Source organism: Neorhizobium lilium, assembly GCF_004053875.1.
In the GTDB taxonomy this organism is placed as follows: Bacteria; Pseudomonadota; Alphaproteobacteria; order Rhizobiales; family Rhizobiaceae; genus Neorhizobium; species Neorhizobium lilii.
On sequence record NZ_SBIP01000005.1, the window covers coordinates 57,462 to 172,804 of the forward strand.

Annotated in this window: 89 protein-coding genes (2 of these 89 cut by a window edge); 47 read left to right on the forward strand and 42 right to left on the reverse strand. The window is 61.3% G+C overall.

The genetic code is table 11. The features are described from left to right. A protein-coding gene (locus EPK99_RS21185; protein ID WP_128445091.1) for a TIGR04290 family methyltransferase crosses the window boundary here: on the forward strand, nucleotides 1-210 show its 3' end. It extends 546 nt beyond the left edge of the window; the window shows 210 of its 756 coding nt (coding positions 547-756); its start codon lies off the left edge, out of view; the stop codon is at nucleotides 208-210. Nucleotides 211-287: 77 nt separating this feature from the next. Here the strand turns inward: EPK99_RS21185 and EPK99_RS21190 are convergent, their stop codons facing one another. Then, complete coding sequence (locus EPK99_RS21190; RefSeq protein WP_128445092.1) at nucleotides 288-725, reverse strand: Lrp/AsnC family transcriptional regulator; 438 nt, start codon at nucleotides 723-725, stop codon at nucleotides 288-290. A gap of 116 nt (nucleotides 726-841) precedes the next feature. Between EPK99_RS21190 and rocF the strand changes: the two genes are divergently transcribed. Beyond that, complete coding sequence (rocF, locus tag EPK99_RS21195) at nucleotides 842-1,762, forward strand: arginase (protein ID WP_128445093.1); 921 nt, start codon at nucleotides 842-844, stop codon at nucleotides 1,760-1,762. Further along, a complete protein-coding gene (locus EPK99_RS21200; protein ID WP_128445094.1) occupies nucleotides 1,762-2,820 on the forward strand; it encodes an ornithine cyclodeaminase in 1,059 nt (352 codons plus the stop codon). The genes rocF and EPK99_RS21200 overlap by 1 nt, the downstream gene beginning before the upstream one ends. Here the strand turns inward: EPK99_RS21200 and EPK99_RS21205 are convergent. From EPK99_RS21205 to hutI, 4 genes are all read right to left on the reverse strand, one after another. Continuing rightward, nucleotides 2,817-3,389: a HutD/Ves family protein gene (locus EPK99_RS21205; RefSeq protein ID WP_128445095.1), complete on the reverse strand. Its 573-nt coding sequence runs from the start codon at nucleotides 3,387-3,389 to the stop codon at nucleotides 2,817-2,819. The two genes, EPK99_RS21200 and EPK99_RS21205, sit on opposite strands and share 4 nt — an antisense overlap. Nucleotides 3,390-3,530: 141 nt before the next feature. Beyond that, the gene (hutU, locus tag EPK99_RS21210) at nucleotides 3,531-5,216 is read right to left on the reverse strand and encodes a urocanate hydratase (protein WP_128445096.1); all 1,686 of its coding nucleotides are present in this window, start codon (nucleotides 5,214-5,216) and stop codon (nucleotides 3,531-3,533) included. 38 nt (nucleotides 5,217-5,254) lie between these two features. Beyond that, the gene (gene hutH, locus EPK99_RS21215; protein WP_128445097.1) at nucleotides 5,255-6,790 is read right to left on the reverse strand and encodes a histidine ammonia-lyase; all 1,536 of its coding nucleotides are present in this window, start codon (nucleotides 6,788-6,790) and stop codon (nucleotides 5,255-5,257) included. Nucleotides 6,791-6,814: 24 nt separating this feature from the next. After that, nucleotides 6,815-8,035, reverse strand: a complete 1,221-nt coding sequence (gene hutI / locus EPK99_RS21220) for an imidazolonepropionase (protein WP_128445098.1) — start codon at nucleotides 8,033-8,035, stop codon at nucleotides 6,815-6,817. A gap of 108 nt (nucleotides 8,036-8,143) precedes the next feature. Here hutI and EPK99_RS21225 point away from each other — a divergent pair, with 108 nt between their 5' ends. Continuing rightward, complete coding sequence (locus EPK99_RS21225; RefSeq protein WP_128445099.1) at nucleotides 8,144-9,499, forward strand: formimidoylglutamate deiminase; 1,356 nt, start codon at nucleotides 8,144-8,146, stop codon at nucleotides 9,497-9,499. 12 nt (nucleotides 9,500-9,511) lie between these two features. Here the strand turns inward: EPK99_RS21225 and EPK99_RS21230 are convergent, their stop codons facing one another. The 7 genes from EPK99_RS21230 to EPK99_RS21260 form a co-directional block, all read right to left on the reverse strand. Continuing rightward, on the reverse strand, nucleotides 9,512-10,855 hold the full coding sequence (locus EPK99_RS21230; RefSeq protein WP_128445100.1) for an LLM class flavin-dependent oxidoreductase: 1,344 nt from the start codon (nucleotides 10,853-10,855) through the stop codon (nucleotides 9,512-9,514). Between the two features lie 34 nt (nucleotides 10,856-10,889). Next, nucleotides 10,890-11,627, reverse strand: a complete 738-nt coding sequence (gene hutC / locus EPK99_RS21235; RefSeq protein ID WP_128445101.1) for a histidine utilization transcriptional repressor HutC — start codon at nucleotides 11,625-11,627, stop codon at nucleotides 10,890-10,892. Between the two features lie 19 nt (nucleotides 11,628-11,646). Then, nucleotides 11,647-12,438: an amino acid ABC transporter ATP-binding protein gene (locus EPK99_RS21240; RefSeq protein ID WP_128445102.1), complete on the reverse strand. Its 792-nt coding sequence runs from the start codon at nucleotides 12,436-12,438 to the stop codon at nucleotides 11,647-11,649. Further along, a complete protein-coding gene (locus EPK99_RS21245; protein WP_128445103.1) occupies nucleotides 12,435-13,103 on the reverse strand; it encodes an amino acid ABC transporter permease in 669 nt (222 codons plus the stop codon). Before EPK99_RS21245 ends, EPK99_RS21240 begins: the two co-directional genes overlap by 4 nt. Continuing rightward, nucleotides 13,100-13,741 (reverse strand): amino acid ABC transporter permease, encoded by a 642-nt coding sequence (locus EPK99_RS21250; protein WP_128445104.1) that lies wholly within the window; start codon nucleotides 13,739-13,741, stop codon nucleotides 13,100-13,102. The genes EPK99_RS21245 and EPK99_RS21250 overlap by 4 nt, the downstream gene beginning before the upstream one ends. A gap of 99 nt (nucleotides 13,742-13,840) precedes the next feature. Further along, a complete protein-coding gene (locus tag EPK99_RS21255; protein ID WP_128445105.1) occupies nucleotides 13,841-14,671 on the reverse strand; it encodes a transporter substrate-binding domain-containing protein in 831 nt (276 codons plus the stop codon). Between the two features lie 184 nt (nucleotides 14,672-14,855). After that, nucleotides 14,856-15,569: a GntR family transcriptional regulator gene (locus EPK99_RS21260; protein ID WP_128445106.1), complete on the reverse strand. Its 714-nt coding sequence runs from the start codon at nucleotides 15,567-15,569 to the stop codon at nucleotides 14,856-14,858. A gap of 236 nt (nucleotides 15,570-15,805) precedes the next feature. Here EPK99_RS21260 and EPK99_RS21265 point away from each other — a divergent pair, with 236 nt between their 5' ends. The 6 genes from EPK99_RS21265 to EPK99_RS21295 all read left to right on the forward strand — a co-directional run bounded on the left by EPK99_RS21265 (nucleotide 15,806) and on the right by EPK99_RS21295 (nucleotide 21,761). Then, nucleotides 15,806-16,897, forward strand: a complete 1,092-nt coding sequence (locus EPK99_RS21265) for an ABC transporter ATP-binding protein (RefSeq protein ID WP_128445107.1) — start codon at nucleotides 15,806-15,808, stop codon at nucleotides 16,895-16,897. Nucleotides 16,898-16,937: 40 nt separating this feature from the next. Next, a complete protein-coding gene (locus EPK99_RS21270) occupies nucleotides 16,938-18,227 on the forward strand; it encodes an ABC transporter substrate-binding protein (protein WP_128445108.1) in 1,290 nt (429 codons plus the stop codon). A gap of 215 nt (nucleotides 18,228-18,442) precedes the next feature. Continuing rightward, nucleotides 18,443-19,354: an ABC transporter permease gene (locus EPK99_RS21280; protein ID WP_128445109.1), complete on the forward strand. Its 912-nt coding sequence runs from the start codon at nucleotides 18,443-18,445 to the stop codon at nucleotides 19,352-19,354. A gap of 4 nt (nucleotides 19,355-19,358) precedes the next feature. Beyond that, nucleotides 19,359-20,177 (forward strand): ABC transporter permease, encoded by an 819-nt coding sequence (locus tag EPK99_RS21285; RefSeq protein WP_128445110.1) that lies wholly within the window; start codon nucleotides 19,359-19,361, stop codon nucleotides 20,175-20,177. A 4-nt stretch (nucleotides 20,178-20,181) separates the two neighbouring features. Next, a complete protein-coding gene (locus EPK99_RS21290) occupies nucleotides 20,182-20,928 on the forward strand; it encodes an aspartate/glutamate racemase family protein (RefSeq protein ID WP_128445111.1) in 747 nt (248 codons plus the stop codon). Beyond that, the gene (locus tag EPK99_RS21295; protein ID WP_128445112.1) at nucleotides 20,925-21,761 is read left to right on the forward strand and encodes a GNAT family N-acetyltransferase; all 837 of its coding nucleotides are present in this window, start codon (nucleotides 20,925-20,927) and stop codon (nucleotides 21,759-21,761) included. Before EPK99_RS21290 ends, EPK99_RS21295 begins: the two co-directional genes overlap by 4 nt. Before the next feature lie 6 nt (nucleotides 21,762-21,767). On the opposite strand, the gene rhaM is transcribed toward EPK99_RS21295, so the two are convergent. The 6 genes from rhaM to EPK99_RS21325 all read right to left on the reverse strand — a co-directional run bounded on the left by rhaM (nucleotide 21,768) and on the right by EPK99_RS21325 (nucleotide 27,722). After that, nucleotides 21,768-22,088, reverse strand: a complete 321-nt coding sequence (rhaM, locus tag EPK99_RS21300; RefSeq protein ID WP_128445113.1) for an L-rhamnose mutarotase — start codon at nucleotides 22,086-22,088, stop codon at nucleotides 21,768-21,770. Continuing rightward, nucleotides 22,088-23,086 (reverse strand): ABC transporter permease, encoded by a 999-nt coding sequence (locus tag EPK99_RS21305; RefSeq protein WP_128445114.1) that lies wholly within the window; start codon nucleotides 23,084-23,086, stop codon nucleotides 22,088-22,090. Before EPK99_RS21305 ends, rhaM begins: the two co-directional genes overlap by 1 nt. Further along, nucleotides 23,083-24,072 carry an ABC transporter permease gene (locus EPK99_RS21310; protein ID WP_128445115.1) on the reverse strand — a complete coding sequence of 330 codons (990 nt, stop codon included), beginning with the start codon at nucleotides 24,070-24,072 and terminating at the stop codon, nucleotides 23,083-23,085. The genes EPK99_RS21305 and EPK99_RS21310 overlap by 4 nt, the downstream gene beginning before the upstream one ends. A gap of 9 nt (nucleotides 24,073-24,081) precedes the next feature. Then, nucleotides 24,082-25,614 (reverse strand): sugar ABC transporter ATP-binding protein, encoded by a 1,533-nt coding sequence (locus tag EPK99_RS21315; RefSeq protein ID WP_128445299.1) that lies wholly within the window; start codon nucleotides 25,612-25,614, stop codon nucleotides 24,082-24,084. A gap of 248 nt (nucleotides 25,615-25,862) precedes the next feature. Further along, a complete protein-coding gene (rhaS, locus tag EPK99_RS21320) occupies nucleotides 25,863-26,858 on the reverse strand; it encodes a rhamnose ABC transporter substrate-binding protein (RefSeq protein ID WP_128445300.1) in 996 nt (331 codons plus the stop codon). Between the two features lie 48 nt (nucleotides 26,859-26,906). After that, entirely contained in the window at nucleotides 26,907-27,722 is an 816-nt protein-coding gene (locus EPK99_RS21325) for a DeoR/GlpR family DNA-binding transcription regulator (RefSeq protein ID WP_128445116.1), read from the reverse strand. Nucleotides 27,723-27,919: 197 nt separating this feature from the next. On the opposite strand from EPK99_RS21325, the gene EPK99_RS21330 reads away from it, so the two are divergent. Together EPK99_RS21330 and rhaI are read left to right on the forward strand one after the other, a co-directional pair. Next, nucleotides 27,920-30,016 carry a bifunctional rhamnulose-1-phosphate aldolase/short-chain dehydrogenase gene (locus EPK99_RS21330; RefSeq protein ID WP_128445117.1) on the forward strand — a complete coding sequence of 699 codons (2,097 nt, stop codon included), beginning with the start codon at nucleotides 27,920-27,922 and terminating at the stop codon, nucleotides 30,014-30,016. Between the two features lie 227 nt (nucleotides 30,017-30,243). After that, nucleotides 30,244-31,536, forward strand: coding sequence for an L-rhamnose catabolism isomerase (gene rhaI / locus EPK99_RS21335; RefSeq protein WP_128445118.1), 1,293 nt, complete (start codon nucleotides 30,244-30,246; stop codon nucleotides 31,534-31,536). A 31-nt stretch (nucleotides 31,537-31,567) separates the two neighbouring features. Here rhaI and EPK99_RS21340 read toward each other — a convergent pair whose 3' ends face one another. The 5 genes from EPK99_RS21340 to ytfQ form a co-directional block, all read right to left on the reverse strand. Beyond that, nucleotides 31,568-32,332 carry a FadR/GntR family transcriptional regulator gene (locus EPK99_RS21340; RefSeq protein ID WP_128445119.1) on the reverse strand — a complete coding sequence of 255 codons (765 nt, stop codon included), beginning with the start codon at nucleotides 32,330-32,332 and terminating at the stop codon, nucleotides 31,568-31,570. After that, entirely contained in the window at nucleotides 32,332-33,318 is a 987-nt protein-coding gene (gene yjfF / locus EPK99_RS21345) for a galactofuranose ABC transporter, permease protein YjfF (RefSeq protein WP_128445120.1), read from the reverse strand. The genes EPK99_RS21340 and yjfF overlap by 1 nt, the downstream gene beginning before the upstream one ends. Then, on the reverse strand, nucleotides 33,315-34,349 hold the full coding sequence (locus tag EPK99_RS21350; protein WP_205909122.1) for an ABC transporter permease: 1,035 nt from the start codon (nucleotides 34,347-34,349) through the stop codon (nucleotides 33,315-33,317). The genes yjfF and EPK99_RS21350 overlap by 4 nt, the downstream gene beginning before the upstream one ends. Continuing rightward, entirely contained in the window at nucleotides 34,349-35,869 is a 1,521-nt protein-coding gene (locus EPK99_RS21355; RefSeq protein ID WP_128445122.1) for a sugar ABC transporter ATP-binding protein, read from the reverse strand. The genes EPK99_RS21350 and EPK99_RS21355 overlap by 1 nt, the downstream gene beginning before the upstream one ends. A 102-nt stretch (nucleotides 35,870-35,971) precedes the next feature. After that, nucleotides 35,972-36,934 carry a galactofuranose ABC transporter, galactofuranose-binding protein YtfQ gene (gene ytfQ, locus EPK99_RS21360; RefSeq protein WP_128445123.1) on the reverse strand — a complete coding sequence of 321 codons (963 nt, stop codon included), beginning with the start codon at nucleotides 36,932-36,934 and terminating at the stop codon, nucleotides 35,972-35,974. 318 nt (nucleotides 36,935-37,252) lie between these two features. Between ytfQ and araD1 the strand changes: the two genes are divergently transcribed. From araD1 to EPK99_RS21405, 9 genes are all read left to right on the forward strand, one after another. Then, nucleotides 37,253-38,245 carry an AraD1 family protein gene (gene araD1 / locus EPK99_RS21365; RefSeq protein WP_128445124.1) on the forward strand — a complete coding sequence of 331 codons (993 nt, stop codon included), beginning with the start codon at nucleotides 37,253-37,255 and terminating at the stop codon, nucleotides 38,243-38,245. A 12-nt stretch (nucleotides 38,246-38,257) separates the two neighbouring features. Continuing rightward, the gene (locus tag EPK99_RS21370) at nucleotides 38,258-39,184 is read left to right on the forward strand and encodes a Gfo/Idh/MocA family protein (RefSeq protein WP_128445125.1); all 927 of its coding nucleotides are present in this window, start codon (nucleotides 38,258-38,260) and stop codon (nucleotides 39,182-39,184) included. A 1-nt stretch (nucleotide 39,185) separates the two neighbouring features. Further along, a complete protein-coding gene (locus tag EPK99_RS21375; protein WP_128445126.1) occupies nucleotides 39,186-41,030 on the forward strand; it encodes an IlvD/Edd family dehydratase in 1,845 nt (614 codons plus the stop codon). A gap of 87 nt (nucleotides 41,031-41,117) precedes the next feature. Then, complete coding sequence (gene chvE, locus EPK99_RS21380) at nucleotides 41,118-42,179, forward strand: multiple monosaccharide ABC transporter substrate-binding protein (RefSeq protein WP_128445127.1); 1,062 nt, start codon at nucleotides 41,118-41,120, stop codon at nucleotides 42,177-42,179. Nucleotides 42,180-42,239: 60 nt separating this feature from the next. Then, nucleotides 42,240-43,796: a multiple monosaccharide ABC transporter ATP-binding protein gene (mmsA, locus tag EPK99_RS21385; RefSeq protein WP_128445128.1), complete on the forward strand. Its 1,557-nt coding sequence runs from the start codon at nucleotides 42,240-42,242 to the stop codon at nucleotides 43,794-43,796. Nucleotides 43,797-43,798: 2 nt separating this feature from the next. Further along, nucleotides 43,799-44,989, forward strand: a complete 1,191-nt coding sequence (gene mmsB / locus EPK99_RS21390; protein WP_128445129.1) for a multiple monosaccharide ABC transporter permease — start codon at nucleotides 43,799-43,801, stop codon at nucleotides 44,987-44,989. Nucleotides 44,990-45,230: 241 nt separating this feature from the next. After that, entirely contained in the window at nucleotides 45,231-47,813 is a 2,583-nt protein-coding gene (mprF, locus tag EPK99_RS21395) for a bifunctional lysylphosphatidylglycerol flippase/synthetase MprF (protein WP_128445130.1), read from the forward strand. Nucleotides 47,814-47,848: 35 nt separating this feature from the next. Then, a complete protein-coding gene (locus EPK99_RS21400; protein WP_128445301.1) occupies nucleotides 47,849-49,246 on the forward strand; it encodes an AcvB/VirJ family lysyl-phosphatidylglycerol hydrolase in 1,398 nt (465 codons plus the stop codon). A 363-nt stretch (nucleotides 49,247-49,609) separates the two neighbouring features. Continuing rightward, nucleotides 49,610-50,260, forward strand: a complete 651-nt coding sequence (locus EPK99_RS21405) for a TerC family protein (RefSeq protein WP_128445131.1) — start codon at nucleotides 49,610-49,612, stop codon at nucleotides 50,258-50,260. Nucleotides 50,261-50,315: 55 nt separating this feature from the next. Here the strand turns inward: EPK99_RS21405 and EPK99_RS21410 are convergent, their stop codons facing one another. Next, nucleotides 50,316-51,392, reverse strand: coding sequence for an acyltransferase family protein (locus EPK99_RS21410; protein WP_128445132.1), 1,077 nt, complete (start codon nucleotides 51,390-51,392; stop codon nucleotides 50,316-50,318). A gap of 183 nt (nucleotides 51,393-51,575) precedes the next feature. Here EPK99_RS21410 and EPK99_RS21415 point away from each other — a divergent pair, with 183 nt between their 5' ends. Beyond that, nucleotides 51,576-52,394 carry an MBL fold metallo-hydrolase gene (locus EPK99_RS21415; protein ID WP_128445133.1) on the forward strand — a complete coding sequence of 273 codons (819 nt, stop codon included), beginning with the start codon at nucleotides 51,576-51,578 and terminating at the stop codon, nucleotides 52,392-52,394. 24 nt (nucleotides 52,395-52,418) lie between these two features. Here EPK99_RS21415 and EPK99_RS21420 read toward each other — a convergent pair whose 3' ends face one another. The 4 genes from EPK99_RS21420 to EPK99_RS21435 all read right to left on the reverse strand — a co-directional run bounded on the left by EPK99_RS21420 (nucleotide 52,419) and on the right by EPK99_RS21435 (nucleotide 56,009). Next, nucleotides 52,419-53,342, reverse strand: coding sequence for a methylenetetrahydrofolate reductase (locus EPK99_RS21420; RefSeq protein WP_128445134.1), 924 nt, complete (start codon nucleotides 53,340-53,342; stop codon nucleotides 52,419-52,421). An 89-nt stretch (nucleotides 53,343-53,431) separates the two neighbouring features. After that, complete coding sequence (gene ligM, locus EPK99_RS21425) at nucleotides 53,432-54,844, reverse strand: vanillate/3-O-methylgallate O-demethylase (protein WP_128445135.1); 1,413 nt, start codon at nucleotides 54,842-54,844, stop codon at nucleotides 53,432-53,434. 104 nt (nucleotides 54,845-54,948) lie between these two features. Next, nucleotides 54,949-55,731 (reverse strand): GntR family transcriptional regulator, encoded by a 783-nt coding sequence (locus EPK99_RS21430; protein WP_245582520.1) that lies wholly within the window; start codon nucleotides 55,729-55,731, stop codon nucleotides 54,949-54,951. Continuing rightward, on the reverse strand, nucleotides 55,707-56,009 hold the full coding sequence (locus EPK99_RS21435) for a DUF1932 domain-containing protein (RefSeq protein WP_128445303.1): 303 nt from the start codon (nucleotides 56,007-56,009) through the stop codon (nucleotides 55,707-55,709). Before EPK99_RS21435 ends, EPK99_RS21430 begins: the two co-directional genes overlap by 25 nt. Nucleotides 56,010-56,415: 406 nt before the next feature. On the opposite strand from EPK99_RS21435, the gene EPK99_RS21440 reads away from it, so the two are divergent. Together EPK99_RS21440 and pbpC are read left to right on the forward strand one after the other, a co-directional pair. After that, the gene (locus tag EPK99_RS21440; protein ID WP_128445136.1) at nucleotides 56,416-61,863 is read left to right on the forward strand and encodes an alpha-2-macroglobulin family protein; all 5,448 of its coding nucleotides are present in this window, start codon (nucleotides 56,416-56,418) and stop codon (nucleotides 61,861-61,863) included. Nucleotides 61,864-61,881: 18 nt separating this feature from the next. Next, nucleotides 61,882-63,963: a penicillin-binding protein 1C gene (gene pbpC, locus EPK99_RS21445; protein WP_128445137.1), complete on the forward strand. Its 2,082-nt coding sequence runs from the start codon at nucleotides 61,882-61,884 to the stop codon at nucleotides 63,961-63,963. A 197-nt stretch (nucleotides 63,964-64,160) separates the two neighbouring features. Here pbpC and EPK99_RS21455 read toward each other — a convergent pair whose 3' ends face one another. The 5 genes from EPK99_RS21455 to EPK99_RS21475 all read right to left on the reverse strand — a co-directional run bounded on the left by EPK99_RS21455 (nucleotide 64,161) and on the right by EPK99_RS21475 (nucleotide 69,587). Further along, nucleotides 64,161-65,006: a dipeptide ABC transporter ATP-binding protein gene (locus tag EPK99_RS21455; protein ID WP_128445139.1), complete on the reverse strand. Its 846-nt coding sequence runs from the start codon at nucleotides 65,004-65,006 to the stop codon at nucleotides 64,161-64,163. After that, complete coding sequence (locus EPK99_RS21460) at nucleotides 65,003-65,875, reverse strand: ABC transporter ATP-binding protein (RefSeq protein WP_128445140.1); 873 nt, start codon at nucleotides 65,873-65,875, stop codon at nucleotides 65,003-65,005. The genes EPK99_RS21455 and EPK99_RS21460 overlap by 4 nt, the downstream gene beginning before the upstream one ends. Before the next feature lie 3 nt (nucleotides 65,876-65,878). Next, a complete protein-coding gene (locus EPK99_RS21465) occupies nucleotides 65,879-66,733 on the reverse strand; it encodes an ABC transporter permease subunit (RefSeq protein WP_245582529.1) in 855 nt (284 codons plus the stop codon). A gap of 95 nt (nucleotides 66,734-66,828) precedes the next feature. After that, entirely contained in the window at nucleotides 66,829-67,833 is a 1,005-nt protein-coding gene (locus tag EPK99_RS21470) for an ABC transporter permease subunit (protein WP_128445142.1), read from the reverse strand. Between the two features lie 158 nt (nucleotides 67,834-67,991). After that, entirely contained in the window at nucleotides 67,992-69,587 is a 1,596-nt protein-coding gene (locus tag EPK99_RS21475; protein WP_128445143.1) for an ABC transporter substrate-binding protein, read from the reverse strand. Nucleotides 69,588-70,071: 484 nt separating this feature from the next. Here EPK99_RS21475 and EPK99_RS21480 point away from each other — a divergent pair, with 484 nt between their 5' ends. The 5 genes from EPK99_RS21480 to EPK99_RS21500 all read left to right on the forward strand — a co-directional run bounded on the left by EPK99_RS21480 (nucleotide 70,072) and on the right by EPK99_RS21500 (nucleotide 76,749). Then, nucleotides 70,072-71,505 (forward strand): M20 family metallopeptidase, encoded by a 1,434-nt coding sequence (locus tag EPK99_RS21480; RefSeq protein WP_128445144.1) that lies wholly within the window; start codon nucleotides 70,072-70,074, stop codon nucleotides 71,503-71,505. A gap of 121 nt (nucleotides 71,506-71,626) precedes the next feature. Continuing rightward, nucleotides 71,627-72,982: an aspartate aminotransferase family protein gene (locus tag EPK99_RS21485; RefSeq protein ID WP_128445145.1), complete on the forward strand. Its 1,356-nt coding sequence runs from the start codon at nucleotides 71,627-71,629 to the stop codon at nucleotides 72,980-72,982. A 75-nt stretch (nucleotides 72,983-73,057) separates the two neighbouring features. After that, nucleotides 73,058-74,518 (forward strand): cardiolipin synthase, encoded by a 1,461-nt coding sequence (gene cls / locus EPK99_RS21490; RefSeq protein ID WP_128445304.1) that lies wholly within the window; start codon nucleotides 73,058-73,060, stop codon nucleotides 74,516-74,518. 79 nt (nucleotides 74,519-74,597) lie between these two features. Further along, on the forward strand, nucleotides 74,598-75,428 hold the full coding sequence (locus EPK99_RS21495) for an endonuclease/exonuclease/phosphatase family protein (protein ID WP_128445146.1): 831 nt from the start codon (nucleotides 74,598-74,600) through the stop codon (nucleotides 75,426-75,428). 346 nt (nucleotides 75,429-75,774) lie between these two features. Next, nucleotides 75,775-76,749, forward strand: coding sequence for a threonine ammonia-lyase (locus EPK99_RS21500; protein WP_128445147.1), 975 nt, complete (start codon nucleotides 75,775-75,777; stop codon nucleotides 76,747-76,749). 390 nt (nucleotides 76,750-77,139) lie between these two features. Here the strand turns inward: EPK99_RS21500 and EPK99_RS21505 are convergent, their stop codons facing one another. After that, nucleotides 77,140-78,303 (reverse strand): M20 aminoacylase family protein, encoded by a 1,164-nt coding sequence (locus EPK99_RS21505; protein ID WP_245582522.1) that lies wholly within the window; start codon nucleotides 78,301-78,303, stop codon nucleotides 77,140-77,142. A 365-nt stretch (nucleotides 78,304-78,668) separates the two neighbouring features. On the opposite strand from EPK99_RS21505, the gene EPK99_RS21510 reads away from it, so the two are divergent. Beyond that, nucleotides 78,669-87,137, forward strand: a complete 8,469-nt coding sequence (locus EPK99_RS21510) for a glycoside hydrolase family 94 protein (RefSeq protein WP_128445148.1) — start codon at nucleotides 78,669-78,671, stop codon at nucleotides 87,135-87,137. Nucleotides 87,138-87,682: 545 nt separating this feature from the next. Here EPK99_RS21510 and EPK99_RS21515 read toward each other — a convergent pair. Beyond that, a complete protein-coding gene (locus EPK99_RS21515; RefSeq protein WP_128445149.1) occupies nucleotides 87,683-89,446 on the reverse strand; it encodes a glucan ABC transporter ATP-binding protein/ permease in 1,764 nt (587 codons plus the stop codon). A 316-nt stretch (nucleotides 89,447-89,762) separates the two neighbouring features. On the opposite strand from EPK99_RS21515, the gene EPK99_RS21520 reads away from it, so the two are divergent. Both EPK99_RS21520 and pyc read left to right on the forward strand, forming a co-directional pair. Continuing rightward, on the forward strand, nucleotides 89,763-90,503 hold the full coding sequence (locus EPK99_RS21520; protein ID WP_128445306.1) for a LuxR family transcriptional regulator: 741 nt from the start codon (nucleotides 89,763-89,765) through the stop codon (nucleotides 90,501-90,503). 380 nt (nucleotides 90,504-90,883) lie between these two features. After that, complete coding sequence (gene pyc / locus EPK99_RS21525; RefSeq protein ID WP_128445150.1) at nucleotides 90,884-94,345, forward strand: pyruvate carboxylase; 3,462 nt, start codon at nucleotides 90,884-90,886, stop codon at nucleotides 94,343-94,345. Nucleotides 94,346-94,349: 4 nt separating this feature from the next. On the opposite strand, the gene EPK99_RS21530 is transcribed toward pyc, so the two are convergent. Then, nucleotides 94,350-95,231, reverse strand: coding sequence for a DMT family transporter (locus tag EPK99_RS21530; protein WP_128445151.1), 882 nt, complete (start codon nucleotides 95,229-95,231; stop codon nucleotides 94,350-94,352). Nucleotides 95,232-95,451: 220 nt separating this feature from the next. Here EPK99_RS21530 and EPK99_RS21535 point away from each other — a divergent pair, with 220 nt between their 5' ends. The 3 genes from EPK99_RS21535 to EPK99_RS21545 all read left to right on the forward strand — a co-directional run bounded on the left by EPK99_RS21535 (nucleotide 95,452) and on the right by EPK99_RS21545 (nucleotide 98,816). Continuing rightward, on the forward strand, nucleotides 95,452-96,663 hold the full coding sequence (locus tag EPK99_RS21535; RefSeq protein ID WP_128445152.1) for an MFS transporter: 1,212 nt from the start codon (nucleotides 95,452-95,454) through the stop codon (nucleotides 96,661-96,663). Between the two features lie 100 nt (nucleotides 96,664-96,763). Beyond that, the gene (gene ispG / locus EPK99_RS21540) at nucleotides 96,764-98,014 is read left to right on the forward strand and encodes a flavodoxin-dependent (E)-4-hydroxy-3-methylbut-2-enyl-diphosphate synthase (protein WP_128445153.1); all 1,251 of its coding nucleotides are present in this window, start codon (nucleotides 96,764-96,766) and stop codon (nucleotides 98,012-98,014) included. A 142-nt stretch (nucleotides 98,015-98,156) separates the two neighbouring features. Continuing rightward, entirely contained in the window at nucleotides 98,157-98,816 is a 660-nt protein-coding gene (locus EPK99_RS21545; RefSeq protein ID WP_128445154.1) for a YiaD family glycine zipper/OmpA-like lipoprotein, read from the forward strand. Between the two features lie 22 nt (nucleotides 98,817-98,838). Here the strand turns inward: EPK99_RS21545 and EPK99_RS21550 are convergent, their stop codons facing one another. Then, nucleotides 98,839-99,480, reverse strand: coding sequence for a LysE family translocator (locus EPK99_RS21550; protein WP_128445155.1), 642 nt, complete (start codon nucleotides 99,478-99,480; stop codon nucleotides 98,839-98,841). Nucleotides 99,481-99,602: 122 nt separating this feature from the next. Next, nucleotides 99,603-100,517: a polyprenyl synthetase family protein gene (locus EPK99_RS21555; RefSeq protein WP_128445156.1), complete on the reverse strand. Its 915-nt coding sequence runs from the start codon at nucleotides 100,515-100,517 to the stop codon at nucleotides 99,603-99,605. A 128-nt stretch (nucleotides 100,518-100,645) separates the two neighbouring features. Here EPK99_RS21555 and mtgA point away from each other — a divergent pair, with 128 nt between their 5' ends. The 5 genes from mtgA to EPK99_RS21580 all read left to right on the forward strand — a co-directional run bounded on the left by mtgA (nucleotide 100,646) and on the right by EPK99_RS21580 (nucleotide 104,010). Beyond that, on the forward strand, nucleotides 100,646-101,392 hold the full coding sequence (mtgA, locus tag EPK99_RS21560) for a monofunctional biosynthetic peptidoglycan transglycosylase (RefSeq protein ID WP_425374229.1): 747 nt from the start codon (nucleotides 100,646-100,648) through the stop codon (nucleotides 101,390-101,392). 364 nt (nucleotides 101,393-101,756) lie between these two features. Continuing rightward, nucleotides 101,757-102,479 (forward strand): DUF1868 domain-containing protein, encoded by a 723-nt coding sequence (locus tag EPK99_RS21565; protein WP_128445158.1) that lies wholly within the window; start codon nucleotides 101,757-101,759, stop codon nucleotides 102,477-102,479. Nucleotides 102,480-102,498: 19 nt separating this feature from the next. Further along, nucleotides 102,499-103,146: a glutathione S-transferase family protein gene (locus tag EPK99_RS21570; protein WP_128445159.1), complete on the forward strand. Its 648-nt coding sequence runs from the start codon at nucleotides 102,499-102,501 to the stop codon at nucleotides 103,144-103,146. Between the two features lie 150 nt (nucleotides 103,147-103,296). Further along, nucleotides 103,297-103,482 (forward strand): 50S ribosomal protein L32, encoded by a 186-nt coding sequence (gene rpmF, locus EPK99_RS21575; protein ID WP_118850970.1) that lies wholly within the window; start codon nucleotides 103,297-103,299, stop codon nucleotides 103,480-103,482. Between the two features lie 120 nt (nucleotides 103,483-103,602). Beyond that, the gene (locus EPK99_RS21580) at nucleotides 103,603-104,010 is read left to right on the forward strand and encodes a hypothetical protein (protein ID WP_128445160.1); all 408 of its coding nucleotides are present in this window, start codon (nucleotides 103,603-103,605) and stop codon (nucleotides 104,008-104,010) included. Here the strand turns inward: EPK99_RS21580 and phaR are convergent, their stop codons facing one another. Beyond that, a complete protein-coding gene (gene phaR, locus EPK99_RS21585; protein ID WP_128445161.1) occupies nucleotides 104,011-104,604 on the reverse strand; it encodes a polyhydroxyalkanoate synthesis repressor PhaR in 594 nt (197 codons plus the stop codon). It lies immediately after the preceding gene. 238 nt (nucleotides 104,605-104,842) lie between these two features. Between phaR and EPK99_RS21590 the strand changes: the two genes are divergently transcribed. After that, complete coding sequence (locus EPK99_RS21590) at nucleotides 104,843-106,024, forward strand: acetyl-CoA C-acetyltransferase (protein ID WP_128445162.1); 1,182 nt, start codon at nucleotides 104,843-104,845, stop codon at nucleotides 106,022-106,024. Nucleotides 106,025-106,119: 95 nt separating this feature from the next. Further along, nucleotides 106,120-106,848, forward strand: a complete 729-nt coding sequence (gene phbB, locus EPK99_RS21595; RefSeq protein WP_128445163.1) for a beta-ketoacyl-ACP reductase — start codon at nucleotides 106,120-106,122, stop codon at nucleotides 106,846-106,848. Nucleotides 106,849-106,930: 82 nt separating this feature from the next. On the opposite strand, the gene EPK99_RS21600 is transcribed toward phbB, so the two are convergent. Next, the gene (locus EPK99_RS21600) at nucleotides 106,931-107,185 is read right to left on the reverse strand and encodes a YMGG-like glycine zipper-containing protein (RefSeq protein WP_128445164.1); all 255 of its coding nucleotides are present in this window, start codon (nucleotides 107,183-107,185) and stop codon (nucleotides 106,931-106,933) included. 38 nt (nucleotides 107,186-107,223) lie between these two features. Next, nucleotides 107,224-107,379, reverse strand: a complete 156-nt coding sequence (locus tag EPK99_RS21605) for a DUF3309 family protein (RefSeq protein WP_128445165.1) — start codon at nucleotides 107,377-107,379, stop codon at nucleotides 107,224-107,226. Between the two features lie 852 nt (nucleotides 107,380-108,231). On the opposite strand from EPK99_RS21605, the gene EPK99_RS21610 reads away from it, so the two are divergent. The 5 genes from EPK99_RS21610 (at nucleotide 108,232) to EPK99_RS21630 (ending at nucleotide 114,499) form a co-directional block, all read left to right on the forward strand. Beyond that, nucleotides 108,232-111,450 (forward strand): helicase-related protein, encoded by a 3,219-nt coding sequence (locus tag EPK99_RS21610; protein WP_425374231.1) that lies wholly within the window; start codon nucleotides 108,232-108,234, stop codon nucleotides 111,448-111,450. A gap of 5 nt (nucleotides 111,451-111,455) precedes the next feature. After that, nucleotides 111,456-111,869 (forward strand): RNA-binding S4 domain-containing protein, encoded by a 414-nt coding sequence (locus tag EPK99_RS21615; RefSeq protein WP_128445167.1) that lies wholly within the window; start codon nucleotides 111,456-111,458, stop codon nucleotides 111,867-111,869. A gap of 182 nt (nucleotides 111,870-112,051) precedes the next feature. Next, complete coding sequence (fdxA, locus tag EPK99_RS21620) at nucleotides 112,052-112,390, forward strand: ferredoxin FdxA (RefSeq protein ID WP_128445168.1); 339 nt, start codon at nucleotides 112,052-112,054, stop codon at nucleotides 112,388-112,390. 376 nt (nucleotides 112,391-112,766) lie between these two features. Then, on the forward strand, nucleotides 112,767-113,339 hold the full coding sequence (locus EPK99_RS21625; RefSeq protein ID WP_128445169.1) for a CarD family transcriptional regulator: 573 nt from the start codon (nucleotides 112,767-112,769) through the stop codon (nucleotides 113,337-113,339). A 296-nt stretch (nucleotides 113,340-113,635) separates the two neighbouring features. Beyond that, a complete protein-coding gene (locus EPK99_RS21630) occupies nucleotides 113,636-114,499 on the forward strand; it encodes an RNA polymerase factor sigma-32 (RefSeq protein WP_128445170.1) in 864 nt (287 codons plus the stop codon). Between the two features lie 20 nt (nucleotides 114,500-114,519). Here the strand turns inward: EPK99_RS21630 and EPK99_RS21635 are convergent, their stop codons facing one another. Further along, nucleotides 114,520-115,343, reverse strand: partial view of a M48 family metalloprotease gene (locus EPK99_RS21635; protein ID WP_128445171.1) — the 3' portion only. It continues 628 nt past the right edge of the window; 824 of the gene's 1,452 nt are visible here — the last part of the coding sequence; its start codon lies beyond the right edge, outside the window; it ends in the stop codon at nucleotides 114,520-114,522.

Genomic DNA, 115,343 nt, shown 5'->3' on the forward strand with positions numbered 1-115,343 from the left:
TTCGACCGGCCGGACTATCCGAAGCTTTTCTTCGTCGAAGAGCGCTATGCTTCCGATCCCACCAACTGGTTCATCCCCAACAGGCCGGCCATGGAGGCGATACTGCGCAGTTCCGGCTTCGTCATCGAGGCGCATCCGGAACGGGAGGTCTATCTGTGCCGGCGGGGTCAGCGCCACTATGCGGTGGAGCCTCCGCCGAAACCTGCCTGAGCAAGGCGGCCGCGTTTGCGTTGGAACCCGCATTCGAACGCTTTGTTTCCGGCGCTCTCGCCGCTGCCTCGTTTCAGTTAGAGCCGCGCCTTCGTGCTGCGAGGTGTTGCCAGCAGAAGATTGGTTTCGCTCGCGGTAATGCCCTGAACGAGCCTGATGCGGCGCAGGACGCTGTCCAGCTCGGCAAGCGTTGCCGCGCCCAGTTCGACGATCAGGTCCCAGCGCCCGTTCGTGGTGTGTACCGCCGAAATCTCCGGGAAGCCTCCAAGGCCTTTGATGACCCTGTCGGTCACATGGCCCTCGATCTCGATCATCATGATGCCGCGTACCGGCAGTTCCACTGCATCCGCCCGCAGGATGACCGTGTAGCCGATGATGCCGCCGCTCTTTTCCAGCTTCTCCATGCGCGCCCGCACGGTGGCACGGGAGACGCCAAGCTCGGCCGCCAGGTCGGAGACGCTTCGCCGCGCGTTATGGCGCAGCAGCGTGATCAATTTGTTATCGAAGTCATCCATGATCAATATGCAAAGTTTGGCTGCCGTTTTGGTAGATCAAGCTGCCGAAGATGACAATCCGTGCTGTACACATTGCCATCGCCCCGTGGTCAAATCACCTGAAATGGAGAAACAGGATGCACTGCAAATTGATCGGCGTACCCCTTCAGGATGGCGCATTGCGGCTCGGCTGCGAAATGGGTCCGAGCGCGCTGAGGACGGCAGGCATGAAGCCGGCGCTCGAGGAGTTGGGACATCGTGTAAGCGATCTCGGCAATGTGGTGCCGACCGAATTCGAGGATCTGCGCCATCCCAATCCAGCCATTCGCCGGCTCCCAGAGATTGTCGCCTGGACGAAGCTGCTGGCCGAAGTTTCCTACCGCGAGAGCGAAGACGGAATGCCGATCTTCATGGGCGGCGATCATGCTATGGCAGCGGGCATCATTCCCGGCCTGTCACGCCGGGCTGCGGAAAAGCAACGCCCCTTCTTCGTGCTGTGGCTCGACGCCCATACGGATTTCCACTCGCTGGAGACGACCGGAAGCGGCAATCTGCACGGCGTGCCTGTGGCCTATTTTACCGGGCAGCCCGGATTTGACGGCTACCTTCCGGCGCTGCCGCATCCGGTGGACCCCGCCAATGTCTGCATGATCGGCATTCGCAGCGTCGATCCGGCGGAACGCAAGGCCTTGAAAGCGACCGGCGTTACCATTCACGACATGCGCTCCATCGATGAGCATGGCGTGGCTGCCGTGCTGCGCGATTTCATTGCCATGGTCGAGGCTGCCGACGGGCTGCTGCATGTGAGCCTCGACGTCGATTTTCTCGATCCTTCGGTGGCGCCGGCCGTCGGCACGACCGTGCCTGGCGGCGCAACCTTCCGCGAGGCGCATCTCGTCATGGAGATGCTGCATGACAGCGGTTTGGTGGCGAGCCTCGATCTCGTGGAGCTCAATCCCTTTCTCGACGAGCGCGGACGCACCGCCACCCTGCTCGTCGATCTCACCGCGAGCCTGATGGGCCGCCAGGTCATGGACCGTCCGACAAGGAGCTACTGATGCCTGCTACCGACCAGCTCAATATCGTTCCCTTCATCAGCGTCGAGAACATGATGGATCTCGTGCTGACGACCGGGACCGAGACCTTTCTTCGAGAGCTGGCCGGTTATGTGGAGGAGGATTTCCGCAGATGGGAAAGCTTCGACAAGGTCGCTCGCGTCGCCTCGCATTCGCATGACGGGGTGATCGAGCTGATGCCGACCAGCGACGGAACGCTCTACAGCTTCAAATACGTCAACGGCCATCCGAAGAATACGCGCAATGGCCGGCAGACCGTGACGGCTTTCGGCGTCCTGTCGGATGTGGATAGCGGCTACCCGCTGCTTTTGTCCGAGATGACGATCCTGACGGCGCTTCGGACCGCGGCGACCTCGGCCGTCGTGGCGAAACACCTGGCGCCCAAGGGTGCGCGAACCATGGCCGTGATCGGCAACGGCGCCCAGAGCGAATTCCAGGCGCTGGCATTCAAGTCCCTGCTCGGCATAGATCGGCTGCGGCTCTACGACATCGATGCCGCGGCGACGGAACGCTGTCGTCGCAACCTGCAGGGGTTAGGATTGACGATCGAGGCCTGCCGTTCCACCGAAGAAGCCGTGGAAGGGGCGCAGATCGTCACCACCGTCACGGCCGACAAGCAGAATGCGACGATCCTGACCGACAACATGATCGGGTCGGGCGTTCATATCAACGCGGTCGGCGGCGATTGCCCGGGCAAGACGGAGTTGCACCGCGATATCCTGCTGCGCTCGTCCATCTTCGTGGAATATCCACCGCAGACGCGTGTCGAAGGCGAGATCCAGCAATTGCCGCAGGATTATCCGGTGACCGAGATCTGGCGGGTGATCAATGGCGAGATTGCCGGCCGGGAATCCGCATCGCAGATCACGCTGTTCGACAGCGTCGGCTTTGCGACGGAGGATTTTTCCGCGCTCCGCTACGTGCATGACAAGCTGCGCAATAGCGACTGCTTCCAGAAGCTCGACCTGCTTGCCGATCCGGACGAGCCGCGCGATCTGTTCGGCATGCTGTTGCGTCGTGAAGCACTGACTATTGCCTAAGCGCTCGCGGCAGGTGTGATGTCGATAAGGAAGACGGTTGTTTCCGTCTCGAAATGCAGGACCGCAGGGGCTTCGCCCTTATCGAGCACCAAAGCGTCCAGCGGACTTAGAGCAAGATCACCGAGCCGCGCTTCCTTCGCCACAACGACCATGGTCAGGTCCGCTTCCGGGGTCACGCTCATCTCGCCGGAGCTGACAACTCGCCGGACGCGATGGGTGAATCTGCCCCGTCGGGTCATGACGTTGAGGTCCGAGATGGGGCCGCCGGTCAAGGTCGCTGTCGTCCTTGCATCGCCGGGAAAAGCGTAAGGCTGCGACGCCTGCTTGAGAAGAACAGGCGCATGCCCTTCTACGGTAAGCTCCATGCCATCGCCGGTCAGGATGCTCAAGGTACGGTCGATCCCATCGAAGACGGAGAAAGGTCCGTCCTCGGCGACCATGGCCATGCTGATCCGCCAGTCGAACGTCTCGACGCTGGCGCCCGGCGGGAAGACGGCGATCTCCACCGTCTCTCCCTTGCCGTTCTTCCACGGCATGCGCTTGTACTTGGCTGAGCGCAGGATCTTCATTGGTGTTCTCCGTTCGGAAGCGAAGGCATCCCGATTCACCGTCATGTTCGGGCCTGTCCCGAGCATCTAACCACGCCTCATCCGCAGCACTGTGGTCAGATCCTCGGCACAAGGCCGAGGATGACGTTCGTAGCGGATGGTTCAATTCCCGAGGATGCCGGGCAGGCGCAGACCTTTTTCCTCGGCGCATTCTATTGCAATCTCGTAGCCGGCATCGGCATGGCGCATGACGCCGGTTGCCGGGTCGTTCCAGAGGACGCGTTCGAGGCGACGGTCGGCATCTTCCGAGCCATCGGCGCAGATGACCATGCCGGAGTGCTGGGAAAAGCCCATACCGACGCCGCCGCCGTGATGCAACGAAACCCAGGTCGCGCCCGATGCCGTGTTGAGCAGGGCGTTGAGAAGCGGCCAGTCGGAAACGGCGTCGGAGCCGTCCTTCATCGCTTCCGTTTCACGGTTGGGGGATGCGACCGAGCCCGAGTCCAGATGGTCGCGGCCGATGACAACAGGTGCCGAAAGTTCGCCGTTGCGGACCATTTCATTGAAGGCGAGGCCGAGCTTGTGACGGTCGCCGAGGCCGACCCAGCAGATGCGCGCCGGCAGTCCCTGGAAGGCGATGCGTTCGCGGGCCATGTCCAGCCAGTTGTGCAGGTGCTTGTTGTCCGGCAGCAGTTCCTTCACCTTGGCGTCGGTCTTGTAGATGTCTTCCGGATCGCCGGATAGTGCCGCCCAACGGAAGGGGCCAATGCCGCGGCAGAATAGCGGACGGATATAGGCCGGTACGAAGCCCGGGAAGGCGAAGGCATTTTCAAGGCCTTCGTCCTTGGCGACCTGGCGGATGTTGTTGCCGTAGTCGAGGGTCGGAACCCCGGCATCCCAGAAGGCGACCATGGCTTCCACGTGTTGCTTCATCGAAGCGCGGGCGGCAGCTTCCACGGCTTTCGGATCGCTCTCGCGCTTGGCTTTGTGTTCGGCTACGGTCCAGCCCAGCGGAAGATAGCCGTTGAGGGGGTCATGGGCCGAGGTCTGGTCGGTGACGATGTCCGGGCGCGGGCCGCCGGCCTTCATGCGGCGCACGAGTTCCGGGAAGATCTCGGCCGCGTTGCCGAGCAGGCCGACGGACTTGGCCTCGCCGGCCTTCGTCCACTGGTCGATCATTGCGAGCGCTTCGTCCAGGCTCGATGCCTTGGCGTCGACATAGCGGGTGCGCAGACGGAAATCGATACGCGTTTCGTCGCTCTCGACGGCAAGGCAGCAGGCGCCTGCCATGACGGCTGCCAACGGCTGGGCGCCGCCCATGCCACCGAGGCCGCCGGTTAGTATCCACTTGCCCGTGAGGCTTCCATTGTAATGCTGGCGACCGGCCTCGACGAAAGTCTCGTAAGTGCCCTGCACGATGCCTTGCGTGCCAATATAGATCCATGAGCCGGCGGTCATCTGGCCGTACATGGCCAGGCCCTTCTTATCCAACTCGTTGAAATGATCCCAGGTCGCCCAATGGGGGACGAGGTTGGAATTGGCGATCAGCACGCGCGGCGCATCCTTGTGGGTGCGGAACACGCCGACCGGCTTGCCGGACTGGACGAGAAGTGTCTCTTCCTCTGTCAATGTCTTCAGCGTCGCAACGATTTTGTCGAAGTCGTCCCAGGTGCGGGCGGCGCGGCCGATACCGCCATAGACGACCAGCTCATGCGGATTTTCCGCCACGTCCGGATCCAAGTTGTTCATAAGCATGCGCAGCGGCGCTTCCGTCATCCAGCTCTTGGCGTTGAGCTCCGATCCGCGAGGGGCGCGGACGTCGCGGATATTGTGACGCGGGTTGATCATCGGGGTCCTCTCAAGGATGGTTCGTCGGGTGGGGCAGGTCAGGAATTCAGAGCCGGAAGCAGTCCCTCGGAAACGCTGCCGATCAGGCGGCCATCGGCCACCAGAGCGGTTGCGGCTTCCAGATCGGGTGCAAGGTAGCGGTCCTCTTGGAGGGTAGGCACGACCGAGCGAAGGCAGACGATCGCGCTCTGCAGTTCAGGGCTGGTGGTCAGGGGTGCACGGAAATCGATTCCCTGGGCAGCCGTCATGGCCTCGATGCCGATAATGCCGAACAGATTCTGCGTCATAGTAAGCAGGCGGCGGGCGCCATGGCAGGCCATGGAGACATGGTCTTCCTGGTTGGCGGAGGTGGGTGTGGAATCGACCGATGCCGGGTGCGACATCTGCTTGTTCTCGCTCATCAGAGCGGCGGAAGTGACTTCGGCAATCATCAGGCCGGAGTTCAGGCCGGGCTTCAATGCGAGGAATGCGGGCAAGCCGTAGGACAGGGCCGGATCGACCATGAGGGCAACGCGCCGCTGGGCGATCGCGCCGATCTCGCAGATGGCGATAGCGATCTGGTCGGCGGCAAAGGCGACGGGCTCGGCATGGAAATTGCCACCGGAGACGACACTGCCATCGGACAGAACCAAGGGATTGTCGGTCACGGCATTGGCTTCGATCTCGAGCGTGCGGGCCGCCATGCGCAGCAGGTCCAGGCAGGCGCCGTCCACCTGGGGCTGGCAGCGGATGCAGTAGGGGTCCTGGACCCGCTCGTCGCCCTCCAGATGGCTCTGGCGGATGACCGAGCCCTCCAGCAGCGCTCGAAGAGCCGTCGCCGTATCGATCTGGCCCTTGTGGCCGCGCAATGTGTGAATATCAGCCGTAAACGGCGCCGATGAACCCATGGCGGCATCCGTAGACATGGCGCCGGTGATCAAGGCTGCCTGGGCGGCGCGGTGAGTACGGAAGAGGCCGGCGAGCGCCAGCGCAGTCGATGCCTGGGTGCCGTTGATCAGAGCAAGACCTTCCTTGGCGGCAAGCACCACGGGACGCAAACCTGCACGTGCCAGGGCCTCTGCGCCGGTCAGTCTTTCGCCGGCAAAGTATGCTTCGGCCTCCCCCATCATCACCGCAGCGAAATGGGCAAGTGGGGCGAGATCGCCCGAAGCGCCGACGGAGCCTTTTTCGGGAATGACCGGGGTCACGCCCTTTTCCAGCATGTCTTCGATGAGGCGGACCAGTTCCAGCCGGACGCCGGATGCGCCGCGCCCGAGCGAAATCAGTTTCAGCGCCATGATGAGGCGGGTGATCTCTTCCGGCAAAGCCGCGCCGACGCCGCAGCAATGGGAGAGGATGAGGTTTCGCTGGAGAGTGGCGGTATCGGCCGAGTCGATCTTGATCGAGGCAAGCTTACCGAAGCCGGTATTGATGCCATAGACCGGTTCGTTGCCGGAGGCGATGGCGGCAATGCGCGCGGCGGCCTTCTCGATCCCCGCATCGAAGCTGCGGTCGAGCCGCACGGGAGACTTGTTCCAGTAGATCGCCGCGAGATCCGAAAGCGGCACGGCACCTGGATGGAGAGTGATGGTCATGGCGTCCCTGCTCGGTTCAAAGCTCTAGAAAGTAGGCATGCCGCGCCACACCCTCTGGTGCAGCGGGTTGAAGCCCATGCGGTAGACGAGTTCAGCCGGCCTCTCGACATCCCAGATGGCGAGATCTGCCGATTTGCCAGGTTCGAGCGTGCCGATTTCCGCCAGCTTTCCCAGCGCCCGGGCGGCCTCGCGCGTCACGCCGGCAAGGCATTCCTCCACCGTCAGCCCGAACAGGGTGGCGCCCATGTTCATCGTCAGCAGCAGGGAGGTGAGCGGCGAGGTGCCGGGATTGTTGTCCGTCGCGAGCGCCATGTTCACGCCGTGGCTGCGGAAGAGATCGATCGGCGGCTTCTTCGTCTCGCGGATGAAGTAGAAGGCGCCGGGCAGGATGACGGCGACCGTTCCCGCTTTAGCCATGGCGGCAGCACCTTCGTCGTCCGTATATTCGAGATGATCGGCGGAGAGGGCGCCGTAATCCGCGGAAAGTTTTGCGCCGCTGAGATTGGACAGCTGGTCGGCATGCAGCTTGACCGGAAGGCCAAGGCTTCGGGCGAGATCGAAGACCTGCCGCATCTCGTCTGGCGAAAACGCGATGCCTTCGCAGAAGCCGTCCACCGCATCGACCAAGCTCAGTTCATGCGCCTGTTTGAGGGCCGGGAGAACCACATCGCGGATAAATTCGGCATTGCGGCCTTTGTATTCCGCAGGCGTGGCGTGAGCACCGAGATAGGTGGCGGTGACAGAGACCGGACGCTGCTGGGCAAGCTGTCGTGCGGCGCGCAGCATTTTCAGTTCGTCGTGGATGGTCAGCCCGTAGCCGGACTTGACCTCGACCGTCGTCACGCCTTCGCGAATCAGCGCGTCGAGGCGCGGCAGGGACTGACGGACGAGTTCCGCTTCATCGGCAGCGCGAAGTTGGGTGACGGAGGACACGATGCCGCCGCCCGCGCGGGCAATCTCCTCGTAGCTCGCGCCTTCCAACCGCATTTCGAACTCGCGGGCACGGTCGCCAGCGTGAACGAGATGCGTGTGGCAATCGACAAGGCCGGGGGTAATGAGACGCCCTTGGCAATCGATCGTTTCAATGCCAGCAAGATCGTTGGGGAGATCGGATTGCGGGCCGGCAAAGACGATGCGGCCATCGCGGACGGCAAGAGCGCCATCTTCCTCCAGACCCATTCCCGGCGCGCCTTCGGCCAGCGTGAGAAGGCGGGCGTTTTTCCAGATGCGGTCGCCTTCAGCCATCAAGGCCACTCCCGATTTGTCCGCTTGTTCCCGTAAGATTTTTTCATTATGTATATACTTAATGAGCCGAGGCGCAAGCCTTTTTGACAGGCCGCGGGGAACGACCGGATGACGACGATTTTTGCCGAGCAGGTGCTGACATCGGAAGGCTGGCGCAAGAACATGCGCCTGTCCGTGCAGGAAGGAAAGATCGTTTCCCTGGAGCCTGATACAGCGCCAGCCCCCGGGGACGACGTGCAGGCAGTGGTCCTTCCGGCGATGGCGAACCTGCACAGCCACGCTTTCCAGCGTGGCATGGCAGGGCTTGCGGAACTGCGCGGCCCGACGGCGGACAGTTTCTGGAGCTGGCGAAACGTGATGTATCACTTCGCGCTCTCCATGAGCCCGGAGCAGATGGAAGCCATCGCCGCCCAGCTTTATGTGGAGATGCTGGAAGCGGGCTTCTGCCGCGTTGGCGAGTTCCACTATCTGCATCATGACCGGGACGGTCGGCCCTATGCCAATCTGGCGGAGATGGCGGAGCGCATCGTCGCCGCGACGGACGAGACCGGCATCGAACTAACGCTCCTGCCTGTCTTCTACGCCCATTCCGGTTTTGGCGGCCTCGCCCCGGTCGAAGGCCAGCGGCGCTTCATCAATGATCTGGGCCGGTTCGCGGCCTTGCTGGATGCCTGCCAGACACTGGGCAAAGACCGTGCCGCAATGGTCACCGGGATCGCGCCGCATAGTCTTCGCGCCGTCACGCCGGAGGAGTTGCGCGCACTGACGGCGCTGCCGTTCGACGGACCGATCCACATCCATGCGGCGGAGCAGGTGAAGGAAGTCGATGACAGCCTTGCCTGGTCCGGCCAGCGGCCGATCGAATGGCTGCTCGACCATGCGGAGCTTTCGGAGCGCTGGTGCCTGATCCATGCGACGCATATGACCGAGGTGGAAGTGACCGGCATGGCGCGCAGCGGCGCGATCGCCGGCCTCTGCCCGATCACGGAGGCGAACCTCGGCGACGGCATATTCCCGGCGCCCGGTTTTCTGGATGCGGGCGGCCGGTTCGGCGTCGGCTCCGATTCCAATGTCCTGATCGGGTTGACCGACGAACTGCGGCAGCTGGAATATTCGCAGCGGCTCGGAAGCCGCGCCCGCAATGTCGTGGCCGAAAGCGGCGGATCGAGCGGCCGCCGGCTGTTCGATGGTGCTAGCGCGGGTGGCGCGGCGGCGCTCCGCTGCGAGACTGGAATTGCCGAAGGGCGGCCTGCCAACCTCGTCAGCCTGTCCATGCAGCACCCGATCCGCTTCGAGGGCGACCGACTGCTCGACAGCTGGATCTTCGCCAATGGGGCATCCGTCGACAGTGTCTGGGTGGCGGGCCGCAAACTTGTAGAGAGCGGGCGGCATATCCGGCGTGATGCCGTGGCCCACCGCTTCCGCAAAGCGATGGGCGAGTTGTTGGCTGAATTTGCCGGCTAAGCGTCTGCTACCCTAACGCGCGGCTGTGTAGCGATTGACCGGGGTGGAGAGGCCGAGGTTCTGGCGGAGCGTCGTGCCCTCGTATTCCTCCCGGAAGAGGCCGCGGCGGCGCAGCTCAGGTACGACCAGTTCCACGAAATCCGTGAGGCTGGCCGGCAGGGTCGGGAACATCAGGATAAAGCCGTCCGCGGCACGGGTCTCGAACCACTCTTCCATGAAGTCGGCAATCTCCTTCGGCGTGCCGGTGATGCCATTGCCGGTGCTTTTTTCGGCGTAGTGACGGATCAGGTGGCCGAGCGTGTGTCCCTGGCGGATGAAGTCCGTCAGTTCCTCGAACAGGGCCTTCGAGCCCTTGGGCTCGCTCGGAAGCCGCTCCATCGGAAAGGGCTCGTCGAGGGCTGCCCCTGAAAGATCGGTCTCCAGGAACTCGCCGAGCATCCAGCGGCCCACGTCCGGGTGCAGATTGTCGATCAGGAAATCGACCTTGGCCTGGGCTTGCGCCTTCGTCTCGCCGACATTGACGACGATGCCCGGCATCATCTTCAGGTCGTTCTGGTCGCGACCGAATTTGGCCATGCGGTCCTTCACGTTGCGGTAGAAGGCGCCGTTGCGTTCCGGGCTGGAGGCGAGGCTGAAGACGATCTCGGCGGTACGGGCTGCAAGCTCCATTCCTGCTTCCGATCCACCGGCCTGGGCGATGACCGGCCTGCCTTGCGGCGTCGATGCGATGTTGAGCGGACCGCGGACCTGGAAGTGTTTGCCCTTATGGTTCAGCGTATGCAGCTTGTCCTTGTCGTAATAGACACCGCTCGATCGGTCGAGCAACAGGGCATCCGCCTCGAAACTGTCCCAGAGGCCGAAGACGACATCGACGAACTCCGCCCCTTTCTCATAGCGCAGCGCATGCGGATCGAGACCCTCGCGGTTGAAGTTGTAGCCGGTCTCGTCATGGTCGGACGTGACCACGTTCCAGCAAGCGCGACCGCCGCTCAGGTGATCGATGGAAGAGAAGATGCGCGCGAGGTTGTAGGGTTCGTAATAGCTGGTCGAGGCGGTGGCGACGAAGCCCAGGCGCTCCGTCAGGGTGGCGAGTGCGGTGATCAGCGTCAGGGGTTCGAAGCGGTTCATCTTGGTGGGCGACCGAGACAGGGCTTCCGGATCGCCGATAGCGGCGGCAGGAGAGTCGGCCACGAACATGAAGTCGAACTTCGCTGCTTCCGAAATCCTCGCGACGTCGAGAAGATGCTCGATTCGGTTGGCGCCGTTGACGTCGCTCGCCGGATGCAGCCAACTCGCCGGGTTGAAGCCGAAGGTGTAGACGAAGGTTCCAAGTTTCAGCTTGTCGTCACGTGCCATCGTCGTCAGCTCCTGGTAATCCGGTTCTCGTTGATTATGCCTGCATTGGGGTGAAGCGTGCCATCAGCGCATGGCTTTCACCCGGATAGGTCAGCCGCACATGGGTGACGGATTGATCGAGGCGCCAGGTCTGGCGTTCCACGACCAGGACCGGCGTTCCGGCGCCAAGCTGAAGGTGCTGCGCGGCGACCTCGTTGGCGCCAAGCGCTGCGATACGGTGTTCGGCCGCGCTCCATGGGACATGGCCAAGCAGCCAGGGGCCGGGGGGCAGGTCGTGAAACTCTTCCGCTTCCGCCTCGGGCACGACGGCGAGGTTGATCAGCCGTTCCTCAAGGCAGAAAGGCATTTCACCGGCAAAATGCAGGCAGGTGACGGAGACGATCTTCTGCCTTTGCGACAGGTCCAGCCTCTCGCGTTCTGCCTTGTCCGCAGGTCGCAGGCTGCGCTGGAGAATGTCGTGGGAGTAGGGGCGGTCCAGCGCCTTCACTTCCTCGCGAATGTCATAGATCTCAAGGATGGCGCTTTGCGCCTTCTGCGGCAGGACGACGCTGCCCGTCTTGCGGCGGCGCTGAACAAGCCCGGCGCGGGCAAGCTGGGTCAGCACCTTGTTGACCGTCATCCGCGAGCAGCCGTATTGCTCGGCCAGAAGCTGCTCGGATGGCACCTTGTGCCCCGGCGGCCAACGGCCGCTCAGGATGTTCTGCTCGACATCGCCCAGGATGCGCTGGTGCAGCGACAGAACCGGCGCGGTATCGGCAGTGGTATCGGCCATGGTTACTCCCGCTGCGCCGTTACACGAGCATGCTCGCGCCACGGTCGAGATAGGTGTCCAGGAACTGGTCGAGGCGGGGATGGCGCGGCTTGGCGAAAATCTCAGACGGCGGTCCAGAAAACATGAGGCGACCGTGATCCAGGAAGCTGATCTGCTGGCCGACGGTTGCGGCAAAACCGATCTCATGCGTTACCACGACCATGGTCATGCCCTCGGAGGCAAGATCGCGCATGACATTGAGAACCTCTCCGGTCAGTTCCGGATCGAGCGCCGAGGTCGGCTCGTCGAACAGCATGATCTTTGGCTCCAGCGCCAGGGCGCGGGCAATCGCGACGCGTTGTTGCTGGCCGCCGGACAGCTGGGACGGATAGTGATTGGCCCGGTTTTCCAAGCCCACTTTACGCAACTGCGCCATGGCGCGCGCCTCTGCTTCGGCCCTGGGCAGCTTGTGCACCGTCTTCAGCGCTTCGCTGACATTGCCCAGCGCCGTCATATGGGGCCAGAGGTTGAACTGCTGGAAAACCATGCCCGTCTGGGCCCGCACAGCACGGATCTGCGCCGAGGGCAAACGTTCGCGCTTGCCATTGGCATTCTCGAAGAAACCCAGCGCCTCGCCGTTGATGGTGATCATGCCGCTGGTGGATTCCTCCAGGAAGGCGAGGCAGCGCAGAAGCGTGCTCTTGCCGGAACCGGAAGGCCCAATCAGGCAAGACACCTTGCCCTCTGGGATTTCGAGGTTGATGTCCTGCAACACGGTGGTGTCGCCGAAGCGCTTGACCAGGTTCTTGATGACGATGGCGGGTAAGCTCATGCGTTTGCAAACCTCAGGCGGGAAAGACGGTGTTCCGCAAGCCGTCCAAGCCGGCCGGTGAGTTCGACGATCACCCAGTAGATGACCGCCAGGAGGAAAATGGCTTCCAGAAAGGCGTATTGCTGCGAGCCGATAGCGCTGACTGTCGCCGTTAGTTCCGGAACCGTGATGATGGAGAGCACGGCCGATTCCTTGAGAAGGATCACCGCGAGATTGACGGAGGGCGGCAGCACGATCAGCGCCATTTCCGGGATCTGGATGCGGCGGATCGCCTGCAGACGCGTGAGACCGAGGCATTGGGCTGCTTCGACATGCCCCGGAGGCACGGCGGCATAGCCGGCCCTGAAGATTTCACTGTAGTAGGCCGCGGAATATATCGTCAGGCCGATCAGACCGCAGGGGATCGGATCCAGCATGAGGCCGATGAAGGGACCACCGTAATAAAGGAGGAAGACCTGGATCAGGAAGGGTGTGCCCCGGAGGACCTCGACTATCGTGCCCAGGCCGAGGTTGATCATCCTTCCGCCGAAACGTCTGACCGTCGCGACCACGAAGCCGACGGCGACGCCGCCCGCTATGCCGACCAGCCAGAGGATGAGCGTCACCATCAGTCCACTGCCGATCTCTGGCAGCTTTTCCATGATGATTGCAGGATTGAAGATCATGCCGAGGCTCCCCCCAGCGAACGTTCGGCAAAACGCCCAATCAGGACGACGAACGAATTGATGACCAGATAGATAAGGGCAGCGCTGGCGAAGATCGGGATAGGCAGATAGGTGGAGGAGGCGAGATCTTGCGCCATTTTGGTGATTTCGATGATGCCGACGACCGAGACCAGCGACGAGGATTTCAGGATCATGATAGCCTCGTTGATCAGCGCCGGGAAGGTGAGGCGGAGCGCGATCGGCACGCGGATACGGAAGAAGGTCTGTTGCGGATTGAGTCCGGTCACCTCCGCCGCTTCGATCAGACCGGGCGGCACGCTTTCGAAGCCGCCGCGCAGATTTTCGGCCTGATAGGCTGCGGTGCAGAGCGAGAGACCAACGATCGCCGCGACGATGCTCGGCACGTTGATGCCGATCACCGGCAGGAGCGTGTAGATGAGCAGCAGTTGCACAAGCAGCGGAACGCCGCGGAAGAAGCTGATGAACAGACGGGCGGAAAACACATAGGCGGGCTTGTGCGACAGAATGGCAGCCGACAGCACGATCGCGATCACGAAGCCGATCGCAATCGAGATCAGGCTGATGCCCAGGGTCGAAACGGCCGCCTGCAGAAGCAGTGTAAACAGCTTTAACGTCATGGTGCTCGGGTCACATCACCGCCGGCTCTTTGCCGGCTAAAGACTAAACTGACAAAGGGATGCGCCAGGCGGCACATCCCTTCCTTCCAGCAGGCTTGATCAGAAAGCGGGATCGGTGACCGCGTCCGGCGTGTCGAACTTGGTGCCGAACCACTTTTCCTGCATCTTGGCCAGACGGCCGTCCTTCTTCATCTTGATCGTTTCTTCATTGACCAAATCGACCAAGCTCTTGCTGTCATCGTCCTTCTTGCCGATGAAGCCGAAATAGGTCTTCTTGCCGAAGGCTGGCGTAACCACCTCGAAGGCGCCCTTGCGCTGCTGAGCAACGAAAGCGATGTTCGGCAGCGAGTTGGCGACGGCTACGACGCGGCCCGCAGCCAGATCGGCATAGGCATCGTTGAAGGAGACGTATTCGCGCACTTCAACCTTCTTCGGAAGCGTGGCCGAATATTCCTGCAGCTGTGCAAGCTGGGCGGTGGCCTTGCCGACGCCGACGGCCTTGCCGGCAATGTCTTCCGGCTTGGTGATCGTCTTGTCGCCGGCCTTCTTGAGAATGGCGACGGTCGCTTCGGCAACTGGCGAGGTCATCCTGTAGCGCTCGAGGCGCGCCTTGGTAATGGTCGCAGGCCCGGCGACGAAATCGAACTTGCCGGCTTCGAGGCCCGGAAGGACGCCGTCCCAAGGAAGTGCTACCCACTCGATCTTGACGCCGAGGTCCTTGCCGAGTTCGGCGAAGAAGTCGACGTTGAGGCCGGCATGTTCGCCGGCATCGATGAAGTCGAAAGGAGCGAAAGCCGTTTCGGTGCCGACCTTCATCACGCCTGCCGCCTTGATGCGAGCAAGCGCATCATCCGCCGCGTGAGCCGAGAGGGCGGTGCCGATGAAAAGAGCTGCACTGACTGCCGCTTTTAGGAAATGTCTCTTGAGCATTGTTGATTTCTCCGCATGATCCGGTTTGGTCCGCCTGCCGGCTGTTCCCGTTGCTTGCGTGGTCGTTGGTCGCCACGCAATTGACTATACAAATAGACAGAGCTTTCGGGAGAGAGTCAACGCAGTTTTGCGCTGCAACCAAGGAGGTGGATTTTTGAAACATCAGTCTCATGAAGCGACAAAGTCAAGGCAGCGACAGAGCGTCTTTCAATCCTGAGCCTTGCTTGAGCTGCAGATCCAGATCCGCTTCGATGTGATCGATGTGGTGGATCATCAGCGCCGCGGCGCGCTCGCCGTCCTTGTTTTCCAGCGCGTCTAGAATGGCCGAATGTTCCGAATGCCCGCAGCTGGAGATGCCGGAGCGACCATAGAGGGCGATGACGAGCGAGGACCGGGCGACAAGCTCCTCCATGAACTTCTGCAGGATCGCATTGCCTGAGACCGAGGCAAGCATAAGGTGGAAATCGCCCGATGCCTTAATTTCCGCGCGTCGCGCCGCAGGGCCGCGCTCGCTCATATGGCGAGCTTCCTCGTCGAGCTGGCGGCGAAAACCTTCGATCTCAGCGGGCGTCATGCGGTCCAGCGCTTCGGCTACTACGCCTGGCTCGATCAACCGGCGCGACGCGAAAACCTGCCGTGCCTCGTCCGGTGAAGGATGGGATACGAAAGCTCCGCGATTGCGCTCTGTCTTTACCAATCCCTCGAATGCCAGCATTTGCAACGCCGCCCGCGCCACTGTCCGGCTGACGTCGAACAAGGCGCCGACCTCCGCTTCGGAAAGCTTTGTGCCGGGCGCCAGCCGGCGGTCGATGATCGCATTGCGGATCGCCTCCCGGATTGCACCCGACCGGTCCTCAGGCGCCGCTTCCGGTAGAATGATTTTCTCGCTGATGTTCATGATGTCACCCTGTGGACTTCTTGTAGCCCGGCGCGGACCCAGCTGCCAAGCCAGATGTTTTCGATCCCCATGTCAGATTGCATACGATTTAGACGTGGGTAGAACGCGATCGCATGAATTTTGCGCATCCAGCCAGTTGCCCGCTCAAGAGTGGAGCTGTTTCACTATATGCGCCAACGGCTTAAGCAGAGTGGCACGGCGAATGCTTCCACATTAGAGACGCAAGGGGGCGCCGCATGAGCAAAGCTGCCGAAATCGATATTGTTTCAGTTTCCAAAGTGTATGGCGCAACGACCGCCGTGCATGCCATCAGCCTGAAGATCCCGGCCGGCACCTATTGCTGTCTTCTCGGGCCGTCCGGCTGCGGCAAGACATCGACGCTGCGAATGATCGCCGGGCACGAGTCGATCTCGTCGGGTGATGTGCGTCTCGGCAATGTGGTCGTCACGGATTTCCCTCCGGCCAAGCGCGGAACGGCGATGATGTTCCAATCCTATGCGCTGTTTCCGCATCTCGACCTCGTGGACAATGTCGCTTTCAGCCTCAAAATGAAGGGCGTGGAGAAGGACGAGCGGCGCGCCAAGGCCATGGACATGCTGAGGCTGATGCAGCTCGAAGCTTATGCGACGCGGCGTCCGGCACAGCTGTCCGGTGGCCAGCAGCAGCGCGTGGCGCTTGCCCGGGCGCTGATCACGGATCCGGACGCCCTGCTGCTCGACGAGCCGCTATCGGCGCTCGATCCTTTCCTCAAGGTGCGCATGCGGGCAGAACTGAAGAAGCTTCAGACGTCGCTCGGAATCACCTTCGTACACGTCACCCATAGCCAGGAAGAGGCCATGGCGCTGGCCGACCTGATCGTGGTGATGAACGACGGGCGGATCGAGCAGGCGGCGCATCCGCGCATCGTTTTCGAGCAACCCGCAACGGCCTTCGTCGCGCGCTTCATGGGAGACCATAACGTCATCTCCGGCCGGGTCACCCAGAGCAGCGAGGGAAAGCTGATGATCTCCGTGCCGGCCGGCGCAGACTTCCTGGCGATGGACAAGGGCGCGGCCGGCCTTGCCGAAACGGCCGACATTGCCGTGCGCACCGACCATGTCCGCATCGGTCAACCTTCGGAGAAGGGGTTGGGCTTCACCGGCTCGGTCACCAATGTGGAATATCGCGGATCGTCGGTGAAGCTCAGCGTCATCGGCGCCGGGATCGAGGACTTCACCGCTATCCTGACCGACAAGCAGTTTTTCGTCACTCCGGTGAAAGTCGGAGAAGCGATCCCCCTTTGCTGGGATATCGAGGATGCCGTCGTCCTCGGACGTCTCAAGCACTGAAATCACACATCAAAAAAAATCCAATAGAGGAGAACAGGCAATGACCGACAACCAGAAGACCAAGAAGGGCGTATCCCGCCGCACGTTCCTGAAGACCGCATCCACCGCGGCTGGCCTTGCCGCAGGTTCCGGCGTGATCACTGGGTTTCCAACCATCTGGGCGCAGACGCCGATCACGCTTCGGCAGTTCGGCACCGGCGTTTCCAACATCAACGCCGTTGCCGAGCAGTGCAAGAAGGACCTCGGCATCACGCTGGAGATGACGGCGACCGATTCAGATGCCGCCGCCCAGCGCGCCGTGACCCAGCCCAATTCCTACGACATCGCCGATATCGAATACTGGATCCTCAAGAAGGTCTATCCGGCCGGCGTTATCCAGCCGATGGATGTGAAGAAGCTCAAGCATTACGATCAGGTCGTGCCGCTGTTCAAGACGGGCAAGCTGAAGCCCGATAGCGTCATCGCCCAGGGCACCGCGCCGCACACGGTCGGCTTTGTCGAAAAGCCCGGCACGAAGACCTTCGCCAAGGGCGAGACCCAGTGGTTCACCATGATGCCGACCATCTACAATGCCGATACGCTTGGCATCCGGCCGGATCTCGTCGGGCGCGACATCACGTCCTGGGCCGATATCATGGACCCGAAGTTCAAGGGCAAGACCTCCATCCTCAACATCCCGTCGATCGGCATCATGGATGCGGCGATGATCATGGAGGCCATGGGCCAGATCAAGTATGCCGACAAGGGCAACATGACCAAGGCGGAGATCGACAAGACGATCGACTTCCTTATCAAGGCCAAGCAGGCCGGCCAGTTCCGCGCCTTCTGGAAGTCCTTCGATGAAAGCGTGAACCTCATGGCATCGGGCGAAGTGATCATCCAGTCCATGTGGTCGCCGGCCGTGGCAGCCGTTCGCTCCAAGGGCGTGGCCTGCAAATACCAGCCGCTGAAGGAAGGCTATCGCGCCTGGGGCGGCGGTCTCGGCCTCGCGTCCCACCTCAAGGGCGCGCAGCTCGATGCGGCCTATGAGTACATCAACTGGTACACCTCCGGCTGGGTCGGCGCCTATCTCAATCGTCAGGGCTACTACTCGGCGTGCATGGACACAGCCAAGAACTTCATGACGGCGGACGAGTGGGGTTACTGGATTGAAGGCAAGGCGGCGCAGGGCGATGTCCTGTCGCCCGAAGGCAAGGTCATGGAAAAGGCCGGTGCGGTGCGCGATGGCGGTGCTTTCGAGGACCGCATGGGCAAGGTCGCCTGCTGGAACTCGGTGATGGACGAGGACCGCTACATGGTTCGCCGCTGGAACGAGTTCATCGCAGCGTAATAGGTGGGACTTTTCCTCGCTCAGGCTAGGGGAAGGCGGAGGTACTGAATTACCCCCTCATTCCTGTGCTCGTCACAGGAATCCAGCCAGCCCAAGTCCTTGGGCTGGTAAGACTCTTTCGCGTCGCAGACGCGACGCTGCTGGATCCCTGTGACGAGCACAGGGATGAGGGTGGAGAGGATGCAACCCTTCCGCCAGATCAGATGGAGATGTGAATGGCGACCATCGTAGAAACGGAAACAGAGCAGCCCGAACGCGTCCGTAGCAATGGCTTCCGACTTTCGCCGGCTGCGATCTCCTATCTGCAGGCGACGCCGCTGACGCTGATCCTCGGCGGCTTCCTGCTCGTGCCGATCCTGATGATCCTTGTCGTCAGCTTCTGGGACTATGACTTCGCCCAGATGTATCCCGATTTTCTGACCATGAACTACACGGAGACCCTTGGCTCCTGGGTGACATGGAAGATCTATTTCAACACGCTGAAGTTTGCGCTCCTGGTCTGGCTGCTCACCTTGGCCATCGGCTTCTGGGTCGCCTATTTCCTTGCCTTCCACATCCGCACGACCGCAATGCAGATGGTGCTGTTTCTCATCTGCACGGTGCCGTTCCTGACCTCCAACATTATCCGCATGATTTCCTGGATTCCGGTGCTGGGGCGAAACGGGCTGGTCAACTCCATGCTCATCAATACGCATGTCGTATCGGAGCCTGTCGAGTGGCTGCTCTATTCTGATTTCGCCGTAGTTCTCGCCATGGTGCATCTCTACACGCTGTTCATGGTGACGCCGATCTTCAACACACTGATGCGCATCGACAAGAGCCTAGTGGAAGCGGCCCGCGATGCCGGCGCATCAAGCTGGCAGACGCTCACCAATGTGATCATCCCACTTGCCAAACCTGGCATGGCGATCGGCACGATTTTCGTGGTGACGCTGGTGATGGCGGACTTCTCGACCGTTCAGGTGATGTCCGGCGGGCAGAGCGCCTCTGTTGCGTTGATGATGAAGAACCAGATGTCACTGCTGCAATACCCGGCGGCAGCGGCCAATGCGATGGTTCTGCTCGTTCTCGTCCTTCTGATGGTCGCGGGCATTCTGCGCATCGTCGATATCCGAAAGGAGCTTTGAGCCGATGTTTTCCGACAAGCGGTCCCGCGAATTCTATATCCTGGCGATATTCTTCGCCGTCTTCGTCCTGTTCCTGTATGGGCCGCTGTCGGCGATCCTGATCCTTTCTTTCCAGGGACCGAATGGCGGGCTGACCTTCCCGCTCAACGGGGTGTCTCTGCACTGGTTCGCCAACCTATTCGAGACCCAGGCAGTGGGCGATTTCGGCGGCTCGTTCCGGCGCTCGGCCGTGCTCGGCCTGATGGTGATGGTCGTCACTGTCGTTGCTTCACTGCTTGCCGGCCTTGCCTTCCGCCGTCGCTTCATCGGCTCCACGGCGCTGTTCTATCTGGCGGTCGCGAGCCTGGTCGTCCCCTCGATCATCGTCTCGCTCGGCATCGGCGTGCTTTTCCAGCAGATCGGCTTGCAGCCGGCCTGGTATAGTTCGGCCTTCGGTGCGCACCTTACCTGGACGCTACCATTCGGCGTGCTGATCATGTTTGCGGTCTTCAACCGCTTCTCTCCCGCTTACGAGGAAGCCGCGCGCGATCTCGGTGCGTCGTCGTGGCAGACGTTTCGCCATGTCGTGCTGCCGATGATCGCGCCGAGCCTCATCGGTGTCGGCCTGTTCGGCTTCACGCTGTCCTATGACGAATTCGCCCGCACGCTGATGACCTCCGGCACCTACAATACCTTGCCGCTCGAAATCTATGGCATGACCACCAATGTCACGACGCCGGTGCTTTATGCGCTGGGCACGGTGACCACGGTGTTTTCCTTCCTGGTCATCGCAGGCACACTCGCCCTGATCGTTCGGCTCAACCGCCGCCGCCTGCAGGCTTGAACCCATGCGCATTCTCGTCGTCAATCCCAATACGACCGCCAGCATGACCTCGACCATTGCCGATGCTGCGTGCCGCGTCGCCGGTCATCAGACCGAGATCATCCCCGTTACGTCTTCCATGGGGCCGGTGTCGATCGAAGGCTATTATGACGAAGCCTTCGCCGTTCCTGGTCTGCTTGTCGAAATTGCCAAGGGCGAGAAAGCAGGTGCGGATGCCGCCATCATCGCCTGTTTCGACGATACGGGGCTGGATGCGGCACGGGCGCTGGCCGACATCCCCGTGATCGGCATTTGCGAGGCGGCAGTGTCCGCCGCTGCCTTCATTGCCCAGCGCTTCACGATCGTCACCACGATGGAGCGGTCACGGCTGCCGCTGGAACATCTCGTTCACCGCTACGGCATGGGAGCCCGATGCAAAGTGCGTGCTGCGGATATTCCGGTTCTGTCGCTGGAAGATCCTGCCTCGAATGCGCGCGAACGTCTCCGCCGGGAGATCGAGAAGGCGCTGAGGCAAGACCGTGCGGAGGCGATCGTGCTCGGCTGCGCCGGCATGGCAGATCTAACTGCGGAATTGCGGGCGGAATTCGGCGTGCCCGTGGTGGACGGCGTCGCGGCTGCCGTGAAGCAGGCCGAGGGGCTTTTTGCCATGGGGCTTTCCACCGCCAAGAACGGCGCCTACGCATCGCCCGTTACCAAACCCTATCGAGGGCTGCTGGAGGGCTTTGCCCCGGAAAATCTGGCGCGCGCATGAGTGGCGATGACCTAATCCGTGCGTTGACGCTGCCGGAGGTGGAAATGCTGCTAGACTGGGCCCGTGTTGAAGGCTGGAACCCGGGGCTTCAGGATGCAAGCGCGTTTCATGCCGCCGATCCGGAAGGCTTTATCGGCTGTTTTGTCGATGGCGGTATGGCGGCAGGGATATCCGCCGTCCGCTACGATGCCGGCTTCGGGTTCATCGGACTCTACATCGCGCATCCGAACTTGCGCGGCAAGGGCTATGGCCGGAGGGTATGGGAAGCGGGCATGCAGCATCTGGCAGGCCGGACGATCGGTCTGGATGGCGTGCCGGAGCAGCAGGCCAATTATCGCAGCATGGGTTTCGAACCTGCCTACGCGACGCATCGCTGGAGCGGGTTTCTCGACGGCTTCGATCCGGTCGATGTGACAGACCTTCCCATGGACAGGCATTCTGAGGTCGTTACTTATGACGCTGCAATGTTTCCGGCAGAGCGGGACGCGTTTCTCAAACAATGGTTATCGCCGCCGCGCATCGGCAAGCTGCTTGTGCGAGACGGTAGGATCGAAGGGTACGCCGTTTGCCGGCAATGTCATGACGGCTGGAAGATCGGACCGCTGTTTGCCGATTGTGCAACCGATGCCGAACGCCTGCTTCAGGCCTGTGCGTCGCACGCGAAGGACGGGCCGCTGCAGATCGATGTGCCGGAGACACAGCGGGATTTTGCAACCTGCCTGCAGGAGCTCGGCTTTTCGCGGGGCTTCACGACGGCCCGGATGTATCGCGGGCCTCAGCCCGCAGTGCGCATGGACAAGGTCTTCGGCATCACGACGTTGGAACTTGGGTAATCGAGGTCAGGGCAGGTGGAAGAGCGTGACGAGGTCGCTCTGGACGGGCGAGTCGTCAGGGTTGGTTTCCATGATGTCGGCCATATGCACCCACCACTTCTTTATGACGGGATGCTCCGGCAGGCTGGCCATGCCGTGGTCGGTCGGTCGCGTGAGGATGCCGAAGAGGATGTTGGTTTCGGGATCGAGGTAAATCGAATAGTCGCTGACGCCGGCCTCGCGCAGGAGGTCGACCAGCTCCGGCCATATCTCGTCATGTCGCATGCGGTATTCAGCTTCCATGCCCGGATGGAGCTTCATCCTGAAGGCGTGCTTTTCGGTCGTCATCAACGCATCTCCCTGATACGGCGGCCAATGATCGGCACAGCGATGGTGATGATCAGCAGCAGGCCGACGAAGATGGACATGACGATGCCCGGCACGTTGAGAAGGCCAAGGCCGAATGTGACGAGACCCATGACGAAAGCCGCAATCACCACGCCGCCGATCGTGCCGGCCCCGCCGAGGATGGAGATGCCGCCGAGTACGACCATGGTGACCACTTCCAGCTCCCAGCCTTGCGCGATCGAAGGCCTCGTGGAGCCGAGGCGCGAGGTGAGGCAGACGGCCGCGACGCCGGACATAAGGCCGGTCAGCAGGAACAGGATGAACTTCACCCGCTCGACCGGAATACCGGAAAAGCGTGCCGCAAACTCGTTATTGCCGATCACGAAGATCTGGCGGCCGAAATTGGTGGCATGGAGAAGGATGGCAAAGACGATGGCAAGCGCTGCGAACAGCACGAACTCGAAGGAGAAGGCCCAGACGACATAGCCCTGGCCGAAGAAGGCGAAGCTTTCCGGGTACTTGCCATAAGCCTGGTCTCCAAGCACGATGTAGGAAATGCCGCGAAACAGGCTCATCGTGCCGATCGTCACGACGATCGAGGGAAGCTTCAGTCCGGAGACGAGCAGGCCATTCACCGCGCCGCAGGCAAGCCCGACGCCAAGGCCGATCGCCACCAGCCCCGCCGTGCCAATGCCCATCTGCGCTGCGCCTCCCATGGCGGTCGAGGCAAGCGCAATGATGGCCGCGACCGAGAGGTCGATTTCTCCAGCGATCACCAGCAGCGCCATGGCAAAGGCGATCATTGCCTTTTCGGTGAAGTTGAAGGTCGCGTCCGACAGGTTCCAGACGTCGAGGAAATAGGGAGAAGCCAGTGCATTGAAGACGAAGATCGCGACCGCGACCGCGAACAGCAGGACTTCCCAGCTTGCCAGAATGCGGGAGGCCTTGGTTCCCAGCCGGTCGGGAATGACGCGCTTGGTATTTGTAACGTCGCTCATGCCTGCACCTCTACAGCTGCGCGGTTCCGCAGGATGATGCGCCCGACCCTGCGCTCGGCGCGGGCGTTGAAGACGACGGCCAGAATGATGACGATGCCGGAAATGGCCATCTGGGCGAAAGGCGAAATCCCGATCACCGGCAGCGCGTTCTTGATGACACCAAGGAAGAGCGCGCCGAGAACCGCACCGGCGACCGAGCCGATGCCGCCTGCGATCGAAATGCCGCCGATCACGCAGGCGGCAACGGTATCGAGCTCGAAGCCGATGGCCACATCCACATAGGCGACGGCATAGCGGGACACCCAGAGGTAGCCGCAAAGCCCGGCAAGTGCCCCGGAGAGCACGAAGGCGAAGAAGAGGGTGCGCCCGACATCGATACCTGCATAGACGGCTGCCGTCGGATTGCCGCCGGAAGCATAGGTCGCGCGACCAAAGGGCAGGCGGTTCATCACGAACCAGCCGCCGATGACGATGGCGACGGCGATCCAGGACAGCATCGGCAGTCCGAGCAGCGGCATGCGCGGAATGTTGAGGAAGGTCGGCGTCATCTGGTGAGCATTGACCCAGGCACCGCCGGACAGCACGAAGGCCATGCCGCGGTAAATGGTAAGCGTTCCGAGCGTCACGACGATCGATGGGATCTGCAGTGCCCAGACGAGGTAGCCGTTGATTGCGCCGAGGAAGGCGCCGATGCCGATCGCCATCACCACGAGGAGCACAAGCGGCAGGCCGGGATAGGCAGCGTCGGTCATGGCGACGGCCATGCCCGTGAAGGCCAAGTTGGCGGCAACCGAAAGATCGATCGACTTCGTCAGGATGACCGTCATCTGGCCGAGCGCCAGGATGATCAGGATCGAGGTGTCGTTGAAGATGTTGGCGAGGTTGCCAGGCGCGGCGAACCCTTGAGCCCGGGTGGCAAAGCCGGCAATCATGATGGCGATGATTACGACCAGCAGGATTTCACGATGCTTGAACAATTTCTTCATGGGCCCGCCTCACGCATTGCCGGTGGCGGCACGCACAAGCGTTTCCGCACTCAATTGCTCGCGATCGAACATGCCGGCGGCAAGACCTTCGCGCATCACCATGACCCTGTCCGACATGCCGAGGATTTCAGGAAGTTCCGAGGACACCATGATGATGGACAGGCCCTCCGAGGCAAGTTCGCCGATGAACCCATGGACGGCGGCCTTGGAGCCGATGTCGATACCCTTGGTCGGCTCGTCCAGGATGATGACCTTGGGCTTTGTGGCCAGCCATTTGCCGATCACCACTTTCTGCTGGTTGCCGCCGGACAGCGTTCCCACCGGAACCGACAGGGCCGCCGCACGAAGATCCAGCCGCTCCGCGTATTTGCGGGCGAGCGCAAGTTCATTGGCGGCCTTCAGGAAGCCGCCCCGTGAGGTGCGCGACAGCGAAGGCAGCGACATGTTCTGGAAGATCGGCATGGGCAGCGCCAGTCCGTGGCGGCCGCGCTCCTCCGGCACATAGACGATGCCGGCGCGGATGGCATCGCCCGAGGAGCCGATGCTGATGGGCGTATCTTCCAGCACGAGCCGTCCTGCCGAAGCGCGGGTCACGCCGAACAGCGCCTGGCAGAGTTCGGAGCGGCCCGCACCGATCAGGCCATACACGCCGAGAATTTCGCCGCGGCGCAGCTCGAAGAAAATGTCCCGGAATTCGGTCGGATGGGTGAAACCTTCCACCCGCAGCACCGGCGCACCGATCTCCACCTTTACTTTGGGAAATACGTCCTTCACGTCGCGTCCGACCATCAGCCGAACGATGTCCTGCTGCGGTGTTTCCGGAAGCTTGCCGTGGCCTACGGCACGGCCATCACGGAAGACCACGAAGTTTTCGGCGATCTCGTAGACCTCATCGAACTTGTGGCTGATGAACAGGATTGCCTTGCCTTGGCGCTTCAGCCCTTCGATGATGCGGAAAAGGTCGTCGATCTCCTTGCGGGATAAGGCGGCCGTCGGCTCGTCCATGATGACGATCCGCGCTTCAACCGAAAGAGCACGGGCGATCGCCACCAGATGGCGCTGGGCGATCGACAGATCCCGCAACCGGATCGTCGGGTCGATCTCGCTTTCCAGCGCCTGCAGCAGGCCGAGGGAGCGGTTGTTGATCTCGCGCCAGTCGATCATGCCGAAACGGGTGCGCGGGGCATGGCCGAGGAAGATGTTCTCGCCGACCGTCAGATCGTCGAACAGCACGGTCTCCTGGTGGATGGCGGTGACACCGGCATCGATCGCGGCCTGGGCATTGGCGAACGAAACGGCCTGGCCATCGATCAGGATCTCACCCTCGTTCGGCCGGTAGATCCCGGTCAGGATCTTGACCAGCGTCGATTTGCCGGCGCCGTTCTCGCCGATTAAGGCAGTGACCTCACCAGGAAAAAGCTTGATATCCACCGTATCCAGGGCCTTGACGCCCGGAAAGATCTGGCTGATGCCGCGCATTTCCAGGATAGGCGCGGGGTCTTCCAGTGGTGCCGGGTGAGGGGGGCGGTTGTGGGTCTGCATAGCGCCGTTCATCAGGACATTTTCCGACGAGTTTTTGAGGTCCGTCTATTTATGGATGTGGATGAGGCGGTAGCTTTGAGGCTGCGACCCCCTCACCCGGCCTCCGCTGACGCTCGGCCACCCTCTCCCCCAGGGGAGAGGAGATACCTGCAGCGTTGCGGCATATGGTCTTCTCCCCAGCGGGGAGAAGGTGCCGGCAGGCGGATGAGGGGGCCTCACCCACTTGCCATCAAATGAAATGCGAGTGATCAGAAGATCTTGGAGAACTGATCGATGTTCTTGGCGTCGTAGACGAAGGGGTCGGCCATGGCAGCCTCACCATTCTCGCCGATCTTGATCAAGCCCATACGGCCGGCCTTGATCCCGGAGCCTGGCTTGCCGTCCGCATCGCCCTTGGCGATGTGGTAGGCGATCTGGGTGGCTGTGTAGCCGAGGTCGATCGGGTTCCAGATGGCGAATTCCTTGGTCGCGCCGGACTTGATGGCGCCTGCCATTTCAGACGGCAGGCCAAGGCCCGTCACATAGACCTGACCGATCTTGCCGGCATCCTTGACGGCCTGCGAGGCGGCCAGCACGCCGACCGTCGTCGGGGCGACGATGACCTTGACGTTGGGCTGCGAGGTCAGCAGCCCTTGCGCTTCGCGGTAGGACTTGTCCGCAAGGTCGTCGCCATAGACCGTCGTCACCAGGTTGAGGCCGGGGAAGTCCTTGAGCTGCTTCTTCATCTCGGCGATCCAGGTGTTCTGGTTCGTCGAGGTCGTGGTTGCCGAGAGGATGGCGAAGTCGCCCTTGCCGCCTTCCAGATGGTCCTTGGCGAGCGTCAGGCACATCTTGCCGATCAGCTCGTTAGACGACGGATTGAGGTGCATGATGCGGCCTTCCTTGGCGACGGCACTGTCCCAGGAAATGACCTTGATGCCGCGTTGGGCGGCCTTCTTCAGGGCCGGCACGACGGCGTCCGGATCGTTGGCGGAGATGGCGATCGCATCCACGCCTTGCGCGATCAGCGAGTTGATCACCTCGATCTGGCCTTCGGCAGTGGTCGTGGTCGGTCCGGTATAGATGATCTGGACGCCGCCGAGATCCTTTGCGGCTTCCTGGGCGCCCTTGTTGGCCGCTTCGAAAAAGCCGTTGCCGAGCGATTTCACCACAAGGGCTATCTTCATGTCTTTGGCATTTGCGGCATTCGTCATGGCGACGACGGCCAGGGCCACGCCAATCATCAGTTTCCTTGCAAGCTTCATCTTCAATCCTCCCGTTGAAACGTTCATTCTCCTCCCGCCGCTCGCTCCTCAGGCGACCGACGTGATTTCCTCCTTGCCTGCGTCTCCAGCCGCCGCATTGGCGACGAGCAGTTTCACGCCTGCGTTCTCGATCATCTTGGCTGCCGCATCATCGATACCGGTATCGGTAATGATGGTCGTCACCCGTTCCAGCGAGCAGAGTATGAGGCTCGACCGGCGGCTGAACTTCGAAGAGTCCGCCATCACGATCAGCTCTTCCGCCTGGCTCATCAGCTTCTGTTCGCTCTGGATCACCAGGGCATCCGCTTCCATGACGCCCAGCGGCCCGACGCCTTGCGCCCCGATGAACATGCGGCGGGCGTAGAAATTGCGGATCGCGTCATTGTCGAAGGGCGACAGGATCAGGCTCTGTTCCCGATAGATGGCGCCGCCCGGCACGCTCACGGTGCTTTTCGAGTGCTTCACCAGATGTTCGGCAATGGCAAAGGAATTGGTCATGACCTGCAGGCGGCGGGCGGACATGAAATGCACCATCTGGAACGTCGTTGTGCCGCCGTTGATGATGATCGAGTCGCCTTCCTCGCAAAGCTCCACGGCCCTGCGCGCAATGGCCCGCTTCTTGTCGATGTTGACGTTTTCCGAAACCCTGAATGGGCGCGCCGCCAGGTTGCCGAGCGTCGGCGGGTGAACTGCTTCCGCGCCACCGCGCACGCGGCGAAGCTTTCCCTGCACATGAAGGGACGCGATGTCACGGCGGATGGTGGCCTCCGAGGCCTCGGTCAGCTCGGCAACGTCCTGGACCGTGATGACGGCCTTCTCCTGGATCGCGCTCAAGATGATGCGGTGACGTTCACGCTCGTGCATGGCTTCCTCCTGTCTCCATCATTATCAGATTTCAATAGCTGTCAATCATAAACGATCAAAAACGATATTGCTGCGATGCAACATGAACATTTATGATCGTTTATGATTGACATAGGTCGAATTCCTGCGTGATATCCGCGACATGGGAGATGGCGGTTGCGCGCCGCCGTGAGCCGAAACAGCTTGGGAGGACTACGATGTCGGGCCAAACCCGCCTTCTCGAAAACCGTTGGAACGACGCCTATGCCGCAACGCTGGATGAGCCGGGCAAGCTGCTTTACCGGTCCAATCTGTTAGGCGCAGACAAGCGCATCACCAATTACGGCGGCGGCAATACGTCCGCGAAAGTGCTGGAAACCGATCCGCTGACGGGCGACAAGGTTCGCGTCCTATGGGTCAAGGGATCGGGTGGCGATGTGGGAACCATCAAGCTGGACGGGTTCGCGACGCTCTATCTCGACAAGCTGGAAGCACTGAAAAACCTCTACAAGGGTGTGGAGGACGAAGACCGGATGGTGGGTTTCCTTCCCCATTGCACCTTCAACCTCAACCCGCGGGCTGCCTCCATCGACACGCCGCTGCACGGTTTCGTGCCCTATACGCATGTGGACCACATGCACCCGGACGCAATCATCGCCATTGCTGCCTCCAGGAATTCCAGGGAGCTGACAAAGCAGATCTTTGGCGAGGAGATCGGCTGGCTGCCCTGGCGTCGTCCGGGCTTTCAACTAGGGCTCGATCTGGAAGCCTTTGTGAAAGCCAATCCCAATGCGAAGGGCGTCGTTCTCGAAAGCCACGGTCTCTTCACCTGGGATAACGATGCGAAGGCCTGCTACGCATTGACGCTTGCCATCATCAACAAGGCGATCGAGTGGTTCGCCCGCGAGACCGAGGGCAAGACCATTTTCGGCGGCGCCGTCGCCCAGAGCCTTCCACAGGCCGAGCGGCGGGCGATTGCTGCAAAGCTGATGCCGGAGATCCGCGGGAGAATTGGCCGCGATGAGCGCAAGCTCGGCCATTTCGACGATCAGGACGCGGTGCTGGAATTCGTCAATTCGGCCGAGTTGAAGCCGCTCGGCGCACTCGGCACAAGCTGCCCGGACCATTTCCTGCGCACCAAGATCCGGCCGCTCATCCTCGATTTCGACCCCGCCAAACCGGATGTGGACGCCGTGATCGGCGCACTCGACCAGGCGCTGGACGATTACCGGGTCGACTACAGCCGTTATTACGAGGCTTGCCGCCACGACAATTCGCCAGCCATGCGGGACCCGAACCCGGTGATCTTCCTAGTGCCTGGAGTCGGGATGTTTTCCTTTGCGCGCGACAAGGCGACAGCTCGAATTGCCGGCGAGTTCTATGTGAACGCCATCAACGTGATGCGCGGCGCCTCGACCGTCTCCGACTATCAGGGCCTGCTGGAGCAGGAAGCCTTCGATATCGAATACTGGCTGCTCGAGGAAGCCAAGCTGCAGCGCATGCCGAAGCCGAAAAGCCTTGCCGGCCGGGTTGCGCTCGTCACCGGCGGAGCCGGTGGTATCGGGCGTGCCACGGCCGCCCGGCTGATGGGCGAGGGTGCCTGCGTGGTCCTAGCCGATATAGACGGCGGCGCGCTGGAGGAAACCAAGGCTGGGTTCGAGAAGAGTTTCGGCAAGGAAGTGGTGCGCGGTGTGCTGCTGGACGTGACCAGCGAGGATGGCGTGACCGCGGCCTTCACGCAAGCCTGCCTGGAATTCGGCGGCATCGACATTCTCGTTTCCAATGCCGGCATTGCTTCGGCAGCGCCCGTCGAAGAGACGACCCTGGACATGTGGAACAAGAGTATCGACATCCTCGCCACCGGCTATTTTCTCGTGTCCCGCGAGGCTTTCCGGCTGTTCCGCCGCCAGAGGCTTGGCGGCAACGTGGTTTTCGTCGCGTCGAAGAACGGACTTGCCTCGTCTCCCAATGCTTCGGCCTACTGCACGGCAAAGGCGGCAGAGATCCATCTTGCGCGCTGCCTGGCGCTTGAAGGAGCCGAGGCCGGCATCCGCGTCAACACGGTCAATCCGGATGCGGTGCTACGCGGTTCCAAGATCTGGAATGGCGAGTGGCGGGAGCAGCGCGCGGCATCCTCGAAGATCGAGGTGACGGAGCTTGAAGAGCATTACCGCAAGCGTTCACTGCTGAAGCTCAATGTGCTTCCGGAAGATATCGCCGAGGCCATCTACTTTCTGGCGTCGGACGCTTCCGCCAAATCGACCGGCAACATCATCAATGTCGACGCCGGTAACGCACAGAGCTTTACGCGGTAACGGACTTTCTGAGGAGTGATCTGTCGTTATGAGGCTCCTCCGGCGTCATCCCTGTGCTTGTCACAGGGATCCAGTGCGCCCAAGTCCTTGGGCGCGGGAGAAGTCCTGGAACGGCATGAGGATCACTCACCGCACGGACGTGCGGTGGCTGGATTCCTGTGACAAGCACAGGAATGACGGAGTGAGATGGCGGCCGTCGAGACCGCGACGAAGCCTGGGAGGAACCAATGACAGATCTGAAAATTGCCGACGATGTGATTGCCGCCGAAAACGAAAAGCGCGCGGAAGCGCTCACATCCGATTACCAGGCGCTTGGCGAGACCCTTTCCCGGCGCGGAGTGGATATCGAGGCCATCACAAGCCAGGTGGCGGAGTTCTTCGTCGCAGTGCCTTCCTGGGGCGTGGGCAGCGGCGGCACGCGCTTTGCCCGTTTTCCGGGTGGCGGGGAGCCGCGCGGGATTTTCGACAAGCTGGACGACTGCGCCGTCATCCATCAACTGACGCAGGCAACGCCGACGGTTTCGCTTCATATTCCGTGGGACAAGACCGATCCGAAGGAATTGAGAGCCAGGGGCGATGCGTTGGGCCTCGGTTTCGACGCGATGAACTCCAACACATTTTCGGACGCTCTCGGTCAGGCACATTCCTACAAGTTCGGCTCGCTTAGCCACACGGACGCTGCGACGCGCGCCCAAGCCATCGAGCACAATCTGGAATGTATCGAGATCGGCAAGGCGATCGGGTCCAAGGCTCTGACGGTGTGGATTGGCGACGGGTCCAATTTTCCGGGCCAGAGCCATTTCACCCGGGCTTTCGAGCGTTATCTTGGGTCGATGGCCGAAATCTACGAGGCGCTGCCGGACGACTGGCGGCTGTTCTCGGAACACAAGATGTACGAGCCGGCCTTCTATTCCACCGTCGTTCAGGATTGGGGCACGAACTATCTGATTGCCGACACGCTCGGCCCGAAGGCCTTCTGCCTCGTCGATCTTGGTCACCATGCGCCCAACACGAATATAGAGATGATCGTTGCGCGGCTCATCCAGTTCGGCAAGCTCGGCGGCTTCCACTTCAACGACTCCAAATATGGCGACGACGATCTCGACGCCGGCGCTATCGATCCATACCGGCTGTTCCTCGTGTTCAACGAACTGGTCGATGCGGAGCATCGCGGCGTGGAAGGTTTTCATCCGGCCCATATGATCGACCAATCACACAACGTGACGGACCCGATCGAGAGCCTGATCTCCAGCGCCAACGAAATACGGCGGGCCTATGCGCAGGCGCTTCTCGTGGATCGTGCGGCGCTCGATGGGTATCAGGATGAAAACGATGCGCTGATGGCGTCCGAAACCTTGAAGCGCGCCTATCGCACCGATGTCGAGCCGATCCTTAGCGAGGCTCGTCGTCGTTCGGGCGGCGCCATCGATCCGGTGGCCACCTATCGGGCCAGCGGCTACCGCCAGAAGGTGATGATGGAGCGCCCGGCTTCCGTCAGCGGTGGCGGCGGGATCATCTGATGCCCGCCTACGTTGAAGCCGGTTTGCTCGATCAGGACTGGATCAGTTGACTTATCTGCTGCTCGGCATGGGCAATCGAGTTGACGATACGATCCCTGCCCACGTCGATAACGTGCCGCATGGCTGTCTCGGCCTTGACCGGATCGCGTGACGCGATGGCATGGGCAATGCGCAGGTGATTGCTGGCGACCTCGTCAATAGTCTCCGGCGAGGCAGCGGGTGATGATAGCTGGAACGAGATTGCAAGTGCCGCCTCGATCAGCGCGCTCGCCGAACGCATGAACGGGTTTCCCGACATACGGGCGATCGCTACATGGAATTCCAGATCCACCTGCGCGATCGAGCCGGGGGAATGGGACAGGTCGTCGAACTTGGCGGCGATGGCATACAGCGCCACGATGTCGTCGCTCGTGGCGCGAACCGCTGCTGCTGCTGCTGCTGCCGGCTCCAAGGCTAGCCGCATTTCGGCCAGATGTTCGATGAACTCGGAATCGAGGCCGGCCTCAAAGCGCCAGCCCAATACGTCGGAATCGAAGAAATTCCAGGTCGATCGATCCAGCACACGGGTGCCGACCTTCGCCTTTGCCTCCACCAGCCGTTTGGCGGCCAGCGTCTTCATCGCTTCCCTCAAGACGGTCCGGGATACGCCGAACCGGGCGGACATTTCCGTGTCGCCGGGCAGGAGTGAGCCTTCGGGAATGCTGCCGGAAACGATGCCACGACCAAGTTCAGCAACCACATGAGCGTGGTTGCTGCGGCGCTTGCGCCCACTGATCGTCGTCTCCAACAGCCCCATCAAACCTCCTTGAGCCGGCTCTCGGCCAGTCGCCGGTCGGAATACCAGATGATACCGCGCTGCAATACGATGAAGACGAAGAGGAGGATACCGATGACGATTTTCGTCCACCACGACGAAAGCGTGCCGTCGAAGACGATATAGGTCTGGATCAGGCCCTGGATCATGATGCCGATGAACGTGCCGGCGACCAGGCCGACACCGCCCGTCAGCAGTGTGCCGCCAATCACCACCGCCGCGATTGCGTCCAGTTCCACGCCGACCGTCGCCAGCGAATAGCCGGAGGAGGTGTAAAGCGTGTAGGCGATACCCGCCAATCCTGACAGGAAGCCGGATAGCGCATAGATGCCGACCGTCGTCGGACCAACCGGAACACCCATCAGTTCGGCCGATTGCTGGTTTCCGCCGATAGCGTAGATATTGGCGCCGAAGCGTGTGCGCGCCGCGACGAAAGCGCCGAGCAGGAAGACGATCAGCATGAGCATGGCAAGCGCCGTCAGGCGTCCGCCGCCCGGCACCCGGAAGTAGAAGCCTTGGATAGCGTCTATGACCGGGTGCGAGATCGGCACGGACTCCGTGGAGATCAGATAGGCGGCGCCGCGGGCGAGGAACATGCCGGCAAGAGTGACCACGAATGGCGGGATGCCGAGATAACGGATCATCGCACCCATGGCGCTTCCGAAGATCGTCGAGATGGCGAGTACGGCCGCGAAGGCCACCAGCGGATGGACGCCCAGCGAGCCGACCATGACGGCCACAAAGACGCTGGTGAAGGCGATGACGGAGCCGATCGACAGGTCGATGCCGCCGGAAAGGATGACGAAGGTCATGCCGACAGCCGCTATGCCCAGGAAGGCATTATCGGTCAGGAGATTGCCGATCACGCGGGTCGACAGCATGTTGGGGTACTGTGTGACGCAGAGGATATAGGCGAGAATGAAGATGCCGAGCGTGGTGATGAACGGCAGATTGCGGGTGTGGATCATCGGGCCGCTCCTTCCGTCTTGCCGGGCACGGCATCCGGCTGTCGCTTCTGCGTCTTCAGGAATCCAATCAGTGTCATGACGGCCGGGGACTGCAAGGTCAGCACGATGATGATGATGACTGCCTTGATGATGAGGTTGAACTCGGGCGGGAAGCCGGAGACGAGAATGCCGGTATTGATCGACTGGATGATCAGGGCGCCGATCAGGGAGGCTGCAATGGAGAAGCGTCCGCCATTCAGCGATGTTCCGCCGATCACCACGGCCAGGATCGCATCGAGCTCAAGCCAGAGACCGGCATTGTTGGCATCGGCGCCGCGTATATCGGCAGTGACGATCAGCCCGGCAACGGCCGCGCAGATGCCTGAGACTGCATAGACGAAGAACAGCAGGAAGCGGGCCCGCACGCCGGCAAGTGTTGCCGCACGCCGGTTGATGCCGGTCGCCTCGATCAGGAAGCCGAGGGCGGAGCGGCGAACCACTGCCGCAACGAGCAGGCCTGCGCCGACCCATAGGAAGATCGGAACCGGAATTCCGCCGATCGAGCCGGACCCGAGCATGGCGAAATCATCATTGTTGAAGGTCAGGATCGCGCCTTCGGTGATCAACTGCGCGATGCCGCGGCCGGCCACCATCAGGATCAGGGTGGCGATGATCGGCTGAATGTCCAGGAAGGCCACGAGCATGCCGTTCCACAGGCCGCAGAGGAGGCCGATCGCCAGCGAAACGAGGACGACCACCGGCAGCGGGTAATCATTGGTGATCAGCGTCGCGGCAACCGCCCCGCAGATCGCGATGACCGCGCCGATCGACAGATCGATGCCGCGTGTGGCGATCACGAGCGTCATGCCGATGGTCAGCAGAGCCACAGGTGCTGCGCGCACCAGGATGTCGATCAGGCTTCCGTAAATCCGGCCGTTCTGCATTGAGATCGTCAGGAAGCCGGGAGCGACCGAGGTGATCAAGGCGAGGATGATAGCGAGCGCAACGATCTGCGGCGCGAGCCGCTTCAGCCGGCGGGTAATCGCGTGCATCATGCAGCCTCCGTACGCGAGGCAATGGCCTGCAGAATATTGTCTGTGGTGACTTGCTTTCCGACGAGTTCCGCCACGTGGCGCCGGTCCGACAGAACGATGACGCGGTGTGCGACGGCTGTCAGTTCATCCAGTTCGGACGAGATGACGACGAGCGACATGCCTTCGGCGCAAAGCCTTTCGATCATCTTGAGGATTTCGGCATGGGCACCGATGTCGATGCCACGCGTGGGTTCGTCGAGAATGAGAAGCCTCGGCTCCGTCGCAAGCCAGCGGGCGAGAATCGCCTTCTGCTGATTGCCACCCGACAGGAGCTTGATGGGCTTTTCCGTGCTAGCCGGGCGGATGTCGAGCGACTTGATGAAGCTCTCCGCCAGCGCCTGCTTTTCGCGCGAAGAGATGGGCTTGGCCCAGCCGCGGCTAGCCTGAAGCGCCAGCGCGATATTGTCCGCCACCGAGAAGTCGCCGATGATGCCGTCCGTTTTGCGCTCTTCCGGGCAGAAGCCGAAGCCATGACCGATCGCACTCTCCGGCGAAGAAAGGCTGGCGGGCTTGCCGTCTATGGTGGCCGTTCCGCTATCGGCGCGATCTATGCCGAACATGAGGAAGGCAGTTTCGCTGCGGCCGGAGCCGAGCAGGCCGGCAATGCCGACCACTTCGCCGGGACGCACAGCGAGGTCGAATGGGGCAACGCTGCCGCGCTTTCCATAACCTTCGAAGCGGATGGGCGCCTCGCCCGTGGTGGTAATCGTTTCGTCCCCAGGCTGACGCTCGCGGGTCATGTGCTGGAGTTCGCGTCCGAGCATCATCGAAATGAGTTCCAGCCTCGGCAGGTTCGCCAGATCGCGCGTACCGACAAGGCGGCCATTCCTTAAGACAGTGACGCGGTCTGCCACTGCATAGACCTGGTTCAGGAAGTGGGTGATGATAACGATCCCGAGCCCGTCCTCCCGCAGCCGGCGCAGAACGGTGAAAAGCGTTTCGACCTCATGCGAATCAAGGCTTGCCGTCGGCTCGTCAAGAACGAGAACCTTGCCGGAGAGATCCACGGCGCGGGCAATGGCGATGATCTGGCGTATCGCGACGGAATAGGATGACAGAAGCGCATCGACGTCGATATCGAGGCCATAACGCGTGAGCAGCGCCTTGGAGCGGCGGCGCATCTCGCGGCGGTCGATCATGCCGAAGCGGGTGGGCTGTCGGCCGAGATAGAGGTTTTCGGCCACCGTCAGGTTTTCGAGGAGATTGACCTCCTGATAAACCGTTCCGATGCCAAGCTTCTGCGCGTCCGCCACACTGGCGGGGGTCACTTCCGCACCGTCCAGCTGCAGGGTTCCGCGATCCCGGCTGTAGACGCCGGTCAGGATCTTGATGAGAGTGGATTTGCCGGCGCCGTTTTCGCCCAGCAGGGCATGGATTTCGCCGCGTCCCAGCGTGAAATCTACACCATCGAGTGCCGCGATGCCGAGGAAGGCCTTGCCGATCCCCCGGGCTTCCAGAAGTGGATAGGATTCTGCCATGCTATACGTCCCGCATCTGTTGAAAAACCGGAGCGACAAAAGCGCTCCGGTTGCAGTTGACGGCCGATCTTGATCAGAGAGCGAAGACCGGGCGGCGGGAAATCAGTAACCGAGGCCCTTCTTGGCTTCGTAGACCTTTTGCGGATCGTCAGCCTGCGTGTAGAGCTTTGATTCCGTCTGGATCCACTTCGGCGGTTCCTTCTTGTCCTTGAGGTAGGCCTCAAGCGCGTCGAAGGCGGGACCAGCCATGTTCGGGGTCAGCTCGACCGTTGCATTGGCTTCGCCCTTGGCCATGGCCTGGAAGATGTCCGGAATGGAATCGACCGAGACGACCTTGATGTCGGTTCCCGGCTTCAGGCCGGCTTCCTTGATGGCCTGGATCGCGCCGACAGCCATGTCGTCGTTGTGGGCGTAAACGGCACAGATGTCCTTGCCGCCGCCTTCCGCCTTGATGAAGCTTTCCATGACTTCCTTGCCCTTGGTGCGGGTGAAGTCACCGGTCTGCGAACGGACGATCTTGATGTTGGTGTGACCGGCTATGCCCTGCTCGAAGCCCTTCTTGCGGTTGATCGCAGGCGAGGAACCGGTCGTGCCCTGAAGCTCGACGACCTTGCAATCCTTGGAACCGACGTCCTTGGCAAGCCATTCGCCGGCAACCTTGCCTTCATAAACCGTGTCCGAGGTCACGGCCGTCAGGTAGAGATCCTTGGGCGCATCGATTTCGCGGTCGAGAAGGATCACGGGGATCTTCTCTTCCTTGGCTTCCTTGAGGACGGCATCCCAGCCGGTGGCAACCACCGGAGCAACCAGAATGGCATCGACGCCCTGGGCGATGAAGCCCCGGATCGCCTTGATCTGGTTTTCCTGCTTCTGCTGAGCGTCAGCAAACTTCAGGGTGATGCCGCGCTTTTCGGCTTGCTGCTTGGTCACCGTCGTTTCGGCAGCGCGCCAGCCGGATTCAGATCCGATCTGCGAGAAGCCAACGGTGAGTGTCTTTGCGGAAACGCTTGACGCCAAGCATGCGGTGAGGGCAGCGATAGTCGCTGCCACGAGTGCTCGTTTCATCTTTAATCCTCCCAGAGATGATGAAGCAAAAGGACGAGGGAGATTTCGCATATAATATTACTTTTGCAAGCAGTAATTTTTGATGTCATCAAAATTTGCATCCGACCGATAGCGCCGGAGTAAAGCTAACCGATTGAAAACCCTGTCAGCAACTTAATTGGCGTCGGCTGGGCTGAAGCCTAGTTGGTTGCGCTCAGTTCTTGACAAGGCTCCGGATTATCCAATAGTCGTATTTATAACTGCATCAGGCTGCGCGCCTGGCGGGAGGATAAGGACTGGCGATCGGGAGACGCCTCCAATAATCGGGTGATGAATTTTATGCTGCGAGTTCTTCAGGTTGCTGGCGATGCCGGCGCATTGCGGGTTGTTGCGTGGGATGGTGAAAATGCCGCCCGCACGGTCAACGGCGTTTCGTCCACCTATGAACTGGCAATGAAGGCGATTGCAGCCGGCCGCAGTCTCTCGCAGGAGATCGATGCAGCTGGACTTGGCGATGAAGTCGATCTTCTCGCCGCAGGGTTCGAAGGGCGGCTGGCGCTGCCGATCACACATCCCGATCCGGCGCATTTCATCGTCGCCGGCACCGGCCTTACCCATCTCGGCTCGGCAGACGGCCGAGACAAGATGCACAAGGCGGCTCAGTCGGAAGAAAAGCCGACCGATTCCATGCGCATGTTCCTTATGGGCGTCGAGGGCGGCAAGCCCAAGCCCGGCGAGGCCGGCGTCCAGCCTGAATGGTTCTACAAGGGCAATGGTTCCCAGCTACGCGCAACCGGTGAGGATCTTGTGTCCCCATCGTTCGCGCTCGACGGCGGGGAAGAGCCGGAACTGGCGGCAATCTATCTGATCGGTCCGGACGGCACGCCGTTCCGCGTCGGCTTCTGCCTTGCCAATGAATTTTCCGACCACGTGACGGAGCGCGGCAACTATCTCTGGCTTGCTCATTCCAAGCTGCGCCAGGCATCGCTCGGCGCCGAACTTCTGGTCGGCGATTTGCCAGCCCATGTGGAGGGCACGTCACGCATTCGTCGCGGCAATGAGGTTATCTTCGAAAAGCCTTTCCTGTCCGGCGAAGCGAACATGTCCCACACGATTGCCAATCTCGAATACCACAACTTCAAGTATGACATCTTCTGCGCGCCGGGCGACCTGCATGTGCATTTCTTCGGAACGGCAACGCTCTCCGTCACGCACGGGATCAAGACCGAAATTGGCGACGTCTTCGAGATCTCGGCCGATCCCTTCAAGCTTCCGCTCGTCAACCGTCTTGCCGTGGCCGCTGAGAAGCCGGTCGTGATCAAGTCGCTCTAGGGGGAGGCAGGAATGGCATCCATTCGTCTCGCTATCGTGGGTCTGGGCAAGATCGCCCGGGACCAGCATCTCGGCGCTATCGAAGCGACCGACGGTATAGAGCTCGTGGCGGTTGCGAGCCGTCATGCCAAGCTCGAAAACATCCACTGTTTCCACGACATTGCCGATCTGCTTGCCGCCGATGTGGATATCGACGCGGTTTCGCTATGCACGCCGCCGCAGGGTCGCTTCGAGCAGGCGCGGGCCGCGCTGGAAGCGGGCAAGCACGTAATGCTGGAAAAGCCGCCTGGCGCCACGCTTTCGGAAGTGTTTGCGCTGGAGGCGCTTGCCAGGGAGAAGGGGCTTTCGCTCTATGCCACCTGGCATTCGCGCGCGGCTGCAGCCGTGGAACCGGCGCGGGCGCTGCTTGCCGAGCGGACGATCCGCAGCCTTTCCGTCGAGTGGAAGGAAGATGTGCGGCACTGGCATCCGGGGCAGGCCTGGATCTGGGAGCCGGGCGGTCTCGGCGTGTTCGATCCGGGCATCAACGCCTTGTCGATCGTCACCCGCATTATGCCGGAAAAATTCCATCTGGTGCGCTCCGACCTGACCTTCCCGGCCAATCGCGCAGCGCCGATCGCAGCCAGCCTCGCGTTTGAAACCGGCAGCGGCCTACCGCTGACCGCAGAGTTCGACTGGCGCCAGACCGGTCCGCAGACCTGGGACATCCGGGTCGAGACAGAGGAAGGCCAGATCGTGCTGACGCATGGCGGCAGCCGTCTGTTCGTTGACGGGCAGCCGCAGATCGTCGAAGAAGACAAGGAATACCGCAACCTGTACAGGGATTTCGTTGCGCTAGTGGCCGAAGGCCGCAGCGACACCGATTTTTCGCCCCTGATGCACGTGGCCGACGCATTCATGCTGGGCCGGCGCATCCAAACCGATGCTTTCGAGGACTAAGATGACCAATTCTGAAAACGCTCCGTCAACTGAAATCGCCGAGACGGGTGAACGTCGCAAAGACGTGCGGAAGCTTCGGTCGCGCGCTTGGTTCGACAATCCTTCGAACGTGGACATGACGGCGCTTTACCTGGAGCGCTACATGAACTTCGGCCTCAGCCAGGCCGAGCTTCAGTCTGACCGCCCGATCATCGGCATTGCGCAGACCGGCTCCGACCTCTCTCCCTGCAACCGTCACCATATCGAACTGGCGCATCGCCTGCGGGAAGGCATTCGCGAAGCGGGCGGGATCGCGATCGAGTTTCCGGTTCATCCGATCCAGGAAACAGGCAAGCGGCCGACTGCCGGTCTCGACCGCAACCTTGCCTATCTCGGTCTGGTGGAAGTGCTCTACGGCTATCCGCTTGACGGCGTCGTTCTGACGATCGGCTGCGACAAGACGACCCCGGCCTGTCTTATGGCGGCGGCCACCGTCAACATTCCGGCCATCGCCCTTTCCGTCGGCCCGATGCTGAACGGTTGGTTCCGCGGCGAGCGCACCGGCTCGGGCACGATCGTCTGGAAGGCGCGCGAGCTCTTGGCAAAGGGCGAGATCGACTATGCCGGCTTCGTCAAGCTGGTTGCCTCGTCGGCTCCGTCGACCGGCTACTGCAACACGATGGGCACCGCGACCACGATGAACTCGCTGGCCGAAGCGCTCGGCATGCAGCTTCCGGGCTCGGCCGCGATCCCGGCCCCCTATCGCGATCGCCAGGAAGTGTCCTATCTGACGGGCCTGCGCATCGTCGAGATGGTCAAGGAAGACCTCAAGCCTTCGGATATCCTGACCAAGGATGCCTTCGTCAACGCCATTCGGGTCAACTCGGCGATCGGCGGCTCGACCAATGCGCCGATCCACCTCAATGCACTCGCCCGCCACATCGGCGTGGAACTCTCCGTCGACGACTGGCAGACCTATGGCGAAGAAATTCCGCTGCTGGTCAACCTGCAGCCGGCCGGCGAATATCTCGGCGAGGACTATTACCATGCGGGCGGCGTGCCTGCCGTCGTCAACCAGCTGATGGAACAGGGCCTCATCCATGAGGATGCCATGACCGTCAATGGCAAGACGATCGGCGAGAACTGCCGCGGCGCCGTCATCGAAGATCCCAAGGTCATCCGCACCTACGACAACCCGCTGAAGCCGCATGCAGGCTTCCGCGTCCTGCGCGGCAACCTGTTCTCCTCCGCCATCATGAAGACCAGCGTCATCTCACCGGAGTTCCGTGAACGCTATCTTTCCAACCCCAACGATCCGGAAGCCTTCGAGGGCAGGGCTGTCGTGTTCGACGGACCGGAAGACTACCATCACCGCATCGACGATCCGTCGCTGGAGATCGATGAGCATTCGGTTCTGTTCATGCGCGGCGCCGGGCCGATCGGCTATCCGGGTGCCGCGGAAGTGGTCAACATGCGCGCGCCTGATTATCTGCTCAAGCGCGGGATCACCTCGCTTGCCTGCATCGGCGACGGTCGCCAGTCGGGTACTTCCGGCAGCCCGTCCATCCTCAACGCCTCGCCGGAAGCGGCTGCCGGCGGTGGCCTTGCTCTGCTGAAGACGGGCGACCGCGTGCGTATCGACCTTGGTCGGGGCACGGCGGACATCCTGATCTCCGAGGAAGAGCTGAACGCTCGTCGGGAGGCGCTTGCGCGTGACGGCGGATATCATTATCCGAAGCACCAGACGCCCTGGCAGGAGATCCAGCGCGGCGTCGTCGGACAGCTGGAAACGGGAGCGGTTCTCGAGCTGGCGGTCAAGTACCAGCGTATCGCGCAGACGGAAGGCCTGCCGCGCGACAACCATTGACCCGAGCGGGTCTTGAGGGTGGCGAGGAGCCATCCTCTCTATGAACTTCGGCAGCTCGAAGGGAGCTGCTGCAACGGAGGAGTGACAATGAATATTCTTAAACTTTTGACGGCTGCAACTGTTCTGGCTGGCTTTGCCTTTACGGCGCCGGCCGGCGCTGCGGACAAGGGTCTGGTCGGCGTTGCCATGCCGACCAAGTCCTCGGCACGCTGGATCGCCGATGGCGACAACATGGTCAAGGTTCTGAAGGAGCGCGGCTATGACGTCGATCTTCAGTACGCTGAAGACGACGTTCCGAACCAGCTGTCCCAGATCGAGAACATGATCACCAAGGGTGCCAAGGTTCTGGTCGTCGCTTCGATCGACGGCACGACGCTGTCGGACGTGCTGCAGCAGGCTGCAGACCAGAAGATCAAGGTCATCGCCTATGACCGCCTGATCCGCGATACGCCGAATGTCAGCTACTACGCGACCTTCGACAACTTCCAGGTCGGCGTTCTGCAGGCAACCTCGCTCGTCAAGGCTCTCAAGGCCGACACCGAGAAGGGCCCGTTCTACATCGAGCTGTTCGGCGGTTCGCCGGACGACAACAACGCCTACTTCTTCTACAACGGCGCGATGAGCGTTCTGCAGCCGCTGATCGACAAGGGCGTGCTGAAGGTTGGCAGCGGCCAGACCGGCATGGACCAGGTCGCTACCCTTCGTTGGGACCCGGCAACCGCCCAGTCCCGCATGGACGCCATCCTCTCGTCGACCTATTCCGACAAGAAGCTGAGCGCTGTTCTGTCGCCTTACGACGGCATCTCGATCGGCATTCTGTCTTCGGTCAAGGGCGTCGGTTACGGTTCCGGCGACATGCCGATGCCTTTCGTGTCCGGCCAGGACGCTGAAGTTCCCTCGGTCAAGTCGATCATTGCCGGCGAGCAGTATTCGACCATCTTCAAGGACACCCGCGATCTTGCCAAGGTCACCGTCGACATGGTCGATGCTGCCATGAACGGCAAGGAGCCTGTTGTCAACGACACCAAGACCTACGACAACGGCAAGAAAGTCGTTCCTGCCTTCCTGCTGAAGCCGGTTGTCATCGACAAGACCAACTGGAAGCTCCTCGTCGACAGCGGTTACTACAAAGAATCGCAGCTCAAGTAAGTCATTCATGATTGCGCGGCGGCTCGTCCGCCGCGCAATTTTTCCGATTGTGGAGTCGCTATGCCTGATCCCGTATCGCAAACGGAGAAGCCGCCGATCCTTGAAATGCGCGGCATTTCAAAGAGCTTTGGCGCCGTAAAGGCGCTTTCGGATGTCAGCTTCACCGTCAAGGAAGGCGAAATTCACGCGTTGGTCGGCGAAAACGGTGCCGGCAAATCAACGCTGATGAAGGTTCTGTCGGGTGTTTACCCGCATGGGTCCTATGAGGGTTCTATCCTTTTCGAGGGAGAAGAACGCCATTTTCGCGACATCAACGATTCCGAAAAACTCGGAATCATCATCATTCACCAGGAGCTCGCGCTCATCCCTTTGATGTCGATTGCGGAGAACATCTTTCTCGCCAATGCGCCATCCAAGTATGGCGTGATCGACCGGGACGTGCGCTATAAGCGCACCAAGGAACTGCTGGCGAAAGTCGGTCTCTCAGAAGTGCCGGAGGCGCTGATCACCAATCTTGGGATCGGCAAGCAACAGCTTGTGGAGATTGCCAAGGCGCTGTCCAAGGATGTGCGCCTGCTGATCCTCGACGAGCCTACGGCTTCACTCAACGAAACCGACAGCGCGGCACTTCTGGAACTGCTCAAGGAATTCCGTCGCAACGGCATCACCTCGATCATGATCAGCCACAAGCTGAACGAGATCACGGAAGTCGCGGACCGTATCACGGTGTTGCGTGACGGCCGGACTGTCGGCACGCTCGATTGTCACGAAGGTCCGGTCGATGAAGACGAGATCGTGCGCCGCATGGTGGACCGCGATCTGGAAAGCCGCTACCCGAAGCGCGAGCCGAAAATCGGCGACGTGATCTTCGAGGTCGAGAACTGGTCCGTCCACCATCCGCAGCATGCCAGCCGCGAGGTGGTCAAGAACGTATCCATGAAGGTCCGCGCCGGCGAGGTCGTCGGCATTTCAGGACTGATGGGTGCCGGCAGAACCGAATTCGCGATGAGCGTCTTCGGCAAGTCCTATGGGCGCGACATTTCCGGAACCGTGAAGATCCATGGCAAGACGGCCGACACGTCGGACGTGCACCGCGCGATCGAGGCTGGACTTGCCTATGTGACGGAAGACCGCAAGCATCTCGGCCTGATCCTGACGGAGGATATTCGCAAGAACGTCTCGCTCGCACACTTGAGCGGCGTTTCGACGCGCGGCGTAATCGACGATATCCGTGAAATGAAGGTGGCACAGGAGTTCCGCAGCCGCATGCGGATCCGCAGCCACAACGTTTACCAGGAGACCGGCAAGCTGTCGGGCGGCAACCAGCAAAAGGTCGTGCTGTCAAAGTGGCTGTTCACCAACCCGGACATCCTGATCCTGGACGAGCCAACGCGCGGCATCGACGTCGGCGCGAAATACGAAATCTATTCCATCATTAACGAACTTGCGGATGCCGGTAAGGCTGTCGTGGTGATCTCGTCGGAAATGCCGGAGCTGATCGGCATCTGCGACAGGATCATGGTGATGCACGAGGGCGAGTTCGTCGGCGAAGTCGCCGGCGAGCAGGCAACGCAGGAAAATATCATGCGCGCTATCATGCGCCGCAAAGGGAGATAATCATGAGCACTCCGCAGGAAGCAATTACCGCTCCCAAGGCGGCGACGGGTTTCTGGAAGGACAATCTTCGCGACTATGGGATGCTGATCTCCCTGGTCGTGATCGTCATCTTCTTCCAGGTCGCTACGGGTGGCGTGCTTTTGAAGCCGCTCAACATCACCAATATCGTTCTCCAGAACAGCTATATCGTCATCATGGCGCTCGGCATGCTGATGGTGATCGTGACCGGCCATATCGACCTCTCGGTCGGTTCGGTTGCCGGCTTCATCGGCGCGGTGGCGGCGATGCTGATGGTTCAGTATAATTTCGACTTCGTCACTGCGAGCCTTCTGTGCCTTGTCCTCGGTGGGGCAATCGGGGCTATCCAGGGATATTTCGTCGCGTATTTCAAGATACCGTCGTTTATCGTCACGCTTGCCGGGATGCTGGTCTTCCGCGGGTTTATGATCGCGGTGCTCAGCGGTCGTTCCATCGGTCCTTTCGATCCGACGTTCCAGAAGCTCTCTTCCGGCTTCATTCCTGAACTGATCTCCTCGGATGGTGGTCTTTACCTGACGTCGTTCATTCTCGGCCTGCTGCTTGCCGCACTCCTGGTGTGGCAGAACTTCCGCAGCCGTGCCCGTCGCATGTTGCACGACGTCGAGACCGAGCCGATGGCCTTCTTCATCGGCAAGAACATCGTCGTTCTGGCAGCGATCGGCTATGTCGCCTATCTGATCGCTTCGCATCGCGGTCTGCCGAACGTTTTGATCATCATGGGCGTCCTGATCGTCGCCTACGGTTTCTTCACCAACCGCACCATCATTGGCCGGCAGATCTACGCCGTCGGCGGCAATGCCCGTGCAGCCGAACTTTCAGGCATCAAGACCACGCGTCTGGTGTTCTGGACCTTCGTCAACATGGGCGTGCTTGCAGCACTCGGCGGTCTCGTCGTCGCAGCGCGCCTCAACAGCGCCACGCCGAAGGCCGGCACGGGCTTCGAGCTCGACGTTATTGCAGCCTGCTTCATCGGCGGCGCCTCGGCCTATGGCGGCGTCGGCAAGGTGACGGGTGCCGTCATCGGCGCCTTCCTGATGGGCGTGATGAACAATGGCATGTCGATCCTCGGCATCGGCATCGACTACCAGCAGGTCATCAAGGGCCTGGTTCTGCTCGGCGCCGTTTGCGTCGATGTCTATAACCAGCGCCGTTAACCAGGCCGAATTTTGTGAACAGGAGGGCGGGGCAGTCATGCCTCGCCTTTTTCCATGCCGGCAATCATTTTCGGTCAGGGATTGCCGCGAAGGACCGCGCAGGAAAGTCGCAGGCGTCCCGGCCTCTCTCCAAATATCTGTTTAATTCACAGGCAACTGCGACACATTATAGCCGTGTTCCAGTTGCTTTTGCTGGCCGCTTAACCACAGTACGCGGTAGCTTCAACACCCGGCAAAGATCATGAGTTCAATGAACCGTCAGCAGATTAGCTTTCGTGAAACGCTCGAAAGCTATCGCGGTTATCTCGTACCCATCGCCGTTCTTATCGTCTTCGGCTTCACCACATTCGCGATCTACGACCTTACCACCGAGGTTCGATACGAGGACGTCCTTGACGCCCTTACCGCCACGAGCTGGTCTTCCATCGGTCTTGCGATTTTCTTCACCGCCCTGAGCTTCATAGCCCTGATAGGCTATGACCTTAACGCGCTTGCTTATATCGGAAAAAAGCTGCGCTTCGTGCCGGTGGCGATGACGGGCTTCAGCGCCTATGCGGTTGGAAATACGGCCGGCTTCGGTGCCTTGAGCGGCGGCGCCATTCGCTTCCGCGGGTATTCGAGGCTCGGGCTTTCCCCCGACGATATCGGCCGCGTTATCGCATTCGTGACGCTTGCCTTTGGGATCGGTCTGCTTGCCGTCACGGCCTTGTCGTCGCTGGTGACAGCGCCACGCATCGGCCAGCTTCTCGGCATCGACGTAATCTGGGTGCGCGCCATTGCGGTCGCCATCATCGCGGCGCTGTCCGTCCTTGTGATCATCGGCCGCGACGGCCGGGAAATCACGCTTGGAAAGCTGAAATTGCGGCTTCCCGATACCCGCACCTCCTCGCAACAGTTCCTGATCACGGCACTGGATATCGCAGCTTCGGCTTCCGTCCTCTACGTCCTCCTGCCCCCGGGGACCGGGATAAGCTGGCCGTCTTTCCTCGCCATCTATGCGACGGCCGTGGGCGCCGGCGTTCTGAGTCACGTTCCGGCCGGGCTCGGCGTTTTTGAAACCATCATCGTCGCGGCTCTGGGCAATACCGTCGATATCGACCAGGTGCTCGGAAGCCTGGTCCTCTACCGCGTCATCTATCACGTGCTGCCTCTGCTGGTGGCGACACTGTTCATCATTGCGCTGGAAGTTCAGCAACTCGCCCATCATCCGGTTGCATCGACCCTGCGCAAGCTGGAGTTCCGGCTGGCGCCATTGCTGCTTGCGGCCTTCGCGCTCATCGCTGGCGCCATGCTGGTCTTTTCCAGCGTGACCCCGACGCCGGATTCCGATCTTAGTATCATTTCGAATTACCTGCCGCTTCCCCTAGTGGAGAGTGCGCACTTTCTGTCCAGTATTCTCGGCCTGGTGCTGTTCGTGACGTCGCGAGGTATTTCGCAGCGCCTGGATGGTGCCTGGTGGACGGCAACGATCTGTGCTTCGCTTGCGCTTCTGTTTTCCTTCGTCCGGGCCATCGCGCTCTTCGAAGCGTCGTTTCTGGTGATCCTGATCGTCGGGCTGCTCCTCAGCGCAAAGCTCTTCAATCGGCCGGCGTCGCTCTTGCGACAGGTGCTGACGCCGCCCTGGATCGTGGCGATGCTCATCCTGATGGCTGCCGCCCTCACCATTCTCTTCTTCGTCTACCGTGAGGTGGACTACAGCCATGATATCTGGTGGCAGTTCGAGTTCTCTGGCGAAGCCCCCCGGGGCCTGCGCGCCATTCTCGGGATGGCCATTGTCGCCGCCGCCATTTCGGTGTTCAGCCTTCTGCGGCCGGCAGCCACCCGAACTGCTTTTTCCTCCCCCGAGGATCTCGAGAAGGCGGTTTCCATCGTGATGGCGCAGGATTGGGCCGACGCCAATCTCGTGAGAATGGGAGACAAGCGGCTGATGTTCTCGGACAACGGCAGCGCCTTCATCATGTACGGGATTCAGGGACGGTCATGGATCGCGCTGTTCGACCCGGTCGGCCCAGCCCGGGAGACGCCCGAACTGGTCTGGCGCTTCGTGGAAGAGGCCCGGTCTCAGGGCGGACGCGCCATCTTCTACCAGATCTCGCCCGCCCTTCTGCCTTACTGCGCAGATGCTGGCCTCAGAGCGTTCAAGTTGGGAGAACTCGCCATCGTCGAGCTCTCCGGCTTCGACCTCAAGGGCAGCAAGCTCGCCAGCCTTCGGCAGGCAGTGAACAAGGGTGTTCGAGAGGGGCTGGAGTTCGAGGTCATCCCGCAACCGAACGTGATGGCGAGCATCGAGGACTTGAGGCGGGTATCGGATTCCTGGCTGGAGCTGCATGAGACCCGCGAAAAGACCTTTTCCCTTGGCTCCTTCCGGAACGATTATGTCAGTGCCCAGCCTGTGGCGGTGCTGCGCAAGGCGGGTCAGATCGTCGCTTTCGCCACTCTGTCGCTGACAGACACCAAGAAGGAAGGGACTGTCGACCTGATGCGGTTCGCTCCCGATGCGCCGAAGGGGTCGATGGATTTCCTGTTCGTCAGGATAATGGAGCATCTCCGTGATGCGGGTTACAGCGAGTTCAACCTGGGTATGGCGCCGCTGTCCGGCATGGCGCAACGGGAAGCCGCCCCGGTATGGGACCGCGTCGGAAGCGTTGTGTTCGAGCACGGAGAACGCTTCTACAACTTCAAGGGCTTGAAAGCGTTCAAGTCGAAATTCCAGCCGAGATGGGAGCCGCGTTACCTGGCCGTATCGAGTGTCGGGCCAGCCATCGCCATGATGGATGCCACCTTCCTGATCGGCGGCGGCCTCAGAGGAGTGGTCGGTAAATGATGATGACACGATTTGTTTCGCTGGCAGCAGGCGTAATGCTCTGCGGCTTCTCAGGCGCCTGGGCGCAGCAGGCTGCGGCGCCGGTTCCACCCACGGCCCAGCAACCATCCGTAACTGCCCAGCAATCCTCGTCCCCCCAATCGGGCGAGTACCAGACGGGCATGATCCCTTCGCCGCATGTTTTCCTGCCGAACGGCAAGGAACTGTCGGGCATGGTTTTCCTGATCTCACAAGGCCAAGGATGGGGAGATCGCGAAGAAGCCCAGGCCAAGGAATTGGTGGATGCCGGTGCGGCCGTGGTCGGGATCGACTATCCCTCCTATCTGCGCGCCCTTGCTGCCGATGACGGCGATTGCGTCTACATGGTATCGGATATCGAAGACATGGCGCAGCAGGTACAGCGCCGGGTGGGTAACCCCGTCTATCGCCATCCGATCGTCGCCGGCATTGGCGATGGCGGCGCAATTGCGCTTGCAATGATCTCGCAGAGCCCGCTCGCCACGATCAGTGCTGCCGTTGCGGTCGATCCTGCCGCCGGCATTCCGCTCCAGAAGGAGCTTTGTACCCCTGCCTCCAAGGACAAGGCCGGCGACCGGACGATCTACGGCTTCCAGGACGGCCCCATCCCGGCGGCAGTGACAATCGGTTTCACGCCGGAGGCCGATGCTGGTGGGCGTGCTCATGCCCAGAGCCTGAAGAAGGAGCATTCGGAAGTCGATATCGAGGAGCAGGACGGAAAGCCGGGCGATGTCTTCATGGATCTTCTGACCGATGCCGTTTCGGCAACCGGCCAGAACAACCAGCCGCTCGATCTTCCGCTCACCATTCTCGACACCAAGCCGACCATGAACACGATGGCGATCATCTATTCGGGCGATGGCGGCTGGCGGGATCTGGACAGCGAGGTAGGTGGCTATCTGCAGGAGCAGGGCATCCCCGTCGTCGGCATCGATTCCCTGCGCTATTTCTGGTCCGAGCGGACGCCCAAGGAAACCGCGGCGGATCTCGGCCGCATCATGGACACCTACCGTCGCAAGTGGGGCGTCTCGAACATCGTGCTGATCGGTTATTCCTTCGGCGCGGACGTCATCCCTGCGACCTACAATCTGCTGTCCAAGCCGGACAAAAGTCGCGTGCGGCAGATGTCGCTTCTGGCGCTGTCCAAGGAGGTCGATTTCGTGATTTCCGTCACCGGCTGGCTCGGTGTCGCGGGAGATGGAAAAGGCGGCAATTCGCTCGAAGACATAGCCAAGATCGACCCCAAGGTCGTCCAGTGCATCTATGGCACTGACGAGGATGACGACCCCTGCGTTGCTCTCAAGAACAAGGGCGTCGAAACCGTTCCCATCGAGGGCGGGCACCATTTCGATGAAGATTATGAGGCGCTCGGCAAGCGCATCGTGGATAGCTTGCAAAACCGGCTCAAGAAATAACCGAACAGGCCCGAAGCGCCGGGCGTATGGAGTTCTTTGATAAGGCGTCGGTTCGTCCCGACGCCTTATTCCTTCCACGGAGCCCCAAGTGCGGCGCTGCTTCCGGGTGCGCAGGTTTCCTCATCCAACACGATGCGATCAAATTTCCTTGAGTTTCCGGCGCGGGAACGCTAAATCTGGCGTCGCCAGGACCGGGCCCCTCTGGCAGCTCATTTTATGAGCTGCGATGTCGGACTGGATTTGTCCAACTCAGGTGCCTGGTGTCCGTGGAATTCTCCGCAGAATGCAGTCGTATAATCTGGCTTCGAGCCAGCTGCTGCCGGAGTTTCACGTCATGAGGCGCCCCGCTTAGAATGGTGCCATATGAGCGAATTTCTTTCTGCCGAGGCGTTATCGGCGCTTCTGCAAGTTATCATGATCGACCTGGTTCTGGCCGGGGATAACGCGATCGTCATCGGTCTGGCGGCTGCCGGCCTGCCGAAAGCGCAGCGTGGCAAGGCAATCCTGGTCGGGATTATCGCCGCCACCGTGCTTCGCATCGGTTTTGCGCTTGCGACGACGCAGCTTCTTCAGATCGTCGGCCTTCTGTTGGCCGGTGGCGTGCTTCTGCTTTGGGTCTGCTGGAAGATGTGGCGTGAGCTGCGCTCCTCCCACCAGCAGACGGATGCGGAAGCGGCGCTCGAAGGTGCCGCGCTCAATGAGGATGGCACTGCCGCTGGCGGGGCTCCGGGAAAGACCTTTGCCCAGGCTGCCTGGCAAATCGTTCTTGCCGACGTCTCCATGTCGCTCGACAATGTGCTGGCTGTGGCCGGTGCCGCGCATGAGCATCCGGGTGTCCTGATCTTCGGTCTGGTTCTTTCCGTCGCTCTCATGGGCATAGCGGCAAGCTTCATCGCGCGCCTCCTCAACAAGCACCGGTGGATTGCCTATGTCGGCCTTGTCGTGATCCTTTACGTGGCGCTCGAAATGATCTGGCGCGGTGGGCACGAAGTCTGGCCCTACCTCAACGGCTGATACCGATTTGGAAGCCCGCCGGCATCGCGAGGTGCCGGTGGTCTTGTCTGCGGGATCAGGCAGTTTTCTGTGGCGACCGAGATAGACGAGCCTGCAGGCGAAGCGAGGCTGCGATGATAGCCCGCCGCGCCGGCGGCTCGACGGTTTTTGAAATGGCGAGCGATAGGGCTGTGATGACCGTAAGGATAGCGCCGAGCAGCAGCCAACGGCTCTGCGTCGTGCCGAAGTTTGCAAAGACTGCATAACCGATGTTCTGGTGCAGCAGGTAGAGCGGATAAGTGAGGCCGCCCAAGGTGACTGCGAGCGCCGGCTTGATGGGCAGCGAGGGCAGAAGTGCTGCAATTGCCACTGCAACGAGCGCAACGGGACCCATCAGCAAGAGCCCGGTCATGCTGCGGTCCATGCCGTAGGTTGCTACAAATTCCGGTTCTGTCAAAAAGGGTGTCGCCGCTGCCCAGCAGGCAGCTGCCAAAAGCACGCCGGCTCCGGTCCACGAGAAGGACATCCTCAGCCTGAACAAGGCAAGGCCAAAGGCGAAATAGCCAGAATAGGACGTAATCAGCAATTTCTCGAGGGCGCCGCTGTGGATCAGGCTTTCGTTGAGCACCGATAATGCGAGCCAGATGGTCACGATGACGCGCCAGTATCGCTCGAAAATGCCGACCGCAATCAACAGAAAAATCCAGCCGTAGAATATGATCTCGTAGGCGATCGTCCAATAGGCGCCGTCGAGAAAAGGCTGTCCGAGCGCCCGCGAAATGATGAACACATGTGCGAGCCATTGGCCGAGTGTGGGCGCAGGCAGCGTCGGGACCGGAAGGAACGTCAGGACGATCGCGGTGATCGTTGCGCAGACCATGAAGGTCGGCCAGAGGCGGCCTATACGACCCGCAGCGAAGGCGTAGGCCGAACGCCCTTCCGCCGACATGGTGATGACATAGCCGGAAATGGCGAAGAAGATGAGAAGGCCGACATCGCCCCATACGGCCATCGGCGCCAGTTCCGGAAAGCCGACACCTCCGCCTTCACCCGAGATCCGCATGCGGAACCCATAGTGAAAGAGAAGGACCATTAACGCTGAAGCCAGCCGTAGAAGGTCCAGATTAAGCAGCCTCTCCGATTGTTTTACCATGTCTTCGGCGCCCGTCTCCTGTCCTGTTTCAGTGTAACCATCCGGCCTTTGGAAATCGTGAACGGTTTGCGGAGAAGGCGGTTTACTACCCACAGCGTCATCAGGACGCCTTTGTTTCGTCGCTTCGGTTGATTTCCTCACGGCATTTGTTGTCAATGGGGAAGCACAATTCTGGAGAGTGGAATGACGGTATTTCTTTGCTGCGCTTGCGGGACCTCTTTCGAGGCAGGCGTGGCACCAGAGATCTGCCCGATCTGCATGGACGGGCGGCAATATGTGCCGGCTTCCGGTCAGGCCTGGACGTCGCCCGAGCAGCTGGCGCAGTCACACCGCAACAGCTGGCAGCAGATCGAGCCCGGTCTTCTTGCCATTCAGACAGTGCCATCCTTTGCCATCAATCAGCGGGCGCTGCTGCTGCGCACGCCCACCGGCAATATTCTCTGGGACTGCGTCGCTCTGCTGGACGACGCGACGAAGTTGCTGATCGCAGGACTTGGTGGACTGAGCGCGATCGCCATCTCGCACCCCCATTACTACACGACCATGCAGGATTGGGCAGCCGCTTTCGACGCGCCGATCTACCTGCATGCCGCCGACCAGCAATGGATCTGCCGTCCGTCGGACCATATCCGTCTGTGGGAGGAGGATGCGCTGGCCCTGTCCGCCAATGTCACGCTGGTGCATGGCGGCGGCCATTTTCCCGGCGGCACGGTTCTGCACTGGACCGCCGATGACGGCATGGGCGTGCTGCTGGCCGGCGACATCGTGCAGGTGACGCCCGGGCGGAACCGGGTATCGTTCATGTGGAGCTATCCGAACATGATCCCGCTCAGCGTAACTGAAGTCGCGGATGTTGCAGAGCGGCTGGCGGCATGGCCGATAGAACGGATCTACGGCGCCTTTGCCGGGCAGAACATCGCCAGTGGAGGCCAGGCGATCATCGCCCGCTCGGCGCAGCTCTATATCGACCGGATCGGCGGCAGGCCTTCCGAAAACGAGTGAGCCGCAAGCGATGGAGCCTCGTGATCAGAGGCTTTCGGCGCGGCGCATACTCAGGCGCTCGTTCATCCATTCCGCGCTGGCGCGAATGCCGCCGAGAGGGAAGACGTGAATCCGGTCGATCAGGCTTTCCGGATGTGCCGCCTTGTAATCGGCAATCTCCGTCAGGACGTCCGTTGGTTCGTAGGGAAGCAGCAGCTTGCTCAGATCCATGGCGCGCCTCTGAAGCACACTGATGGACGGGCCGACACCGCAGCTGATCGCGAACTTGAGCAGCGTCTGGAGCTTGGTGGGGCCGGCAATACCGAGATGGATGGGAAGCTTTATGCCCGCAGCCGCGATTCGCTCCGCCCAGGCGATGACCGGCTTTGCATCGAAGGCGAACTGTGTGGTGATGGCAAGCTGCGCGTCCGTGCGTTCAGCATATAGCTGTTTCAACATCAAGGCCTCATCCACAAGCCGCGTGCCACCGTCGAGATCGATGTCCTTGTTGCCTTCCGGATGGCCTGCGACATGAAGACGCTTGAAGCCGTAGCGGTCGAACAGGCCCGACTCGATCAGCTGCATGGAGCTGTGAAAATCACCGGCCGGCGTCGAGACGCCGCCGCCGAGAAGCAGGGCTTGGTCCACACCTGCTTCGTTTCTGTATCGCTTGATCCAGTCTTCCAGAATGGCTGCGCTCGGGATGATGCGGGAGGGGAAATGCGGCATGACCGGGAAGCCATCGTCATGAAGACGGCGTGCCGTCTCCACCATGTCCTCGATCGGCGTCCCATCGATATGGGCGATATAAACGCGGGTGCCTGAGGGTAGCAGCGACTTGAAATCGTCGATCTTGGCGGCCGTGCGCGGCATGACTTCGATCGAATAGCCGCCGATCATGTCGCTGAAACGCGCCGCGCCGGAAAGGCTGTCCTCCGACTTGCCCTTGAAGAAATTCATCAATGCCATTTCCATCCTCCTCCCTCTGCTCGGGATGAAACGCCCGGCCGAATTGAACGGAGTGGCGTGCGAGAGGTGATTTCTCGCACGCCGGCTCGTCAGATGGCTTTCTTTGTGCGCCAACTTTCGGCGTAATTTTCACGCGCTTCCTGAGCATAGGGTACGGGTGCAACGCGCACGCGGATTTCCGCTTGTCGGTGGCCCTGTTCTACGGACGTTTTCTCCGTGCCGCCATCCGGCTCTCCCCAGATGAGCGTCAGGACGTCGTTATCCTTGATGTACGGATCGACCACGCCGAGCGAAAGCATGGCGCGCTCGTTGTAGCTGTAGCCGTTGAACATGGACAGACCGACGACCTTGCCATCCTTCAGGATCTTGTCGAAGCTGGATGAGGCGTAGTTGGAAAGCGGGAAGTCGATCCACTTTGCCGCCTGTTCCCCGGGCTGGAAGGCCGAGGCGATGACCTTGACCACATCCTCCGGATTCCACTCGAATGTCACCTTGCGGCGCTGCGGCGTTTGCTTCTGCTTTTCCACCGCCGCCCGCCCGACGAAATCGTGGTCGAACTTCACATAGACGCCGTAACCGAGCTCATAGGGATTGAGATAGTAATCCGCGATATTCTTGGACACGAAGCTGCCGCCGATGGAGCCGCTGGCCTCATAGCTGCCGGCAGACAACCAGTCGCGATAGGCCTGAAGCTCATCGCCCGTGTAGATCGCCGGAAGCGGCGAGGGGATCCAGCCGGATTCCAGCGTGTTGCTTGCATAGGCACGGCTTCCGACGAGGCGAAGATCGACGCCTGCTTCCTGCGCGGCCTTGACGATCGCGTCCCGCACTTCGTCCTTCTCTGCGTAAGGCCCCCAGATCTCCAGGCCGGGAGCGCCGGCCATGCCATGGCGCAGCGCCTGGACCTTGCGGCCTGCGACATTGATCCAGTCTACATGGAAGAACTTGATCTCCGGAATGGGGCCGCCATTGATCTTCTCGAAGATCTTCGGCGCATCGGGCCCCTGGATCTGGAAGCGGTAATGGATGCGGGTCACCTGCTTGCCGTCAGGGCGCGAGGGCGAGCGTGGGTCGTGGGTCAGCTTGACGTCGTGCTTGCTGAGCGAGGCATTGTAGAGAAGCCAGTTGGCAGTCGGGGCGCGGCCCACCAGCACGAACTTCTGTTCCGTTTCCCGGAAAATGATCATGTCGCCGATCACATGGCCCGCAGGCGTGACCGGCACATAATGCTTGGCGCGGTTGGTGCCGAAATTGGCAAAGCTGTTGATGGCGAGGCTTTCCAGGAATTTGGCCGCATCGGGACCTTCCACCACCAGCTCATCCATATGGTGCGACTGGTCGAACAGAACGGCGGTTTCACGCCAAGCGGCCTGTTCCGAGCGCCAGTTCGAGAATTCGGGCGCCACGACGGGGTATACATAAATGCCGGTCTTGGAATTGCGTAGAAGTCGGACCGTATTGCCTGCCTCCTGCAGAACATGGCTCAGATTTGCCTTAGTCATGAAAGCTCCTCCTTTTCATTGGGCACGATGTATACATGAAGCCCATCGGCACCTAAGACAAGCAGAAATTTCTTAAAGCGAAACGGAGGAGGAAATGCGTCCGCTCACGAGGAAAGGAGCACAAGGCCCGGCACCGTCTGGATCAGCTCCGGAGCCTCGTGAACGGCATATTCCAGGTTCTTGCGGGCAATCCGCGCGTGCTCGCGGCCGAGTGATTCTGCCCGCGCGCCTTCGCGTGCCGTAATCGCCGATACGATGGAGCGGTGCTGGTCCTGAGCGATGTGCAGCGACTGGCGAAAGGCTGCAACATGCGCGCGGCCGGAGAGGAAGGCGGACGGCGAAGCAAAGGGAAGCCGGGTGGCGCGTTCGATCTCACGGCGGATCACGGTGCTGCCGGAAAGCTTCACCACGAGAGCATGGAAAGCCGAATTGAGGCTGGAATAGGCTTCGAGGTCCACCTCGCCGAAGTCTTCACTAAAGCAGGCATCAAGCCGGCCTAGCAGGGCATGAAGCCGCTCCAACCCTTCCTGAGAGACGCCGCGTTCCGCAGCGAGACGCATGGCCGTTCCCTCCAGCACGCCACGAAGTTCAATTGAATCGACCGCATCGGCGTAGGTGAAGCTGCGGACCGCGAAGCCGCCGTTCGGAAGCCGGTCGAGCAGGCCTTCTTCCGACAACCGCGACATGACCTCGCGAACCGGTGTGCGTGATATCTGAAGGGTTTCCGCAAGCGGCACTTCAAACAGCCTCGTGCCGCCCGGATAGTCGCCACTCAGTATCTTTTCGCGCAGTTCCATCAGGGCGCGGGCAGTGTGGGTGGAGCGTGACGATTCTTCCAAAGCTTGCTCCGATATGCTGGAGATCATCGGCATTCTGCCGATCGCCATTCTAGCGGTTTTCGGCACACGGGCCAAGTCCGCATGTATACATGGAGAGGAGGTGCATCCTGTCTCGAGTTAACTTCGCTCGTTTTCTGTCGATGGGGAGGCGATACGAGCCTCCAGAACCCGCGCCACGGTCGAACGTAGATCCTGAGCGGGCTTGAGGCCGTTTCGCGCATCTCCGCCGCCCGGCGGCGTCCATGCCGAAGGGTGCGCTCGAACTGATAATTCGGGAAGCCGGCCCAGTCGAGGCCGGGAAAGCTTTGCGACAGGGATGCGAAAATCTCCCTCGAAGCAGCCGGACGCTTTCATCGAAGCGATCGGAATAAACCTCCATATGGCCCAGATGGGCAACGTCGTAGGACGGCTCGGTCATTACTTTCCCTAGATTCCCGCCAACTGCACCCGGCGGACAGGTGCGTCTCCTCCAGACAACCAGACGGCGGTTCTCCACCCGGTATTCCGCCCCGGCATGGGGATTAGAAATAGAACCCGGACTTTACGACGACGAATAGGTTTTGTGGCGGGGCCATCAGTTTTTGTTGAGGGACGCCGCCAGGCAGGCGGAGCCTTGTGTCGGCGGTTGCCGATATTCATCCAGAAATATACGCCGCGATCCGCAGTTGATTCGTTGACAAGTCGTTGCGTCCATTGGACAAGTGCAGCGCAACGGGAGCCAGGGGGGACCTCATGTCTAGGCACGCGTTTTTCGGACTTTCAGCTTTACTGCTTTCTGTCTTCGCTCTGGCGCCGCCGCTTGCGGCTGCCGAGCGGCGCATCGAGACAACGGCGGATTCCGATTACTCCGGCTTCGATCTTCGCACGGTGAAGAATGTCACCCAGCAGCAGTGCGAGGCCACCTGCATCGGCGACAATGCCTGCCGCGCCTTTACCTATAACGTCAAGGCGAAGTGGTGCTTCCTGAAATCCGATTTCAGCCAGCTCAACACCTTCGTCGGTGCAGTGGCCGGCAAGATCGTGGAAACGGCGGCAGACCCCGATATCGGCGCGCCCGAAAAGCTGTCCTTTATTTCCGAGGATTTGCTGCAGCAGGCCCGCGAGGAAAAGGCAGGTCTTGCACTGGGCGACAACCAGCAGGGCTACGGCCTGGCAAACCTCAAGGCGATTGCCCAAAGCGAACTGGTGGCGGGCCGAATCGACACGGCGATGTACAATTACAAGGGCGCCCTTTCCGTTGCTCCGGATGACGCCGCACTGTGGATCGAACTGGCGCGGGCGGCCGGCACGGCGCCGAAGGACAATAGCGAGGCCGCAGGCGAGGCTGTCCTTGCCGCCATCAACGGCTACCAGGCATCCCGCACCACGCAGACGCGGGCGGATGCGCTTGCCGTTCTAGGCGCCGCACTTGCCAAGCAGGCGAATTATCGCCCGGCGCTCAGCGCCTACAAGGCCAGCCTGGCACTGGTAAATGCACGCACGGTGCAGGCGACCTATAACGATCTGCGCGAGCGGCAGGGCTTCCGCGTGACCGGCAATACGGTCGATAATGACAGCGCCGATCCCCGCGCCTGCGTCCAGTTTTCAGAGCCGCTGGTGAAAAGCGGCGTGGATTATGCGCCCTTCGTCGTGCTCGACGGCAAGGCACCCAAGGCCATGGAAGCCAAGGACAGCCAGATCTGCGTCGAAGGCCTGACGCACGGCCAGCGCTACAAGCTCTCGCTTCGTCGCGGTCTGCCCTCATCCGTGGACGAAGCCTTGCTGGCGCAGGTCGATCTCGACCTCTACGTGAAGGACCGTTCGCCGACCGTTCGGTTTACCGGCGACAGTTTCGTGCTGCCCTCGACGGCGCGGCGCGGCATCCCGCTTGTGTCCGTCAACACCGAGAAGGCCAACCTCAAGCTCTACCGCGTCGGCGACCGCAATGTCGCTGCCTTGCTTGCCAATTCGCAGTTCCTCAGCCAGATGGACGGCTATACCGCCGGCCAGATCGAGCAGCAGAACGGCGAGCTCGTCTGGCAGGGGACGATCGACATCAGCCGCGACCTGAACAAGGACGTGGTCACGAGTTTTCCGGTGGACGAGGCGCTGCCTGCCCGCAAGCCCGGCGTCTACGTGCTGACGGCGGCCGCTTCTAATGCGACTATCCAGGAATATGACAACCGTGCCACGCAATGGTTCGTCGTGTCCGATATCGGCCTTACCACCTATGCCGGAACGGACGGCCTGCACGTGTTTGCGCGGGCGCTCGGAACGGCAAAGCCGATTGCAGGGGCCGACCTGCAGCTGATTGCCAAGAACAACGAGATCCTTGGAACGGCGAAGACCGATGCCGATGGGCGTGCCGTCTTCACGGCCGGGCTGATACGGGGCGCAGCAGGCATGGTTCCCGCTGTGCTGACCGCGCAGAACAAGGGTCAGGACTATGTCTTCCTCGATATGACCCGAGCCGGGTTCGACCTCTCGGACCGTGGTGTCACCGGCCGGCCAGCACCCGGCGCGATCGACGTCCTGCCCTGGACCGAGCGCGGCATCTATCGGCCGGGTGAAATCGTGCATGCCACGGCGCTTGCCCGCAACATCGATGCCACTGCGACACCGAACCTGCCTTTGACATTCGTATTCCTGCGGCCGGATGGCGTGGAGGAGCGCCGCTTCGTCAATAACGGTTCGCTCGGCGGCTATGCGCTCGACCTGCCGCTGCTGGGTTCCGCCATGCGCGGCACCTGGACGATGCAGGTCTTTGCCGATCCAAAGGGTACGGCGCTCGCGGAGAAGACCTTCCTGGTCGACGATTTCGTGCCTGATCGCATCGAATTCGACATGACGAGCGAGATCAAGGAGATCGAGGTCGGAAAGCCTGTTCCGGTCGCAGTCGAAGGACGCTTCCTCTATGGTGCGCCTGCCGCCGGCCTGACGCTCGAAGGCGAGGTCGTGCTGAAGCCGACTCGTGACAGCGCTGACTTCCCCGGATACCAGTTCGGGCTGGCGGACGAAGAGGAAACGGAAGCCGTCCGCACTACGCTCGACGCACTCGATCCGACCGACGAAGAGGGCAAGGCCAGCTTCGATGCCGCCATTTCCGAGGTGCCGTCCACCACTCAGCTGGTGAAGGCCGAGGTGACCGTGCGGATGCGGGAAGCCGGCGGCCGCGCCGTCGAGCGTTCGCTGAGCCTCCCCGTGAAGGCAGACGGCGGCCGCATCGGCATCAAGCCCGAATTTTCCGGAGATCTTGCCGAGAACGCGGTGGGCAATTTCAACGTGATCACCGTCGATCCGGACGGCAAGAAGCAGGCGCAGAAGGGCCTGTTGTGGAAGCTGGTCAAGATCGACCGCGACTACCAGTGGTATCGTGACGGTTCCTCCTGGCGTTTCGAACCGGTGACGAAGACGCGACAGGTCGCCAACGGCGTGGTCGATGCGACGACCGATGGCGGCAAGATCGCGGTTCCCGTCGCCTGGGGCCGCTACCGCCTGGAGATCGAAACGGCGGCTGTGGGAGGGCCTCAGTCCAGTGTCGAGTTCGACGCTGGCTGGTTCGTTTCGGCAAGCTCCAGCGAGACCCCAGATGCGCTCGAAGTTGCCCTGGACAAGCCGAGCTACAAGATCGGAGAGACAGCCAAGCTCAAGGTCTCTTCGCGCTATGCCGGCGAACTCTTGGTGACCGCGGGAGCCGAAAGCCTCGTCTCCGTGCAGACGGCAAGCCTTGGCGCAAATGGCGGCGAGGTGGAGATCCCCGTCACCGCCGCCTGGGGTGCGGGCTCCTACGTAACCGCGACGCTCTACCGGCCCGGTGAGGCGCAGGAGAGCCGCATGCCGATGCGCGCCATCGGCATCACCTGGCTGAAAGTAGACCCGGAGAGCCGCAATCTCAGCGTTTCCATCGAGGCGCCGGAGAAGACCCTGCCGCGTCAGCCGCTGGATATCGCGCTGCAGGTGGCCGGAGCCGGCGCCACGGAAGAGGCCTATGTGACGGTGGCGGCGGTGGATGTCGGCATCCTCAATCTCACCCGCTACGAGCCGCCTGCGCCCGACAGCTGGTATTTCGGGCAGCGCCGGCTGGGCTTGGAAATCCGCGATATCTACGGCCGGCTGATCGACGGTTCGCTGGGTGCGACCGGCCAGTTGCGCACCGGCGGCGATGGTAGCGTTTCGCTCCAGGCGAGCCCGCCCAAGGAAAAGCTCGTCGCCTTCTTCTCCGGCCCTGTGCGGCTCGATGGCGAAGGCAAGGCGCATGTTTCCTTCGACATTCCGCAGTTCAACGGCACGGTCCGGGTCATGGCCGCCGCCTGGTCGAAGACGGGGGTCGGGCACGGCGTCAAGGATGTCGTCATCCGCGATCCGATCGTGGTGACGGCCAGCCTGCCGCGCTTCCTCGCGCCTGGCGACGACAGCAATCTGCGGCTCGACATCGCCAATACGGATGCGCCGGCCGGGACCTACGATCTCAGCGTCACAACCAACACGCCTGTCGCCGTCGGGCAGAGCGCGATCAAGCCGGTCGTGCTTGCCGCAGGCGGGAAGGCCAGCATCACGCTGCCGCTTGTCGGCATCCAGCCGGGAGACGGAACGGTCGCCATTCGCCTATCGAACAGCTCAGGGCTGTCGCTAGAGCAGGTTCTCGATGTGCCGGTGCGGCCGGCCGCCATGCCGGTGACGGAGCGCCGTCTGGTCGATCTCAAGCCGGGCGGCAGCGTCACGGTGGATCAGGCATTGCTGTCCGACAGCATCCTGCAGGGCGCTTCGGTCAGCGTGAATGTCAGCCGCTCCACCGCCTTCGACGTGCCAGCCCTGCTGATGAGCCTCGACCGCTACCCCTATGGCTGCGCCGAGCAGACCACAAGCCGGGCCTTGCCGCTTCTCTATCTCAGCGAGCTGGCGGTTCAGAATGGCCTTGCCGACGAGGCCGAGGTCAAGAAACGCGTACAGGATGCCATCTACCGGGTGCTGTCCTACCAGTCCTCAACCGGAAGCTTCGGCCTCTGGGGTCCGGACAGCGGCGATCTCTGGCTCGATTCCTACGTGACGGACTTCCTGTCGCGGGCACGCGAACAGGGCTACGAGGTTTCGGAGCAGGCGCTCGTCCAGGCTCTCGAAAATCTGCAGAATGCCATGGGCTACACGAACAACGTGAAGGACCAGGGCAATGAGATGGCCTATGCGCTTTACGTGCTTGCCCGCAACCGAAAGGCCGCGATCAGCGACCTGCGTTATTACGCGGATACGTTGTTGAACGATTTCCCGACGCCGCTAGCCAAGGCCCATCTGGCAGCGGCCCTGTCCCTCTACGGCGATGCCCAACGGGCGCAGTCGATCTTCGCGCAGTCGCTGCAGATGTCTCAGGACGCACAGATCCACAAGGTAAGCCTGGCGCGTTCCGACTATGGTTCGTCGCTCCGGGACGGCGCGGCAGTTCTGGCGCTTGCGGCGGAAAGCCGTCCGGTGCCGCCCATCGTGCCGCAGCTGGCGAGCGTCGTTGCCAAGGAGTGGAGCTCGAAGGCATATACCAGCACGCAGGAGCAGTCCTGGATGCTGCTCGCCGCTCGTGCATTGCAGGCCGGCGACGAGGATCTCCAGCTTGACGTCAACGGCACGGCGCATCGCGGGACGCTGATGTCCCGCGTGACCGGGGAAGCGCTCAGCGAGCATCCGCTGACGATCCGCAACACCAGCAGTGCGGCTCTTTCTGCCGCCATCACCACGGTCGCCGCGCCGTCACAGCCGCTGGCGGCTGGCGGCGACGGCTTCGCCATCACCCGCACTTACTATACGATGGACGGCGAGGAGGCGAATGTCAGCCAGGCGAAGCAGAACGAGCGCTATGTCGTCGTGCTGAAAGTCACCGAGACAAACGAGTGGCCGTCCAGGATCGTGGTGACGGACCTGCTTCCCGCCGGGTTCGAGATCGACAATCCGAATATCGTCAACAGCGCCAGCCTTTCCAGTTTCGACTGGCTTGAGGAGGTAGAGCCGGCCCATACGGAGTTCCGCAACGATCGCTTCGTTGCGGCCTTCAACAGGACCGCCGGCGATGCCAGGGAGATTACGCTTGCCTATGTCGTGCGCGCCGTGACGCCCGGCGTCTACGATCACCCGGCCGCGCAGGTGGACGACATGTATCGCCCGCAATTCTCGGGGCGCACCGCAAGCGGCAAGATGGAGGTCGTCGCTGCGCCGTAGCGGCGTCGGACGGATTCCATGAAGCGCAGGTGGAAAGCAGTCATTGGCCTCGGCACCTGCCTTGTCTTGCTGGCGGGCGCAGCGCTCGGTCTTGATGCAGCCGACAAGGCCTATCCGCCGCCGCTCGACGGGGCGAAGACGCAGTCCGTCGAAGTGCTGGATGCCAATGGCGATCTGCTTCGGGCCTTTGCAACCAGGGAAGGTCGCTGGCGGCTGAAGACCGGCGTGGAGGATGTCGATCCTCGCCTGGTCGACATGCTGATCGCCTATGAGGACCAGCGCTTCTACGAGCATTCCGGCGTGGACCTGCGAGCGCTCGGCCGGGCGGCACTTCAGTTCCTCGGCAATGGACGCATCGTGTCGGGCGCATCGACGTTGTCCATGCAGGTGGCCCGGCTGATCGAGCCGCGCCAGTCGCGATCCGTGTCGGCCAAGCTGCGGCAGCTCGTGCGGGCGGTGCAGATCGAGCGCCGCTTGAGCAAGGCGCAGATCCTCGAACTCTACCTCACCCACGCCCCCTATGGCGGCAATCTCGAAGGCGTGCGGGCGGCGAGCCTTGCCTATTTCGGCAAGGAGCCACGCCGGCTGACGCTGTCGGAGGCGGCGCTTCTCGTGGCGCTTCCGCAATCTCCCGAGGCACGGCGGCCGGACCGGCATCAGGAGGCGGCGCGGCAGGCGCGGGGCCGGGTCTTGATGCGGGCCGCGGTCGCGGCGCTGACGGGCGAAGGCGAGGCGGAAAGGGCGGCGGCCGAGGCCATGCCGCGACGGCGGCTGCAATTGCCGGCCCTTGCCGCGCATCTGGCGGAGGCGGCCATCCGCCGGCAGCCGCAGGTGGAGCAACATCGGACGACGTTGAAACGCAGTATCCAGCAAGCGCTGGAACAGGTGGCGCGAGACGCATCCTCCAAGCTCAGCCCGAAAGTCTCGCTTGCCATGGTCATGGCGGATGCGACGACCGGCGCGATCGTCGGCGAGGTGGGATCGGCCGATTACTTCGACGCCAGCCGTTCAGGCTGGGTGGACATGACGCGGGTCTATCGCTCGCCGGGCTCCACCCTCAAGCCGTTCATCTACGGACTGGCCTTCGAGCAGGGGCTGGTCGCCCAGGAAACCATCATCGAGGACCGTCCGGCGGATTTCTTCGGTTACCGCCCGAAGAATTTCGACATGACCTATCAGGGCGACGTGACCGTGCGTCAAGCGTTGCAATTGTCGCTCAACGTGCCGGCGGTGCGGCTTCTGGATGCGCTTGGGCCTTCCCGGCTGATGATCCGCTTTCGCCGCGTCGATGTCCGGCCTGTGCTGCCGCCCAACGAGGCGCCGGGCCTGGCAATCGGGCTCGGCGGCGTCGGAATTACGCTGAAGGATCTTGTCCAGGCCTATGCGGCTCTTGCCAATCGCGGCCATCCGGTGCGGCTGGGGGACGGTATCCAGGATCAGCCCGGAGCGATCGACGGTGAGCCGCTTCTAGAACCGCAGGCGGTCTGGAATGTCGCGGATATCCTCTCGGATGTGCTGCCGCCCATGGGCAGCCGGCGGCTCGGCATCGCCTATAAGACGGGCACCAGCTACGGCTACCGCGATGCCTGGTCGGTTGGCTTCGACGGACGTTATGTGCTGGGGGTCTGGGTCGGACGGCCGGACAATGGTGCTGTGCCCGGCATTTTCGGCTACCAGACGGCGGCCCCCATCCTGTTCGAGGCATTTTCGAAGTCCGGTGTCGCTATCACGCCCCTGCCGCCGGCACCGCCGGGTGCCACCCATATCGCCCAAGGCGATCTGCCTATCAGTCAGCGTCGTTTTTCGATGACGGCGGGCGGGCTCTTCTCGGCATCGACACGCGAGCCGGCGCCGCAGATCGTCTACCCGCCGGAGGGCGCGCGCGTCGATCTGGGCGCCAAGGCGGGAGAGATATCGCCGCTGGTGCTGAAGCTTCAGGGGGGAAGGGCGCCGTTCCGGTGGCTTGCCAACGGCCAGCCGCTTTCGGAGGTTTCGCGCCGCCGCACCAGCGAGTGGACGCCGGATGGAGCGGGCTATTCGACGCTGACGGTGATCGATGCTGCCGGGCGGGCCGCAAGCGTCAGGTTTTTTGTCGAGTAGGTTTTAACAATCGGACTGAGGCGGCCTTCCCACCCACCCTCATTCCTGTGCTTGTGACAGGAATCCAGCGGTCGCGCGTCTGCGCGGCGAAGGCCCTTTACAGCCCAAGGACTTGGGCTGGCTGGATTCCTGTGACGAGCACAGGAATGAGGGAGGTGAGGGCTGGCGCCATCTCATTAAGGCCGTAACGGCTTTGATCACGCAGCCGCCGCGGCCGCCTTCTTGCTTGCGATCCGGGCGCGGATGGACTCCACGTCAGCGCGCGGCGTGGCGGCGAAAAGCGTGCGCGTATAGTCGTGCTTCGGATCGGAGAACACCTCTTCGCGGGTGCCGTGTTCGACCGCTTCGCCGAAATACATCACCATGACTTCATCGGCGATGTAGCGCACCACGGACAAGTCATGGCTGATGAAGACGTAGGTGAGGCCGAACTCGTCCTGCAGGTCGGCGAGCAGGTTGAGCACCTGGGCCTGAACCGACAGATCGAGCGCCGAGACCGGCTCGTCGAGCACGAGCAGCTTCGGGTTCAGCATCAGGGCGCGCGCAATGGCGATACGCTGACGCTGGCCGCCGGAGAACATGTGCGGATAGCGGTTGTAGTGTTCCGGTCCGAGACCCACCTTCGTCAGCATCTGGTTGGCACGCTCGCGCCGTTCGCTGGCCGGCATATCGGTGTTGATCGCCAGCGGCTCGCCCAGCACGTCGCCGATCTTCTGGCGCGGGTTGAGCGATCCGTAAGGGTTCTGGAAGACGATCTGCACCTTCTGGCGCATGTCCTTGGTCAGATGACCGGGCCTTGTGTCGACCTTTGTGCCATCGATCAGCAGGTCGCCGCCGGTAGGCTCATCAATAAAGGTGATCATGCGGGCGAGCGTGGACTTGCCGCAGCCGGATTCGCCGACGATCGCCAGCGTCTTGCCGCGCTCCAGCTTGAAGGAGACGCCCTTGACCGCATGAACGGTCTTCTTGGGCTTGAACAGCCCGCCCGGCAATTCGTAGTCGCGCCTGATATCGCGGACCTCGAGCATCGTGTTGTCGCTCATGCGTTTACTCCGTTCGTTCCCGCCGATGGAGCGGGTTCCGGATTGCCGTCGAAGAAGTCGGAGACCGTGGTCAGGCGGTCGCCCGTGGCATTTTCCGGCAAGGCGGCCAAAAGCGCCTTGGTGTAGTTGCTCCTCGGGTTTTCGAAGAGGGACAGCACGTCGGCTTCCTCCATCTTCTTGCCCTTGTACTGGACCACGACGCGATCGGCCGTTTCGGCCACGACACCCATGTCATGGGTGATCATGATCAGGCCCATGCCGTTTTTGGCCTGCAGGTCCATGATGAGGTCGAGGATCTGCTTCTGGATGGTGACGTCGAGCGCCGTCGTCGGCTCGTCGGCGATCAGCAGCTTCGGGCTGCAGGCAATCGCGATGGCGATCATCACGCGCTGGCACTGGCCGCCGGACATCTGGTGCGGGAAGCTGTTCAGACGCTCCTCCGGGTTGGGAAGCCCGACCTGACAGAACAGGTCGATGGCGCGGGCGCGACGCGCCTTTTTATCGAGGCGCAAATGGACGCGGAGCACTTCCTCGATCTGGAAGCCCACGGTGAAACAGGGGTTGAGGCTGGCGACCGGCTCCTGGAAGATCATGGCGATATCCTTGCCGATCAGCGCGCGGCGCTCGGTGGCGCTGATGTTCTGGATGTCTCGGCCTTCGAACAGCATGCGGTCGGCGGTGATCTTGGCCGTCCAGGGCAGGAGGCCCATGACGGCCAGCATGGCCACGGACTTGCCGGAACCGCTCTCCCCGACGATTGCCAGGACCTCGGCCTTTTCGACCGAGATGGAGACCCCGTCCACGGCCTTGAACCAGCCGGTGGCGGTTTCGAACTGAACGGTGAGGTTGTCTATTTGCAGAAGCGCCATTCTCTAAGACCTCTTCAGTTTCGGGTCGAGCGCATCGCGCAGTCCGTCGCCCATCAGGTTGATCGCCAGCACGGTGATGAGGATGGCGAGGCCCGGAAAGGTGACGACCCACCATGCACGCAGGATGAACTCGCGGGCTTCGGCCAGCATCGTGCCCCATTCGGGGGCCGGCGGCTGGGCACCCATGCCGAGGAAGCCGAGCGCTGCCGCATCGAGGATGGCGTTGGAGAAGGACAGCGTCGCCTGCACGATCAGCGGCGCGGTGCAATTGGGCAGGATGGTGCGGAACATCAGCCGCAGCGGGCCGGCGCCGGCAAGGCGGGCGGCGGTCACGTAGTCGCGGCTCTTCTCGCCCATCACGGCGGCGCGGGTCAGGCGCACGAAATGCGGCTGCAGGGTGAGCGCGATCGCGATCATGCCGTTGGTCAGGCTCGGGCCGAGGATGGCGACGAGCACGAGAGCGAGCAGCAGCGAGGGGAAGGCGAGGATGATGTCCATCACGCGCATGATGACGGTATCGACCCAGCCGCGGTAGTAACCGGCGATCAGGCCGACCAGAATGCCGCCGACCAGCGACAGCGTGGTGACGAAGACACCGATGAACAGGGAGTATTGGGCGCCGTAGATGAGGCGCGAGAGGATGTCGCGGCCGACCGGATCGGTGCCGAGCAGATAGGCGGTGCGGCCGCCATCGCTCCAGGCGGGGGGCAGCAGCACGGCGTCGCGGTTCTGTTCGAAAGGCGAATGCGGTGCGATCAGCCCGGCGAAGACAGCCACGAAGATCAGGATAAGGAAGACCACGAGCCCGATCACGGCGCCGCGATTTTCGGAAAAGTAGAACCAGAACTCGCGGAACATCTGGCGCCGCAAAGCGGCGCTCGACAGGACCTGTGGTGAATTGTCGATATCGGTGATGGTATCGGCCATGGGAATTTTCTCCTTCTCGTGCCGGTTCAGTGTCTGATTCTGGGGTTGATCAGGCCGTAGAGCAGATCGACCACGAGATTGACGAACATGATGATGGCGGCGATCAGCAGCAGGCCGCCCTGGATGACCGGATAGTCGCGGCGGAAGACGCTATCCACCATCCACTTGCCGATACCCGGCCAGGAGAAGATCGTCTCGGTCAGGATGGCGCCGGCCAGCATGACGCCGATCTGCAGGCCGATCGTGGTGATGACGGGGATCATGGCGTTGCGCAGCGCATGGATGCCGACGACGCGGAACGGCGACAGACCCTTGGCGCGGGCGGTGCGGACGTAATCTTCAGACAGGACTTCGAGCATGGCGGAGCGCGTCTGGCGGGCGATGACGGCCAGCGGAATGGTTGCCAGCACGATCGAGGGCAGCGCCAGATGGCTAATGGCGGACGCAAATGCCCCCTTCTGCCCCGACAGGAGCGAATCGATCAGCATGAAGCCGGTGACCGGCTTGAAGAAGAACATCAGCGAGATTCGGCCGGAAACCGGAAACCACTGCAGCGTGCCGGAGAAGAGAATGATCAGCAGCAGGCCCCACCAGAAGATCGGCATGGAATAGCCGACAAGCGCGATACCCATCAGCCCCTGGTCGAAGATCGAGCCGCGCTTGATGGCGGCGATCATGCCGGCCGGGATGCCGAGTGCGATGGCAATGACGATGGCGCAGAAGGATAATTCGACGGTAGCCGGAAACAGCGCCCAGAACTGCTTGAGGATCGGCGTCTTGGAGACGATCGAGGAGCCGAAGTCTCCCGTTACGATCCCGCCAAGATAGTCGAAATACTGGATGACGATCGGCCGATCCATGCCCAGATCATGGCTGATCTGTGCATGCCGCTCCGGCGACATGACCCGCTCCCCGGACAGGAGTTCCACGGGATCGCCCGGCAGAAGGCGGATGAACGCGAAAGCGATGATCGAGACCCCGATAAAGGTCGGGATCAACACGGCAAGGCGCCGCAACAGGAAGCCAAACATGGAAGACCTTTGGTGGTTCTTGGGCCTGACCGATTCACGGCCGTGTCAAGCCATGGCAACGGCAATTCCGGCGTCTCCGCCTGATTTTTGGGCGCTTCATATGAAAATGCCGCGGGAAACGCAACGCATCCCGCGGCAAAATCAGGTTTATTCAGCGATTACTCGGCGATATCGACCGATTCGAAGGTGAAATCGCCGAGCGGGCTCTGGGTAAAGCCAGTTACGCCCTTAACCATCGGAACGACGGCGAGGGAGTGGTCGATGGTTGCCCAGGGAGCGTCCTTCTTGAAGATCAGCTGTGCCTGCTCGTAAAGCTTGGTGCGCTCGCCCTGATCGGCGGTGACCTTTGCCTTCTTCACCAAGTCGTCGAATTCCTTGTTGCACCACTGAGCGCGGTTGTTGCCACCGACGGCGTCGCAACCGAGCAGGGTGTCAAGGAAGTTGTCCGGATCGCCGTTGTCGCCGGTCCAGCCCATGATGGCGGCACCGTCGCGGTCCTTGTCCTTGGACCGCTTCAGGTATTCGGCCCACTCGTAGGAGACGATCTCGACCTTGACGCCGATCTTGGCGAAGTCGTCCTGGATGATTTCGGCGGCGCGGCGGGCGTTCAGCATGTAGGGACGCGAAACCGGCATCGCCCAGACCTTCATGGACAGGTCCTTGACGCCGGCATCGGCCAGCATCTTCTTGGCGGCGTCGAGATCGTAGGTGTCGTCCTTGGTGGCCTTGCTGTAGGACCACATGGTCGGCGGGATCGGGTTGACAGCCGGAGTGGCCATGCCCTGGAAGACGGCGTCGACGATGGCCTTCTTGTTGATGGCCTTGTTGAGCGCGATGCGCACTTCAGGCTTATCGAAGGGAGCCTTGGTCGTGTTATAGGCGAGGTAGGCGATGTTGAGGCCTTCCTGATCCATGACCTTCAGGTTCTTGTCGGCCTTCATCGACTGGACGTCGGCGGCGTTCGGGTAAGGCATCAGGTGGCATTCGCCAGCCTTGAGCTTCTGGTAGCGTACCGCGGCATCCGTGGTGATTGCGAAGATCAGGTCGTCGATCTTCGGGGCGGTACCCCAGTAATCGACATTCTTCTGGAAGCGGATGACGGCATCCTGCTGGTAGCCGACGAAGGTAAACGGACCGGTGCCGACCGGCATCTGGTTCAGCTGTTCCTTCTTGCCGGTCTTCTCCAGGCTGTCGGCATATTCCTTCGACAGGATCGAAGCGAAAGGCATGGCAAGGTCAGCCAGGAAGGGGGCTTCGGCGCGGTTGAGCGTGAACTTCACGGTCAGGTCGTCAACCTTTTCGATCGACTTGATGAGCTTGGGGAAGCCCATGCCTTCAGCATATTCCCAGGAGCCGCCGGCAATGTACTTGTTCCAGGCGTTCTTCTCGTTGATCATGCGGTCGATCGAGAAGATGACATCGTCGGCCGTCAGCGTGCGGGTCGGCTTGAAGAATTCAGTGGTCTGGAACTTGACGTTCGGGTGAAGCTTGAAGGTGTAGACCGTGCCGTCCGGGGAGATCTCCCAGCTCTGGGCCAGCGCCGCGACGGGCTGCGTGGTGCCCGGCTTGAATTCGAGCAGGCGGTTGTAGATCGGGTGCGCCGAAGCATCGAAAGTCGTGCCGGCAGTGTAGAGGCCGGGGTCAAAGCCCTCCGGTGAACCTTCCGAGCAGAAAACGAAAGTCTTTGCACTGGCGGCGCCAGCAAAGAACGTCGCCGACAGCAGGGCTGCGGCAAGAGTCAGTCTATATTTCATCATGGTCTCCCAATGGTCCGTGGCCCGCTTTTTGGAGCTTGCCCATTTTCACTTCAATGATGCGCCGTGCGGCGCGTCAAGCTGCTGTTTTCACCTCTTGGCTGCAGTTCTTGTGCCTGCTGGCCAAATTGTTTCTCCTGGCGGTCTGCTATTCTGGTGTCGCACGCCAGTTTCCCGGTGTGGCCAAGGCAGAATCCTAAAGTTTTCGATAGTTATGGAAAATTTTCCGCAGTTCGCCGAAATCCCCGCAACGTCTTGTTATTTTCAGCGCGCTCATTAGGTCTGCCGGCGGCTTTTGCGCGGGAGCATAGCGATTATGATGTCGTTGTCGAGATACTAAGATTCGCGTCATGATCACAGTTAACGGCAGTTCACTCATGCTCAGGTAGAGCAGAGTTTGCGCCCGACTGCCGCATTGCCATCAGGTGAGAAAGGAGTAGGTTCCGGCCCTTGCCCATGACCACCGATATCGAGGCTCTTTTTCATGACGACAGGCAATTCCAATCTTCCCCTGGTCTGGGATTTGATCGACCGCAAGAGCCCGGGCTTTACCGAACTTGCGGATCGTGTCTGGGAGACACCGGAAACCTGCTACATGGAGAAGCAGTCGGCGGCGGCCCATCGGGAAATGCTGGACGCCCAGGGTTTCCGGATCACGGAGAACGTGGCGGACATACCGACGGCCCTGATCGGTGAAGCAGGCGAAGGCGGACCGGTGATCGCCTTTCTCGGCGAATATGACGCGCTTGCCGGGCTCAGCCAGAAGGCGGATGTCACGCAGCACGATCCGATCACGCCGAATGCCAATGGCCATGGCTGCGGCCATAACCTTCTCGGATCGGCGTCCCTGCTGGCTGCAACGGCAATCAAAGACTGGCTGGAACAGACGGGTACGCCCGGACGGGTGCGCTATTACGGCTGCCCGGCTGAGGAAGGCGGCGCCGCCAAGGCATTCATGGTACGCGCCGGCGCCTTTGACGACGTCGATATCGCCATCAGCTGGCATCCGAGCAATTTTGCGGGCGTGCAGCGGGAAACGTCGCTTGCCAATTGCCGCATCGATTTCACTTTCACGGGCAGGGCGGCCCATGCGGCGGCCGTGCCGGAACTCGGCCGCAGCGCACTTGACGCCGTCGAGCTGATGAGCGTCGGCGTCAACTACATGCGCGAACACATGCCGCAGGACTGCCGCATCCATTACGCGGTTCTGGACTCAGGTGGCATTTCGCCGAACGTGGTGCAGGCGCATGCCAAGGTCCGCTACGTGGTGCGGTCGCCGGAGCTTCAGGGCCTGATCGCGCTTATCGAGCGGGTCAAGAAGGTTGCCGAGGGTGCGGCCCTGATGACGGAGACCAAGGTCGAGAGTACGATTCTCGCCGGTGTCTCGAACCTCATCGTCAACACGCCGCTCATGGATGCGATGCAGGATATCTGGGAGAGCATGGGTCCGCCGCCCTTCGATGCGCAGGATGTCGCTTTTGCCGAACAGATCCGCGCCACGCTGACGCCGGAGGATATCGCGGCCAGCTGGGCACAGGAACGGCTGGAGGAGCGGGATCTGGCGCTTGCGGACTTCATTCTTCCGGCCCACACCGAGAACCGCCAGATGGGCGGATCGACCGATGTCGGCGATGTGAGCTGGGTTGTTCCGACGGTTCAAGCCTATGGCGCGACGCTCGCCATCGGCACGCAGCTCCACACCTGGCAGGTGGTTGCGCAGGGCAAGAGCCCGCTTGCCCACAAGGGCATGGTGTCGGTCGCCAAGGCCATGGCGGCAACAGGGCTTGCGGCGATGACAAGCGAACAGTTGCGGGAAGCGGCCTGGGCGGATCTCAAGAAGCGACGCAAAGAGCAGGACTATGTGAGCCCCATCCCGGCCGGCGCCGAACCGCCGATCGCCGCGATGACGGTGAAGTGACAAGGCGCTTGATGCTGCTGTCAATTCTTTTGAAAGCCGGCGGCCGCCATAGGCGCATTCAGGGCTGTGAAGTCTCTCTTTTTGCGCCTAAGAAAACAGGATCACTCAAGGAGGTTCGCACGTGACCATTCAGCCGAATTCCATCGAAGCCCGGGATCGGGCCTACCATCTCCATTCCTATACGAACGCGCGGGCGCTCGAACGAGATGGCGCGGTGGTGATGGAGCGCGGCGAAGGCATCTACGTTTACGACAACAACGGCAACAAATATATCGAAGGCATGGCGGGTCTCTGGAGCGTCGGAGTCGGCTTCGGCGAGAACCGGCTGGTGGAAGCCGCTGCCCGGCAGATGTCCAAGCTGCCCTATTACCACACCTTCACCGCCCGCAGCCATGGACCTTGCATCGATCTTGCCGAAAAGCTGATCCAGATGGCTCCGGTGCCGATGTCCAAGGCCTATTTCACCAATTCCGGCTCCGAGGCAAACGATACCGCCATCAAGATGGTGTGGTATCGCTCGAACGCTCTCGGCAAGCCGGAAAAGAAGAAGATCATCTCGCGGATCAAGGGCTATCACGGCGTCACCATTGCGAGCGCCAGCCTGACGGGCCTGCCGAACAATCACCGTTCCTTCGATCTGCCCCTATCGACCATCTTCCATACGAGCTGCCCCCACTACCGCGCCTTCAAGCTTGAGAACGAAAGCGAAGCGGCATTCGTCACCCGCTGCGCGCAGGAGCTTGAAGACCTGATCCTGAGAGAAGGTCCCGAAACGGTTGCCGCCTTCATCGGTGAACCGGTCATGGGTGCGGGCGGCGTGATCGTGCCGCCGGCAGGCTATTGGGAAGCCATCCAGCTCGTGCTGAAGAAATACGATATCCTGCTGATCGCCGACGAGGTGATCTGCGGCTTCGGGCGCACGGGCGAGATGTTCGGCACGACGACCTTTGCCCTGCAGCCGGACATCATGACGCTGTCGAAGCAGATGTCGTCGTCCTACCAGCCGATCTCGGCACTGCTGATCAACGACAATGTCTACGAGCCGCTTGCTGACGAGTCTGCCAAGATAGGCACCTTCGGTCATGGCGTTACCGCCGCCGGCCATCCGGTTGCCGCCGCCGTCGCACTCGAGAACATCGCGATCATCGAGGAACGCGATCTGCTCGGCAACGTCCGGGCCCTGGCGCCCAAGTTCCAGAGCCGTCTCAAGGCGCTCGAAGGCCATCCGCTTGCCATCGAAGCGCGCGGCATTGGCTTGATCGGTGCACTGGAACTCAAGCCGCGGGAAGGTTTTGCGGCCGGGCAACTCGGACCCAAGCTGTTCGCCATCATGATGGAGAAGGGGCTCATTTCCCGCGCCATCGGCGACTCGATTGCGCTTTGCCCGCCGATGATCATCACCGAGGCGCAGATCGACACGGTCTTCGACACGTTCGAGGCATCGCTGGACATCTTCCAGAAGCAGCTGTCTGCCTAAGTTACGCTTTGGTCCGGCGAGGTTATTCGCAAGCTCGCGATTGCAGCAGGCATGGCTCCGCCTATATTGCGCCCCATGCTTGACCTCGCCGAGATCTACTGGCCGCACATCCTGTTCATTTTCTCCATTGTGGCAGGAGCGACGGCGGCCATCCACGCCGCCATGACCAAGGAAGAAGTCCGCTCCGCCATCGGGTGGGTCGGCATCATCGTCCTGTCGCCGATCATCGGCGCGGGGCTCTATCTTATCGCCGGTATCAACCGTATTCGCAGAACGGTCATCAGCGACCGGCGCGCCCTCTTGCAGGGCCAGATTCGCGCGGAGTTCGCATCCTATGATGCGACAGGCGAGCAAGTTGCGGGCGAGTTCGGCCAGCGCTTCCGGTCCATGAAGACGCTCGGCGACCGGTTGACGCGGCATCGCCTGACCACCAGCAATACGATCGTTGCGCTTGAGACGGGCGACGAGGCCTATCGCGCCATGCTGCAGGCGATAGCCAAGGCCGAACGCGGCATCATGTTCGAAACCTATATCTTCGATCGCGACCAGATCGGCCGACGGTTCGTGGCGGCGCTGATCGATGCAGTCAAGCGGGGCGTGGAGGTGCGCGTTCTGATCGATGCGGTCGGAGCGCGCTATTCGGTTCCGAGCGTGCTCGGCATGCTGAAGGACGGTGGCGTGACCGTGGATGTGTTCAACGGCAATGTCATTACCGGACTGCGACTGCCCTACGCCAATTTGAGAACCCACCGTAAAATCCTGGTGGTCGATGGCCGCGTCGCCTTTACAGGCGGCATGAACATCCGCGAGGCTTTTTCCAGGGAGATTTCCGGCGACAAGTGCGCGCTCGATACGCATTTCAAGGTGACCGGCCCCGTCGTCGCCGACCTTTTTGCGATCGCTGCCGCCGATTGGCAGTTCGCGAGCGACGAGGTCCTCGATGCTTCAGGCTGGGCTCTCGATCCTCCCGATACGGAGCCCGGCCAGCAGATCCTGATGCGCGCCGTCTCCTCCGGCCCGGACCGGAGCCTCGAAACCAACCACAAGATGCTGATGGGCGCCTTTTCCGTCGCACGTTCGTCCATCCGGATCGTGTCGCCCTATTTCCTGCCTGACCGTGAACTGATTTCCGCTCTCGTGACGGCAGCCCGGCGCGGCGTGCAGGTCGATATCGTCGTGCCGTCCGCCAACAACCTCATGCTGGTGGACCACGCCATGACGGCGCAATTCGACCAGCTGCTGAAGGATCAATGCCGTATCTGGCGGGCGTCGGGACCTTTCGACCATTCGAAAATGATGACGATCGACGGCCGGTGGTCCTATGTGGGCTCGTCCAATATCGACCCGAGATCGCTGCGGCTGAACTTCGAAGTGGACGTCGAAGTCTTCGATTGCCTCTTTGCCGAAGCGCTCGAACGCCGCATCGACAAGGCGATTTCCACTGCAACCGAAGTGACGCTCGAGGGGTTAAGGGCAAGACCTTTCCTCGTGCGGCTGATAGAGCGGGTGCTGTGGCTAGGGTCGCCCTATCTCTGACGGGGTTGATATCGGCATGGCAATCGGCTTTGGTTGGGTGAGCGGGACGAACGCAAGCATGCAGAAGCAGCTTTAGACGATGCTGGAAAAACGCGACAGGCTTCAGGCCCAGATCCTTGCCTCCATCAAAGCCCGGCGGAGCCGGGGCACCGGCGTTCACGCACCGCATGACCGGAACAAGGGCATGCTGATTGCCTCCTATAATGTCCACAAATGCGTCGGTGTGGATGGCAAGTTCGACCCGGTTCGCACGAGCCACGTCATTCGCGAGATCGGCGCGGACGTGATTGCGCTGCAGGAAGCCGATACGCGCTTTGGGGAACGCCGCGGTCTGCTCGATCTCGCCTGGATGGAACGGGAGACAGGCTTGTGTCCCGTGCCGCTGTCCGGTGTGGCCAAAGCCCATGGGTGGCATGGCAATGTCGTGTTTTTTCGGGAAGGGCTGGTTCGGGACGTGCATCAGGTCAACCTGCCCGGTCTCGAACCACGCGGCGCGCTGCTGACCGAGATCGAGTTGAAGGATGGCAGTTCGTTGCGCATTATCGCGGCGCATCTCGGGCTTCTCAATCGCTCGCGCCAGCAGCAAGCCCGCACCATTCTCGACATCCTTCGCTCGCGGGAAGACTATCCGACGATCCTCATGGGGGATCTCAACGAATGGCGCCTGGGCGACCGTTCGGCGCTGAATACGCTGGCTGGCGTGTTCGGCCTGCCGCCGGCCGTGCCGAGTTTTCCGTCCCGCCTGCCGGTGCTCGCCCTGGACAGAATCATGGCAAACCGGCCAGGCCTGATCGACAAGGTTCAGACCCACGACACGCCGCTCGCGCGGCTGGCATCCGATCACCTTCCCATCAAGGCGGTGGTGAAGCTCGGCATTGCGTCCGACCTGGCCGAGACGGCGGCCGAATAGTCTCCGGCCTTTACCGATCATGCTCGCGTGGTTAGAGTGTGCCCGGGCTAAATGGAATCGTTCTGCCGGAGAGATTTTGCGTCAGGATCAAGGCTTTCGGCGAAGGGCATACCTGCCGGTATTGCCGAGACGAAAGCCGAAGATAATGGCGGAAAAGCACCCGGCCCTTCGAGTTGGCTGAAGCGGGTCATATGCCATGTCGAGCGGCTTGGCCGTATGCGACGGCTACGACGCGGCGCCGCTCTCCTCGCATCTGTTCCCGCTTGAGCCAACAGAACTTTTTCCATTTAGCCCGGACACACTCTAGGCTTGCACTCCCGCCGCAGCATTCCCAATAGGACCCCCGATGACCGATATCGCCATGATCGAAGCAGCCCATGCTCGCCTGGAAGGCCATGTGCGCCGTACGCCGCTTCTGTCCTCGCCGTTCCTTGACGAGATCGCCGGGCGACAGCTCTTCGTAAAACCGGAATGCCTGCAGCATACCGGTTCGTTCAAGTTCCGCGGTGCGTGGTCGGCGATCTCCGCGCTGGATCCGGCCGTTCGGGCGCGGGGGGTGATCGCCTTTTCGTCCGGCAACCATGCGCAAGGCGTCGCACTGGCGGCGAGGATGCACGGAATTCCGAGCGTCATCATCATGCCGTTCGATGCGCCGCGCATGAAGATCGAGAACACCCGAGCCTATGGGGCCGAAGTGGTGCTGTACGATCGGGTCAAGGAAGATCGCGATGCGATCGGCGCAAAGCTTGCCCAGGAGCGCGGGCTCACACTGATCAAGCCGTATGACGAGCCGCTGGTCATCGCAGGGCAGGGAACAACCGGCCTCGAGATCGCCGAGCAGGCGGCGGAGCTTGGAATCGAAAGGGCGGACGTGCTGGTGCCGACCGGGGGCGGCGGCTTCGTGTCCGGCATCTCGCTTGCGCTTGAGGCAAAGGCGCCGGGCTTTATCGTGCATCCCTGTGAGCCGGAAGGGTTCGATGACGTTACCCGCTCGCTGGCCTCCGGCAAGCGCGAACGCAATGTGTTGCAGTCCGGCTCCCTTTGCGACGCCATCGTCACCCCGCAGCCGGGCGAAATTACCTTCCCGATCATGTCGCGGCTATGCAGCACGGGATTGGTGGTGACCGACGACGAAGCGCTGCATGCGGTTGCCCTTGCCTTTGCGCGGCTGAAGATCGTTGTCGAGCCGGGCGGCGCGGTCGCCCTTGCAGCAGCCCTCTTTCACGGTGACGGTCTTGGAGAGACCGTGATCGCCGTCTGCTCGGGCGGCAATGTCGATGCGGATATCTTCCGCCAGGCCCTCGACCGGCATCCGCTCTGATGAAGCATTTCGGCCTTCCCGCGAGTTGCGGGTATAATAAACCGTTAACGTCGTGTGACACCCGTTAACGAAAAAGGATTTTCTATGGAACCGGGTGAAGGTTGAAAGATTATCTCTATCAGCTTGGTCGAGTTACGCTACTATGGAGCGATAGTCGGCAGTTGAAGTAGGGAGGTCTACATGCAGCAGGTTCACCACCAACGCGCTTTTCACGGTCGCCCCGTTTCCCTTGGACAGAAGTGCACCTGGGCAGCCCAGACAGCTTTGGTGACGGCAGCCTTCGCCTTCGTCGTTGCCTTGACGCTCGGATTATTCCCATAAACGGAATTTCCGGTTAACCCGGACAGCCATGCCTCTCGCACCTTACTGGTACGAGAGGCATTTTTATGTTCAGGGTCTGCCCAAGTAAGCTTCGGCCAGTTCGACCCAGAAACTCGTGCCGATCGGGATCGCATCGTCGTTGAAGTCGAAACGGGGATGGTGCAGCGGCGGATCATTGTCCGTGCGCTTGGTCCCAAGCAGGAAATAGGTGCCGGGGCGCTCGGACACCATATAGGCGAAGTCCTCGCTTCCCATGGAAGCACGCGGCAGGTCCATAACCTTGTCCTCACCGAGGACGCGCCTGGCAAGATCGCGCACGAAATCCGTCTCCGCTGCATGGTTGATCGTGGCGTCGTAGCCGCGGGCGTAATCGATGGTGACGCCCATGCCATAGCTGGCCGCCTGACCTTCGGCGATCACGCGGATGCGCCGCTCCAGTTCGTCCCGCACGTCCGGATCGAAGGAGCGGATTGTCAGCACCATTTCCGCCCGCTCGGGAATGACGTTGCTTGCCATACCGGCATGAAATGCGCCGACGGTGATGACCATGGCGTCGAGCGGATGGATGTTGCGCGACGCAATCGTTTGCAGAGCCATGATGATGCTGGCGCCGCAAACGATCGGGTCGGCGGTGGTCTGCGGTTCCGCACCATGGCCACCGCGCCCGTTGACGGTGATCTTGCACTCATCGACGGCTGCCATCATCGGACCTTCCTTCACCCCGATCTTGCCGAAGGGCAGTGTCGGGTCGTTGTGAAGGCCGAAGACGGCATCGCAGGGAAAGCGTTCGAAAAGCCCATCGTCGATCATCAGCTTGGCGCCGCCGAAATTCTCTTCCGCCGGCTGGAAGATAAGGTGGATGGTGCCGTCGAAATTGCGGCGCTCGGCAAGGATCTTGGCTGCTCCCAGCAGCATTGCGGTGTGGCCGTCATGCCCGCAGGCGTGCATGATCCCCTTGTTGAGGCTGGCATATTCGGCTCCGGTCTCCTCCTCTATGGGAAGTGCGTCCATATCTGCCCGAATGCCGATGGAGCTGCTGCTCGTACCGTTCGTCAGTGTCGCGACAAGACCGGTTTTGGCAAGCCCGCGGGTTACCTCGTAGCCGAGATCCGTCAACTGCTGTGCGACGAAATCCGAGGTGCCGAACTCGGACAGGCCAAGCTCGGGATGCTGATGCAGATAACGACGGATTGCCACGACGTCGGACATGTCGTTGGAAAACTGGATCGTCATTTTGTTTGTCCTCGCTTCTTGGGCGTTGTATTTCCCGCTAGAGGCAGTCTTAACAGCCGTGGCGCATGCAGGTAAGCTGGAATCAACCGCCCGGAAGGGAACGAGGGCCAAGCGGTCTTGGCACAGATAAATCGGCCGAAAATAAATCGGTTGAAGCGTTCAGGTTTTATTCAGGGTCTTCGGACTAGAGCCGAACCTGTCTCAGTACGTCTGGAGAGGGCGATGGTTTAGACCGGCATTTGCCATATCCGTATCGCTCCCTATTTCCTCCTCCAAGGATTGCTTCGCCACCCCCCGGTTTCCCGGCAAGGGTATGCCCAGCAGACCGAGCTGCGAGGATGCAACCCGAGTTACAGAAGCCCTTCATGTCCGTAGAAAATCTGCCGTCAGCTTCCTTGCGCGAAAACGAAGTCAAACAGATCGATCACAATGATTCGATCAGATCGACTTATTTCACCATCGAGGACCTTAGGGTCTGTGGAGAAAAACTCGGGCAGGAGGGCGCTGCGGCGCTTCCCGGCTTTACCGCTTTCGACTTCTTCAAGCGCCATGACGAGAACGAGAAGGAAATCCTTCGCGTCTATCGGGCCACGGCAGTCGATGTCGATGCGGGGGCATCCATCACGCCGGCAGCCGAATGGCTGCTCGACAATTACTACATCGTGGAAGAGGCAATCCAGGAAGTCCGGCGGGATTTTCCGCGCCGCTTCTACAAGCAGCTGCCGCAGATGTTCGTCGGCAACGAGGAACTGCCGCGCGCGCTCGTGCTTGCCTGGCTCTATGTCGCCCATACCCATAGCAGCGTGACGCGGGATTCGCTGGCTTCGATCGTGGAAGGCTTCCAGACGGAAGAGCCGCTCGAGATAGGCGAGATCTGGGCGCTTCCTTCCTTCATCCGCTTCGTCCTGATCGAGAACCTGCGCCGCATCGCAAGCCGCGTGGACCGGTCGCGCACCATGCGCCGCCGCGCCAACGAGGTCGCCGACGAGATCATCCGGCTGAACGACGAAGCGGCCAGCGCCGCTGTGCTTCAGCAGGTCGAAACTTTGGCTGATGACAATACTTTCATCAGCCAGTTTCTCTACCGGCTCCGCAATGCCTCGCAGACCTCCGGTTTCGCCATTGCCTGGCTGGAGAAGCGCCTGGAGCAGGCCGGAACCGACGTCGAAGCCGTGATGCAGTCGGAACAGAGCCGCCTGTCTTCCGGCAATGTGACGATGGGCAATATCATCAAGAGCCTGCGTCTGATCGACGATACGGAATGGAGCGTCTGGTTCGAAGACGTTTCGCAGATCGACAAGATCTTCCGCGAGCGTACGGATTACGAAGCGCTCGATTTCGGCTCGCGCAATGCCTACCGCAACCGCATCGAAAAACTCGCACGCCTGTCGAAGAAGAGCGAGACCGACGTGGCAATGGTTGCCATCCGGCTTGCGGAAGAGGCTGCTGCTTCCAATCCCGACACGCGGGAAACCAATGTCGGCGCCTTTATCGTCGGCCGCCGCCGGCGGGAACTCGAAGCAGCCGTCGGCTATCAGGCGACTGTCGTGCAGCGCATTGTGCGGCTGGTGCGGCGATTGAACTGGTTCTCGGTCGCAGGCCCCGTGCTTTTGATCACCATTGCGGCCATGGCCATTGCCGGCTGGTTTCTGGTGCAGTCGGCCATTCCGCTGCCGATCGTGTTCTTCTTCCTGCTGATGTTCTCACTGCCCGCCTCCGAAGGTGCTACGGGCCTGTTCAATACGCTGGTGACCTATGTGGTCAAACCGGCACGGCTCGTAGGCTACGAGTTCAAGGAAGGAATTCCGCAAGAGGCGCGCACGCTTGTCGTCGTCCCATGCCTGATCACCGACCGCGACACGGTGGACGAACTCGTCCGCAACCTCGAAGTCCATTACCTCGCCAACCCGCATGGTGAAATCTTTTTCGCGCTTTTGAGCGACTGGCGCGACAGCAAGAGCGAGGAAACGGACGCCGACCTTGAAATCCTCGATTATGCCAAGCGCGAGATCGCAGCGCTGAATGCGCGCTATGCGTCGGAGCCAAAGAACCGCTTCTACCTGCTTCATCGCCGGCGCCTGTTCAATCCGTCCGAAGGCGCCTGGATGGGCTGGGAGCGCAAGCGCGGCAAGCTGCACGAATTGAACCTGCTGCTGCGCGGCGACCGCGACACGACTTATCTGCCGGGTGCCAATACCGTGCCCCAGGACGTGCAGTATGTGATGACGCTCGACGCCGATACGCGCCTCATGCGCGAGGCGGTCACGAAGCTCGTCGGCAAGATGCACCACCCGATCAACCGCCCGGTCCTCGACCCCGAGAGCAATCGTGTGGTCGAAGGCTATGGTCTGATGCAGCCGCGCGTCACGCCGTCGCTGACGACCGGCAAGGAAGCCTCGGTCTTCCAGCGCGTGTTCTCCGTCGGCCGCGGCCTCGATCCTTACGTCTTCACCGTTTCGGACGTTTACCAGGACCTGACGGGCGAAGGCACGTTCACGGGCAAGGGCCTCTACCACGTCGATGCCTTCGAAGCCTCGCTCAAAGGCCGTATAGACGAAAATTCCGTTCTGTCGCACGACCTTCTCGAAGGCTCGTTCGCGCGATGCGCCCTCATCACCGATGTCGAGCTGGTCGAGGATTTCCCCGTCCGTTACGAAGTGGAAGTGTCGCGCCAGCATCGCTGGGCACGCGGCGACTGGCAGCTCCTGCCTTATATATTCGATCCGAAGCGTGGCGTGACGCCGCTTGGGATCTGGAAGATGACCGACAACCTGCGCCGGTCTCTGACGCCCATCGCCTGGTTCTTCGCCTCCGTGCTGGGCTGGTACTTCATGGATCCGTTCGGCGCCCTGATATGGCAGATCCTGCTGATCTTCTCGCTGTTCGTCGCCCCCACGATCTCGCTGCTGACAGGCCTCCTGCCGCGCTCGACCGATATCGTGCCACGCGCGCATTTCTATTCCGTCTGGTCCGAAATCCGATCTGCCAATGCGCAGGTGGCACTCCGCATCGTCTTCATCGCCGATTCGGCCTGCATCATGACGGACGCCATCGCGCGCTCGCTCTATCGGCTGCTCGTCACCCGCAAGCTGATGCTGGAATGGAAGACTGCCGCCTCGATCCAGTCGAGTGCCCAGGGCAGCCCGACCGACTATTACCGTGCCATGTGGCATGCGCCGGCCATCGCCGTGCTCAGCATCATTCTTTCGGCGCTCCCGGGCGACAATGCCTTCCTCGTAGGCATCCCCTTCGCGATCCTGTGGATCTTCTCGCCGCTCGTCGCCTGGTATGTCAGTCAGTCCGCCGAGACCGAGGATAGGCTCTTCGTGCCCGAGCCGGTTTCGGTCGAACTCAGGAAGATCGCGCGTCGCACCTGGCGGTATTTCGAGACCTTCGTCACGCTCGAGCAGAACTATCTGCCGCCGGACAATTTCCAGGAGCGGCCCGAGCCGATCATCGCCAAGCGGACCTCGCCGACCAATATCGGCGTCTATCTGCTGTCGACGATTTCGGCGCGAAGCTTCGGCTGGATCAGCTTCATCGACACGGTCGAGCGCATCGAGCAGACCATCTCGACGATCGAGCGGATGGAGAAGTTCCGTGGCCACCTGTTCAACTGGTATCATACGGACACGCTGCTGCCGCTGGGGCCGCGCTATATCTCCGCCGTGGACAGCGGCAACCTCGCCGGACATCTGATTGCAATCTCGTCGGCCTGCCGGATCTGGGCGGAAGCGCCTCCGGCCCATCTTCAGGGCAATCTCGACGGCATCGGCGATGTCACGGGTATTCTTGCCGAATCTCTGAAGGCTCTGCCGGACGACCGCAAGACCGTTCGTCCGCTGCGCCGCCGGTTGGAAGAGCGGATAGCCGGCTTCGGTAACGCACTGGCCGCCGTCAAGCGCGAGCACGAATTCGCGTCGATCCGCATCATCAACCTGGCGGTGCTTGCACGCGATATCCAGAAACTTGCCACCAACCTCGATCATGAGGTCCGCTCGCCGCTGAGCGACGAGATCACCAAATGGGCGGGCTCGCTTGTGGCCGTCTGCGAAGCGCATATCTCCGACAGCGTGTTCGACAATTCCAACCTCGAGCAGTTGCGCAACCGCCTCGTCAGCCTGCGCGACCGTACCCGCACGCTCGCCTTCTCGATGGAGTTCGGCTTCCTGTTCCGCAAGGAGCGCCGTTTGCTGTCGATCGGCTACCGCGTCGACAGCAACGAGCTGGACGAGGCCTGCTACGATCTGCTCGCCTCCGAATGCCGTCTCACCAGCCTTTTTGCGATTGCAAAGGGCGATCTTCCGACGGAACATTGGTATCGCCTCGGGCGTCAGGTCGTGCCGATCGGCGCCAGAGGCGCGCTTGTGTCCTGGTCCGGCTCGATGTTCGAGTACCTGATGCCGCCGCTTGTCATGCAGGAGCGGCAGGGCGGCATCCTCAACCAGACCAATAATCTGGTGGTGAAGGAGCAGATGAACCACGGCCGACGTCTCGGCACGCCGTGGGGCATTTCCGAAGCGGCTTTCAACGCCCGCGACCATTTGTTCAACTACCAGTACACGAATTTCGGCGTTCCCACGCTCGGCCTGAAGCGCGGCCTCGGCCAGAACGCCGTCATCGCGCCTTACGCCTCGATCCTGGCCAGCCAGTACGATCCGGTGGCTGCCGCCGAAAACCTGACGGAACTGCGTGCGCTCGGCGCGCTCGGCATGTACGGCTTCCACGACGCGGTGGACTTCACCCCGACCCGCGTGCCGGAAGGCAAGCGCTGCGTGGTGGTGTACAACTACTACGCGCACCATCATGGCATGTCGATCGCGGCCATTGCCAACGTGGTGATGAACGGCATGCTGCGCGAACTCTTCCACGCAGATCCGGTGATCGAGGCGGCCGAACTGCTGCTGCAGGAAAAGGCGCCGCGCGATATCCCTGTCATGAGCGCCAAACACGAGGAGACGCCCGGCAAGGGGCAGGGCGAACTGCTGCATCCGGAAGTCCGCACCATTGCCAATCCCGCCACCAAGGACCGGGAACTGGTGCTTCTGTCCAACGGCCACTATTCGATCATGCTTACCGCGACCGGCTCGGGCTATGCCCGCTGGAACGGCTTGTCCGTCGCGCGGTGGAAGCCCGATCCGACGGAAGATCGCTGGGGGCAGTTCATTTTCCTGCGCGATACCACGAGCGGCGACTGGTGGTCTGCCACGGCGGAGCCGCGGCGTGCCGAAGGTGAAGTCACGAAGACCGTGTTTGGAGACGAGAAGGCCGAATTCCACAAGACGGTCGGAGACCTCACCAGCACGGTGGAAGTGATCGTCGCGACCGAGCACGATGCCGAAGGCCGTCGCGTGACCCTGCTCAACATGGGCAGCGAGGACCGGTTCATCGAGCTGACCTCCTATCTCGAACCGGTGCTGGCAGTCGAGGACGACGACAATGCACATCCCGTCTTCTCGCGCATGTTCATCCGCACCGAGATCGGCAAACGCGGCGACGTGATCCGCGCCTGGCGCAACAAGCGCAGCCCGAGCGATCCCGACATGATCATTGCGCATCTCGCGGCCGACAATGCCGGCTCCGGCCGGCCGACGGAATACGAGACCGACCGACGCAACTTCATCGGCAGAGGGCGCAGCCTGGCGGAGGCTGCCGCCTTCGATCCCGGTGCGACACTCTCGAACACGGATGGGTTCACGCTCGATCCGATCCTGTCGCTGCGCCGGACCGTCCGTGTGCCGGCCGGCAAGAAGGTCAGCGTCGTGTTCTGGACCATAGCGGCTCCGAAACGCGAAGAGCTGGACCAGGCTATCGAACGCTATCGTCACCCGGAGGCCTTCCAGAGCGAGCTTACCCAGGCCTGGACGCGTACGCAGGTGCAGATGCGCCATCTCGGCGTGTCGTCTCAGGATGCAGCTGCTTTCCAGAGCCTGGCGCGCTACCTGATCTATCCGGACATGCAGTTGCGGGCGGATCAGGCGACCATCCAGGCCGGCATGCAGCCGCAGTCGGCGCTGTGGCCGTCCGCGATTTCGGGCGATTTCCCGATCTTCACGTTGCGCATCAACGACGACAACGACATGCCCGTCGCCAAGGAAGCGATCGCGGCGCAGGAGTATCTCTACTCGCGCGGCGTCGTTGCCGATCTCGTGGTCTTCAACGAGCGGGCTGCGTCCTATGCGCAGGAGATGCAGCACGGTATCGAATATCTGACCGAGAATGCCCGCCGCACCGGCCAGCAGGACGGTCAGCGCCAGCATGTCTTTTCGCTGCGCCGCGATATCCAGGACGAGGCGGCCTCGGAAGGCCTGATTGCCGCTTCGCGCGTGGTTCTGCATGCCCGCAACGGCAAGATCATCGATCAGCTCAACCGCACCACGTCGATCTTCGCACCGCCGAAGGACCAGGTGATCGAGCTCGACCGCCGTCCGCTTCTGAAGGGCGAGATCTTTGCACCCCTGGCGGAAGAAACCGAAGCGCCGTCCGATCTCGACTTCTGGAACGGCTATGGCGGCTTCGCCAGTGACGGCAGCGAATATGTCGTTCGCCTGCGGGGAGGCCAATCGACGCCAAGCCCCTGGATCAACGTCATTTCCAATGAGAACTTCGGCTTCCATGTGTCGGCCGAAGGCGCCGGCTTCACCTGGGCGAAGAATTCGCGCGACTACCAGCTGACGCCCTGGAGCAATGATCCGGTCATCAACCGGCCAAGCGAAGCCTTCTACGTCTGCGATCTCGGCAACGGAGCGGTAACAACCCCGTTCGCCGCTTTGTCACGCGATCCGGCCAGCCGGTTCGAAGCGCGTCACGGCCTCGGCTATTCGGTCTTCTCGACAGAACAGGACGGCCTCTCGCTCGAACTGACCCAGACGGTAGACCGGACCCGCGCTGTCAAGCTCTCGCATATGAAGCTTCGCAATGCGGGCACGGAAGCCCGGCGGCTGCGAGTCTATGGCTATGTCGAATGGCTTCTCGGCAGCAATCCGCAGCGGTCGATCCCGTTCATCCTGGCCAGCCGGGACGAAGACACGGGGACGATCTTCGCCACCAACCCTTACAGCATCGACCATCGCCGCTTCGCCTTCATGGGGCTCAGCCAGCGTCCGTCCGGCTTCACAACCAGCCGCCGCGAGTTCATCGGGCGCTTCGGTTCCGTCTCGATGCCGACAGCCGTCATGGCGGCTTCGGAGCTCAAAGGTTCGCTCGACCTCGACGGCGATCCTTGCGCGGCCCTTGCCTATGACATCGAGCTTGCGCCGGGCGAGGAAAAGACTGTGACCTTCTTCCTCGGCGACGCCGCCACGAAGGAAGAGGCCCAGGCGCTTGCAGCAGCGCTCGGCCAGGACGAGTTCAGAACGATCCTGGACGACAACCGCAGCTTCTGGTCCGGCTTTACCGGTCGCTTGAAGATCGAAACGCCGGACAAATCCCTGAACCATCTGGTGAACCACTGGTTGCCCTACCAGGCGCTGGCGTGCCGCATCATGGCGCGCACGGCCTTCTATCAGGCCTCCGGCGCCTCGGGCTTCCGCGACCAGTTGCAGGATACGCTTGCCTTCCTGCTCTACGAGCCGTCGCTTGCCCGCCGCCAGATCGTCACGGCAGCCTCGCGGCAGTTCCAGGAAGGCGATGTGCAGCATTGGTGGCTGCCGGGCAGCGGAGCCGGCGTGAGGACGCATATTTCCGACGACGTGGTCTGGCTGGCCTATGCCGCGCACCAGTATATTGCGGCAACCGGAGATGCTTCGCTGTTGGACGAGCAGGTGAACTTCCTGACTGGACCCATCCTCGAAAAGCACAAGCACGATTCCTTCTTCCAGCCGGACGTGTCGCCTGAAACCGCAAGCGTCTACGAACACGCGGCCAAGGCGCTCGACCTTGCCGTTTCCAGAACAGGCGATCTCGGCCTGCCGCTGATCCTCGGCGGCGACTGGAACGACGGCATGAACCGGGTCGGTGCCGGTGGACGCGGCATGAGCGTCTGGCTCGGCTGGTTCCTGGCGTCCGCCCTGCGCAGCTTCATAGGCTATGCAAGCGAGCGCAGGGATCAGGCTCGGGTGGAGAAATGGACCGCTCATCTGGACATGCTCAAGCAGGCGATCGAGAAGTCTGGCTGGGACGGCGCCTATTATCGCCGCGGCTATTACGACGACGGTTCTCCGCTCGGCTCGAGCTTGAGCGACGAGTGCAGGATCGATTCGCTCGGACAGACCTGGAGCGTGCTCTCGGGCGAAGGCAATGCGGAACGTTCGGCTCAGGCCATGGATGCCGTGCTGGACAAGCTGGTGGACGAAGAGGCCGGTATCATCCGTCTCTTTACCCCGGCCTTCGAGGAAACCCGCCAGGATCCGGGCTATATCAAGGGCTATCCACCTGGGGTTCGCGAAAACGGCGGTCAGTATACCCATGCAGCTATCTGGGTCGTGCTGGCGCTGGCAGGGTTGAAGCGCGGTGACGACGCCTGGAAGTGCTTCCAGCTTCTCAACCCGGTCAACCATGCGCTTGACCGGGCGGCTGCCGATACCTATCGCGTCGAACCTTACGTGGTCTCGGCGGATGTCTACGGCCATGGCCCTTATAACGGACGCGGCGGCTGGAGCTGGTACACCGGTTCGGCCGGCTGGCTCTATCGCGCAGCCGTCGAGGGTATTCTCGGCATCAAGCGGCAGGGCGACAGGCTGTTCGTCAACCCCGCCCTGCCAAGCGGCTGGGAAGGGTTCAGCGCCGAGGTCACGATCGACGGCAAGACCTATGCGATCTCCGTGAAGGCCGGCAGCATCACCATCAATGGACAGCCGGTCGATGAGAGCGGTTTCCTGCTGGCGGGCCAATAGCCTCACGGCCTTCGTCAACCCATAAATGAAAAGGCCCCGGAGACCAGATGGTTTCCGGGGCCTTCGTCTATGTCGTCATGAGCCATCTCCCTGAAGCCGGTTGGGAAAAAACGCGCAGCACGAGGGGCCGCGACGGAAAACCGTTGCGGTCGCTCTGGGATAGGCGGGCAGGGCGATGGTGTGGTGGATGGTGTCAGGGTGTCTGCCCGCCCGATCTCAAGCGTTCCGGGGGTGATGCGGAGGGTCCGAATTCCGTATCCCGTACCGGAGGAGGAGTTGCCCTGACGGCGCATCCTCCCGCCTTCGACCATCATCTCGCGCCGGATCTTGATCCTGAAGGCGTCCGGTTCGCGACCCGGCTCCCTGCTCGATGACGTGATCAGCCTAATGCCGGTTCATGGGACGGGGACGATGGCGGTGCGAAATTCCCCGAGGCCCTTGGTGGAGCGCGATATTTTTTGCCGCCGAGGGACAATTCGTCCCGGCCTGTGAGGCTCTAGACAGCCGGGCGCGGGCTGCGGATGCAGCTCTGCGCCCGTTTCCGTTCACTGTTGGAGGAGCTTGGCTTTCTCGCCAGCCTCGTCATCGGCCAGAAGGCCGCTTGTCTTCAGCAGCGAGGCGAAGCGCCCGCCGCTCTGGCTGAGTTCATCATAACTGCCGGCTTCCGCAATCCGTCCGTTTTCCAGGAAGATGACCTTGTTCGCGTCCCGCACGGTGGAGAGCCGGTGGGCGATGATGAAGGTTGTGCGGTTCTCGCGAAGGCGGTCGATGGCGGTCTTGACCCGCGCCTCGGTCTCCACGTCGAGAGCGCTGGTCGCTTCGTCGAGTACGAGGATCGGCGCGTTCTTGAGGATGGCGCGGGCAATGGCGATGCGCTGACGCTCCCCGCCCGACAGGCGGTTGCCGCGTTCGCCCACGGTCGTGCTGTAACCGTTCAGTCGGGTCTCGATGAATTCGGCTGCCGCGGCTGCCTCTGCTGCCCGGGTGACGTCCTCCTCTGTCGCACCTTCGCGACCGAGGCGGATATTCTCGCTGATCGACCGGTTCAGCAGGCCGGCATCCTGAAAGACCGTGGCGATGCTGTTGCGCAAGGATTTGCGTGCCACCTTGGCAATGTCAGTGCCGTCGATGAGGATCTTGCCTTGCTGCGGCTCGTAGACCCGCTGGAGGAGATTGATGAGTGTCGTCTTGCCCGCACCTGTCGGTCCAACGATGGCGACCGTCTCCCCCGCTTTGGCCGTAAACGAGATATGGTGGACGCCCTGGCTGGTATTGGCGAAGCCGAAGGTGACGTCTCGAAATTCGACCTCGCCCCTGACATTGCCGAGGTCGATGGCGTCCGCCGGTTCTGCGCGTTCCTCGACGGAATCCTCCAGTGCAAAGAAATCCTCCAGCTTCGAGCGCGCTTCGAAGATCTGGTTGGCGAACTGGCGCAGCAGGTCGAGCCGGCCGATGAGCAGGTTGGCGAAACCGATGAAGGCCACGACATCGCCGACCCGGATCTCGCCCTTCTGCACCAGCAGCGTACCGATCACCAGGATGATGCCCATGGAAACGGTCGAGGCGGTGCGGTTGAGGGCGCCCGCCAGTGCCCACCAGTCGAGCACCGGATATTGGGCTGCCAGAAGGTCCTTCGTGTAATCTTTCAGTGCCAGCGTCTCGGCTTCGATCCGGTTATAGCTATGCAGCACGGAGACGTTGCTGATGGAATCGCTCACGTGGGAAAATACCGTGTGATAGTGCCCTTCGACCGAGGCCTGTCCTTCCTTGGTCCGGTTCATCACCGTGACGCCGATGATCCAGTAAAGAATGCTCAGGGCCAGCAGCACGAGGCTCAACCGCCAGTCCATGGAGATTGCCGTGGGGATCAGAAGCATCAAGGCTACAGCCGTTGCCAGGTGCGTGCGCATGAATTCCAACCACAGCCCAAACAGGCTTTCCGAGGCGCGCAGCAGCGTATGCAGAGCGTTCGACGTACCGCGCTGGTGATGCCAGGCAAGCGGCATGGAAATGATGCGCCCGAAGGCTTCCGTCAGCAGCGATGCGCGCCTGCCATGGGCAAGCCGGTCAGCCTCTCTCGCCACCAGGACATAGGCCACGGTGTTGAAGAGACCGAACCCTGCCCAGGCCAGTAGCCAGTTGGTAACACTCCCGCCGGAGGAGATGGCATCGATGATGCGGCCAAACAGGACCGGCTCGGCGATGGTAATGACGGCGAGCACGATATTGGCGATGACCACGGCGGTCACACGCCACTTGTTCTGGGAGAGATACTTCAGCGCTCGTACGTAAACCTGAAACAGCGTCAACTGCGGGCACCTTCTGTTCATTCGGGTCGGTCGGAGGTCCGTTGCTTATAAACAGGAAACGGCAAATCCGAGACGGAAAATTCGTTCAAGCGCATTCCTATGAAGAAATAGTTCCCCGAACCGGCGTGGCGCAAATCGATGCCGCAGAACCCGCAACGTCATATGGCGTTCTGCCTCGCTTAGATTTTGATCTAGGTCAAATTTTGTGGTGGACCTTCAGTTATTGCTAAGTATGCTGAATCATTATCACTAAGTACAAAATGAACGATTTTCCAAGCAAGACGGATTTTTCATGGCAGAAGCGCTAGGGGCGGTTTTGAACATCCGGTCTATCGTTCAATTCCTGATCCTTGTCGGAGAGTCCGAGACCACCGATGAGCTTGAGCGCCAGATCGAATCGCTCCTCTCCACGTATGGCTTCAAATTCTATGGTTTGCGTTTTCACCGGAAACCCCATGATGACACTGTCGGATCGGCAATTCTCGGCCGGTGGCCCGCGGGCTGGAGCGAGATTTATGCAGCTCGCAAATATCCTCTGATCGACCCGACGATTCGCATGTTGAGCGTCGCCCAGCGGCCCTTCCGGTGGAAAGAGGCGGTCATGGCTCTGAAAGGCGACCCCCACAGACCGCGCATGGATCGCATGATGCAGGATGCCGGCCGCTTCGGCCTCCATGACGGCTATGTGTTTCCGGTCCATGGGCGAAACGGCCTTCTCGGCAGCATGACGGTTGGAGGCGATGCCGTTGATCTGTCGCCAGCGGAATGCGCCCTTTTCGAAGCTGCCGCAAAGCTTGCCTTCTGGCGCTTCATGGAACTGCGGGGCCAGGTCGAGGCGCTTGAGGACGCGGCAAAAGTCGATACCCAGCTGACCCGCCGGGAGATGGAAGTCATCCTGCTTCTGGCGGATGGGCTGACATCGCATGAGATTGCCAAGGCGCTGACGATCTCCAATCACACGGTCGATTGGTACATCAACGGCTTGCAGGAGAAGCTCAAGGCGAAGAACCGCCAGCATGTGGTGGCGCTGGCCTTTCGCCTCGGGCTCGTCTCCTAAGGGTGAGGACTTAATCATCTTGTTGAAATGGTGTGAGGCGATCCGGATGAGATACGAGGCGAAGAACGCAGACGATGCTTGATGCATCGGCGAGGCTTTTCAACGACGTTGCTCGCCGGAGCGCCCACATCCCAAGGACGCGCGAACGGCTGCGATCTGCTTTGTCGAAGCGCTTGAATGGGTCTGGAACCCATGCGTGCGCGCTTCTCCTCGCATATCATTGCCGTTCACTGCGCCATTTCCACAACATGATTGAGTCCTCACCCTAAGTGTTTTATCGCATTTCAGACAGATCCGGTGTCAAATAGGGCTTGCCTAAGTTCAATGATATTGATCTCTTGCGCTGCAGCATTTTGCGATGGTGCCTGGGGAGGTCCGCTTTGCCGATATCGAAAATACTTGTCGCCAACCGATCTGAAATCGCCATACGCGTCTTCCGCGCGGCCAATGAGCTCGGCATAAAAACGGTGGCGATCTGGGCGGAAGAGGACAAGCTTTCGCTTCACCGTTTCAAGGCAGATGAGAGCTATCAGGTCGGGCGCGGCCCGCACCTCGATCGCGATCTTGGGCCGATCGAGAGCTACCTCTCCATCCCGGAAGTGATCCGTGTCGCCAAGCTTTCCGGCGCCGACGCCATTCATCCCGGATACGGACTTCTTTCCGAAAGCCCGGAATTCGTCGAAGCCTGCAACGAGGCGGGCATTACCTTCATCGGTCCCACCGCCGATACGATGCGGCGGCTCGGCAACAAGGTTGCCGCCCGTAATCTTGCCATCTCGGTCAACGTGCCTGTGGTGCCTGCTACTCTGCCGCTGCCGGAGGACATGGCCGAGGTAGCGCGCATGGCCGCCGAGATCGGCTATCCCGTCATGCTCAAGGCATCCTGGGGCGGCGGCGGGCGCGGCATGCGCGTCATCCGTTCGGAAGCCGAGCTTGCCAAGGAAGTGACGGAAGCCAAGCGCGAGGCGATGGCTGCTTTCGGCAAGGACGAGGTCTATCTCGAAAAGCTGGTGGAGCGGGCGCGCCATGTGGAGAGCCAGATCCTCGGCGATACCCATGGCAATGTCGTCCATCTCTTCGAGCGCGATTGCTCCATCCAGCGCCGCAACCAGAAGGTCGTGGAGCGGGCGCCGGCGCCTTATCTCTCGGAGGCGCAGCGCCAGGAACTGGCGTCCTATTCGCTGAAGATCGCAGGCACCACGAACTATGTCGGCGCCGGCACGGTCGAATATCTGATGGATGCGGATACGGGGAAGTTCTACTTCATCGAAGTCAATCCGCGCATTCAGGTGGAGCATACGGTCACCGAAGTCGTCACCGGCATCGATATCGTCAAGGCGCAGATCCACATTCTCGACGGCTTTGCGATCGGCACGCCGGAATCGGGGGTGCCGCGCCAAGAAAACATCCGCCTCAACGGCCACGCCCTCCAGTGCCGCATCACGACGGAAGATCCGGAACATAATTTCATACCGGATTACGGCCGCATCACCGCCTACCGCTCAGCCTCCGGCTTCGGTATCCGGCTTGACGGCGGCACAGCCTATAGCGGCGCCTTCATCACACGCTACTACGATCCGCTGCTTGTCAAGGTGACGGCCTGGGCGCCGCAGCCGCTGGAAGCGATCAGCCGCATGGATCGGGCCTTGCGGGAATTCCGCATCCGAGGCGTCGCCACCAACCTGACCTTCCTCGAAGCGATCATCACGCATCCGAGTTTCCGCGATAATACCTACACGACGCGTTTCATCGACTCGACGCCCGAGCTTTTCGAGCAGGTGAAACGAGCCGACCGTGCCACCAAGCTCCTCACCTATATCGCCGACGTCACCGTCAACGGCCATCCGGAAACCAAAGGCCGGCCTGAACCATCGGCCAAACTGGCAAAGCCCATTCTGCCCTACATCAATGGCGACATTCCTGACGGCACCAAGCAGACGTTGGACAGGTTGGGCCCCAAGGGATTTGGCGAATGGATGCGCAACGAGAAGCGCGTTCTGATCACCGACACGACGATGCGCGACGGCCACCAGTCGCTGCTCGCAACTCGCGTCCGTACATACGATATTGCGCGCATCGCCGGCGTCTATGCACGGGCGCTGCCGAACCTGTTTTCGCTGGAATGCTGGGGCGGCGCGACCTTCGACGTCTCCATGCGTTTCCTGACGGAAGATCCGTGGGAGCGGCTGGCGCTGATCCGCGAAGGCGCGCCAAACCTCCTGCTGCAGATGCTGCTGCGGGGCGCCAATGGCGTCGGTTACAAGAACTACCCCGACAATGTGGTAAAGTATTTCGTGCGCCAGGCGGCAAGCGGCGGCATCGATCTGTTCCGGGTGTTCGACTGCCTGAACTGGGTCGAGAACATGCGTGTCTCGATGGATGCGGTGCAGGAAGAGAACAAGCTTTGCGAAGCGGCCATCTGCTACACGGGCGACCTGCTCAATTCCGCACGCCCGAAATACGACCTCAAATATTATGTGGCGCTAGCACAGGAGCTGGAGAAGGCCGGCGCACATATCATCGCCCTGAAGGACATGGCGGGGCTGCTGAAGCCTGCCGCCGCACGCGTGTTGTTCAAGGCACTGCGCGAGGCGACCAGCCTGCCGATCCACTTCCACACGCATGATACATCCGGCATTGCGGCCGCGACCATTCTGGCTGCGGTGGATGCGGGCGTCGATGCAGTTGATGCGGCAATGGATTCGCTTTCCGGCAATACATCGCAGCCCTGCCTGGGTTCCATCGTCGAGGCCCTGTCCGGTTCGGAGCGCGATCCTGGGCTCGACCCGGAATGGATCCGTCGCATCTCCTTCTACTGGGAGGCTGTGCGCGGCCAGTACACCGCATTCGAGAGCGACCTGAAGGGTCCGGCTTCGGAAGTCTACCTGCACGAGATGCCCGGCGGCCAGTTCACCAACCTCAAGGAACAGGCCCGCTCGCTCGGTCTCGATACGCGCTGGCACAAGGTGGCGCAGACCTATGCCGACGTGAACCAGATGTTCGGTGACATCGTAAAGGTAACGCCCTCGTCCAAGGTGGTCGGCGACATGGCGCTGATGATGGTGAGCCAGGACCTTACCGTGGCCGATGTGGAAGATCCGGCCAAGGACATCGCTTTCCCCGAATCGGTCGTTTCCATGCTGAAGGGCGACCTTGGGCAGCCGCCCGGCGGATGGCCGCAGGCATTGCAGAAGAAGGCGCTCAAGGGTGAGGAACCCTATACCGCCGTTCCCGGATCATTGTTGCCGCCGGCCGATCTCGACGCAGAACGCAAGGAGATCGAGGAGAAGCTCGGCCGCGCGATCAGCGACTTCGAGTTCGCCTCCTACCTGATGTATCCGAAGGTGTTTACCGACTTCGCCATGGCCTCCGATACTTATGGGCCGGTCTCCGTGCTGCCGACGCATGCCTATTTCTACGGGCTGGCCGATGGTGAGGAAATGCTGGCCGACATCGAGCGGGGCAAGACGCTGGTCATCGTCAACCAGGCTGCAAGCGCGCCCGACACACAGGGCATGGTGACGGTCTTCTTCGAGCTCAACGGCCAGCCGCGGCGCATCAAGGTTCCGGATCGTGCCGTCGGGGCTTCTGCAAGTGCGGCTAGGCGCAAGGCGGAGGCCGGCAACGGTCTGCACCTCGGCGCGCCGATGCCGGGTGTCATCTCGCGTGTATTCGTGGCCGTAGGGCAGGCCGTCAAAGCGGGCGACGTCCTCTTGTCGATCGAGGCGATGAAGATGGAAACCGCGCTGCATGCGGAAAAGGACGGCACGATTGCCGAGGTGCTGGTGAAGACCGGCGACCAGATCGACGCCAAGGATCTGCTGGTCGTCTACGGCGACTGAGTGGTTATCGGTCAGGGCTGGAGGAGACCTTCCGGCCCAATCTCTCTCCGAAGACGATGAGAAGTCCGGCGCCGGTGATCAGCATGGCACCGGCCGTCACGTTATATGCCGGCATGTCGCCCCAGATGAGGTAGCCGAGAGCGAACGCCCAGACGAGGGACGTGTATTCAAACGGCGCCAGTATGGAGACCGGCGCGCGTCGCATAGCCTCGAAATAGGCATATTGGGCAAGCCCGCCCAGTCCGCCGACCGCCAGCAGCATGAGCGTTCCGGTCAGATCCACATCACGCCATTGCAGAGCCAGCATGACCGCCGTCAGAGCCACGAAGAAGAAGTTGGTGATGGTCATCTGCACCAGGCTGGTCTCGTGCATGGCTGTGCGACGAAGCAGGACCGTGCTGAAGGCCCAGAGGCAGGCAGCCTGTAGCGCAAGATAAGCTGGCCAGGAGAGGGTGAGGCCCGCAGGATTGCTGGCGACAACCACGCCCGCAAAGCCGATCGCCACAGCGAACCAGCGAGACGGGGGCACATGCTCCTGCAGCATTGGCCCGGCCAGCAGAGTGGCGACCACAGGCGCTGCAAAATAGATCGTCGTCAGTTCGCCAAGCGGAAGCGATTTCGCCGCCGTATAAAAGGAAATCCAGGCGGCGATGAGGAACAGGCTGCGGATCGCCATGGGCTTGACGATATCGGAGGTCGCGGCGCGCATCGCGTTTTTCCTGCCCCCGATGATCAGGCAGCAGGCAAAGACAGTGACGCTGCGGAAAAATAGGATCTGCCAGACGCTGACCGACTGTACCAGAAGCTTGATCACCGCATCATGGCTGCTGAACAGGAAATAGGAAAGGCTCACCAGGACGATGCCGAAGCCGTAGGAATTTTTCACGAGAGCACCATGTACGGCGCCGGAAGGCGCGGCATTCAGAGAGGCAGGGGGGAGGAAGGCCTAAACGCTCTGGATCTAGAGCCGAAATCACGCAAGCCTGTCAATCACAGGATAGGAGGATGATCACAAAGCGACACAATTTGTGAGGCGCATATCGCTTGTTCCAGTTGCGAATCTAATCGATTGAAATATGGTCCGCGACATCTGGAGGATCGACATCATGGATAGTCCCGTTTCGACAAGACCGCAGCCTGCTACCGCCTTCGTGACGCGTGAACGTATCGGCGTTGCCCTGCTTTTCCTCATGAACGGATTCATGATCGGCGCCTGGGCTCCCAAGATTCCCGAGTTCGCCTCGCGCCTCGGTCTCAGCGAAAGTACGCTCGGCCTGATGATCCTCACCTTCGGCCTCGGCTCGATCATCATGATGCCGCTCGCCGGCGGCCAGATCGCCCGGATCGGATCGAGCCAGGTTTCCAAGATCGGCGCGGTTCTCCTGACGCCGACCCTGTTGCTCCTGACCTTCGTGGGGAGCATCTGGACGGCGGCAATCGCTATCTGCCTGTTCGGCGGGCTGATCGGTGCCATGGATGTGGCCATGAATGCCAACGCGGTGGCGGTCGAAAAACAAATGCGGCGGGCGATCATGTCCTCCTGCCATGCCTTCTGGAGCCTTGGCGGCCTTATCGGCTCCTCCACCGGCGGCTATCTGATCGAGCATGCCGGCGTAAACACGCATGCGATCTTCGTCACCGTGGCGGCAGCCGTCATGGTTGCCGCAGCCTGGCCGAACGTGCTTCACGATGCACCCCATCCCGATGAGCGCGCAGCCGCCAAAAAGGCCGGTTTGCCGCTTTCGCCGCTGCCATGGCTGATCGGCATCATGGCCCTATTCTGCATGATGCCGGAAGGTGCCGTGCTCGATTGGGGTGCGCTCTACCTGCGTAACGAACTTTCCGCATCCGTGACACAGTCAGGCTTCGCGTTTGCAGCCTTTTCGCTCGCCATGGCCATCATGCGCTTTGCGGGAGATCTCATCAGGGACAGGTTCGGCGCTGTCATGACCCTTAGAGCCTGCGCGGTCGTCGCCATTATCGGCCTGCTGCTGGCCGGTTTTGCGCCGAATGCGCCTATGGCGATCTTCGGCTTTGCGCTCGCGGGCGTCGGCATCTCCAACATCGTGCCGATCGCCTTTTCGGCGGCCGGCAATCTGCCTGGGATCGCTGCCGGCGTCGGCCTGTCGGTCGTCACCACCATGGGTTATTCGGGCATTCTCGTCGCGCCATCCGTTATCGGGTTCATCGCCGAGCGTACGGGGCTTGCCAATGTCTTCGTCGGCCTCTCGGCGCTGATCATTGTCGTGCTGGCTCTGTCGCGGCTTGCCGCCCATGCGGATGGTGCTCACCATGAGGCGGAAACGGTCGCCGACTGACGGAAACGACTTGATGTCGCGCCCGTTGACAAGCGCGATATCATACGCCACCTGATGGCAACGATCGTTCAAAGACGCCACGCTCCGAAGGCGAACCGCCATGTTCTCACCAGTCGATTATGATCCGAAACCGCGTCGCTCCACCGTCGCCGTCGATGTCGGCGGCGTGATTGTCGGCGGCGGAGCGCCTGTCGTGGTTCAATCCATGACGAACACGGATACGGCCGATATCGATGCCACGGTGGCCCAGGTAGCGGCGCTCTACAAAGCCGGCTCAGAAATCGTTCGCATTACCGTCGATCGCGACGAAAGTGCGGCCGCAGTGCCGAAGATCCGCGATCGCCTGCTGCGGCTCGGCATGGATGTGCCGCTCGTAGGCGATTTCCACTATATCGGCCACAAGCTGCTGGCGGATCATCCGGCCTGTGCCGAAGCGCTTGCGAAGTATCGCATCAATCCGGGCAATGTCGGCTTCAAGGACAAGAAGGACAAGCAGTTCGGCGACATCGTCGAGATGGCGATCCGCTACGACAAGCCGGTGCGGATCGGCGTCAACTGGGGCTCGCTGGATCAGGACTTGCTGACGACGCTGATGGACCGCAATGCGGTTGCCGGTTCGCCGCTGTCGGCCCGGCAGGTCATGCACGAGGCGATCGTCCAGTCCGCGCTTATTTCGGCCGAACTGGCGGAAAGCATCGGGCTGCCACGCAACCGCATCATTCTTTCGGCCAAGGTCAGCCAGGTGCAGGACCTGATCGCCGTCTATTCCATGCTGGCCGAGCGCTCCAATCACGCCCTGCATCTCGGACTGACGGAAGCCGGTATGGGTTCCAAGGGCATCGTCGCCTCGTCGGCTGCCATGGGCTACGTGCTGCAGCATGGTATCGGCGACACGATCCGTGTCTCGCTCACGCCGGAACCGAATGGCGACCGCACCCGCGAGGTGCAGGTGGCGCAGGAACTGCTGCAGGTCATGGGTTTCCGGCAGTTCGTGCCTGTCGTTGCGGCATGTCCCGGCTGCGGCCGCACCACGTCTACGGTGTTCCAGGAACTCGCCCAGAACATCCAGAACGATTTGCGCAAGAACATGCCTGTCTGGCGCGAGAAATACCCAGGCGTCGAAGCGCTCAACGTCGCCGTCATGGGCTGCATCGTCAACGGTCCGGGTGAAAGCAAGCATGCCGATATCGGCATTTCGCTTCCCGGAACCGGCGAGACGCCGGCCGCTCCCGTCTTCATCGACGGCCAGAAGGCCCTGACCCTTCGCGGGCCGGACATTGCCGCCGACTTCGAACGGCTGGTGAGCGAGTATATCGAGCAGCGTTTCGGTCAGCGGACCGCCGCGGAATAGGCGCCCCTTTCTTTAGTCAACCTGTCCGCTCCTTGGCGGATTACGGGAAAACACGTAGCGCCTGTCCCGATTTCCCTCCTCCGTATTGCCGCAATTGATGGTAATTGAGGTTGGCATCAAGGACGACGGGACATCGATTCACATGCTCAAGAAAATCACGCTTGTCGCGCTATGCGCGACCTATCTTTCCGCCTGCACAACGACCGACCCCTATACCGGTCAGCAGAAGGTTTCCAACACGGCCGGTGGCGCGGCGATCGGTGCCGGTCTTGGCGCCCTCGGTGGCCTGGTCATCGGCGGTGGCAACAAAGGCCGTAATGCGCTGATCGGCGCCGGCATCGGTGCACTCGCGGGGGGCGCGATCGGCAGCTACATGGACAACCAGGAAGCGGAGCTGCGCGCCCAGCTTCAGGGCACCGGCGTTTCCGTAACCCGCGTCGGCGACCGCATCATCCTCAATATGCCGTCCAACATCACGTTTGCGACGGACCAGGACCAAGTCATTCCGCCATTCTATCGCACGCTCGATTCGGTGGCGATCGTGCTCAACAAGTTCAACAAGAGCTATATCGACGTCAACGGCCACACCGATTCGACCGGTAGCCCACAGCATAACCAGGACCTGTCGGAACGTCGCGCCGCCTCGGTTGCGAACTATCTCGGCAGCCGCGGGGTCGATCAGCGCCGCATGTCCACCATGGGCTTCGGCCCGTCTCAGCCGGTCGCCTCCAATGCGACGCCGGACGGTCGGGCGCAGAACCGCCGTGTCGAAGTGCAGATCGCGCCGATCACGCAGAACTGATGAACTCAGCGAAACGGGCCGCTTATATGCGGCTCGTCAGCAATTTGAGGCCGGCGGCGGTGTAGAAGACCGCCATCGCGCCTTCAATCCAGCGCCGTGCGGCTTTATAGCCGCGCAGTGCCCGTTGGGTTGAAAACAGCAGGGCATAGGTGATGAAGATCAACAGGCTCGAACTCATGCAGACGCCGATGATCAGGACGATTGCTTCAATCGGCGCGTCTTTCGGCAGGCCAAGCGAGATGATCGCCAGCCAGGCGAAGATCGCTTTCGGATTTGTTACGTGGATGGCGTAGCCGCGCAACCAAAGCTGACGCGCGCTGTAATCGGTCTTCAGATTGCCGACCGCTACCTTGGAATTCGGCAACCGGGCGGACTTGTAGGCCTTCCAAGCCATATAGATCAGGTATAGTCCACCGAGGACCTTCATGACCTCCAGAGCGATGGCATAGGTTTGCAGCAATGCGGCAAGGCCGAGAGCCGCGGCGCATGCCCAGGTAAGAGACCCGCTGCTGATGCCAAGAGCGGTGATCAGCCCTGCCCGGCGGCCTTGCGAAATCGCCGCACCGATGATCGCAAAATTGGCAGGGCCGGGGCTTGCGACATTGATGAGATAGATGACGTAAGCCGGCCACATATAGGGCAGGTAACTGAAGACTTCGGGCATTGAATTCTCTCGCTCTGGCTACAGCATGTCGCGCAAAAGTGCGCAACGGTTTTGCGATAACGACATGCGACGAACCAAAGACTTAAAGCGTGAGGAGCGAATCTGAAAGATCGCGATACGCTTTAATTTTCCCGGCCGGCGATGAAGCGTGCCGTTTCCTGCAATATCAACGCTTTTTTGCCATAGGGCGCAAGCAGATCCACCGCCTCTGCCGTCAGGGCTTCGAGTCGCGCTTCGGCCCAGTCCACCCCGTGCAGCGCGACGAGCGTGCCCTTGCCGCGCCCGGCATCCTTGCCGGCTGCCTTGCCCAGGGTCGCGGCGTCGGAGGTTACGTCCAGAAGGTCGTCGGCCAGCTGGAATGCAAGACCGATGGTCCGCCCGAATGCCTGCAGCCCCTCGCGGTCTTCCACGCTTGATTGCGCAATAATGGCGCCCGCTTCGCAGGCGAACCGCAGCAGGGCACCCGTCTTCATGGCCTGCAGGGTCATGACGCCCAATTCGTCCGGCGCCTGCTTTTCCGCCGCAAGGTCGAGTGCCTGGCCGCCGGCCATGCCGCCGGGGCCTGCCGCGCGCGCCAGTGCCAGCACGAGTTCCATCTTTGCCGCAGCATCGAGCTTCGTTTCGGGAGCGGCGATGATGTCGAAAGCGTAGGTCAGCAGGCTGTCTCCGGCCAGAATGGCGGTCGCCTCGTCAAAGGCCCGATGCACGGTCGGCTGGCCGCGGCGCAGATCGTCATCGTCCATGGCCGGCAGATCGTCATGGATCAGGGAATAGCAATGCAGGCATTCGAGTGCCGTCCCCACCCGCAGCGCTGCCTCGGCCGATCCTCCGAGAAGGAGAGTGCTTTCGACCACCAGGAAGGGTCTCAGCCGCTTTCCGCCGTTGAGCGAGCCGTGGCGCATGGCCGCCATCAGCTGAGCTGGGCGCGCAATTTCGCCAACCAGAGGTGCATCGGACAAAAGAGAAGACAGCAGGGTCTCCACGTCGGAAGCCGTGGTTTTGAGGCGGGTTTCGAAAGTGGTGGCGGCCTTGGTCATTGGGGGTGTTTGGCACGGAGGCCGTGGAGTCGCAACGGTGATTTACCAGCATGACGGAAGTTTCATGAGCGGACTCGCCTCCGTTCGCGGCAGCAGGTATGTAGTTTGAAACAGCACATGGCGGCACCTTGGACATCACACCGGAACAGCATGCTGAGGAAGAGGAGCCGGCCGTGACGGAACGGCGCCGGCAGCTGTTTTCGCCATCGCTGATCCGCAGGATCCTGATCGGCGTCGTAGCCTTGGTACTTCTGCCTTATCTGCTGATCATTTTCTATGTACTGCCGTTCATTCATCCTATTTCGACGCTGATGGTGGCGGATCTAGTCAGTTTCCGCGGCTACGATCGCAGATGGGTGAGCCTTGACCAGATTTCTCCGAACCTGGTCAGATCCGTAATGATGAGCGAGGACGGTCAGTTCTGTTTCCATGCAGGGGTCGACTGGCACCAGATGCGCGGCGTCGTCCAGGATACGCTGGATGGAGAATCGACACGCGGCGCAAGCACCATCCCGATGCAGACCGCCAAGAACCTGTTCCTCTGGAACGGCCGCTCCTTCATCCGCAAGGGAATGGAATTGCCGTTGGCGCTTGGGGCGGACCTCGTCTGGTCGAAACGGCGCATCATGGAAATCTATCTCAACGTCGCCGAATGGGGTCCCGGAATTTACGGTGCCGAGGCTGCGGCGCAATATCACTTCAAGGTGCCGGCGTCCAAGCTCACTGTGCGGCAGGCAGCACTTCTGGCGGTATCCCTGCCCAATCCCATCACCCGCGTGGCGGGCAAGCCAAGCCGGGGCGTTCAGCGCCTGTCAGGCGTGGTAGAGCGCAGGGCACGCGGATCGGGGGAATACATCAAGTGCATTTATGGGTGAGATCAGAACTTGTCTCTAGGACCCATCGACATTCAGGATTTGGAGCGTGGTATGAGGGAAAATCGCTCAGTTCGAGGAGTGGAACCGATGGTGGATCTTATATCCATCGAGGGTTCGCGACGCGGAAATGGGCGATTTTCGCCATATCCCTTCGGGACGCGGCGGATTTTGTCCCTGAAGACGTCGGAAAGTCCTTGTGGAGGGAAGGCTCCACTGCAGCCTTCCCTCCTGTTCAGAAACAAAATCCGCTCGCGCCACGCCCGAAACCTGAATGTCGATTGGTCCTAAACCTCGCCATGGTCATCTGGCATTCTCATGAATGTCGTAGTGGCCATACGAACAGAGACCACGGACGGATCGCCTCATGGATTTTAGCCAGTTTTCCCCAGACCTCCTTGCCTATTCGAAGACGCATAACCCGAACCCGCCACTGCATCTCGGCACCCGCTATCGCACCCGGGGCGGCTTTCTTCCGGAGCCCGGCAATACCATCGTCTGCCACGTCGCCAAGAATTCGCAGACGCAGACGGCGCTGATCGAGGCACGCGAACGGTATCTTGACATGCCGGAGGCGGGGCAGTTCCTCTTCACGCCGATCGCCAGTCTGCACATGACCCTGTTCCAGGGCATTCTCGACAACCGCCGTCGCTCGGCCTTCTGGCCGCAGGATATCCCGCTCGAGACGCCGGTAGAGGACATGCACGAGATCCTTGCGGCCCGCCTAGAAGGGCTGCCAGCGGCTGACCCCTTCGACGTTACGGTCATCGGCGCCCGGCCGTCCGGCCTTCTGGTGGACGGGCGCACCGAACAGGATCGCAAGATCATGCGGACATGGCGGGATACGCTTGCCCGGCTGCTTGGTTTTCGTCATCCGGACCACGACACCTATCCCTTCCACATCACCTTCGCCTATGTCATCGAACGGCTGGATGACGAGGCCCTGCCGCGCTGGCAGGCGATGCTGAACGAGGTCGCTGCAGACCTGCAGCGCCGTCAGCCTGTGCTTGAACTCACGCCGCCCGCCTTCTGCATGTTCGAGGACATGAACCATTTCCACGAATTGCTGATACTCGACGCCAATGAATGAAGGACCCGCAGTCACCGTCATGGAAAAACTCACCCTCTATATCGCCAACAAGAACTATTCCTCCTGGTCCTTCCGTCCGTGGATCGCGCTGACTGCCGCCGGCGTGCCCTTCGAGGAAGTGCTCATCCCCTTCGACTTTCCGGCGGGAAACCCGAAGTTCAAGGAGATCTCTCCGACGGGGCGGGTTCCGGTGCTCCACCATGGAGAGGTCAGGGTCTGGGAGTCGCTGGCGATCATCGAGTATGCGGCGGAGCTTTTTCCGGAACACGGGCTCTGGCCGAAGGCTGCTGACGACCGCGCGGTGGCCCGGGCCATTTCCATGGAAATGCTGTCGGGATTTCGCGCGCTGCGCAATGCCTGCCCGATGAACATGCGGCGGCCCAAGGGCAAGATCGACCTGCCGGCTGGCCTTGCCGAAGACGTGGCGCGGATCAAGACGATATGGGAAGATCTGCGGGCGAAATCGGGCGGTCCCTTTCTGTTCGGCAGCTTCACCGCGGCAGACGCCATGTTCGCGCCCGTGGTCAACCGGTTCGACGTCTACGACCTGGTGACAGATGCCGGAACGATTGCCTATATGGATGCGGTTAAGGCTCACCCGGCCTGGATCGCCTGGCGTGAGGCCGCATTGAAGGAGAGCTGGATCGTGCCCGAAGACGAGGCTTAGCTGCAGCAAGCGGGAAAAAATCCTGCCGGGGACTGGTCAAAGCCCGGTGGGGCATGTATAAGCCGCCCAAATTTCCGAGATCGAGACATGCCATTCCGGCCTCAAGTTCCGGCCGGGGATGACGTCTTGCACGAAAGTGGAGTATTTGAAATGGCTGTACCGAAGAGAAAAACGAGCCCGTCGAAGCGCGGTATGCGCCGCTCCGCTGACGCGCTCAAGGCTCCGACCTATGTCGAAGACAAGAATTCCGGCGAACTGCGCCGTCCGCATCACGTCGATCTGAAGACCGGCATGTACCGCGGTCGCCAGGTTCTGACGCCGAAGGAAAGCGCGTAAGCGCCTTCTTTTGACGTATCGAAGGCCGGCTCTGCCGGCCTTTTTTATTGTCTTGCGCTTGCGGAACCGGCCAGTAAGCCGCACAGTCTGCATGCCTCTTTCGCCTTCCGGAGTCCTTCCATGCTTGCTGCCCTGCCGCTGACGGTCATCCCGCTCGTGCTCTACAATCTCGGCATGATCGGGGTCATGGGCGGAGGCGGTGTCTCGGGCCTCGGCCAGGTCATGATCTCGCTGCAGATGCTGTCTGGCGCCGACTGGACGATGACCATCGGCGATCTTCTGATCGTCGTGGCCCTCGTCTTCCTGTTCGTGGAAATCCTCAAGGCAAGCCGGAACGGCCGCGGGTCGCTCCTCAACCACATGCTCTCCATGCTGGTCTTCATCGTCTATCTGGTGGAATTCCTGCTGGTGCGCGATGCGGCAACGCAGGTCTTCTTCATTCTGATGACGATTACGCTGGTGGATGTGATCGGGGGCTTTGCCGTGGCCGTCCGGGCTGCAGGGCGCGACGTTTCGATCGGCCTCTAATCAGGTGCCCATGCTGTCGAGCCGGGTCTGCAGGGCTTTCAGCTGTTCCTTCAGCTCGTCGAGATCCTTGTTCTCGCCCTTTCTGGCGGCAGGCGCGGGCGTGGGAGCCGGGGCTGGCGCTGCGAATGGCGTGAACATCTGCATTGCCTGGCGGAAGAGATCGGTGTTGCGCCGAACCTGCTCCTCCATCATCTGAATGGGAGCCTGAAAGTTCTTGGTGAGCGGTGTGTCGCCAAAGGCGCGGGTCATCTGATCGCGCATCTGGACCTGCTGGTCAGTAAAGGCCTGCATCGAATGTTCGAGAAAGGTCGGAACCACCATCTGCATCTGGTCGCCGTAATAGGAGATCAACTGGCGTAGAAACGAGATCGGCAGAAGCGTGTTGCCCGTCTTCGATTCCTGCTCGAAAATGATCTGGGTCAGAACGGAATGGGTGATGTCCTCGCCCGTCTTGGCGTCCTGAACCTTGAATTCCTCTCCCTTCTTGACCATCTTGGCGAGATCTTCGAGGGTGACATAAGTGCTGGTGCCGGTATTGTAGAGCCGCCGATTGGCGTATTTCTTGATTATAATTTCGCCTTCGTGTTTCGCCATGAGTGCCTCCTGCGCCGCCACTATGCTTCGTTTTTATGAAATGGCGTCTTCTCCCAACGAGAATGTAAGCCCAAATGAAGCAGACTGACAATCAAATTTGTGCGGCGCGGCGACAGCTTTGTTGCGCAGCAAAGACCGGCATTGCAGGAGCTTTGCTCAAGAGCAACGCTTTCTGCCAGCGGTTTGACAGCCGGTCCGAGCTTTGACAGTCTCGCGCCGGAAAAACTGAGGAGATACCATGACAACGTCATCCATCGTGATCGCTGCAGCGGCGCGCACCGCCGTGGGCTCATTCAATGGAGCCTTCGCCAATATTCCAGCCCATGAACTTGGAGCAGCGGTGATCAAAGGCGCGCTGGAGCGCGCCGGCGTGGATGCGTCCGAAGTCGATGAGGTCATTTTAGGCCAGGTTCTGCCGGCCGGCGAGGGACAGAACCCGGCGCGCCAGGCAGCTATGAAGGCGGGCGTTCCGCAAGAGGCAACGGCTTGGGGAGTCAACCAGCTCTGCGGTTCGGGCCTGCGCGCTGTAGCGCTCGGTATGCAGCAGATCGCGCTCGGCGACGCCAGGATCATCGTGGCCGGCGGGCAGGAATCCATGTCCATGGCGCCGCACTGCGCACATTTGCGTGGCGGCGTGAAGATGGGCGACTTCAAGATGATCGACACGATGATCAAGGACGGCCTGACTGACGCCTTCCACGGCTATCACATGGGGATCACCGGTGAGAATATCGCTCGGCAGTGGCAGTTGTCGCGGGAAGAGCAGGACCGTTTCGCGGTAGGCTCCCAGAACAAGGCGGAGGCGGCGCAGGCTGCCGGGCGGTTCAGGGATGAAATCATTCCCTTCGTCATCCAGACGCGCAAGGGCGACGTGACGGTCGATCAGGACGAATATATTCGTGCCGGGGCAACGATGGAGGCCATGGCCAAGCTCCGTCCGGCTTTCGACAAGGACGGCACAGTGACCGCGGCGAATGCTTCCGGCCTCAATGACGGCGCGGCGGCAGCCGTGCTGATGACGGAGGAAGAGGCTGGCCGTCGAGGCATCACGCCGCTGGCTCGCATCGTATCCTGGGCAACGGCTGGCGTCGATCCGCAGATCATGGGTACTGGGCCCATTCCGGCTTCGCGCCGGGCGCTCGAAAAAGCCGGCTGGCAAATCGGGGATATCGATCTGGTGGAAGCCAACGAAGCCTTTGCGGCGCAATCCTGCGCAGTGGTGAAGGAACTCGGGCTCGATCCCTCCATCGTCAACGTCAATGGCGGTGCCATTGCCATCGGCCACCCGATCGGGGCATCGGGCGCGCGCATCCTCAACACACTGTTGTTCGAGATGAATCGCCGCAATGCCAGGAAGGCGTTGGCGACGCTTTGCATCGGCGGCGGCATGGGCATCGCAATGTGCCTGGAAGCGATGTGAACGATATTTATGGCCGTGACGGGCGGCTTTAAAGCTTTTCGGATCAGGGTCATCCGCGATTAGGGCGGATGAGAAGGCAAAAAGGGCGGCTCTTCATGGCTCGAGTAGCACTGGTATCCGGGGGTACGCGCGGCATCGGCGCCGCAATTTCGGTTGCGCTGAAAGCGGCGGGATACAAGGTCGCGGCGAACTATGCCGGCAATGAAGAAAGAGCATCCGCCTTTCACGCGGAGACGGGCATACCTGTCTTCCGGTGGGACGTATCGGACTACGACGCCTGCGTCGAAGGGCTGGCGCGGGTCGAGGCAGAGCTTGGCCCGGTCGAGGTGCTGGTCAACAATGCCGGCATCACGCGGGACAACATGTTCCACAAGATGACCCCGCAGCAGTGGAATGACGTCATCGGCACCAACCTCACCGGCCTGTTCAACATGACGCATCCGGTCTGGAGTGGCATGCGACAACGAGGTTTCGGGCGGATCGTCAATATTTCGTCGATCAACGGCCAGAGAGGCCAGGTGGGTCAGGTGAATTATTCGGCCGCTAAGGCGGGAGATCTGGGTTTCACCAAGGCCCTGGCGCTTGAGGGCGCGACCCGCAACATCACCGTCAACGCCATATGCCCCGGCTATATCGGCACCGAGATGGTGCGCGCCATCCCGGAGAACGTGCTGCATGAGAAAATCCTGCCGCAGATCCCGCTCGGGCGCCTTGGTGAGCCGGAAGAGATCGCACGCTGCGTGGTCTTCCTTGTTTCGGACGAGGCCGGGTTCATCACCGGCTCCACGCTGAGCGCCAATGGCGGGCAGTACGTGGCAAGCTGAAGAAGCGTCTTCAGGATCTCATTCTGCCAAAAGAAAACCGGCGCCGATTGCTCGGGCGCCGGTGATTGTTCGAAGCGGCCTATTAGCGGCAACGTGCTTCGTAGGTGCGGCCGTAACGGTCGCGATAGACGCAATAGCCCGGATGCTTCTGGGACTCGCCGATTGCAGCGCCAACCAGACCGCCGGCAACTGCGCCGACTGCTGCGCCACCCCAGCTGTTGGTGACTGCGCCACCGATGACAGCGCCGGTGCCGGCGCCGATTGCCGTGCCTTTTTCAGTGGAGGTGCAGGAGGCGAGCGTTCCGACCAGAGCGCCTACGAGCAGAATCTTTTTCATTTTAGTTTTCCCTTCCCTTTGTTGCGGGCCAGCCGCGATTAGATCCTGCCCATCAGCAGGAGAATGATGATGATCAGCACAACGAGACCAAGTCCACCAGACGGACCATAGCCCCAAGCGCGGCTGTAACCCCAATTTGGCAGCGCGCCAACCAGGAGAAGGATGAGAATGATGAGCAGTATCGTACCGAGCATGCTGTCTACTCCACATTAAAGCCGGTGATCTTGTGGCGAGGGAACGTGGCGATCTGAAATTTGTTCCAGAAGTTGAAGATGATGCCGTCACATCTGGTTAACAGACGTTACGGGCCGTTAGCACGTTCGGCCAGCACATGCTCGACGGGTTTAAGGTCGAGACCAGATCTAGTAGCCTCTGTGAGTGTAACTAATCTTACGGCGAAACGTCGTTTCTTTAACCTTGGGGTTTCCAGGGGTTCCTGCAGAGCTCCGCCCAAATCGGAAAAACGAATCCAGATCAAGCTGTTGACTCCGTTTCAGGTCTATGAGCCCGCGCCTGTTTGCGCATTTCGCGCCGCCTTTCGGTCCTGATTCAGGATCTGGCTTGAGCGAACTCCATTGCCACAAGATCTAGCCGGAACAAATGCTGAATCCTAGATTTGTCGCCGATTCGTTCACCTCTGTTCCCTTAGGACCAATCGACATTCAGGATTTGGAGCGTGGTATGAGCAAAATCGTTCAGTTCTAGGAGCGAAACCGAAGGTGGATCCTATATCCATTGAGGCTTCGCGACGCAGAAATGGGCGATTTTCACCATATCCCTTCGGGACGCGGCGGATTTTGCCCCTGAAGACGTCGGAAAGGCCTTGTGGAGGAAAGGCTCCACTGCAGCCTTCCCTCCTGTTCAGAAACAAAATCCGCTAGCGCCACGACCGAAACCTGAATGTCGATTGGTCCTGGATCGTTTAGTTCAGGTAAGTTGGGTCGTTTTCCTCCCTCCGGCTTGCCTTTGCTCTGAAGGATGGCCATGTGTGAAGGAGCTGCGGCCTTCCTGACGAATGCCGAGCTGCAAGCGCTTCGACACGCGGAATTCGGCTTTTGAAATTTCAGCCTCTGATATTGAGCGGGCGCGGTGTCACCGCGGTGCTCGGACCCACCAATACCGGTAAGACGCATTATGCCATCGAACGAATGGTTGCTCACGGCACGGGTGTCATAGGGCTTCCTTTGCGTCTGCTGGCGCGCGAGGTCTATGGCCGAGTCGTGGAAAAGGTCGGCGCGTCGCAGGTCGCCCTTGTGACCGGCGAAGAAAAGATCACTCCGCCCAATGCCCGTTTTTCCGTGTGTACGGTCGAAGCCATGCCTCGGGAGACCAAGGCTTCCTTCGTGGCAATCGACGAGGTGCAGCTAGCGGGCGATCTGGAGCGGGGACACATCTTCACCGACCGGATCCTGCACCTGCGAGGCCGGGATGAAACGCTGTTGCTCGGCGCTGCGACCATGCGGTCCATTCTTGAGAAATTGCTTCCGGGTATCAATGTGGTCGAGAGGCCCAGGCTGTCGCAGCTTTTCTACGCCGGCCAGAAGAAGATCACGCGGCTTCCGCAACGTTCCGCCATCGTCGCCTTTTCGGCCGACGAGGTTTATGCGATCGCCGAACTGATCCGCCGTCAGCGAGGCGGGGCGGCGGTCGTCCTGGGTGCCCTGAGTCCGCGCACCCGCAATTCGCAAGTCGAGCTCTACCAGAATGGGGATGTGGAATATCTGGTTGCTACCGACGCGATCGGCATGGGGCTCAACCTCGACGTCGATCATGTGGCATTCGCGCAGGACCGCAAGTTCGACGGCTACCAGTTCCGCAATCTCAATCCGGGTGAGCTTGCGCAGATCGCCGGCCGAGCTGGCCGTCACGTTCGCGATGGCACGTTCGGGGTGACCGGGCAGGTTGCGCCGTTTGACGAGGAACTGGTGGAGCGGATCGAGGGCCATCACTTCGATCAGGTGAAAGTGCTGCAATGGCGCTCCAAGAACGTCGATTTTTCCTCGATCCAAGATTTGCGCGCCAGCCTCGATGTGGCGCCGACCGTCCAGGGCCTGACGCGGGCTCTTCCGGCGACCGACCTGCAGGCGCTCGACCACCTGTCGCGCTATCCGGAAATCCGAGATGCGGCAACCACGCCGGCACGGGTGGAGAAGCTATGGGAGGCCTGCGCGCTGCCGGACTACAGACGCATCGCGCCGGCGCAGCATGCGGACCTTATTTCGACTCTTTTTTCCGATCTTGTCCGGTTCAGCACTGTGAACGAAGATTTCATGGCAGAACAGGTTCGCCGCGCCGATCGGACTGATGGGGAAATAGACACTTTATCCGCCCGAATCGCGCAGATCCGAACATGGACCTATGTTTCGAACCGTCCCGGCTGGCTTGCTGATCCGACACACTGGCAAGAAAAGACACGGGAAATCGAGGATAGGTTGTCGGACGCGTTACATGAACGGTTGACGAAACGCTTTGTTGATCGCAGGACATCTGTGCTCATGAAGCGCCTAAGAGAGAATGCGATGCTGGAAGCTGAAATCAGTGTAAATGGCGATGTCTTCGTGGAAGGTCATCACGTAGGGCAATTGGCCGGTTTCCGGTTCACGCCGGTTTCGGGGGCCGAGGGACCGGATGCGAAGGCAGTGCAGTCGGCTGCCCATAAAGCCCTGTCGCTTGAGTTCGAGGCTCGGGCTGCGCGCCTCTACGCTTCCGGCAATAGCGACCTTGCCGTTGGCTCCGACGGGTTTGTCCGTTGGGTCGGCGAGCCTGTTGCGCGTCTTGCCGCGAGCGATCACATCATGCGGCCGCGCGTCATCCTCTTGGCCGACGAGCAGCTGACGGCCAATGCCCGCGAGCATGTGGTCGCCCGCATCGAACGCTTCGTCAATCATCATATCGCGACCGTGCTGAAGCCGCTCGACGATCTGTCGCGCGCGGAAGATCTGAATGGCCTTGCCAAGGGCCTTGCCTTCCAGCTGGTGGAAAATCTCGGCGTTCTGTTCCGTCGCGATGTGGCCGAGGACGTCAAGTCGCTGGATCAGGATGCGCGCGCTTCCATGCGCCGCTACGGCATCCGCTTCGGCGCCTATCACGTCTTCATGCCGGCGCTGCTGAAGCCGGCCCCTGCCGAACTCATCACCCTGCTCTGGGCCTTGAAGAACGACGGGCTGGACAAGCCCGGCTATGGCGACCTTATTCCGGCGCTTGCGGCCGGCCGCACCTCCGTGGTTGCCGATCCCACCTTCGAGCGGATGTTCTACAAGCTGGCCGGGTTTCGTTTCCTCGGCAAGCGCGCCGTTCGCATCGATATCCTGGAGCGCTTGGCCGACCTCATCAGGCCGCTGCTGCAGTGGAAGCCCGGTTCGCCTTCGCGCCCCGAAGGCGCCTATGACGGTCGCCGGTTCACCACCACCACGGCGATGCTTTCCATTCTCGGCGCCACGCCGGACGACATGGAAGAAATTCTCAAAGGTCTCGGCTATCGTGCCGATGCCGTGAAGCCGGAAGAAGCTCAGGCCTATCTTGCGGGCCAGGATAAGAGCGCGCCTGCTCCGGCAGTCGCTGCGACTGAAGCCCCTGCTGCCGAGTCCGGCGGGAGCGTCGAGCTTTCCAACGAGGCAGCGGATGGCGCCGACAAGACGGAGGCTCCGGCAGAGGTTTCTGCAGCCGAGCCTGTCGCCGAAGCTGCCGCAGCCGAGCCTGTTGCTACGGTGGACGTGGTCGCGACGGAGGCTGTCGAAGCCGAGCCAAATACTGATGAAGTCGCAGCGGTTACTGAAAACGTGGAAGCGTCCCAGGATGCCGAGACCGCAAAGCCGGCGGAAGCGGAAGAGCCGAAGCCTGTTCTTCTGTGGCGTCCGGGCGGCGGACGGGAAACCAACCAGCGCAGCGGCCGGCCACAAGCAAATGGCGAACGGCGCGGCAATGCCGGCGGCCAGCGGGCGAGCACCGGCGAAGAGGGCCAGAACCAGAACCGCCGCGATGGACGTCGTGATGGCGGCGGGCAGCGCGAAGCTCGCGCCCCTGGTGGTAATGCCAATGGTGGTGAGCGGCGGGATGGTGGCCGTCCTGCCCGCGACAATAACCGCCGGCCGGAGGGCGGACGTCCTGACCGTCCGGAACGCGGCGAGCGTAACGACCGTCCGGAGCGTGGCAAAGGGCCGCAGCCGGCACGGTTCGAGGCCAAGCCTCCGCGCAAGGAGAAGCCGATTGATCCCGATTCGCCTTTCGCAAAGCTCGCTGCCCTCAAGGAGCAGATGAAGAAGTAACGCCGATGGACGAGAAGCAGCCACACCCGAACGCGAGACAGCGGATCGACAAGTGGCTCTTCTTTACGCGCATGGCCAAGTCTCGGTCGATTGCGCAAGCGCTCGTGAACTCCAATAATGTGCGCGTCAACGGCGAACTGGTTCCGCGGCCGAGCTTCGAAGTGAAGCCCGGCGACAAGGTCTCGCTCAAGCTGGAGCGGCGGGACCTCGTTCTTGTGGTCAAGGCTGGAGGTGAAAGACGCGGTCCCTTCGAGGAGGCGCGCCTTCTCTATGACGACCTGACGCCGCCGCCTGAAGAGGTGAAGAAGCTTAGCCTGTTCGAGCAGGCACAGAGGCAGCCGGGCAGTGGCCGCCCAACCAAGAAGGACCGCCGGGCAGTGGACCGGCTGTTCGGTGACTTTAGCGACGACGCCGATTGAAAAATCCATCTGCAACTGCGCCTATTTGCGCATGCTTTATCCTTGCTAAACACCTGCAAAGGCTCTAGCTGACGGATGAACAGCCGCGGACCGCCTGTGTCACAGGCGAGCTGCCGATTCTCTGCCTGTTGGCATCAAGCGCAGCCAGCACCGGCAGATATCATGATGATCTGGAGTGCCGCATGACATATGTCGTGACCGACAATTGCGTTCGTTGCAAGTACACCGATTGCGTCGAGGTTTGCCCCGTCGATTGCTTCTACGAGGGCGAGAACTTCCTTGTCATCCATCCGGACGAGTGCATCGACTGTGGCGTGTGTGAACCGGAATGTCCCGCCGAGGCAATCAAGCCGGATACCGAGCCTGGTCTCGACAAGTGGTTGAAGGTCAACGCCGAATATGCGCAGGTCTGGCCCAACATCACGGTCAAGCGCGAGCCTCTGCCGGAAGCGAAAGAGATGGACGGCGTGGAAGGCAAGTTCGAGAAATTTTTCTCGGCCGAGGCGGGCTCAGGCGACTGAGCCTATCACTCTCGCCAGAGGGTACGAATCATTTGCCCTTTCCTTGTGCAGTTGCCAAATGTGGCGGACTGCGCACATGCAAAACCAAATTATTGATTTCGGCAGTTTTTTGTGGTAAGTAGTGGCTACTGTTCCACAAGACGGCACTGGCGTGCCTAAAAAACATCGCGAAAGCAACAGACCATCCTGAGCGCGCAATCCGTGACATTCAACCTTATGACGTTGGCCGTCGCTGCTCCGCGAAGGGATCTGGTTTTTGCGCGCGTTGTTCGGACCAGTATGGAGTGACCCGACGGTTTCCCCCGTCTCATCCGGGCCTGACAGACCCGGTTCCCGACCCGTACAACGGGTGAGTTGAAGGGAGTTAGCTAAACGTATGACGACTCAACTGAAGAAGAATTCTCCCGCACGTCCGGGCTTCAAGACCGGCGAATCTATCGTCTATCCGGCTCATGGCGTTGGTACTATCACCGCCATCGAAGAGCAAGAAGTAGCGGGCATGAAGCTTGAGCTTTTTGTGATCGACTTCGAGAAGGACAAGATGCGCCTGAAAGTGCCGGTCGGCAAAGCCGTCAGCATCGGCATGCGCAAGTTGTCCGAGACCGATTTCGTCGAGCGTGCGCTCAAGGTCGTCCAGGGTAAAGCACGCGTCAAGCGCACTATGTGGTCGCGCCGGGCGCAGGAATATGACGCCAAAATCAACTCTGGCGATTTGATTTCCATCGCGGAAGTGGTGCGCGATCTTTATCGTGCGGAAAACCAGCCGGAACAGTCCTATTCGGAGCGCCAGCTCTACGAAGCTGCACTCGACCGGATGGCCCGCGAGATCGCAGCCGTAAACAAGATGTCGGAAACGGAAGCTGTTCGCCTCGTCGAGAGCAACCTTGCCAAGGGTCCCAAGCGCGGCAAGACCGTTGAAGAAGACGAAGCTCAGGAAGAAGCTGCATAAGCTTTTTCCCTCTTCTGCAAAAAGCCCGGCCTTCGTGCCGGGTTTTTTTATTGGAACTTTTTCGCCGATTTGGCGTTCCCCCCGCCGAACGGCGAACTGAAGCTGCATGGTGCTGCTCCAGTTTGCCCTCACAAATCAAGTCGGCGGGGCGCGTGCCATCCTGATGGGATGTGATTTCCGCAGATCTCACGAGGGAGCAGGACCAGCAGAAACCGCGCAATGCGCCCTCTCGCCACTGGGACATTCCGGTTCGTTTTCCCGCTGCCTTGCAGACCGCACCCGTTACGGAGAACACGATGTCAGCCATGTCCGCAGACCGCACCATGATCAAGATCGCGATGTCGGCTCCGTACCTAGCGCGCGAAGAAGAGCGCGATCTTGCCGTCCGCTGGAAGGACAGCCAGGATCAGGATGCTCGCAACCAGATAGCACTGGCGCATATGCGTTTGGTCATCGCAATGGCATCGAAATTTCGCGGCTTCGGTCTGCCGATGAGCGACCTCGTACAAGAGGGTTATGTAGGGCTGCTTGAAGCTGCGGCAAGGTTCGAACCGGCACGCGACGTTCGTTTTTCCACTTATGCCAGCTGGTGGATCCGTGCATCAATGCAGGATTACATCCTGCGCAACTGGTCGATCGTCCGTGGCGGCACGAGTTCGGCTCAGAAGGCGCTTTTCTTCAATCTTCGCCGGCTGCGCGCCAAGCTTGCACGCGGTGATTCCAGCCTGACAGCCCGCGCTATCCACGAGGAGATCGCCGTAGCCCTGGGGGTAAGTGTCTCGGACGTGCAGACCATGGATGCCCGGCTCTCCGGTAATGACTCTTCCCTGCAGGCGCCGTCTATTGCCGGCGACGCAGATAGCGGCGAGCGGCTCGATATGCTTGCAAGTGGGGAACCGCTTCCGGACGAGCAGGTTTCTGGAATGATCGATGGCGAGCGCCGCCTGAAGTGGCTGCAGGGCGCGCTGACCAAGCTGAACGACCGCGAGAAGAAGATCATCCGGGCTCGTCGTCTGACGGATGACGGCGCGACCCTGGAAGCGCTCGGGGCGGAACTCGGCATATCCAAGGAACGGGTGCGCCAGATCGAAAGCCGCGCGATCGAGAAGCTGAAGTCGGCGCTCGTCACCGCCAACCCTCAGATGGCCGCCGTCTGCTGACGGCGTAGAGGCGCCGCATTCTATTCCGAGATAATCTTGACCTTGTCGCCGACCGAGAGTGTTGCTCCGGCCGGTAGCGCGTTGATGAGCTTGAAGAGATCGAGCTTGCGGTCCGTGCCCATCATCCTGTTGGAAAGGGATGCGATCGTATCGCTGGTGCCGACGGTAACGACACGGACCCGCAAAGGCTTCAGGCTTGCAATTTCCTCAGGCGTCATCTTGCGGAAGCTGCTGCGCAGCGTCTCTGCCGTTGCATCCAGCGTGGTGTTGCCTTTGGGCACGGCCGTCAGGAAGCGGAAAAGCTGATTGTTGACGCGGATGACGGTCACATCGAAATCCCAACGGTCAGCCGAGGCCCGCGCCGTTGCAGCCGGCATGCCGGCAACCGTAATCTCCTTGACCGTCGCCGGCTGGAGACCCGCCACCCAGCCGCTCGTCAGGTAGTTCGGGAGGCTCGTCGTATCGCCGGCAGCAACGCCATCGAAACGGATGGCCGTCTCGCCAGGGCCGGTTGCGAGAACCGCTTCGACCTTGTTGTCGATGCGGAAGTCCGGCGGCACATCGAAGCGAATGCCCAGCCCCCCATGCAGGAAGGTCTGGCCACGAACATAGCCTTCCTGAGGGCTGTCGCCATAGAGCAGGCCATCGATGCCGGCCAGAAAATAGTCGCGGCCGCGGTCGCCCACCTGGCCTTCCTGACCGAAATTACGTGCATGGCGCCGGGCAAGGTCTACACGCTGTTCGGAATTCGGGTGGCTCGACAGGAAGTCGAGGCTTTGGTCGTTATCCGGGTCCACCGAGGAATAGCGGGCATAGGCGGCCATGGAATCCAGGAAGCGCGCTG

Coding starts and splice junctions, on each gene's coding strand:
- EPK99_RS21190 (WP_128445092.1), bottom strand. CDS start 725: ATGGATGACTTCGATAACAAATTGATCACGCTGCTGCGCCATAACGCG.
- rocF (WP_128445093.1), top strand. CDS start 842: ATGCACTGCAAATTGATCGGCGTACCCCTTCAGGATGGCGCATTGCGG.
- EPK99_RS21200 (WP_128445094.1), top strand. CDS start 1,762: ATGCCTGCTACCGACCAGCTCAATATCGTTCCCTTCATCAGCGTCGAG.
- EPK99_RS21205 (WP_128445095.1), bottom strand. CDS start 3,389: ATGAAGATCCTGCGCTCAGCCAAGTACAAGCGCATGCCGTGGAAGAAC.
- hutU (WP_128445096.1), bottom strand. CDS start 5,216: ATGATCAACCCGCGTCACAATATCCGCGACGTCCGCGCCCCTCGCGGA.
- hutH (WP_128445097.1), bottom strand. CDS start 6,790: ATGACCATCACTCTCCATCCAGGTGCCGTGCCGCTTTCGGATCTCGCG.
- hutI (WP_128445098.1), bottom strand. CDS start 8,035: ATGGCTGAAGGCGACCGCATCTGGAAAAACGCCCGCCTTCTCACGCTG.
- EPK99_RS21225 (WP_128445099.1), top strand. CDS start 8,144: ATGACGACGATTTTTGCCGAGCAGGTGCTGACATCGGAAGGCTGGCGC.
- EPK99_RS21230 (WP_128445100.1), bottom strand. CDS start 10,855: ATGGCACGTGACGACAAGCTGAAACTTGGAACCTTCGTCTACACCTTC.
- hutC (WP_128445101.1), bottom strand. CDS start 11,627: ATGGCCGATACCACTGCCGATACCGCGCCGGTTCTGTCGCTGCACCAG.
- EPK99_RS21240 (WP_128445102.1), bottom strand. CDS start 12,438: ATGAGCTTACCCGCCATCGTCATCAAGAACCTGGTCAAGCGCTTCGGC.
- EPK99_RS21245 (WP_128445103.1), bottom strand. CDS start 13,103: ATGATCTTCAATCCTGCAATCATCATGGAAAAGCTGCCAGAGATCGGC.
- EPK99_RS21250 (WP_128445104.1), bottom strand. CDS start 13,741: ATGACGTTAAAGCTGTTTACACTGCTTCTGCAGGCGGCCGTTTCGACC.
- EPK99_RS21255 (WP_128445105.1), bottom strand. CDS start 14,671: ATGCTCAAGAGACATTTCCTAAAAGCGGCAGTCAGTGCAGCTCTTTTC.
- EPK99_RS21260 (WP_128445106.1), bottom strand. CDS start 15,569: ATGAACATCAGCGAGAAAATCATTCTACCGGAAGCGGCGCCTGAGGAC.
- EPK99_RS21265 (WP_128445107.1), top strand. CDS start 15,806: ATGAGCAAAGCTGCCGAAATCGATATTGTTTCAGTTTCCAAAGTGTAT.
- EPK99_RS21270 (WP_128445108.1), top strand. CDS start 16,938: ATGACCGACAACCAGAAGACCAAGAAGGGCGTATCCCGCCGCACGTTC.
- EPK99_RS21280 (WP_128445109.1), top strand. CDS start 18,443: ATGGCGACCATCGTAGAAACGGAAACAGAGCAGCCCGAACGCGTCCGT.
- EPK99_RS21285 (WP_128445110.1), top strand. CDS start 19,359: ATGTTTTCCGACAAGCGGTCCCGCGAATTCTATATCCTGGCGATATTC.
- EPK99_RS21290 (WP_128445111.1), top strand. CDS start 20,182: ATGCGCATTCTCGTCGTCAATCCCAATACGACCGCCAGCATGACCTCG.
- EPK99_RS21295 (WP_128445112.1), top strand. CDS start 20,925: ATGAGTGGCGATGACCTAATCCGTGCGTTGACGCTGCCGGAGGTGGAA.
- rhaM (WP_128445113.1), bottom strand. CDS start 22,088: ATGACGACCGAAAAGCACGCCTTCAGGATGAAGCTCCATCCGGGCATG.
- EPK99_RS21305 (WP_128445114.1), bottom strand. CDS start 23,086: ATGAGCGACGTTACAAATACCAAGCGCGTCATTCCCGACCGGCTGGGA.
- EPK99_RS21310 (WP_128445115.1), bottom strand. CDS start 24,072: ATGAAGAAATTGTTCAAGCATCGTGAAATCCTGCTGGTCGTAATCATC.
- EPK99_RS21315 (WP_128445299.1), bottom strand. CDS start 25,614: ATGCAGACCCACAACCGCCCCCCTCACCCGGCACCACTGGAAGACCCC.
- rhaS (WP_128445300.1), bottom strand. CDS start 26,858: ATGAAGCTTGCAAGGAAACTGATGATTGGCGTGGCCCTGGCCGTCGTC.
- EPK99_RS21325 (WP_128445116.1), bottom strand. CDS start 27,722: ATGCACGAGCGTGAACGTCACCGCATCATCTTGAGCGCGATCCAGGAG.
- EPK99_RS21330 (WP_128445117.1), top strand. CDS start 27,920: ATGTCGGGCCAAACCCGCCTTCTCGAAAACCGTTGGAACGACGCCTAT.
- rhaI (WP_128445118.1), top strand. CDS start 30,244: ATGACAGATCTGAAAATTGCCGACGATGTGATTGCCGCCGAAAACGAA.
- EPK99_RS21340 (WP_128445119.1), bottom strand. CDS start 32,332: ATGGGGCTGTTGGAGACGACGATCAGTGGGCGCAAGCGCCGCAGCAAC.
- yjfF (WP_128445120.1), bottom strand. CDS start 33,318: ATGATCCACACCCGCAATCTGCCGTTCATCACCACGCTCGGCATCTTC.
- EPK99_RS21350 (WP_205909122.1), bottom strand. CDS start 34,349: ATGCACGCGATTACCCGCCGGCTGAAGCGGCTCGCGCCGCAGATCGTT.
- EPK99_RS21355 (WP_128445122.1), bottom strand. CDS start 35,869: ATGGCAGAATCCTATCCACTTCTGGAAGCCCGGGGGATCGGCAAGGCC.
- ytfQ (WP_128445123.1), bottom strand. CDS start 36,934: ATGAAACGAGCACTCGTGGCAGCGACTATCGCTGCCCTCACCGCATGC.
- araD1 (WP_128445124.1), top strand. CDS start 37,253: ATGCTGCGAGTTCTTCAGGTTGCTGGCGATGCCGGCGCATTGCGGGTT.
- EPK99_RS21370 (WP_128445125.1), top strand. CDS start 38,258: ATGGCATCCATTCGTCTCGCTATCGTGGGTCTGGGCAAGATCGCCCGG.
- EPK99_RS21375 (WP_128445126.1), top strand. CDS start 39,186: ATGACCAATTCTGAAAACGCTCCGTCAACTGAAATCGCCGAGACGGGT.
- chvE (WP_128445127.1), top strand. CDS start 41,118: ATGAATATTCTTAAACTTTTGACGGCTGCAACTGTTCTGGCTGGCTTT.
- mmsA (WP_128445128.1), top strand. CDS start 42,240: ATGCCTGATCCCGTATCGCAAACGGAGAAGCCGCCGATCCTTGAAATG.
- mmsB (WP_128445129.1), top strand. CDS start 43,799: ATGAGCACTCCGCAGGAAGCAATTACCGCTCCCAAGGCGGCGACGGGT.
- mprF (WP_128445130.1), top strand. CDS start 45,231: ATGAGTTCAATGAACCGTCAGCAGATTAGCTTTCGTGAAACGCTCGAA.
- EPK99_RS21400 (WP_128445301.1), top strand. CDS start 47,849: ATGCTCTGCGGCTTCTCAGGCGCCTGGGCGCAGCAGGCTGCGGCGCCG.
- EPK99_RS21405 (WP_128445131.1), top strand. CDS start 49,610: ATGAGCGAATTTCTTTCTGCCGAGGCGTTATCGGCGCTTCTGCAAGTT.
- EPK99_RS21410 (WP_128445132.1), bottom strand. CDS start 51,392: ATGGTAAAACAATCGGAGAGGCTGCTTAATCTGGACCTTCTACGGCTG.
- EPK99_RS21415 (WP_128445133.1), top strand. CDS start 51,576: ATGACGGTATTTCTTTGCTGCGCTTGCGGGACCTCTTTCGAGGCAGGC.
- EPK99_RS21420 (WP_128445134.1), bottom strand. CDS start 53,342: ATGGCATTGATGAATTTCTTCAAGGGCAAGTCGGAGGACAGCCTTTCC.
- ligM (WP_128445135.1), bottom strand. CDS start 54,844: ATGACTAAGGCAAATCTGAGCCATGTTCTGCAGGAGGCAGGCAATACG.
- EPK99_RS21430 (WP_245582520.1), bottom strand. CDS start 55,731: ATGGCGATCGGCAGAATGCCGATGATCTCCAGCATATCGGAGCAAGCT.
- EPK99_RS21440 (WP_128445136.1), top strand. CDS start 56,416: ATGTCTAGGCACGCGTTTTTCGGACTTTCAGCTTTACTGCTTTCTGTC.
- pbpC (WP_128445137.1), top strand. CDS start 61,882: ATGAAGCGCAGGTGGAAAGCAGTCATTGGCCTCGGCACCTGCCTTGTC.
- EPK99_RS21455 (WP_128445139.1), bottom strand. CDS start 65,006: ATGAGCGACAACACGATGCTCGAGGTCCGCGATATCAGGCGCGACTAC.
- EPK99_RS21460 (WP_128445140.1), bottom strand. CDS start 65,875: ATGGCGCTTCTGCAAATAGACAACCTCACCGTTCAGTTCGAAACCGCC.
- EPK99_RS21465 (WP_245582529.1), bottom strand. CDS start 66,733: ATGTTCCGCGAGTTCTGGTTCTACTTTTCCGAAAATCGCGGCGCCGTG.
- EPK99_RS21470 (WP_128445142.1), bottom strand. CDS start 67,833: ATGTTTGGCTTCCTGTTGCGGCGCCTTGCCGTGTTGATCCCGACCTTT.
- EPK99_RS21475 (WP_128445143.1), bottom strand. CDS start 69,587: ATGAAATATAGACTGACTCTTGCCGCAGCCCTGCTGTCGGCGACGTTC.
- EPK99_RS21480 (WP_128445144.1), top strand. CDS start 70,072: ATGACGACAGGCAATTCCAATCTTCCCCTGGTCTGGGATTTGATCGAC.
- cls (WP_128445304.1), top strand. CDS start 73,058: ATGCTTGACCTCGCCGAGATCTACTGGCCGCACATCCTGTTCATTTTC.
- EPK99_RS21495 (WP_128445146.1), top strand. CDS start 74,598: ATGCTGGAAAAACGCGACAGGCTTCAGGCCCAGATCCTTGCCTCCATC.
- EPK99_RS21500 (WP_128445147.1), top strand. CDS start 75,775: ATGACCGATATCGCCATGATCGAAGCAGCCCATGCTCGCCTGGAAGGC.
- EPK99_RS21505 (WP_245582522.1), bottom strand. CDS start 78,303: ATGACGATCCAGTTTTCCAACGACATGTCCGACGTCGTGGCAATCCGT.
- EPK99_RS21510 (WP_128445148.1), top strand. CDS start 78,669: ATGTCCGTAGAAAATCTGCCGTCAGCTTCCTTGCGCGAAAACGAAGTC.
- EPK99_RS21535 (WP_128445152.1), top strand. CDS start 95,452: ATGGATAGTCCCGTTTCGACAAGACCGCAGCCTGCTACCGCCTTCGTG.
- ispG (WP_128445153.1), top strand. CDS start 96,764: ATGTTCTCACCAGTCGATTATGATCCGAAACCGCGTCGCTCCACCGTC.
- EPK99_RS21545 (WP_128445154.1), top strand. CDS start 98,157: ATGCTCAAGAAAATCACGCTTGTCGCGCTATGCGCGACCTATCTTTCC.
- EPK99_RS21550 (WP_128445155.1), bottom strand. CDS start 99,480: ATGCCCGAAGTCTTCAGTTACCTGCCCTATATGTGGCCGGCTTACGTC.
- EPK99_RS21555 (WP_128445156.1), bottom strand. CDS start 100,517: ATGACCAAGGCCGCCACCACTTTCGAAACCCGCCTCAAAACCACGGCT.
- EPK99_RS21565 (WP_128445158.1), top strand. CDS start 101,757: ATGGATTTTAGCCAGTTTTCCCCAGACCTCCTTGCCTATTCGAAGACG.
- EPK99_RS21570 (WP_128445159.1), top strand. CDS start 102,499: ATGGAAAAACTCACCCTCTATATCGCCAACAAGAACTATTCCTCCTGG.
- rpmF (WP_118850970.1), top strand. CDS start 103,297: ATGGCTGTACCGAAGAGAAAAACGAGCCCGTCGAAGCGCGGTATGCGC.
- EPK99_RS21580 (WP_128445160.1), top strand. CDS start 103,603: ATGCTTGCTGCCCTGCCGCTGACGGTCATCCCGCTCGTGCTCTACAAT.
- phaR (WP_128445161.1), bottom strand. CDS start 104,604: ATGGCGAAACACGAAGGCGAAATTATAATCAAGAAATACGCCAATCGG.
- EPK99_RS21590 (WP_128445162.1), top strand. CDS start 104,843: ATGACAACGTCATCCATCGTGATCGCTGCAGCGGCGCGCACCGCCGTG.
- phbB (WP_128445163.1), top strand. CDS start 106,120: ATGGCTCGAGTAGCACTGGTATCCGGGGGTACGCGCGGCATCGGCGCC.
- EPK99_RS21600 (WP_128445164.1), bottom strand. CDS start 107,185: ATGAAAAAGATTCTGCTCGTAGGCGCTCTGGTCGGAACGCTCGCCTCC.
- EPK99_RS21605 (WP_128445165.1), bottom strand. CDS start 107,379: ATGCTCGGTACGATACTGCTCATCATTCTCATCCTTCTCCTGGTTGGC.
- EPK99_RS21615 (WP_128445167.1), top strand. CDS start 111,456: ATGGACGAGAAGCAGCCACACCCGAACGCGAGACAGCGGATCGACAAG.
- fdxA (WP_128445168.1), top strand. CDS start 112,052: ATGACATATGTCGTGACCGACAATTGCGTTCGTTGCAAGTACACCGAT.
- EPK99_RS21625 (WP_128445169.1), top strand. CDS start 112,767: ATGACGACTCAACTGAAGAAGAATTCTCCCGCACGTCCGGGCTTCAAG.
- EPK99_RS21630 (WP_128445170.1), top strand. CDS start 113,636: ATGTCAGCCATGTCCGCAGACCGCACCATGATCAAGATCGCGATGTCG.